The sequence below is a fragment of the Arthrobacter sp. GW822-FHT05G07 genome (assembly GCF_058799755.1).
This window is the reverse complement of record NZ_JBXALT010000005.1, coordinates 1-112,854: the sequence shown is the minus strand read 5'-3', so window position 1 is coordinate 112,854 and position 112,854 is coordinate 1. Positions and strand designations below refer to the sequence as shown.

103 protein-coding genes, 7 tRNA genes, 1 other RNA gene, 2 pseudogenes and 1 riboswitch (1 of these 114 only partly in view) are annotated in these 112,854 nt (G+C 61.1%); of the genes and pseudogenes, 37 read left to right on the top strand and 76 right to left on the bottom strand.

Annotated elements, in window-relative coordinates:
• Positions 1 to 177 carry the 5' portion of a hypothetical protein gene (locus AC1RJY_RS09775; protein WP_498602296.1) on the bottom strand. The gene continues 291 nt to the left of window position 1, outside the view, so 177 of the gene's 468 nt are visible here — the first part of the coding sequence; the start codon lies at positions 175 to 177; its stop codon lies beyond the left edge, outside the window.
• 152 nt (positions 178 to 329) lie between these two features.
• On the opposite strand from AC1RJY_RS09775, the gene AC1RJY_RS09770 reads away from it, so the two are divergent.
• From AC1RJY_RS09770 to AC1RJY_RS09760, 3 genes are all read left to right on the top strand, one after another.
• Positions 330 to 530: a helix-turn-helix domain-containing protein gene (locus tag AC1RJY_RS09770; RefSeq protein ID WP_498602214.1), complete on the top strand. Its 201-nt coding sequence runs from the start codon at positions 330 to 332 to the stop codon at positions 528 to 530.
• A gap of 20 nt (positions 531 to 550) precedes the next feature.
• Positions 551 to 1,222: a DUF3800 domain-containing protein gene (locus AC1RJY_RS09765; RefSeq protein WP_498602293.1), complete on the top strand. Its 672-nt coding sequence runs from the start codon at positions 551 to 553 to the stop codon at positions 1,220 to 1,222.
• Between the two features lie 219 nt (positions 1,223 to 1,441).
• Complete coding sequence (locus AC1RJY_RS09760; RefSeq protein WP_498602213.1) at positions 1,442 to 2,071, top strand: hypothetical protein; 630 nt, start codon at positions 1,442 to 1,444, stop codon at positions 2,069 to 2,071.
• An 85-nt stretch (positions 2,072 to 2,156) separates the two neighbouring features.
• Here AC1RJY_RS09760 and AC1RJY_RS09755 read toward each other — a convergent pair whose 3' ends face one another.
• Both AC1RJY_RS09755 and AC1RJY_RS09750 read right to left on the bottom strand, forming a co-directional pair.
• A complete protein-coding gene (locus AC1RJY_RS09755) occupies positions 2,157 to 2,660 on the bottom strand; it encodes a hypothetical protein (protein WP_498602212.1) in 504 nt (167 codons plus the stop codon).
• Between the two features lie 12 nt (positions 2,661 to 2,672).
• Positions 2,673 to 3,809, bottom strand: coding sequence for a hypothetical protein (locus AC1RJY_RS09750; RefSeq protein ID WP_498602211.1), 1,137 nt, complete (start codon positions 3,807 to 3,809; stop codon positions 2,673 to 2,675).
• Between the two features lie 1,071 nt (positions 3,810 to 4,880).
• Between AC1RJY_RS09750 and AC1RJY_RS09745 the strand changes: the two genes are divergently transcribed.
• The 3 genes from AC1RJY_RS09745 to AC1RJY_RS09735 all read left to right on the top strand — a co-directional run bounded on the left by AC1RJY_RS09745 (position 4,881) and on the right by AC1RJY_RS09735 (position 10,076).
• A complete protein-coding gene (locus tag AC1RJY_RS09745) occupies positions 4,881 to 5,774 on the top strand; it encodes a hypothetical protein (RefSeq protein ID WP_498602210.1) in 894 nt (297 codons plus the stop codon).
• A 444-nt stretch (positions 5,775 to 6,218) separates the two neighbouring features.
• Positions 6,219 to 7,712: a hypothetical protein gene (locus tag AC1RJY_RS09740; protein ID WP_498602209.1), complete on the top strand. Its 1,494-nt coding sequence runs from the start codon at positions 6,219 to 6,221 to the stop codon at positions 7,710 to 7,712.
• A 219-nt stretch (positions 7,713 to 7,931) separates the two neighbouring features.
• Positions 7,932 to 10,076: a KAP family P-loop NTPase fold protein gene (locus AC1RJY_RS09735; RefSeq protein ID WP_498602208.1), complete on the top strand. Its 2,145-nt coding sequence runs from the start codon at positions 7,932 to 7,934 to the stop codon at positions 10,074 to 10,076.
• Between the two features lie 513 nt (positions 10,077 to 10,589).
• On the opposite strand, the pseudogene AC1RJY_RS09730 reads toward AC1RJY_RS09735, so the two are convergent.
• A pseudogene (locus tag AC1RJY_RS09730) lies at positions 10,590 to 10,829 on the bottom strand (zinc-ribbon domain-containing protein); the annotation flags it as partial.
• A gap of 285 nt (positions 10,830 to 11,114) precedes the next feature.
• Here AC1RJY_RS09730 and AC1RJY_RS09725 point away from each other — a divergent pair.
• Positions 11,115 to 11,384: a hypothetical protein gene (locus AC1RJY_RS09725; protein ID WP_498602207.1), complete on the top strand. Its 270-nt coding sequence runs from the start codon at positions 11,115 to 11,117 to the stop codon at positions 11,382 to 11,384.
• 105 nt (positions 11,385 to 11,489) lie between these two features.
• On the opposite strand, the gene AC1RJY_RS09720 is transcribed toward AC1RJY_RS09725, so the two are convergent.
• The 8 genes from AC1RJY_RS09720 to nrdH form a co-directional block, all read right to left on the bottom strand.
• Positions 11,490 to 12,083 (bottom strand): hypothetical protein, encoded by a 594-nt coding sequence (locus AC1RJY_RS09720; protein WP_498602206.1) that lies wholly within the window; start codon positions 12,081 to 12,083, stop codon positions 11,490 to 11,492.
• The gene (locus AC1RJY_RS09715) at positions 12,080 to 13,663 is read right to left on the bottom strand and encodes a hypothetical protein (protein ID WP_498602205.1); all 1,584 of its coding nucleotides are present in this window, start codon (positions 13,661 to 13,663) and stop codon (positions 12,080 to 12,082) included. The genes AC1RJY_RS09720 and AC1RJY_RS09715 overlap by 4 nt, the downstream gene beginning before the upstream one ends.
• Positions 13,579 to 15,048, bottom strand: a complete 1,470-nt coding sequence (locus AC1RJY_RS09710; protein WP_498602204.1) for a hypothetical protein — start codon at positions 15,046 to 15,048, stop codon at positions 13,579 to 13,581. Before AC1RJY_RS09710 ends, AC1RJY_RS09715 begins: the two co-directional genes overlap by 85 nt.
• Before the next feature lie 317 nt (positions 15,049 to 15,365).
• The gene (locus AC1RJY_RS09705) at positions 15,366 to 18,137 is read right to left on the bottom strand and encodes a DEAD/DEAH box helicase (protein ID WP_498602203.1); all 2,772 of its coding nucleotides are present in this window, start codon (positions 18,135 to 18,137) and stop codon (positions 15,366 to 15,368) included.
• 574 nt (positions 18,138 to 18,711) lie between these two features.
• Positions 18,712 to 19,686, bottom strand: coding sequence for a class 1b ribonucleoside-diphosphate reductase subunit beta (gene nrdF, locus AC1RJY_RS09700; RefSeq protein WP_011775019.1), 975 nt, complete (start codon positions 19,684 to 19,686; stop codon positions 18,712 to 18,714).
• 122 nt (positions 19,687 to 19,808) lie between these two features.
• The gene (gene nrdE, locus AC1RJY_RS09695; RefSeq protein ID WP_014922016.1) at positions 19,809 to 21,950 is read right to left on the bottom strand and encodes a class 1b ribonucleoside-diphosphate reductase subunit alpha; all 2,142 of its coding nucleotides are present in this window, start codon (positions 21,948 to 21,950) and stop codon (positions 19,809 to 19,811) included.
• Between the two features lie 11 nt (positions 21,951 to 21,961).
• Positions 21,962 to 22,432: a class Ib ribonucleoside-diphosphate reductase assembly flavoprotein NrdI gene (gene nrdI / locus AC1RJY_RS09690; protein ID WP_014922017.1), complete on the bottom strand. Its 471-nt coding sequence runs from the start codon at positions 22,430 to 22,432 to the stop codon at positions 21,962 to 21,964.
• Between the two features lie 63 nt (positions 22,433 to 22,495).
• Positions 22,496 to 22,738, bottom strand: coding sequence for a glutaredoxin-like protein NrdH (gene nrdH / locus AC1RJY_RS09685; RefSeq protein WP_011775022.1), 243 nt, complete (start codon positions 22,736 to 22,738; stop codon positions 22,496 to 22,498).
• 394 nt (positions 22,739 to 23,132) lie between these two features.
• Between nrdH and AC1RJY_RS09680 the strand changes: the two genes are divergently transcribed.
• Both AC1RJY_RS09680 and AC1RJY_RS09675 read left to right on the top strand, forming a co-directional pair.
• A complete protein-coding gene (locus tag AC1RJY_RS09680; RefSeq protein ID WP_011775023.1) occupies positions 23,133 to 24,098 on the top strand; it encodes a LysR family transcriptional regulator in 966 nt (321 codons plus the stop codon).
• Positions 24,099 to 24,148: 50 nt separating this feature from the next.
• Positions 24,149 to 24,655, top strand: coding sequence for a DUF2004 domain-containing protein (locus AC1RJY_RS09675; RefSeq protein WP_011775024.1), 507 nt, complete (start codon positions 24,149 to 24,151; stop codon positions 24,653 to 24,655).
• A gap of 130 nt (positions 24,656 to 24,785) precedes the next feature.
• Here AC1RJY_RS09675 and AC1RJY_RS09670 read toward each other — a convergent pair whose 3' ends face one another.
• The 6 genes from AC1RJY_RS09670 to AC1RJY_RS09645 are packed head-to-tail and all read right to left on the bottom strand — an operon-like array spanning position 24,786 to position 29,873.
• The gene (locus AC1RJY_RS09670) at positions 24,786 to 25,490 is read right to left on the bottom strand and encodes a hypothetical protein (RefSeq protein ID WP_498602202.1); all 705 of its coding nucleotides are present in this window, start codon (positions 25,488 to 25,490) and stop codon (positions 24,786 to 24,788) included.
• The gene (locus AC1RJY_RS09665) at positions 25,487 to 26,503 is read right to left on the bottom strand and encodes a VWA domain-containing protein (protein WP_498602201.1); all 1,017 of its coding nucleotides are present in this window, start codon (positions 26,501 to 26,503) and stop codon (positions 25,487 to 25,489) included. The genes AC1RJY_RS09670 and AC1RJY_RS09665 overlap by 4 nt, the downstream gene beginning before the upstream one ends.
• Positions 26,485 to 27,465 (bottom strand): vWA domain-containing protein, encoded by a 981-nt coding sequence (locus tag AC1RJY_RS09660; protein WP_498602200.1) that lies wholly within the window; start codon positions 27,463 to 27,465, stop codon positions 26,485 to 26,487. Before AC1RJY_RS09660 ends, AC1RJY_RS09665 begins: the two co-directional genes overlap by 19 nt.
• The gene (locus tag AC1RJY_RS09655; protein WP_498602199.1) at positions 27,456 to 27,935 is read right to left on the bottom strand and encodes a hypothetical protein; all 480 of its coding nucleotides are present in this window, start codon (positions 27,933 to 27,935) and stop codon (positions 27,456 to 27,458) included. The genes AC1RJY_RS09660 and AC1RJY_RS09655 overlap by 10 nt, the downstream gene beginning before the upstream one ends.
• Positions 27,925 to 28,854, bottom strand: coding sequence for a DUF58 domain-containing protein (locus AC1RJY_RS09650; protein WP_011775028.1), 930 nt, complete (start codon positions 28,852 to 28,854; stop codon positions 27,925 to 27,927). Before AC1RJY_RS09650 ends, AC1RJY_RS09655 begins: the two co-directional genes overlap by 11 nt.
• A gap of 11 nt (positions 28,855 to 28,865) precedes the next feature.
• Positions 28,866 to 29,873 carry an AAA family ATPase gene (locus AC1RJY_RS09645; protein WP_498602198.1) on the bottom strand — a complete coding sequence of 336 codons (1,008 nt, stop codon included), beginning with the start codon at positions 29,871 to 29,873 and terminating at the stop codon, positions 28,866 to 28,868.
• 85 nt (positions 29,874 to 29,958) lie between these two features.
• Here AC1RJY_RS09645 and AC1RJY_RS09640 point away from each other — a divergent pair, with 85 nt between their 5' ends.
• Positions 29,959 to 30,192: a hypothetical protein gene (locus tag AC1RJY_RS09640; RefSeq protein WP_210063734.1), complete on the top strand. Its 234-nt coding sequence runs from the start codon at positions 29,959 to 29,961 to the stop codon at positions 30,190 to 30,192.
• A gap of 51 nt (positions 30,193 to 30,243) precedes the next feature.
• Here the strand turns inward: AC1RJY_RS09640 and AC1RJY_RS09635 are convergent, their stop codons facing one another.
• The 5 genes from AC1RJY_RS09635 to AC1RJY_RS09615 all read right to left on the bottom strand — a co-directional run bounded on the left by AC1RJY_RS09635 (position 30,244) and on the right by AC1RJY_RS09615 (position 36,019).
• On the bottom strand, positions 30,244 to 31,122 hold the full coding sequence (locus AC1RJY_RS09635) for a carbohydrate ABC transporter permease (RefSeq protein ID WP_498602197.1): 879 nt from the start codon (positions 31,120 to 31,122) through the stop codon (positions 30,244 to 30,246).
• Positions 31,119 to 31,988 carry a carbohydrate ABC transporter permease gene (locus AC1RJY_RS09630; RefSeq protein ID WP_498602196.1) on the bottom strand — a complete coding sequence of 290 codons (870 nt, stop codon included), beginning with the start codon at positions 31,986 to 31,988 and terminating at the stop codon, positions 31,119 to 31,121. Before AC1RJY_RS09630 ends, AC1RJY_RS09635 begins: the two co-directional genes overlap by 4 nt.
• On the bottom strand, positions 31,985 to 33,373 hold the full coding sequence (locus AC1RJY_RS09625) for an extracellular solute-binding protein (protein ID WP_498602195.1): 1,389 nt from the start codon (positions 33,371 to 33,373) through the stop codon (positions 31,985 to 31,987). The genes AC1RJY_RS09630 and AC1RJY_RS09625 overlap by 4 nt, the downstream gene beginning before the upstream one ends.
• Positions 33,374 to 33,475: 102 nt before the next feature.
• The gene (locus tag AC1RJY_RS09620) at positions 33,476 to 34,675 is read right to left on the bottom strand and encodes an ROK family transcriptional regulator (protein WP_043806132.1); all 1,200 of its coding nucleotides are present in this window, start codon (positions 34,673 to 34,675) and stop codon (positions 33,476 to 33,478) included.
• 222 nt (positions 34,676 to 34,897) lie between these two features.
• Entirely contained in the window at positions 34,898 to 36,019 is a 1,122-nt protein-coding gene (locus tag AC1RJY_RS09615) for a class I SAM-dependent methyltransferase (RefSeq protein WP_498602292.1), read from the bottom strand.
• Positions 36,020 to 36,227: 208 nt separating this feature from the next.
• Here AC1RJY_RS09615 and AC1RJY_RS09610 point away from each other — a divergent pair, with 208 nt between their 5' ends.
• A complete protein-coding gene (locus tag AC1RJY_RS09610; protein WP_011775036.1) occupies positions 36,228 to 36,611 on the top strand; it encodes a cupin domain-containing protein in 384 nt (127 codons plus the stop codon).
• A gap of 60 nt (positions 36,612 to 36,671) precedes the next feature.
• On the opposite strand, the gene AC1RJY_RS09605 is transcribed toward AC1RJY_RS09610, so the two are convergent.
• Positions 36,672 to 36,744 (bottom strand) — tRNA-Ala (locus AC1RJY_RS09605).
• A gap of 363 nt (positions 36,745 to 37,107) precedes the next feature.
• Between AC1RJY_RS09605 and AC1RJY_RS09600 the strand changes: the two genes are divergently transcribed.
• Positions 37,108 to 37,698, top strand: a complete 591-nt coding sequence (locus AC1RJY_RS09600) for a ScbR family autoregulator-binding transcription factor (protein ID WP_014922027.1) — start codon at positions 37,108 to 37,110, stop codon at positions 37,696 to 37,698.
• A gap of 89 nt (positions 37,699 to 37,787) precedes the next feature.
• Here AC1RJY_RS09600 and AC1RJY_RS09595 read toward each other — a convergent pair.
• The 12 genes from AC1RJY_RS09595 to AC1RJY_RS09540 all read right to left on the bottom strand — a co-directional run bounded on the left by AC1RJY_RS09595 (position 37,788) and on the right by AC1RJY_RS09540 (position 50,964).
• Positions 37,788 to 37,863, bottom strand: a tRNA-Ala gene (locus tag AC1RJY_RS09595).
• Between the two features lie 116 nt (positions 37,864 to 37,979).
• On the bottom strand, positions 37,980 to 38,384 hold the full coding sequence (gene rsfS / locus AC1RJY_RS09590) for a ribosome silencing factor (protein WP_498602194.1): 405 nt from the start codon (positions 38,382 to 38,384) through the stop codon (positions 37,980 to 37,982).
• 76 nt (positions 38,385 to 38,460) lie between these two features.
• Positions 38,461 to 39,663 (bottom strand): hypothetical protein, encoded by a 1,203-nt coding sequence (locus AC1RJY_RS09585; protein WP_498602193.1) that lies wholly within the window; start codon positions 39,661 to 39,663, stop codon positions 38,461 to 38,463.
• A 7-nt stretch (positions 39,664 to 39,670) separates the two neighbouring features.
• On the bottom strand, positions 39,671 to 40,291 hold the full coding sequence (gene nadD, locus AC1RJY_RS09580) for a nicotinate-nucleotide adenylyltransferase (RefSeq protein WP_011775039.1): 621 nt from the start codon (positions 40,289 to 40,291) through the stop codon (positions 39,671 to 39,673).
• A gap of 55 nt (positions 40,292 to 40,346) precedes the next feature.
• The gene (locus AC1RJY_RS09575) at positions 40,347 to 40,586 is read right to left on the bottom strand and encodes a hypothetical protein (protein WP_011775040.1); all 240 of its coding nucleotides are present in this window, start codon (positions 40,584 to 40,586) and stop codon (positions 40,347 to 40,349) included.
• A gap of 83 nt (positions 40,587 to 40,669) precedes the next feature.
• A complete protein-coding gene (locus AC1RJY_RS09570) occupies positions 40,670 to 42,034 on the bottom strand; it encodes a glutamate-5-semialdehyde dehydrogenase (protein ID WP_011775041.1) in 1,365 nt (454 codons plus the stop codon).
• Positions 42,031 to 43,212 carry a glutamate 5-kinase gene (gene proB, locus AC1RJY_RS09565; protein ID WP_014922030.1) on the bottom strand — a complete coding sequence of 394 codons (1,182 nt, stop codon included), beginning with the start codon at positions 43,210 to 43,212 and terminating at the stop codon, positions 42,031 to 42,033. Before proB ends, AC1RJY_RS09570 begins: the two co-directional genes overlap by 4 nt.
• Positions 43,202 to 44,788 (bottom strand): GTPase ObgE, encoded by a 1,587-nt coding sequence (obgE, locus tag AC1RJY_RS09560; RefSeq protein WP_011775043.1) that lies wholly within the window; start codon positions 44,786 to 44,788, stop codon positions 43,202 to 43,204. The genes proB and obgE overlap by 11 nt, the downstream gene beginning before the upstream one ends.
• A gap of 155 nt (positions 44,789 to 44,943) precedes the next feature.
• A complete protein-coding gene (gene rpmA, locus AC1RJY_RS09555) occupies positions 44,944 to 45,207 on the bottom strand; it encodes a 50S ribosomal protein L27 (protein ID WP_003803426.1) in 264 nt (87 codons plus the stop codon).
• A gap of 62 nt (positions 45,208 to 45,269) precedes the next feature.
• Positions 45,270 to 45,578: a 50S ribosomal protein L21 gene (gene rplU / locus AC1RJY_RS09550; protein WP_024816904.1), complete on the bottom strand. Its 309-nt coding sequence runs from the start codon at positions 45,576 to 45,578 to the stop codon at positions 45,270 to 45,272.
• A gap of 377 nt (positions 45,579 to 45,955) precedes the next feature.
• Entirely contained in the window at positions 45,956 to 47,503 is a 1,548-nt protein-coding gene (gene thiD / locus AC1RJY_RS09545) for a bifunctional hydroxymethylpyrimidine kinase/phosphomethylpyrimidine kinase (RefSeq protein WP_498602192.1), read from the bottom strand.
• A riboswitch (TPP riboswitch) is annotated at positions 47,494 to 47,592 on the bottom strand. Its footprint overlaps the gene before it by 10 nt.
• A 162-nt stretch (positions 47,593 to 47,754) precedes the next feature.
• Complete coding sequence (locus AC1RJY_RS09540; protein ID WP_043806140.1) at positions 47,755 to 50,964, bottom strand: Rne/Rng family ribonuclease; 3,210 nt, start codon at positions 50,962 to 50,964, stop codon at positions 47,755 to 47,757.
• A 470-nt stretch (positions 50,965 to 51,434) separates the two neighbouring features.
• Between AC1RJY_RS09540 and AC1RJY_RS09535 the strand changes: the two genes are divergently transcribed.
• Positions 51,435 to 52,103, top strand: coding sequence for a vitamin K epoxide reductase family protein (locus AC1RJY_RS09535; RefSeq protein WP_043806142.1), 669 nt, complete (start codon positions 51,435 to 51,437; stop codon positions 52,101 to 52,103).
• Between the two features lie 80 nt (positions 52,104 to 52,183).
• On the opposite strand, the gene ndk is transcribed toward AC1RJY_RS09535, so the two are convergent.
• The 4 genes from ndk to ileS are packed head-to-tail and all read right to left on the bottom strand — an operon-like array spanning position 52,184 to position 57,774.
• Entirely contained in the window at positions 52,184 to 52,603 is a 420-nt protein-coding gene (ndk, locus tag AC1RJY_RS09530) for a nucleoside-diphosphate kinase (protein ID WP_014922034.1), read from the bottom strand.
• A gap of 41 nt (positions 52,604 to 52,644) precedes the next feature.
• Positions 52,645 to 53,097 (bottom strand): DUF4233 domain-containing protein, encoded by a 453-nt coding sequence (locus AC1RJY_RS09525; protein WP_014922035.1) that lies wholly within the window; start codon positions 53,095 to 53,097, stop codon positions 52,645 to 52,647.
• Between the two features lies 1 nt (position 53,098).
• Entirely contained in the window at positions 53,099 to 54,460 is a 1,362-nt protein-coding gene (locus AC1RJY_RS09520; protein WP_043471329.1) for a bifunctional folylpolyglutamate synthase/dihydrofolate synthase, read from the bottom strand.
• A 2-nt stretch (positions 54,461 to 54,462) separates the two neighbouring features.
• Positions 54,463 to 57,774 (bottom strand): isoleucine--tRNA ligase, encoded by a 3,312-nt coding sequence (ileS, locus tag AC1RJY_RS09515; RefSeq protein ID WP_498602191.1) that lies wholly within the window; start codon positions 57,772 to 57,774, stop codon positions 54,463 to 54,465.
• Positions 57,775 to 58,127: 353 nt separating this feature from the next.
• Between ileS and AC1RJY_RS09510 the strand changes: the two genes are divergently transcribed.
• On the top strand, positions 58,128 to 59,162 hold the full coding sequence (locus AC1RJY_RS09510) for an endonuclease/exonuclease/phosphatase family protein (protein WP_498602190.1): 1,035 nt from the start codon (positions 58,128 to 58,130) through the stop codon (positions 59,160 to 59,162).
• 6 nt (positions 59,163 to 59,168) lie between these two features.
• Here the strand turns inward: AC1RJY_RS09510 and AC1RJY_RS09505 are convergent, their stop codons facing one another.
• The gene (locus AC1RJY_RS09505) at positions 59,169 to 59,960 is read right to left on the bottom strand and encodes an SDR family oxidoreductase (protein WP_011775053.1); all 792 of its coding nucleotides are present in this window, start codon (positions 59,958 to 59,960) and stop codon (positions 59,169 to 59,171) included.
• Between the two features lie 72 nt (positions 59,961 to 60,032).
• On the opposite strand from AC1RJY_RS09505, the gene valS reads away from it, so the two are divergent.
• Complete coding sequence (valS, locus tag AC1RJY_RS09500; protein ID WP_014922038.1) at positions 60,033 to 62,654, top strand: valine--tRNA ligase; 2,622 nt, start codon at positions 60,033 to 60,035, stop codon at positions 62,652 to 62,654.
• A 342-nt stretch (positions 62,655 to 62,996) separates the two neighbouring features.
• The gene (locus tag AC1RJY_RS09495; RefSeq protein ID WP_043470365.1) at positions 62,997 to 63,872 is read left to right on the top strand and encodes an Fpg/Nei family DNA glycosylase; all 876 of its coding nucleotides are present in this window, start codon (positions 62,997 to 62,999) and stop codon (positions 63,870 to 63,872) included.
• A 10-nt stretch (positions 63,873 to 63,882) separates the two neighbouring features.
• Here the strand turns inward: AC1RJY_RS09495 and AC1RJY_RS09490 are convergent, their stop codons facing one another.
• The 6 genes from AC1RJY_RS09490 to AC1RJY_RS09465 all read right to left on the bottom strand — a co-directional run bounded on the left by AC1RJY_RS09490 (position 63,883) and on the right by AC1RJY_RS09465 (position 69,148).
• Entirely contained in the window at positions 63,883 to 64,527 is a 645-nt protein-coding gene (locus AC1RJY_RS09490) for a mycothiol-dependent nitroreductase Rv2466c family protein (RefSeq protein WP_210063721.1), read from the bottom strand.
• A gap of 92 nt (positions 64,528 to 64,619) precedes the next feature.
• Positions 64,620 to 65,909: an ATP-dependent Clp protease ATP-binding subunit ClpX gene (gene clpX, locus AC1RJY_RS09485; RefSeq protein ID WP_026005788.1), complete on the bottom strand. Its 1,290-nt coding sequence runs from the start codon at positions 65,907 to 65,909 to the stop codon at positions 64,620 to 64,622.
• 182 nt (positions 65,910 to 66,091) lie between these two features.
• Positions 66,092 to 66,751 (bottom strand): ATP-dependent Clp protease proteolytic subunit, encoded by a 660-nt coding sequence (locus tag AC1RJY_RS09480; protein ID WP_011775058.1) that lies wholly within the window; start codon positions 66,749 to 66,751, stop codon positions 66,092 to 66,094.
• Between the two features lie 39 nt (positions 66,752 to 66,790).
• Positions 66,791 to 67,402, bottom strand: coding sequence for an ATP-dependent Clp protease proteolytic subunit (locus AC1RJY_RS09475; RefSeq protein ID WP_014922040.1), 612 nt, complete (start codon positions 67,400 to 67,402; stop codon positions 66,791 to 66,793).
• A gap of 219 nt (positions 67,403 to 67,621) precedes the next feature.
• A complete protein-coding gene (gene tig / locus AC1RJY_RS09470) occupies positions 67,622 to 69,004 on the bottom strand; it encodes a trigger factor (protein WP_011775060.1) in 1,383 nt (460 codons plus the stop codon).
• Between the two features lie 69 nt (positions 69,005 to 69,073).
• Positions 69,074 to 69,148, bottom strand: a tRNA-Pro gene (locus tag AC1RJY_RS09465).
• Positions 69,149 to 69,276: 128 nt separating this feature from the next.
• On the opposite strand from AC1RJY_RS09465, the gene AC1RJY_RS09460 reads away from it, so the two are divergent.
• Positions 69,277 to 69,350: transfer RNA gene (locus AC1RJY_RS09460), tRNA-Gly, on the top strand.
• A 64-nt stretch (positions 69,351 to 69,414) separates the two neighbouring features.
• Here AC1RJY_RS09460 and AC1RJY_RS09455 read toward each other — a convergent pair.
• From AC1RJY_RS09455 to AC1RJY_RS09445, 3 genes are all read right to left on the bottom strand, one after another.
• On the bottom strand, positions 69,415 to 70,302 hold the full coding sequence (locus tag AC1RJY_RS09455; protein ID WP_498602189.1) for an Fpg/Nei family DNA glycosylase: 888 nt from the start codon (positions 70,300 to 70,302) through the stop codon (positions 69,415 to 69,417).
• Positions 70,302 to 70,784: a ribose-5-phosphate isomerase gene (locus AC1RJY_RS09450; protein WP_011775062.1), complete on the bottom strand. Its 483-nt coding sequence runs from the start codon at positions 70,782 to 70,784 to the stop codon at positions 70,302 to 70,304. Before AC1RJY_RS09450 ends, AC1RJY_RS09455 begins: the two co-directional genes overlap by 1 nt.
• Before the next feature lie 81 nt (positions 70,785 to 70,865).
• A complete protein-coding gene (locus tag AC1RJY_RS09445) occupies positions 70,866 to 71,870 on the bottom strand; it encodes a hypothetical protein (protein ID WP_210063719.1) in 1,005 nt (334 codons plus the stop codon).
• Positions 71,871 to 71,963: 93 nt separating this feature from the next.
• On the opposite strand from AC1RJY_RS09445, the gene pepN reads away from it, so the two are divergent.
• On the top strand, positions 71,964 to 74,564 hold the full coding sequence (pepN, locus tag AC1RJY_RS09440; RefSeq protein ID WP_498602291.1) for an aminopeptidase N: 2,601 nt from the start codon (positions 71,964 to 71,966) through the stop codon (positions 74,562 to 74,564).
• Between the two features lie 59 nt (positions 74,565 to 74,623).
• Positions 74,624 to 75,103 carry an OsmC family protein gene (locus tag AC1RJY_RS09435; protein WP_011775064.1) on the top strand — a complete coding sequence of 160 codons (480 nt, stop codon included), beginning with the start codon at positions 74,624 to 74,626 and terminating at the stop codon, positions 75,101 to 75,103.
• On the opposite strand, the gene AC1RJY_RS09430 is transcribed toward AC1RJY_RS09435, so the two are convergent.
• Positions 75,100 to 76,113 (bottom strand): NAD-dependent epimerase/dehydratase family protein, encoded by a 1,014-nt coding sequence (locus tag AC1RJY_RS09430; RefSeq protein ID WP_210063718.1) that lies wholly within the window; start codon positions 76,111 to 76,113, stop codon positions 75,100 to 75,102. The two genes, AC1RJY_RS09435 and AC1RJY_RS09430, sit on opposite strands and share 4 nt — an antisense overlap.
• 87 nt (positions 76,114 to 76,200) lie before the next feature.
• Between AC1RJY_RS09430 and AC1RJY_RS09425 the strand changes: the two genes are divergently transcribed.
• Both AC1RJY_RS09425 and AC1RJY_RS09420 read left to right on the top strand, forming a co-directional pair.
• Positions 76,201 to 76,902 (top strand): mechanosensitive ion channel family protein, encoded by a 702-nt coding sequence (locus AC1RJY_RS09425; protein WP_498602188.1) that lies wholly within the window; start codon positions 76,201 to 76,203, stop codon positions 76,900 to 76,902.
• Positions 76,895 to 77,383: a globin gene (locus AC1RJY_RS09420; protein WP_286176172.1), complete on the top strand. Its 489-nt coding sequence runs from the start codon at positions 76,895 to 76,897 to the stop codon at positions 77,381 to 77,383. Before AC1RJY_RS09425 ends, AC1RJY_RS09420 begins: the two co-directional genes overlap by 8 nt.
• Here the strand turns inward: AC1RJY_RS09420 and AC1RJY_RS09415 are convergent.
• A complete protein-coding gene (locus AC1RJY_RS09415) occupies positions 77,380 to 78,051 on the bottom strand; it encodes a DUF8185 domain-containing protein (RefSeq protein ID WP_011775068.1) in 672 nt (223 codons plus the stop codon). The two genes, AC1RJY_RS09420 and AC1RJY_RS09415, sit on opposite strands and share 4 nt — an antisense overlap.
• A 63-nt stretch (positions 78,052 to 78,114) precedes the next feature.
• Between AC1RJY_RS09415 and AC1RJY_RS09410 the strand changes: the two genes are divergently transcribed.
• Positions 78,115 to 79,020, top strand: coding sequence for an acyl-CoA thioesterase (locus AC1RJY_RS09410; RefSeq protein ID WP_011775069.1), 906 nt, complete (start codon positions 78,115 to 78,117; stop codon positions 79,018 to 79,020).
• Positions 79,021 to 79,125: 105 nt separating this feature from the next.
• On the opposite strand, the gene ettA is transcribed toward AC1RJY_RS09410, so the two are convergent.
• Both ettA and AC1RJY_RS09400 read right to left on the bottom strand, forming a co-directional pair.
• Positions 79,126 to 80,808 (bottom strand): energy-dependent translational throttle protein EttA, encoded by a 1,683-nt coding sequence (gene ettA / locus AC1RJY_RS09405; RefSeq protein ID WP_011775070.1) that lies wholly within the window; start codon positions 80,806 to 80,808, stop codon positions 79,126 to 79,128.
• Positions 80,809 to 80,863: 55 nt separating this feature from the next.
• Positions 80,864 to 81,415, bottom strand: a complete 552-nt coding sequence (locus AC1RJY_RS09400) for a DUF6993 domain-containing protein (RefSeq protein ID WP_286139701.1) — start codon at positions 81,413 to 81,415, stop codon at positions 80,864 to 80,866.
• 133 nt (positions 81,416 to 81,548) lie between these two features.
• Here AC1RJY_RS09400 and AC1RJY_RS09395 point away from each other — a divergent pair, with 133 nt between their 5' ends.
• Complete coding sequence (locus tag AC1RJY_RS09395) at positions 81,549 to 81,986, top strand: SRPBCC family protein (RefSeq protein ID WP_014922049.1); 438 nt, start codon at positions 81,549 to 81,551, stop codon at positions 81,984 to 81,986.
• Positions 81,987 to 82,027: 41 nt separating this feature from the next.
• Here AC1RJY_RS09395 and AC1RJY_RS09390 read toward each other — a convergent pair.
• Positions 82,028 to 82,100 (bottom strand) — tRNA-Arg (locus tag AC1RJY_RS09390).
• A gap of 220 nt (positions 82,101 to 82,320) precedes the next feature.
• Between AC1RJY_RS09390 and AC1RJY_RS09385 the strand changes: the two genes are divergently transcribed.
• Both AC1RJY_RS09385 and AC1RJY_RS09380 read left to right on the top strand, forming a co-directional pair.
• Positions 82,321 to 82,872: a single-stranded DNA-binding protein gene (locus AC1RJY_RS09385; RefSeq protein WP_011775073.1), complete on the top strand. Its 552-nt coding sequence runs from the start codon at positions 82,321 to 82,323 to the stop codon at positions 82,870 to 82,872.
• A 63-nt stretch (positions 82,873 to 82,935) separates the two neighbouring features.
• Positions 82,936 to 83,559, top strand: a complete 624-nt coding sequence (locus AC1RJY_RS09380; protein ID WP_011775074.1) for a GNAT family N-acetyltransferase — start codon at positions 82,936 to 82,938, stop codon at positions 83,557 to 83,559.
• A gap of 15 nt (positions 83,560 to 83,574) precedes the next feature.
• Here the strand turns inward: AC1RJY_RS09380 and map are convergent, their stop codons facing one another.
• Positions 83,575 to 84,342 carry a type I methionyl aminopeptidase gene (gene map / locus AC1RJY_RS09375; protein WP_498602187.1) on the bottom strand — a complete coding sequence of 256 codons (768 nt, stop codon included), beginning with the start codon at positions 84,340 to 84,342 and terminating at the stop codon, positions 83,575 to 83,577.
• A 164-nt stretch (positions 84,343 to 84,506) separates the two neighbouring features.
• Between map and AC1RJY_RS09370 the strand changes: the two genes are divergently transcribed.
• Complete coding sequence (locus tag AC1RJY_RS09370) at positions 84,507 to 85,193, top strand: DNA alkylation repair protein (RefSeq protein ID WP_498602186.1); 687 nt, start codon at positions 84,507 to 84,509, stop codon at positions 85,191 to 85,193.
• Positions 85,194 to 85,260: 67 nt separating this feature from the next.
• Here AC1RJY_RS09370 and mptB read toward each other — a convergent pair whose 3' ends face one another.
• Positions 85,261 to 86,817 (bottom strand): polyprenol phosphomannose-dependent alpha 1,6 mannosyltransferase MptB, encoded by a 1,557-nt coding sequence (gene mptB / locus AC1RJY_RS09365; protein ID WP_193352619.1) that lies wholly within the window; start codon positions 86,815 to 86,817, stop codon positions 85,261 to 85,263.
• Between the two features lie 146 nt (positions 86,818 to 86,963).
• Here mptB and orn point away from each other — a divergent pair, with 146 nt between their 5' ends.
• The 4 genes from orn to AC1RJY_RS09345 all read left to right on the top strand — a co-directional run bounded on the left by orn (position 86,964) and on the right by AC1RJY_RS09345 (position 89,323).
• Entirely contained in the window at positions 86,964 to 87,599 is a 636-nt protein-coding gene (orn, locus tag AC1RJY_RS09360) for an oligoribonuclease (protein ID WP_011775078.1), read from the top strand.
• A gap of 132 nt (positions 87,600 to 87,731) precedes the next feature.
• A tRNA-His gene (locus AC1RJY_RS09355) sits at positions 87,732 to 87,807 on the top strand.
• Between the two features lie 127 nt (positions 87,808 to 87,934).
• The gene (gene def, locus AC1RJY_RS09350; RefSeq protein ID WP_014922054.1) at positions 87,935 to 88,507 is read left to right on the top strand and encodes a peptide deformylase; all 573 of its coding nucleotides are present in this window, start codon (positions 87,935 to 87,937) and stop codon (positions 88,505 to 88,507) included.
• A 3-nt stretch (positions 88,508 to 88,510) separates the two neighbouring features.
• Positions 88,511 to 89,323 (top strand): acyltransferase domain-containing protein, encoded by an 813-nt coding sequence (locus AC1RJY_RS09345; RefSeq protein ID WP_014922055.1) that lies wholly within the window; start codon positions 88,511 to 88,513, stop codon positions 89,321 to 89,323.
• Here AC1RJY_RS09345 and AC1RJY_RS09340 read toward each other — a convergent pair.
• The 4 genes from AC1RJY_RS09340 to rnpB form a co-directional block, all read right to left on the bottom strand.
• Entirely contained in the window at positions 89,308 to 90,108 is an 801-nt protein-coding gene (locus AC1RJY_RS09340) for an HNH endonuclease family protein (RefSeq protein WP_014922056.1), read from the bottom strand. The two genes, AC1RJY_RS09345 and AC1RJY_RS09340, sit on opposite strands and share 16 nt — an antisense overlap.
• Positions 90,109 to 90,230: 122 nt before the next feature.
• Complete coding sequence (locus AC1RJY_RS09335; protein ID WP_014922057.1) at positions 90,231 to 90,440, bottom strand: hypothetical protein; 210 nt, start codon at positions 90,438 to 90,440, stop codon at positions 90,231 to 90,233.
• 73 nt (positions 90,441 to 90,513) lie between these two features.
• Positions 90,514 to 92,001: a glyceraldehyde-3-phosphate dehydrogenase gene (locus AC1RJY_RS09330; RefSeq protein ID WP_081589142.1), complete on the bottom strand. Its 1,488-nt coding sequence runs from the start codon at positions 91,999 to 92,001 to the stop codon at positions 90,514 to 90,516.
• A 263-nt stretch (positions 92,002 to 92,264) separates the two neighbouring features.
• Positions 92,265 to 92,656, bottom strand: an RNA gene (gene rnpB / locus AC1RJY_RS09325) — RNase P RNA component class A.
• A gap of 57 nt (positions 92,657 to 92,713) precedes the next feature.
• On the opposite strand from rnpB, the gene AC1RJY_RS09320 reads away from it, so the two are divergent.
• Positions 92,714 to 93,478 (top strand): YaaA family protein, encoded by a 765-nt coding sequence (locus tag AC1RJY_RS09320; RefSeq protein WP_014922059.1) that lies wholly within the window; start codon positions 92,714 to 92,716, stop codon positions 93,476 to 93,478.
• A gap of 24 nt (positions 93,479 to 93,502) precedes the next feature.
• Here AC1RJY_RS09320 and AC1RJY_RS09315 read toward each other — a convergent pair whose 3' ends face one another.
• Both AC1RJY_RS09315 and AC1RJY_RS09310 read right to left on the bottom strand, forming a co-directional pair.
• Positions 93,503 to 94,240 carry a zinc ribbon domain-containing protein gene (locus AC1RJY_RS09315; RefSeq protein ID WP_011775085.1) on the bottom strand — a complete coding sequence of 246 codons (738 nt, stop codon included), beginning with the start codon at positions 94,238 to 94,240 and terminating at the stop codon, positions 93,503 to 93,505.
• 89 nt (positions 94,241 to 94,329) lie between these two features.
• On the bottom strand, positions 94,330 to 95,241 hold the full coding sequence (locus AC1RJY_RS09310; protein ID WP_210063713.1) for a Nif3-like dinuclear metal center hexameric protein: 912 nt from the start codon (positions 95,239 to 95,241) through the stop codon (positions 94,330 to 94,332).
• Positions 95,242 to 95,386: 145 nt separating this feature from the next.
• On the opposite strand from AC1RJY_RS09310, the gene msrA reads away from it, so the two are divergent.
• The 3 genes from msrA to epsC all read left to right on the top strand — a co-directional run bounded on the left by msrA (position 95,387) and on the right by epsC (position 97,539).
• Positions 95,387 to 95,911, top strand: coding sequence for a peptide-methionine (S)-S-oxide reductase MsrA (msrA, locus tag AC1RJY_RS09305; RefSeq protein ID WP_011775087.1), 525 nt, complete (start codon positions 95,387 to 95,389; stop codon positions 95,909 to 95,911).
• Between the two features lie 66 nt (positions 95,912 to 95,977).
• On the top strand, positions 95,978 to 96,913 hold the full coding sequence (cysK, locus tag AC1RJY_RS09300) for a cysteine synthase A (RefSeq protein WP_011775088.1): 936 nt from the start codon (positions 95,978 to 95,980) through the stop codon (positions 96,911 to 96,913).
• A 41-nt stretch (positions 96,914 to 96,954) separates the two neighbouring features.
• Positions 96,955 to 97,539, top strand: a complete 585-nt coding sequence (epsC, locus tag AC1RJY_RS09295) for a serine O-acetyltransferase EpsC (protein WP_011775089.1) — start codon at positions 96,955 to 96,957, stop codon at positions 97,537 to 97,539.
• Here the strand turns inward: epsC and AC1RJY_RS09290 are convergent.
• Both AC1RJY_RS09290 and gnd read right to left on the bottom strand, forming a co-directional pair.
• A complete protein-coding gene (locus AC1RJY_RS09290; protein WP_498602185.1) occupies positions 97,536 to 98,375 on the bottom strand; it encodes an oxidoreductase in 840 nt (279 codons plus the stop codon). The genes epsC and AC1RJY_RS09290 overlap by 4 nt on opposite strands.
• A gap of 106 nt (positions 98,376 to 98,481) precedes the next feature.
• A complete protein-coding gene (gene gnd / locus AC1RJY_RS09285) occupies positions 98,482 to 99,918 on the bottom strand; it encodes an NADP-dependent phosphogluconate dehydrogenase (protein ID WP_014922062.1) in 1,437 nt (478 codons plus the stop codon).
• A gap of 221 nt (positions 99,919 to 100,139) precedes the next feature.
• Between gnd and AC1RJY_RS09280 the strand changes: the two genes are divergently transcribed.
• A complete protein-coding gene (locus AC1RJY_RS09280; RefSeq protein WP_043471334.1) occupies positions 100,140 to 100,868 on the top strand; it encodes a FadR/GntR family transcriptional regulator in 729 nt (242 codons plus the stop codon).
• On the opposite strand, the gene AC1RJY_RS09275 is transcribed toward AC1RJY_RS09280, so the two are convergent.
• The 3 genes from AC1RJY_RS09275 to AC1RJY_RS09265 are packed head-to-tail and all read right to left on the bottom strand — an operon-like array spanning position 100,869 to position 103,636.
• Positions 100,869 to 101,918: an L-idonate 5-dehydrogenase gene (locus AC1RJY_RS09275; protein WP_498602184.1), complete on the bottom strand. Its 1,050-nt coding sequence runs from the start codon at positions 101,916 to 101,918 to the stop codon at positions 100,869 to 100,871.
• Positions 101,918 to 102,688, bottom strand: coding sequence for an SDR family oxidoreductase (locus AC1RJY_RS09270; protein WP_210066053.1), 771 nt, complete (start codon positions 102,686 to 102,688; stop codon positions 101,918 to 101,920). The genes AC1RJY_RS09275 and AC1RJY_RS09270 overlap by 1 nt, the downstream gene beginning before the upstream one ends.
• A gap of 36 nt (positions 102,689 to 102,724) precedes the next feature.
• Positions 102,725 to 103,636, bottom strand: a complete 912-nt coding sequence (locus AC1RJY_RS09265; RefSeq protein WP_014922065.1) for an NAD(P)-dependent oxidoreductase — start codon at positions 103,634 to 103,636, stop codon at positions 102,725 to 102,727.
• A gap of 70 nt (positions 103,637 to 103,706) precedes the next feature.
• Here AC1RJY_RS09265 and AC1RJY_RS09260 point away from each other — a divergent pair, with 70 nt between their 5' ends.
• Positions 103,707 to 104,774, top strand: a complete 1,068-nt coding sequence (locus tag AC1RJY_RS09260) for a D-2-hydroxyacid dehydrogenase (RefSeq protein ID WP_014922066.1) — start codon at positions 103,707 to 103,709, stop codon at positions 104,772 to 104,774.
• A gap of 8 nt (positions 104,775 to 104,782) precedes the next feature.
• On the opposite strand, the gene AC1RJY_RS09255 is transcribed toward AC1RJY_RS09260, so the two are convergent.
• From AC1RJY_RS09255 to AC1RJY_RS09220, 8 genes are all read right to left on the bottom strand, one after another.
• Positions 104,783 to 106,840 (bottom strand): acyltransferase family protein, encoded by a 2,058-nt coding sequence (locus AC1RJY_RS09255; RefSeq protein ID WP_043806150.1) that lies wholly within the window; start codon positions 106,838 to 106,840, stop codon positions 104,783 to 104,785.
• 192 nt (positions 106,841 to 107,032) lie between these two features.
• On the bottom strand, positions 107,033 to 108,391 hold the full coding sequence (locus tag AC1RJY_RS09250; protein ID WP_011775098.1) for an MFS transporter: 1,359 nt from the start codon (positions 108,389 to 108,391) through the stop codon (positions 107,033 to 107,035).
• Between the two features lie 142 nt (positions 108,392 to 108,533).
• Positions 108,534 to 109,328 carry an IclR family transcriptional regulator gene (locus tag AC1RJY_RS09245; RefSeq protein ID WP_014922069.1) on the bottom strand — a complete coding sequence of 265 codons (795 nt, stop codon included), beginning with the start codon at positions 109,326 to 109,328 and terminating at the stop codon, positions 108,534 to 108,536.
• A 225-nt stretch (positions 109,329 to 109,553) separates the two neighbouring features.
• The gene (locus tag AC1RJY_RS09240) at positions 109,554 to 109,844 is read right to left on the bottom strand and encodes a hypothetical protein (RefSeq protein WP_014922070.1); all 291 of its coding nucleotides are present in this window, start codon (positions 109,842 to 109,844) and stop codon (positions 109,554 to 109,556) included.
• Positions 109,845 to 109,956: 112 nt separating this feature from the next.
• Positions 109,957 to 110,032, bottom strand: a tRNA-Val gene (locus AC1RJY_RS09235).
• A 66-nt stretch (positions 110,033 to 110,098) separates the two neighbouring features.
• The gene (locus AC1RJY_RS09230; protein ID WP_498602183.1) at positions 110,099 to 111,055 is read right to left on the bottom strand and encodes an NAD-dependent protein deacetylase; all 957 of its coding nucleotides are present in this window, start codon (positions 111,053 to 111,055) and stop codon (positions 110,099 to 110,101) included.
• 2 nt (positions 111,056 to 111,057) lie between these two features.
• Positions 111,058 to 111,555, bottom strand: a complete 498-nt coding sequence (locus tag AC1RJY_RS09225; RefSeq protein ID WP_011775102.1) for a peroxiredoxin — start codon at positions 111,553 to 111,555, stop codon at positions 111,058 to 111,060.
• Positions 111,552 to 111,971 (bottom strand): DUF3052 domain-containing protein, encoded by a 420-nt coding sequence (locus tag AC1RJY_RS09220; protein WP_026005795.1) that lies wholly within the window; start codon positions 111,969 to 111,971, stop codon positions 111,552 to 111,554. Before AC1RJY_RS09220 ends, AC1RJY_RS09225 begins: the two co-directional genes overlap by 4 nt.
• Positions 111,972 to 112,351: 380 nt before the next feature.
• On the opposite strand from AC1RJY_RS09220, the pseudogene AC1RJY_RS09215 reads away from it, so the two are divergent.
• Positions 112,352 to 112,854, top strand: a pseudogene (locus AC1RJY_RS09215) (pyruvate dehydrogenase (acetyl-transferring), homodimeric type); the annotation flags it as partial.

Below are 112,854 nucleotides of genomic sequence, written 5' to 3'. Positions count from 1 at the left end.
AAAGCGCGTTTCCTCGTCCACGGTCCCTACGGCCCACAATATTCGACTGTCGCCTATTACTTTGCTGACTCGCATCTCGGCGTTAGTCGCCATCCTGCTGGTGGGGTTATTCCAACTTGGATCCGGCCAATCTAGAGTTTGACGGCTTATGTGGCGAGCGAGTTCATCGGTATCCATGCGCCCCTCATTCAGGTTGTATAGATCAGTAGGTACCCGTCAGCCTTCCACGAGATTCAATTAATAACAACCATCCCAAGAAATTACTGCGCGATTCTGCGTCTACTATTGTTTGGTTGCTCTTTCCTTATTTGCCTGCGCATAGTTTGGTGATGAGCCAACAACTAGAAATCACGTTGCCAAATCAGCCCCTACTCATAGAGGAAGCAGCAGCAGCCCTCCGCATGTCGGTGACAACCCTCCGGGAACTCCGAAACAGAGGCAAAGGCCCCAAAGCTCGGCTCATCGCCGGGAAGCTCCTCTTCCGGGTCAACGACCTGGACCAATGGCTGGAACATCAACCTGAAAGCTAACTGCTCCTAACAACGCGCTCATCCCCCAATATTGTCGGTGGGTTAAGGCAAGATGGGGAGGTGCATATTTCATCGATGACTCGGGCGACGGCGGCTTCAAGTTCGAGTCAGGCTCCAGCAGCCACCTCATCATGGCCGCCTGTGTCTTCAGGGACCCCTCAGAGATTCTGAAGCTCAAGGCCTGCATGGAAGCCTGTGCGCAAAAGAACGGGCTCAAGACCGAGTTCAAGTACTCCAAAACCAAGGAACGCGTAAAGGACTGCTTCTTCGAGTGCACGGAAGGCATCAAGTACAACATCAGGGCCATCGTGATGGACAAATCCCGGATCTACAGCGGGCATCTGCGCAACAATCCTGCTGCACTTAAGAGCTTCGCCATCCGACAACTGCTCAGCCACGGGTTCGGAACGATACATGGAGCCAAAGTTGTCATCGACGGCCAAGACACTAAGGCATTCGGTATTACGGACCAGGCCTACCTTATGGCCATGGCCAACCGGGCACGGCCGGGAACAATCGCGAAAGTCGAGTGGGCTGACTCAAAGCAGAATGTTGGCATTCAGTTGGCGGACATGGTCGCGGGAGCTATACAACGGGGCGAGCGGACTCATAAGCCCGCGAATCCGAAGCATTTGAAGCTGATTCGTCCTCGCTCGTACCAGCCGAGCGGATCGTACTGGGATTTTGGCTGAGGGAAAAGGGCGACCCACCGACCTATCTTCAGGAAGAAGCACGCGCACCATACGGAGACTATTCAGTCGGCGGGTCTCTGTGCACTAATCATTGCACGCGCTTTACCCACATTTCAACCGGGTTTATCCACAGGTTGTCACCAGCTTATCCACAAGCAGGCCAGTGTTCGGGGGTGGCTGCTCCATTACTGAAGCGTAGGCGGAGGCAAGATAGTACTCATGAGTGAGCACCCCGAAAAGCAAATCTTCCGCGTCCCGGAACACCATGAGGGAAGTCTCAGCATCGAAAGAGCCGAGGAAATCGCGGAAGCAGAGGCAGCCGGGATCCCTATCGAGGTGACCCCTGAAGAGCGTGCTGAGCTGGACAAGGCCAACAAGATGCTCAGCGAAACGATGCAGGGATTCAATAAGGCCTTCACAGGCAACCTCATGGGGAGCTTCAAGAGCATGTACGACCGGTTGAACTCCATTTCCCCGGACAGTAACCAGGTCAGCTTCAGGGACCGCGTCGATTCTCACCGGCAGGACTTAATACCGCAGGTTTACACACCGACGTTCGACCCGGCACCATACACGGTGCCGCAAGAGACTTGGGATGAAATTGCTGAAATCAAACAGCAAGAGCGAGACCGCGAAGAGCGGAACAGTGTGAATATCCAAGCCACGGCCGACGTCATGAAGGACATGTTGGCTGAGATGGGCGCCCAAGCAGAGGAGGCTGCAGCCCGGGACCTTCAAGCCCAGAAGGCTGCCGGCCGGAACTTCCTGGTTGCTATCGGCTCGCTAGTCTTCGCCGTCCTCGCGGTGATAGCCCCATTCGTCATCGAAGCTATCAAGGGCTGGAAGTAAAAGTCTGCCAACGAGTGGCCTGGGATTGTGAGCTGATTCAGTATCAGTTCACAGCCTCCAAGAACCGGCCGGCCCACCTCTGCAGCTAGATCTGGCCGACGTCTTTGCCACCGTCCGCGGTGGCAAGCTCAGACCATCGGTGCAACATCAGTGTAGATCTCCGGTGGAGGTCCCTGACGAGTTCCTTCTTCGACATCCCTGCGAGTTTACTTGCGATGTACTTGTCGTAATCTGAGCCCTTCGTATGGGCGGCCACCCTTGAACGGAGCTCCTGAATTTCTCTGAGCAAGGAAAGGTCCTCATCGGCTTGGTCGTAGCCGACCTTCTCGAAGAATCGTTGGAGCTTTCCCAAGCTTCTTTCGTTCTCGGGTCCCTTGCCGACAACTCTTCCGATCCCTTTGTCGTTCAGGAAATCAACAAGAAGTTTCGCCAGGATCATCAGCTGGTCTTCGAACTCGGTCTGAGTTTCATTGAGGGGAACGTGCAACCTATCCAGGATCCCCTCGTCGATCTTGTGAGGATTCCGATGCAGCTGCCATCCATGGACCTGGAGCCACCGTGACTGAACGTCCTTGTAAGCCCGTTTCAATTGATGGTCAGGCTACTCCGCGTCGGCCCACTGCCCCAAGAACGAACGGCGAACATAGCTGCCGCTCATAGCCCCTGAGGGTGCCACGTTGAATGCTCGCCAGTACTGACGCTCGGACTCCGGAAGGTCCCCACCCAAATCCCCCAAGAAGACGGCCACGTGATCGCCGTGATCGTTGTCCAGCCTTAGGTGCCAACGGCCTGTGCAGGATATGGACCCTTCTGTCACCGCGTAGAGCTCAGGGTTGTTGTAGTACTTCTGCAGAACTTCGCTACGGAAGAAGACAGGTGTGAGGTAGTTTGGCGCGTCAGGGTTCTTCCCAAAGTAATCGCCCAGTTTGTCTATTTCACAGGTGAACTTGATGGTCCGACCGACTTCATCTTCCCCGATGATGAATTCCTCGTAGGTTTCATCCCGAGTCTCGTATTGCCATAAGTTGCAGTGTTCAATCGGGGCAGGACCGAAGTACTTTTTGGCACGGAATAAGGCCGCTGGGTAACTAAGGCTGACGCCTACATGGTTGAGCCCGGCAGAATCGGCGTTCTTCCATTTCGTGTTGAATTGCTCGAAGTCACCGTCCTGGCTCAAGGCGGGGAAGTGACTGATCGTTTCGGTGTAGAGCCACAAGTCGAGCTGTTTGAGGGCTCGGAAGCGAGCGAGGTACGGAGTCCTAATACGGACATTTCGTCCCGACACCTCGACAACAACATTCTCAGTGCCATCCTTTTCAACACTGACGAAGTTTCCTGAAGCCCTGTCTTCGAACAAGTCAAAGACCAGCCGGAACTCCTGGTTCAGGATTACCTCGGCCTCACGGGTGCCTGCTCTGTCGGTTACGATGACAAGCGGTTCCCAGCCGTCGTCGTTGCCGAATTGTACGTATGACGTTTGACGCGTCTCGCCGAAGGATGTGATGGTTCCGGGTCGACCCCAGCCAATAAGGACATCCCAGCCCTCTTCGTCCAGGAACTCGGCCCTTAACGCCGGAGGAGCAAGTACAGAGTAGGCGACTGTCGAGACCGGCCTGGTGGACACTCCCTCGCCGGCGTAGACCACGGTCCATGGCTCTGTGCCGGCCCGCATGAAGTCGTCCATAAGCTTTTCGCCACGCAGCGCCTGCAGCTCCGTATTGCTGAAAACGTCAGCCAAAGTCCTCATCCTTCTTTCACGAGTCCGTCATCTTGTCTAAAGCACTGACATTCAGAGCACCAGTTGACACACCCGTGCGAGTGTCGAAGGTGGTTAGGACGGGGGCTCCTGATCCAGACAACCTTCATGGCGGACGTCGCGAGAATCAACCTGTTTCCGGCGCTGAACTCGGGGGGCACGGACCGGTTTAGTCCCTAAGTACTGCCCTGCAGACCTCTGTGTACGGGGCGGCCTGCGGCAGCTTCCGTCGTCCGTCGAGGCTGCAACACGTCGTGGCCCGCCTAGTTTCTCTTTTACACGCGTTTAGTCCTACGGCTAAATTTAGTCGGAGGGCTAAATCTGGGTCAATTCTGTCGATGAAGAGTACCGAGACCACGCGGTCGAGCTCACCTTCGAAGCTTCTTCCCTTCTCCGACTTTGGCGACGAGAAAACGCCGCCCCTGACTCGTCCGCCAATATTTGGTTGAGCTCCCGAGGGCGGCTATTTGCCACTTTCGACGGGTATGGCTGCAATGGTCCGCGGTGGGTGCGCTCCGAAGGAGCCGCGGGAAAGAGCGGCTCCAAACATCGGAGCATCGGTGTGGCCCACGTCGCCGGCAGCCGCTGAATGGCAAGGGCTTGCCCCTGGCCTACGGGAATTGGCTAACACCTTGCCGAGACAATTACGGCCACCCTACGGTAGTTCCAGTGCGGGGACGGCGAGGCAGTATGGGGGGTATCACTGCAGGGTTCCGCGGATTTCACAATCGTGGCGCCATAGAAGCCTTGTGAAATCCCGCGACAGGGAGGCCGCCACACCGCATCCGACCCAAACGAAGCCGTGTGGGATCCAGGACAGGGTGAAGCGTGTTCGCTTCCCGTCGTAATTATGATCCCCAAGCTCTACGACATAAGCCTCGTGCCCGAGGTTCTGCGTGCGCAGTTGTACGTGGAACTGATTGTTGAGCCAACGGACGAAGCCCTGAGGCCGCTGGTGCCTTTATCCAGCCAACTTCAGGGAGCGACCTGCTCGATCCCGTGTCGTTTGCCTGCCGGGCCGTTTCGCGTGTGAAGGCCGTTACGATGGTGGGCGTGGCAGACAAAGACACAAAGTTCATTTCGGTCCCCGTCGCTAAATGGGCGATTAGCGACCTCAAAGCGGCAAAGATTCACTCGTTCTTTTTGCCGTACCTCGTTCTTCGACGCCACGCTGTCCTATATGGGTCGACCACTAATCTGCAACCTTCTTGGGCAGAAGAAGTTGGCAAGTTCCTCGAGGTACCCGGAGGCCCAGGCACCAAACCGTACTATAGGCCGTTCGTGGACCAAGACGTACGTGATGAATCCCGCTATTGGATGAACCGTAACCTTTCCGGATCTTACGGGACAGCTTCTATACGGAAGCTTGTCGGCGAGGTCGTCAGCGGTTCCGGCGGTGACTATCATCTGTCGGAGAAACATCTGCAAAAAGCATTCACAAACCTGCTGGGTGGATCTCCGGTTAACGCGCAGGCGCTTGCCGCTTTCCTCTTCCGGGATTACGCATTCATGTCGGCGGGGCAGGATGATGAACAACTGCTCGTAGACGCGCTAAGGCACGTGTTCAAGTTCGACAAGTCGCCTCAGGGAGAGAAGGACTTCCGCGCACTTTTCTCCACGGATGACGCATCGCTGCTCGGGTCAAATCTCTTGTCTGCATGGTCTGAGGACCCTACGTATCAGGTTTTGGATTTGATGATTCCCACGTCCGCCGCTGACGACGACTTCGTGGCGTGGCAATCTGTCAGCACTCTGGGAGACATGAGCCAAGGGCCAATCCGCAAACTTTCTGCCACTGACCTTGGTATCGGATACAAGGTGTCGACCAGCACGGCGCACGCATCTAATGATCCCAGTACCACCACCCGTAATCAACTTCACCAACGCCGCCGCGCGGACCTCTCAGTGGAATGTATTCGGCCGGGCACGGGCATCGGCCGAATTTGAAACGAACAGAGCGTCCGGCGCCACATGAGGCACGTTGAACAATCCAGCTCCGTCACGCGGCTTTGCTCCCGGCTATCACTGGATGCTATATCCAAGGGATAGACCCAACGCGGGTCAGGGAGTCCTGGTTTGGATACCTGATCGCCTTCGCACGTATCAGCCCTTTCCAGGATGGACAAAAGCAGATTGATCACGCCCGATAGCGCCACTACCGCACGCGATGAAGTGACTACCGACGAAGCGGCCGCCGACGATAGGCCATCCCTCCAATACTCTGGACACTTTCGCGAGCATGCCCTGGAGAAGATCTCCTCGAAGTGCAATGGCTGGCGGTGGTACTCGCCGCCGCTGTGGCTGCTTCGAAAAGTGCGCAGCTCCAGTATCGCGAAGCGAGCACCACGATGGGCAAGAAGGGCCCTGATACGGTCGCAAAACTACATCGAAGTGTTCGAACAGCACGAGCTCAACAAGGCGTGGCCGAAGTCCGATCCGATAAAGAACCTCGAAGTGCCCACGGATGAGCGGGTAGAAATACCCGGCGTTTGGGCCGTTGAGTTGTTCCCTCCCAGCCATTCGCTAGCGCTCCGCTCCCGCTTTAAGAAGAACCGGTGGGACAAACCCCGGTTGGCGGGTGGGCTGAGCCAGGGAAACGTCCAAATGTTGGACATTTCCCGTTCAGGCCGCGGATGGGACTGGTGGATTCTCGGTCGGGTCCCCGCTCACAGCTCCAACGATGCTCAGCTGTTCCGACGACAACTTCCCAAACAATTCGAGAAAGTAGAGGTGGCGGCCGTCAGCATCGGCGGTGGCTTGACAGCCGTAGTTGCCCACTTCCAAATCTCCGCTAAAGCCAACGACGAACTGGATGGCCGGTGGCATCACAGCTTCAAACCGAGAATTCGTTGGTTGAGAGGGGTCCCACGCGCACTTGACCGGAAACATGTTGCGATCGACAAAGCGAAGAGTGCGCGAAGCAATATTGACGCGGCCGCCCGTCGCTGGCTTAAGAAGGCCTGCCCCGGCTACTTCGCCGCCAACAAAGAGCCGCACCTCGTACTGGACCTGATGCTTCTCAACCGGCACGACCCAATAGCCTGGGGAGCCAATCACGACGTCTTTGGGGCCTTGGGACTCACGAATCAGGATTCAGTCGTCCGGACATCTCCGACGCTCCCGGGGTTACTGCTGACACCCTCCACGTCGAACATCTTCGGGGACGGCCAGGACCGGACGTGGACGCTTTGGGGCCAACGCTCCCACGCCTACGGCAGCAACGCACTGTCAACCAGCGCCCATAAGCTCCTGCGGAAGACCATGGTCACGTTCGCCCTTTCGGCGCTCCTCGACAGCATGGAAGACGAATATTCCCGACTGCGCGACAGGGCACATCAGCAACGGACAAAAGTCCGACGCAAGGACTTGGAGAAGCTGAGATCTGACTTCCTGACAACGAGCCTCGACGTCTCAAGTGCGGTTCGTGACATCACCGGTTTCCACGCCCGCGCTCAAGCCCAATCCCCCGAGACTAATGAAGAGCATCGCTTCGAGACCAGACACGCCCCAACCCCGGCGCCCGGTGGCGAGAACAAGTTGCAGCCCGGCGGCCTGGTTGACGAGAATCTTGCAGCCCGGCTGCAAAAGAACCAGTTGGATCAGTGCGAGCGGCTAACTAACCAGGACGTGGAGTACCGCGGGATCCTTTCCACCGTGGCATCCTTGGGAGCCTCCATTGACGCGTTCAAGCTCGGCCGTCATGCTATCCGCGTCGCTGTGGTGTCGCTTGTTGTCGCAACTATCACTTTCTTGGCTGCCGATATAGATAAAGACTCAGTCCTGGTAACCACGACCAACGCGCTAGTGGACATGCCCGTGGTCAAGAAACTGTGCGAACTAGTGTCGGACGCTTGGGGATGGCTCCTGCAGACAGTCGGTATATAGCAAAACTTCCATGGGGGTCCTGACGTTACCGTATGGCGGAGGGCCCGGTACAATCGCCGCCACGACTAGTCGGCATCATCCGGGCCCTCCTCATAAGGTTGGAACTGCCCTGGGCATTAGTCAAGGTCGTTTATCCGCAGCGATTGCGAGTCTCATGCCCCGAACGACTTCCCGTCCGATGGTCCGGGTCCGATGATCTGAACGCATAGACTCGCTGATGTGGTTGAACCTTGGGCGGACGCCCCACTGACAGATCCGAACAAAGACAAGCTCGATCGTGGTCCCTTTGTTAAGATGGTAGCCAATCTGATCGAGGGGCTTTCCGACAGCAATGACAGCACAGTCCTTGGTTTGGTCGGAGCATGGGGATCGGGCAAATCTACGGTCCTTCACTACATAACCAGGCGACTGGACAGCACCGTCAAGGTCGTCCGGTTTAACCCCTGGTCCTTTGAGGACGACGAGGGCCTGCAGGCAGGCCTCTATTCCGCGATCCTGGAAGCCGTTCCCGTTGGTTCGCACGAAAGCGTCCAAAAGAAGGCCATCGAGGTACTCCGGCGAGGCGCCCCGGCTTTGAAGGCGATTCCCGTCGTCGGCACCGCCGCCGCGGAAACACTCCGGGAGTTCCTGCCCAGCAAATCATGGGACTCCGCCTTTACCGACCTTGCCAACGCCATCCGGGAGGCAAGCGTCAAAATCCTCGTGGTCGTGGACGACGTCGACCGTTTGCAGCCGAAAGAACTTCTCCTCTTGATGAAAACTGTCCGGCTCCTCGGTCGCTTTCCACGGGTCAACTACCTGCTCGCCTATGACAGAAAATCAACCATCCGGACTCTCCGCAATGCTCTGGGTAGCGATTCGGCTGGCGCGGAAGACTATCTGGAGAAGATTGTCCAGTACCCGCTGGATCTGCCGGCACCGCAGCAGCGGTTTCTGCAGGAAATAGTGTTCAACAGTCTTGGCCCCAGTTTGGACAACGCCTCCGCCAACGGAGGCGGGTCTACGCCAAAGATCCGGTTCGAGTCTTTCTACCGCGACCACATGTGGGCCTCATTGACCACGCCGCGGGCATGTCAGAGATTTGCCCTCCAAGCAAGAACGTTTCTACCACTGGCTGGCGGGGATGTTGATCCGGCCGATTTCTATGCTCTGACGTTCCTGCGGCTCTTCTTCGCGGATTTGTACAACATGCTGCCGATGTGGGCGAACGACCTAACGATCAACCAGGGGTCATCGCAGATTACGACAGTACTGAAGGACGAGAAATGGGTGGAGAGGATAGTTGCATGCGGCTTTGAAAAGGACGTAGCCCATGAGTTGGTTGAGGCCCTCTCATCCATCTTCCCTCAAGCATTCGCCAAGGATGCTCCGGGATCCTCAGGGGCGAACCGGGACTGCCGAGCCTACGAGCAAGAATACTTCAAGCGCTACTTCACGTTCTCACTCCCGGCAGGCGATGTATCCGATGTTCTCGTCAGAAGGGACCTGGACCGCGTTAGCAGTGGCGAAGTCCATCACGGCGGAGGTTGCCCGGGAACGTTCGATCATCCTGTCGAAGACACACAAATGCTGGCGCTTAGAAAAGCAACACGCCAGACAGATTACGAGGCGGATTTGCGTCCATTGATCCACTATCTCAGTCAAGGGTTGGCGCAGCGGCCTGTCACCTTCGATAGGTACATCGGAAGCTTCGACCTCAAGGTGACCTGGCTGGCCAAGCTCATCCACCGCCAGGGGGCCTGGGATCCTGCCGACGTTCACGACGTGGTGTCACGTTTCCACCGCCCCGCCGCCTTAGGGTCGACCCTGACACAAGTTCGGTCCTTGACCCGGGAACAGGATCACCTAGCTGCAGCCCACAAACCTCACGAGGAGGATCAAGACATATTTGTCACCGCGTCATTTGCAGACGCTCTCGTTCAGTCCTGGCTGGAGCAAGCCACCACCTGGCTCGTGGACCAGTGGTGCAGCGAGACCGCGGACATACCGGATGCCGAGCGTCTCGACGTATGGAGTTCTGTCTTCTCACTGGAGGGAATGGTTCGTCTCCAAAAGCTGACATCTGAGGCGTTAGTGTCAGGACGTCTGTCGCTGGCGGGATTGGCCGCCAAATTCGTCATGCCGCTTCCACTCCTCGATAAACATCGAGCTCCTGACCCTGAGCTCGCCTTGGACATACACAAACTGGAGGACACCGTTCCGGAGGATCTCTTGCTGACACTGATTTTGGACGACACCGCCCGACCGGGCGAATCCGATGACCAATCACCAGAAGCCTCAGCACGGCGCACCAGGCTCGGAATTGAGGGCTTGGTCACCTGGAGGGCTGAACGTGCAGAGCAACCGACAGTTGCTCACACATGACCGGGGTCCTTCGAACGATGGCACCGGCAGTCACAGCGGCGGCGGGCCTCAAGGCTAAGGCGCCGCACCGTGACTTCTTCCCAGCCCTGCCCGAGTATGGGTTCCCCTGACTCCCTGGCCAGGTCGACTACCGACGTCGGGGTCGCTCGGTTGAGTCTTGCATCCAGGGTGACCCGTAGCTTCGCAGCGGCACGGTCGACACGGCGCCACCCATTCGCTTCGCTGGCAAGCTCGGCACGCGACATTGCGTGTGGGTCCTTGTGCCCGCAAGAACAAAGATCATGTTCACCCCGGGTGAGAAGGTCGCCGGTAACGACGGATCCTCTCGTATGCCTGCCAGCCATCACCCGCAGCCTTTCTCCAGGACTGATTCGTCTTCATCTGTCCTCTTTATAAGAGTCCTGCGGCACTACAGGGGAGTCAAGGCGGGATGGGCCAGTCCGGTCTCAGCTGATCGCCTCCGATCCGGCGGACAGGCTGTGCATCCCCCGGCGCGAAGCCGGTTGCGGAACATCATGTGCTGATCATGGCCGTGAGGGCAGGTCCACCACCAAAGTCTGCTGCCCGGCAGGACCTCCTGCGCCGAACGCCCCCGTTCTGTCCACTGTTCCAGTCTTTGGCAATGGCCGGATACTGGGTTGCAAGGTCGTTGAAGCCTACGAGAAGCTTCCTTTTGGAGCAGTACGGGCACCCGGCTTTCTTGTACCCGGTCCTGTTCACGGGAAAGGCCTCGTACGAGTGGCCTCGGGGGCACCTCCAGAGTGATGTACGGGTGAGGACCCGTCAACGTTCCCGGGCCAATTCCTTGACCTTGGAACCTGCTCCGCCTACTCTGGCCGGGTTGGAGATGACACAAAGTACACGGTCCGCTCCGGCGACCTGTTATGGACAGTTGCGGTGGCTGCAACCACGCAACGACACCCGAAGGGCCACGATCAACTCGTGGCTCTTTGTTTGCACCCGCCAACGGCGGACAATCGACGGATGACCTAGGAACTGAGCAACGATGACGTCGGCCGCTTTTTGGTGAGCACTGCCATGGGTAGCCAATATGTCATCGACCTGACCGCCAGAACCATGGAACGTCACCCGTTGGCTACAGAAGCCGCTCAGGATTTTCAGGACCTCGAGCCGTCCCAGTTGCGCCGCGATGCTGAAGTGTTGGACCTGCTCATGCTTGAATCCTGTTCTGTGGGCGAGCCCGCCCGTTGCTGGATACAAATCCGCGACGACCACGTTGCGACTCTCCGAACAACCTCACCGGTTGTCAGCATTGAGGCGCTGCCGCCCCTGTTGAGTGCGCACTGACACGCTCCCGTCCGGCCATGAACCACCGTCCGCCCCTCGGGAAAGCACCAACGTCACACCGGTGATGCTTCACTTCCACGGGTCTGGACCGATGCTCCAGCCACGTCATTCCAGGGTGATCCGGATCCACGCAGTATCGCGGCGGGGTCGGATGTCGTCCCCGCCTGCGTTGTCGAGTTCCCCTGCCTCGATGAGCCGCTCCGTGAAGGCCAAATAATCACCGTAGTTGAGCCGGTCCCTTACTGCGGGATCGAGTCGGTTGTAGAGCACCTCGGGATGCAGAGCGAACCCTTCAAGCCCGGCGGCTGCGGTTTTAAGAGGAATGAACAGTTGCCGGTCCTGTCGGTTCAAGCGCACTTGTTTAAGGTCCACCAGAAGGGGTAGGACCGCAGGAAGAAGCTCCAGCGGTATCTGATCGGCCCCAGCGACGAAAAGGCCGGCACCCACGACAGCTGATGTAACGAACGTACGAACGATGGACGTGCCAAGATTTATCCGCCAGCCTCCGGGTCGCATATGGAGTTCCCCGGCAATGTTGTCGGCAGCGCTGACCAGGATGTCTTCGCAAATGTCCGCCATGTAGTTATCGGCTTTGATGCCGAGCGGGGCGAGCACATCTGAGCTAAGCCATTCGCGGTCGAACTCTTCAGGAATGTCCCGTTCCGAGAAATAGTCATACAGGTTAACGGTGGTCGTCATCGGGTGTCTCCTGCGGTGAAGGAAAATAGTCGTTCTTCAAGAAGAATATGGGCAGCAGAGAATCGGACCAGCGGCAGGTCCCCTAGCGTGTCGTCATGCCGGGCCCTCCCCGCCGTGCTCTGGGATTCGTTGAGCCACAGCGACAGTCCGGAACTGTACAGCCGGCTCACCGGAGAGATGTAAATGCGCGATGAGCTGGCGCCGTCTTCAATCTGGAACACCAGCAGACGAACCATCCCGACCCTGGTCTCGATCCCAACCATCGCATATCTCACCGTCAAGGCAGTCTCCCGCAGCCACCCCTGCAGGTTCACGGACGGGCGTAGATCGCATAGAACGGAGGCCTGTTCTCGTCCGAGGAGCGGCTTCCAGTACTGCTGGACGGGCTCCTGGGCCAGGGAAGACATGGCAATGCTGACAACCACGGCCCCGGCGCCGGAAATCGCGGTTGGGCTCTGGTCCGTCACGTCGAGGACTTCGACGGTGCCATCTTCACGTACGCGGCGCAGAACAGCCACGTGGGGTGCATCGCTGAGGGAACCACCGCCCAGCTGATACTGCTCGAGCAGGCGCTGTCGGGGGCGGATGGCGAGAAAAAGGTGCTTGCGGTCACCGTCCCCGGCGAGAAGTTCAGCGGGCGGTGTGCCCGCGGGCAGAACAACTGCAGGCAGTGGGTCCTCAAGGACCAGCGTCTCCGATTCGACGGACATCAACGCAATCAACGAAGACGGCACGTCGGCAGCGTTCTCAGGAAGCCCTATAGCCTTGCGAAGCGAATCCACGTGTGGGAGGTGCCCGTCGTAAGGCAGCGTCGGGCAACCCGAAGACTCAAGGAGCGCGCGGCACCATTCATAGGCTGCCCGGTTGAGCTCACCCCACCCCGGGTCGCTCTCATCTGCGAAACGCTCCGGGCTCATGTCGACAGCATCGCCGGCCCAGCCCTCCAATGGTCCCCAGCCATGCTGGGAAAGCGCACGCTCCAGGCGTTGCAGTCTGACATCTGGCCGCATGGTGTGATCAAGCATGCCCGCCGTGAGCGTCGAAGGGTCCTCAGCAGCAAGAAGTCCAGTAAGGGCGGCCGGTTGCATACAAGCGCGGGCGACCGCTTGAGTAGCGTGCATGGCCAGATATGGGCCATGCAGGGCTTGCACGCGCCTTTGAGAACGGACCAGGTGCCGTGCATAGATGGGAAACGCTTGCCTCAGAGTTTCAACTCCCCATCCGGCAGGAATCGTGGACATCCAGGTGGCGTATTCCTCATGAACTCGGGCGGAACCGCGCTGCAGCGCCATGGCCTGTGCGAGAGCCTGCTCCTTTTGATCTCGTGTTGCCCGTTCCTGGAGCAGCGCCACCGTGCAGCCGTAAATAGTCGTCATTTGAAGCCTGTCGTGCATCGCTTCGTGCATTGAAGCAACGAGTACGTCCGCTGCCTCTGCGTCGTCACCGACCTCGATGCGCCAGCCGCGGTGATGGTACAGACCGGAAACCTCTCGCATCAGGTAGACGCCGTGCCGTTGAAGCGCAGCGATGACTCCGTACCGAGCACTGAAGCGGATACAGCGGACAGTACCGACATCCACTCGGACCAGTCGTCGTCGTCCATGATGAGGCGCCCACCGAGAAGGTCCGTGAGCTGTCCGGCAAGAAGCTGGATGGTGAGGTCGTCGGCGATGGCCAGGATGACGTGGGGATGGCCGTCCACGTGGAGAATGAGGGCTTTCACGGTGGGGTCGGCAAGCCCCATGTATGCCCCATAGACCCTCTCGTCAGCACCGAGCAAACGGCCGGCGCCGATAGTTCCCAGGAATCCTGTGTCCATCAACACCACCGTTGGACGGGAGTTCAGTACGGGCAACCACACTTTCTGCCACCCGCCCTGGGCGAAGCAGCTGGCTGTGATGCAGTTCGCGAGGAGGTATTCTTCCGGCCAAGCCTCTGCCAGTTCTCGGTAGGCATTCGGGCTTGGAATCGTCGCATTCAGTATGAGGTCCTGCCCATCGTGATCTACGAGCAAGCGCACCGCAAAGATCGGCGTCCGTTGGTCCTCGTGGTCGACAGGGTCGGCAGCCAAGAACGTGAACGCTTCGGATAGCTGCACCGGCATTCGCCCATGAATCAGCAAAAACGGTACCGGCCCTGCTGCGCTCAGACCCATCACATCAGCACTGTCCACGTCAGTCCCGATCTCGGCAAGAGCCGATGACCACGGCTCCTCGCGAAGTCGCAGCTCCGTCGCACTGAGGATACGCTGCACAGATTCGGCATCACTGAGCGCCCGCTCACCTGAGTCCTGGGTGAGAGACATGGGGATGCCGCGACTGGTAGCCGCGTGAACAAGTTGCCCAACCCCGGCTAGGTGGTCGTTGGCTGGGACGTGGGCCAAATCGCGCAGCCGGGGGTTTGAGGATACTACGCTGTTGATAAACGTTTCCTCCCAGGTTTTCCACGCAGCCTCGAGCAGGTCATCGGTCGCCTCGAGAGTCAGCGCATCGATTGATTGTCCATAGGTGCGGAGAAAACCTGCGTCTGCCGCTTTCACCGCGTCAATGATGGTTGCCGGGCGAACACCGCCGAAGCGGCGAAAGCGCTGGTCGGGGTGCCACGCGGATGGGATGTCAGCCAGCCTCACTGCGCGCGGGTATAGATCAAATACGAGCGCCAGCACCGGTGGGCTCATGCAGAATCGGGCGACGGCAGTGGCGGCTATCTCTTTCCGGTGCCCTTGGGGTACATGCGTGAGGAGTCGCTCCATGCGCACCATCAAGGGACGGTAGATGGGATACGCTTCCAAAACCTCTTCGACGTTCTCGTGGCGTAGCCCGGCATATGAGGCTGACATGAAGCTGGCGAATGCTTCATGGATGACGCTGCAGCTTCCCACGAGCTGCGCGAGAAGGGCAGTGTCCCAACCGGGGTGTTCGGCGGCGAAATGGATGAGTGATCCCCACGCCGTGTCATCGTTCAATACTTTGTGGTGGATCTCATGAAGGGCCGTAAGGTGATGCTGTGCGGTGACGCTTCCTTTGAGACTCAGCGTATAACCGCCCGGGAGATACCGCCCGGACGACTCCCCGTTCGTGCCCTGAAACAGCAGACAACAATTCGCATCATCAGCGCTGATGGGCCCGGAATCGGCCGCCCCAAATTCGTCCTCAGGCAATGGAGCTAATTCGCTGACAACCGGTTGGTCTGGAGGCTGGGTGTGATCCACGGCATCATTTTCGCACGCGAGCAGCCTAGAACGGGCTCTCAATCACCGTGGTGGATTCCTGGAGAGTCGACTTATTTGTCCGCCGGAGAATCTTGCGGGCTGATTGCTGGCGCCTTAGGATCTGCGCTGGGACTTTCGCAGGCCTTTTTCTTGTGGATGCCCTTTTCATTTCCGGACTCGGCCTTATCCTCGGCGGGAGTCGACTCTTGGACGTTGTCCGGAGTCACTTCCGCCTTTGTCCCACCTGAGACCGGCTCCATCGAAAAATACTTGAGGGGATGCCTCATGTAGTGCGCAATCCACTGACTCGGTAGGCACCCTTCTTGCTTTAGAGCTTGCAACACTGTCAGGACTTCTACTCCGTCACCCATCGCCCGGGCAGTGGCCCACGCCTTTTCCAACCGGGCCAGCAGAGTTGAAGGCTCATGGAGCGGCAACATGAATACGTCCTCGCCCGCGACGGCCATGGCGCCCGCATCGGCACTCGTTTGAGGGGTGACGTAGCAGATGAAGGACGACTCGGGGGCCTCTTCCGTACGTTTGGTGGCGGTAAAGGTCAGATGAGAACTAGCCTCCCGGGAGTAGCGGGCGGGAACCTTTCCTCCCGGCTTTGCTTCGCTCTTCGCCTCCCAGGCTACCCACAGCAGGTCACCGAAGATCCATACAGCATCGGGGGCTGCTTGCTCTCCGTTGTTGCCGAACGACTCGCTTGCACCGGCCAGCATTCCCAAGGTGACTAGACCGCCCTCGAAAGGCTTGTAGCTGTTTTGGTTGAGCCCCCGCACGGCCTGGTCCAGCTGATCCCGGGTTTCTCGCCCCCACGTCTTCGCCTTGATCCTGTCTACAATCTGGGCGGCGGCGAAGCAGTCCAGTTCGTCGTAGGACTCGACGGACACCCCGTCCTGGTCTTCCGGGTCGAGGTGCCTGAACCAAGTTGTCCCGCGGGCGTGCTCCCGCACGTTGGCGAAATGCTTAACCGCGGCCCGATGCAGTGAGCGTTCAGAGTCTCCTCGCTGATCGGCCAGCATCAGAGTCCAACTGCAGGCCAGCAGGAACCATAGCGCAGCGTAGCGTCCGGTTTTCGGGTTACGGGCCAGTTCATCCAGCACCGCGCGTGCCTGCCGCAGCGCGCTCTCAAGATCCCCTGACCACAAGGCGTCCATTGCCTGCACTTCGAAGGAGGCGGCACTGGCCAATTCAGCAGTTCCGTGGGGACTGACACGTTTCTTCATCAGGCGGTCAGTGGCGATTTGAGCGTCGACGGCGGACCAGGCTTCGCTCTGTGCCAGGAAGGCAGCCATGTTCTCGTTGACGTCTGCGATGTCACGGCCAAGGCTCTCCTCGCGGCCAAACTCTATTTCAGCCTGGATTTCTTCCCGGAACGCCTGCAAGACCTCAGGGCGGTACATGAAGTTCGTCAACTCAGTGCCGAGAACGACTACGGTAGAAAAATCGTGTTGATTCCTCGTGGCCCGGCCCATGCCCTGCACCAGCCGGGTCCTGATCCGTTCCTGAAGGACGTTCTGGGCGCCGAGTGAGTTGTATTGGAACTTCTCCTGCAAATCGCTTTGAGTGGGGAGGCCGGACAAAATGACCAGCCGGCATGCTTCGTTGGGGAGATCGACCCCGTCGTAACGGTTTGCGAGATCAAGGATCGACTTCTCATCGTTCGTGAAGATTGCCATGTCATTCTCGACGGTGTGCCCGTTCAGACGAGTAAACCCTTCAGGAATTGATTTTTCGAGCACGTTTGAAGATTCAGTTGCGCTGGGAGTAAGAAGTGCCGTACGGCCATGGACTTCGATAGTCTGCTTCACCCACGGAGCGAGAAGGTCTGGGTCATCATTCAACTCATTGGTGACAGCCGGGAACACAAAGAACCTTCGGCCCGTGCCTTCTTTGTCCCAACCCCGCGGGATGGGCATCCTGGCGATGTCAGGGACTCCGAAAGAACGCTCAAGCTCGCCCCCCTCCCCCAATGTTGCGCTCATGAAGATCCGGCGCTGGGGCGAACTGAAAGCATCGTGTGTTGCTGTGGGGCAGATAAGAGGTCGAATCTCCAACTTTGAGTGGGATACGTAGACCATGCAAAGTCCAAGGTTGCCCCCGATCATGGACGTTCTGTATCCGCGGTCCTTGTTCCCATCCGCCGCGATGGCAGCCTGCAGCTGGGGCTGAGCCGCGAGGACAGCTCGGGGTGAGACTAGGTAGACGCTGCCGTCGTTCCGGAGGCTGGATCCGTCGTCGCGGAGGCTTTCGACCGTCGCGGAGTCCAGACCGGCAGAGAGCGCAGTCAGTGAGGTGAAGTAAAGGGACTCTGACCGCGAAACTGAGACGGTCCAGGCGGACGAGACATAGCTGGAGCCGGCGTGGGCGTCATCGAAAATCAACGTGCCGGTGTCCCGGATTTTCGGGTATGCGTTGAAGACGTGGCTATAGGTGGCGACCGCAACAGACTGGGCACTGGTGAACTTTGCCCGGTCCGCCGGCGGCCAGCCCGACGATTTTCCGGTCAGGTCTACGGCTGAGATACCGTAGGACACCAGTTTCTCGTGGGCTTGCTTGGCCAATTGCCGGGTTGGGCAAAGATATGCCACCGGCTTATGCTCTTCCCGCCTGATCCACTCCGCGATCAAGCCGCCCACCAAGGTCTTCCCAGCACCGGTGGGAAGCTCCAGAGCAACATTTTCGTGGCCCCGGAAGTGTTCGTGCCAGCCGAGGAGAAGTTCCTGCTGATGTCCCCAAAGATAGGCCGGACCTGCATTGGTCTTGGCGATCTGCCTGTAGAGAGCCTCCGGGTCGGCTGCCGCTACTGACTGAATTTTCGTAGTCCTAAAAGCCACGGTCCTGTCCCCCTGCTAAGAGCCGCCGACTGACCTAGCAGGAGAGCATCTTCCTCGACCCCGGAAGCCTAGACTCTAGGCGCGAGCATCTGTCAGCGCGACGGACAAAATTTGATGATAAAGGGACACCAACGCATCTGTTGTCCCCGGTGCTTCTACACGCGATGCCGGCTTGCCTGCTGAACGCAGACCAACCCCGGCAGGCCGCGGTGTTCACGCCGACCTATACGGATGAACGTGGAACCAACAGCTATAGCACCCTGGAACGTGTCATATGGCCGAGCAACCCCTAGGAGCCAACTCTGAACGCCGCACACACAGCGCACCGCACGGGGCCATGCTCCATCGTTGCCTCAGCCCTCATGTTCCAACACCAGTCGGGGTGCCCCCGTCAGAGAGTGACAGGGGCACCAAAACACACGGACCGATCGACGGGAGCTTAGGAGAAATGGCCAACTAACTTGTCCATAGGACTCGAAAGCGGCCAAATAGCCTGTCCGTTGGCCAACTTGTCTGGCCAGTGGCCACCTAAGTTGTCAGAATGGCCAACTAGCCTGTCATCTCACAGGAGGACTTAGAACTCCCAGTCCTCATCTTCCGTGTTGACAGCCTTGCCAATCACGTAAGAGGAGCCCGAGCCGGAGAAGAAGTCGTGGTTCTCGTCAGCATTCGGGGACAGGGCCGACAGGATGGCCGGGTTCACATCGGTGACGGAAGCCGGGAACATGGCCTCGTAGCCGAGGTTCATGAGGGCCTTGTTGGCGTTGTAGTGCAGGAACTTCTTGACGTCTTCGGCCAGGCCGACGCCGTCGTAGAGGTCGTGCGTGTACTGGACTTCGTTTTCGTACAGCTCGAAGAGAAGCTCGAACGTGTAGTCCTTGATTTCCTGCTTGCGGGCCTCGGAAACCTTCTCCAAGCCCTTCTGGAACTTGTAGCCGATGTAATAACCGTGCACGGCCTCATCACGGATGATGAGGCGGATGAGGTCGGCCGTGTTGGTCAGCTTGGCGCGCGAGGACCAGTACATGGGCAGGTAGAAGCCGGAGTAGAACAGGAAGCTCTCCAGCAGTGTGGAAGCCACCTTGCGCTTCAGGGGATCGTCCCCCTGGTAGTAGTCCATGACGATCTGGGCCTTCTTTTGCAGGTTCTCGTTTTCGAGGGACCAGCGGAAAGCGTCGTCAATCTCCTTGGTGGAGCACAGGGTGGAGAAGATGGACGAATAGGACTTCGCGTGCACCGACTCCATGAAGGCGATGTTGGTGTACACAGCTTCTTCGTGCGGGGTGATGGCGTCCGGAATCAGCGAAACAGCGCCCACCGTGCCCTGGATCGTGTCCAAGAGAGTGAGCCCGGTGAACACGCGCATGGTGAGTTGCTGCTCATCCGGCGTCAGCGTGTGCCACGACTGGACGTCGTTGGACAACGGCACCTTTTCCGGGAGCCAGAAATTGTTGACCAGGCGGTTCCAGACTTCCACGTCCTTGTCGTCCTGGATCTTGTTCCAGTTGATGGCCTCGACGTGTGTCAGCAGCTTGACCTTTTCGGTCATTTCATCCCCTTTAAGCGATGGTTTTCTTGAGATAAGCCTACGACGGCGGGTGGAAACCCGCCGTCGTACGCTTTAGTTATGAGGGTAGCCAAGGCCACCATAAATCAACCTATAGGGGTTGATCACAACATGCAGCTAACGCAGCCCTCCACCTCAGTGCCCTCCAGCGCGAGCTGACGGAGACGGATGTAGTAGAGGGTCTTGATGCCCTTGCGCCATGCGTAGATCTGCGCCTTGTTGATGTCACGCGTGGTGGCGGTGTCCTTGAAGAACAGCGTCAGGGACAGGCCCTGGTCCACGTGCTGCGTGGCAGCGGCGTAGGTGTCGATGATCTTCTCGTAGCCGATTTCGTAGGCATCCTGGTAGTACTCCAGGTTGTCGTTGGTCAGGTACGGAGCCGGGTAGTAGACGCGGCCGATCTTGCCTTCCTTGCGGATTTCGATCTTGGCGGCCACCGGGTGGATCGAGGACGTGGAGTTGTTGATGTAGCTGATGGAACCGGTGGGCGGCACGGCCTGGAGGTTCTGGTTGTAGATACCGTGCTCCATGACGGAAGCCTTCAACTCGCGCCAGTCATCCTGGGTGGGGATGTGGTGGCCAGCGAAGAGCTCGCGGACGCGCTCCGTTTCCGGAACCCATTCCTGCTCGGTGTACTTATCGAAGAACTCACCGCTTGCGTAGGTGGACTTCTCGAAGCCGCCGAACTTCTGGCCGGTCTCGATAGCGAGTCGGTTGGAAGCGCGCAGAGCGTGGAACAGCACCGTGTAGAAGTAAATGTTGGTGAAATCCAGGCCCTCTTCGGAACCGTAGTGGACGTGCTCGCGGGCCAGGTAACCGTGCAGGTTCATCTGTCCGAGGCCGATCGCGTGGCTCTGGGCGTTGCCTTGAGCGATGGACGGAACCGAGTTGATGTAGGACATATCCGAAACAGCGCTGAGGGCACGGATGGACGTCTCGATCGAGAGACCGAAGTCCGGCGAGTCCATGGTCTTGGCGATGTTCATGGAACCGAGGTTGCAGGAGATGTCCTTGCCCACGGTCTCGTAGCTCAGGTCCTCGGCGTAGATGGACGGCGAGGAAACCTGCAGGATCTCCGAGCACAGGTTGCTCATGGTGATCTTGCCGTCGATCGGGTTGGCCCGGTTCACGGTGTCCTCGAACATGATGTACGGGTAGCCGGACTCGAACTGGATCTCCGCGAGGGTCTGGAAGAACTCACGGGCGCTGATCTTGGTCTTCTTGATCCGGGAATCGTCAACCATCTCGTAGTACTTCTCGGTCACCGAAATATCGGAGAACGGAACACCGTAGACCTTCTCGACGTCATACGGGGAGAAGAGGTACATGTCCTCGTTCTTCTTGGCGAGTTCGAACGTGATGTCCGGAACCACAACGCCCAAGGAGAGCGTCTTGATGCGGATCTTCTCGTCTGCGTTCTCACGCTTGGTGTCCAGGAAGCGGTGGATGTCCGGGTGGTGGGCGTGCAGGTACACGGCACCTGCACCCTGGCGGGCACCGAGCTGGTTGGCGTAGGAGAAGCTGTCTTCGAGGAGCTTCATCACGGGGATGACTCCGGAGGACTGGTTTTCGATCTGCTTGATCGGGGCGCCGTGCTCACGGATGTTGGTGAGCGAAAGCGCTACGCCGCCGCCACGCTTGGAGAGCTGGAGCGCGGAGTTGATGGCGCGGGCGATCGACTCCATGTTGTCTTCGATGCGGAGCAGGAAGCAGGAGACGAGCTCGCCACGCTGCGCCTTGCCCGCATTGAGGAACGTGGGGGTTGCCGGCTGGAAGCGGCCGTCGATGATTTCATCGACGAGGCGGTTGGCCAGGTCTTCGTCGCCGCGTGCCAGGTGCAGGGCAACCATGCAGACGCGGTCTTCGTAGCGCTCCAGGAAACGCTTGCCGTCAAAAGTCTTCAGCGTGTAGGACGTGTAGAACTTGAAGGCGCCGAGGAAGGTTTCGAAGCGGAACTTCTTCTTGTACGCGCGGTTGAAGAGATCACGGATGAAGTTCATCGTGTACTGGTCGAGGGTTTCGCGCTCGTAGTACTGGTTCTTCACCAAGTAGTCGAGCTTCTCTTCCAGGTCATGGAAGAACACCGTGTTGTTGTTCACGTGCTGCAGGAAGTACTGGTGCGCAGCTTCACGGTCCGCTTCGAACTGGATCTCGCCGTTGGGGCCATACAGGTTCAGCATGGCGTTGAGCTCGTGATAACCCAAGCCCTTGAAAGCCTCAGGCAGCGGCTTCTTGACCGTGTCCACAGCGCCCCCGGTTACTTCTGTTTCTGCGACAGTTGTGTCCAAAACTTTTCCAGCCCTTCGTTGACCCGCTGAACGTCTTCCGGCGTCCCCATGAGTTCAAATTTGTAAAGATGCGGCACTTTGCACTTCACGGAGATGATGTCTCCCGCTGCGCAATAGTTGTCCGCGAAATTGGTGTTCCCAGCTCCGATAACACCGCGGATCAGTTCCCTGTTCCGCGGATCGTTCAGAAATCTGATGACCTGCTTCGGCACGGAACCCTCGCCGTTCGTTCCGCCGTACGTGGGCAGTACAAGGACGAAGGGTTCAAGGGCCTGAAGCGGAGCATCCTGGGCATATAGCGGGATACGTGCCGCATCCCTGCCCAGTTTCCGGACGAATCGTTTGGTGTTCTCGGACGTCGAGGAAAAGTAGATGAGGTGACTCCTCGTGGTCACAGCTTCCGCAGCATCGCGTACGGTTGCCGCTGCCAGCGGTGCCATGGGAGTCACCTCGACTACATAGGAATTCTTAGTGTGCTGTGGTGGCGAAGTTTGAATGGAAACTTAGGCCACGGAGGAAACAGCCTGGGCCAGTTCCTCGATCTTGTCCGGGCGGAAACCAGACCAGTGGTCCTGCTCGGTCACGACAACCGGAGCCTGCATGTAGCCCAAGGCCTTCAGGCGCTCGAGGGCCTCGGCATCCTGGGAGATGTCGACACTCTGGTAGGCAATGCCCTTCTTGTCGAGTGCCCGGTAGGTTGCGTTGCACTGAACACAGGCCGGCTTCGTGTAAACCGTAACGGTCATGATCCCTGTCCCCTTAGTTGAAGTCTGTCGCTCTTCGTATCTGGCGGGCTCAACCGGAACTAGTTTCTGAATCCGATACCGGCCCGCGGGCTGCTGTGGCAGCCAACACGCTTATTTAGTCTTGTGCTGGTTTCCCGCTCAATCCGTAAATCGATACTACATGTAGTGTAAGCGCCTCGCCGGAACCCCAAGATGATGTATTACAAGTATGTCATTCAATCCACCGCTCGTCCACAGGCAAGGGCTCTCAAAATGTCCGTGATTCCGCCGAATTGAGAGATGTCATCCACACCCTGTGGACTACTTAGCCACATTTAATCTCCAGCGTGTCGCCCGGATACGGCGTGTCGTGACACTTTGAAAATGTGGCGTGGCGAACAGCTAAAATCGGCTGATGGTCAACCTTCTCCATCTCCGCACCTTGATGGAGGTCACCCGGCTGGGTTCCTTCGCCGCCGCTGCCGCCCAACTCGGTTACACAGCTTCGGCAGTATCCCAACAGATGGCAGCGCTGGAACGCGATACCGGCGTCGAACTCTTTCAACGGTCAGCCCGCAGCGTCATCCCGACGGAGGCCGCGGTTACCATGACCCGGCACGCATCGAAGGTGCTGACGGACGTTGAGGCCCTCATGGCGGCGGCTTCGAGGACCAACGACTCCCCCGCACAGGAACTGAGACTGGGCATTTTCCCCAGCCTGGCCACCTATGTGCTGCCGGACATCCTGCGGAATGAGCGATGGAGCGGGCTGGGCATTGAGCTGCGCGTCTCCGTGGCTGAGCCGGCGCAAACCATCCAAGGCCTGCGCAGCGGCGGCGAACTGGATGTGGCGCTGGTCTACCAGGTGGGGCAATCCGGCTTGGCCTGGCCGCACTCACTGGAACGCCAGTGGATTGGCGACGACGACTTCCGGGTGGTGCTGCCGGCATCATGGAAAATCCGTGAGGATGCCGAGATCGAGGCGGCACACCTCTCCGACATGCCATGGATCGTCCACCACCCGGGCACCAGCGATGCCCTGGTGATCGAACGACTGTTCGCCAGCTGCAACCTGCACCCCCGCGTGGTGGCCTACAGCGATGACTTCCACGCGAGCCTGGAGATGACCGCGGCCGGGCTTGGCGCCTCGCTGGTACCGGAACTGGCGCTCCGGAACCGGCCACCCGGCGTCGTGGTCCTTGACGTACCGGACATCCGGCTGGCGCGGAACATCTTCGCGCTGCTCATCAATGAAAAGCGCACAGCCCAAGTGCAGTTGTTCACACAATTGCTTGCCGACACCCTCAGGGACACCTCGGGAAAGAGTGGTCTTCACCCCCTGAAACCCACTCCTGTCAAGGGTCGCAAGCTCCAGAGGTGAATTGGCGCCAAGTGCTGGAACCCGCCGGTTGATGGGGTTAGATTGATCACATGGGCAAGGTAGCGAGCAAACATTTTGGGGAGATCGAGCTCAACCACGGGCGTGAACATTGCTTCGTCGCGAGACACGAACTTGGCGGTAATCAGCTGGAGCTGGACCTCAACGTCACGGCGCACGACCACTTCGATGAGGCGGCCATGCGAAAGGTGGATTACAGGTTGCGCTTCCTACCGGAACTCGTGGACCAGGTCAGGGAGATGATCGCCGACGAGCTCGATCAGGACGGCACCAACCCTCAACAGTTCCTGCACTTCCACAGTTCACAGCTCAAGGAAGAGCAACTCGAATCGGTGTTCGGTGTCAGTGACAAGGGCCAGCTCACCAACGATGTTTTCCTGAAAGCCCTGAAACTAGGCCATGTGGCCATCTACCCTGGCCAGCCGGAGCGCTACTTCGTGCTGGACTTCACGCTCGGCTCACACTTCACGGACGAGCTGCTGGTGGTGGCCGCTGATGAAGACGGCGTGGTGGACGACGAAATCCTGTGGGAGTCCTAAAGGGTTTTAAGGCGTACGACGGCGGCCGGTCACCTTCAGGTAGTCGTCGTGGCTCCATCAGGACGCAGCCGCGGCTGTTACGCCTGGAATGATGTGTCAGTTGATTTGCGAATATTCTTCGCCTGAAGCTTCACCATGGCCTGTCCACACCCGGGGATGTGTCCGGCCCCCGTAGGTACTCGCCACGTTCTTGACCCTCCGAACGCTCACGGTGGGCCTGTTGCGCGTTCTCTTCGAGCTGCTGGAGTTGTTCCTGCTTCGGGGCCGGCGATGTTTCCTGGTGGGGAGTGGATGGATCATCAGTTCGCGACTCGTCCGCGGCGATCTTGCCGGCGAGCCTGTCCGCGGCGGAGTGGAGCTTGCTGCCCTCTCCGGCGGCGTTCGCCGGACCTTCCGTGTGGCACGCCGGCGGCGCGGCCTTTGCTACAGCCAAGGCTTCCTTGAAAAGCCGGGCTGCGGCGTCCCGATCACTGGCGGTATCCCCCAGCTTCTCGATGCTCAGCACCAGGTTGACGCGCACTTTGCATTCATCGGTCCCCGCCCCGGCTTGCAAGGCCGAGGCAAAGTCCTCCCGCGCAGCAGCAAAGTGGCCCGCCACAACGTGGGCATCCCCTGAGGCGAATAGTGCTTTGTGTGGCTCCAGGACGTTCGCCAACTTCAGCCACGACGCCGCACTGGCCACGCCCTCCGGCTCACCAGAAGTGAAAGACTCCTCGGCAGAGGCGCCCAGCACACCAACGCTTAGCAACTTCGCCGCAACTGCGAGCGCCAGGAGCGCGGGTGGTGCTGACCAGAGCGCAAGCCGGTTTCGCCGCCGTCGTGCGTGGCCGTTCATGTGGTTGGTTCCTTCCGCGCGGCTGACCGAAGCGATTGCAGGGCGGTGAAGTGCCGCAACGGTTCGTGGATTGCCATGAGGAAAGCGTCCGAGGCAAGCAGCCAGTAAAGTTCTACGCGGCCCGGGGCGTCGTGCGTCATGACGGTCATGGCGCCGGGGCGGGCTTGGCCGAGCATGTGGGATGGTGGCTCGTTGCCTGTTCTGTGGGCGTAGGGGACGTGGAGTTGCTCGGCGATGGCACGCAATTGCCCTTCGTCGATTCGCGAGATTGCGTCCTGTGGGTTGTCAGTGGTTTTGTCCTTTACATATCCGGCGTCGTGGTCCGCGGATTCCTTCATGCGGCCGCCCTCGCCGGTTCCGTACCCGAGCACCGCTCCCCCGGCCACGTTGCCGGTGTCCATGGGAGCCGGTGCCTCGGCGCTGGTGTTCTCACCGTCGCCGGCGTAGAAGACCAGTGCCGGGCGCCCTGGATGTTGCTGGTTGGCGGCAGCGAGCCTTTCGTTCAGGAGTTTCGCCGCTCCGGTCACGCTGCTTCCCTTGGCATACCTGCTGTTTTGGGGTTGCAAGGTGGTCATGCCCGTTTGGAGAGCTGTTGCGTCCCGTGTGAGCGGCATACGGACGCTGGCTTTGCTGTCGAAGGTGATGAGGGAGAACTTGGCTCCGGCGAGTTCCTTGGCGATGGCCATGACGTCCTGTTTGACCCCGGCGAGCCGGGGGCCGGTTCCGTTGTAGTCTTCTGCGCCCATGCTTGTGCTGGTGTCCACGACGAAGAACACGTCCAGATCTGCGGTTGCGGTTTCGGCTTGGCCACCGGCCCAGCCGGGACGCAAAGCGGCAAGCAACAGAAGTACGACGGCGGCACACCGCAGAGCTTCCGGCCTCCAGGTTCGCCTTGGCTGGCTTCGCCCACGACTAACGAGTGTCCATGAAGTGAAGCCCAGCACGGCGACGAAGGCCAGGGCCAGCAAGGGCCAGGGGATGATGGGGGCGAAGGTCATGGTTCCAGCCGCCATCCGAGCAACAGCATGCCCGATCCGGCGAGCAAAGCAATCCCCAGTGGCCAGGCCGGGGCATCGGCCACCACTGCCTGGGGTGCTGCAAGGTAGCTTGTGGCCTCGCTTTCCTGCACTTTCCGGACGATGCCCGGCACGGCATCGGGGCTATCCAAGGTGAAGTAGCTGCCCCCTGTTCGTTCAGCCGCTGCCCTGAGCTGCACTCCGGGCTGGTCTGGTTGCTCGCCGTAGTCCATGTCGCCGGGGTTGAGGGCGTACACCTTCACGCTTTTACCGGTGGCCAAGGCGGTGGCCTCGTCCAAAGTGAAAATCGGTTCCCCGGAGAGGAAGTTGTCAGTTGCCAGCACCACTGACCGCGAGCGCTTGGCATCCCCTGTGTCGGTGTCGGGGAAGCTCTGTATGCAGGATGCCAGTCCGTCGCCGATGAGCGAGGAGCCTTCCCCGTTCCAGGTGCCGTCGAAGAAGGACCCGGCACCGCTGTCCAGGGCCTCCTCGGCGCGGGTGAGTTGTTCGGCGGCGTACTGGTAGTCGTCGGTGAGCGGGAAGAGTTGCACACTGCTGCTGTCGAAGATGACCATGCCGATTCGTTCGCCGTCGAACTCCTTGGCGAGGCCCTGGAACACTGAAGCTAGTGCAGCATCCGTGCTGGTCATGGAGCCCGAAACATCCAGGCAGAGCACGATGTCCCTGTTCCTGATTTCCGGCTGCTCCACGGTCCGTTGCGAGGGCCTTGCGGCTGCCGTCGCGGTGGCGGCGAGGAACACTGCGCCCAACACCACCGCTAGCGCCAGGCGTGTACGGTGCCGGCGTAAGGCCTGTTGGTATTGGGGGAGGTCAGTGAGCCGCTCGCCGTGCGCGATGGGTCTGGTCCTTGCCGGACCACGACGGCGGCGGTACAGCCAGGCTGTGACCGCCACCGCTGCTGCGGCCAGGGGAAGAATCCACCAGTGGCTCAGTTCCATGACGAGACCACCTGACGTGCGGCCTCTGCGGATTGCCTGACTGAATGGACTGGTGTGGCGGCGAATTCGTTGGGGTAGATGCCGGCTATCCCTGCCGCCAACTCCCTGAGGTGGTGGCGTTGGAGGTCCTCGAGGGTCATGGAGGTAACTGGCAGGCCCGTGGCCGCGCCGACGAACTCCCGCACGAGGAAGCTGAGTCTTTGGTGGGCGTCGCGCTCGGGTAGGCGGCCGGCGTCGGCGTCTACGGTGGTGGCGTTGATTGCCGTCAGGCAGGTGGTCCGGAGCGTCTCGAGGTCCTGAGCGCTCCTTACCTGACGGAGTGGAGCCTTGCTGTGGTCCGGGGTCTTCTTTCGGACAGGGCGGAGGATCCAGGCGTACCAGGCTCCGATGAGGAGTACGAGCATGAGTCCAAGCCACAGCCACTGAGGTTGGTACTGCAAGGGAGCATAGAAGCCGTTTTCATCCTGCACGAGTACCGCCCTTGGACGAGGACCGTGAAGTGAAGGACCCTGAGCGGTGCTTTTCGAGGAGCGCGAAGACAGCAGTGAGCACATCGGCGCTGCCGGTTGCGTGTTCCTCGGCAATTCCCAGCCGGTGGAAGACATTCCGCCGCAGCTGTCCGCGTTCCAGCATTGCCGCAGCATAGGCCGCACGTACCTTGGCGTCCACGGCCAGGGGCAAAGGAATTGTTTGTCCTGTGCCTACGTCAATGCTGTCTTGCAGCCGGCTCCCGGGCTCAGCAGCGAGTTCGGCGTCACGGACGGTCAGCCACAGGACCTCGTGCCGGGCACGCAGCCTGCGCATCAGGCTCTCTGTGCGGGCATCGGGCAGGAACTCGTCCGCAACGGCAACAATGAGCAAACGTCCCTTCAGGTACCTCAGAACATAGTCCAGTTGCTCCGCTATTCCACTGGCTGGACCGTCCAAAGCAGCGCTCGCATCCACTTCACGGAGCAGCCGCTCCAGATGTTCCTCACCACTGCGCGGCGGAACGTATTTGGACGCCTCGGCGTTACCGTGCAGGAGGCCGACGTCGTCACCGTGCCGGGAAGCCAAGTACCCCAGGACTCCGGCAGCATGAACAGCGATGTCCTTCTTGGACTCCCCGGACAATGCTTGGGCGGCCATGTTCCTTCCGGTATCCACCAGTAACAGGACTGTGTGGCGGCGAACGGCCACATAGCGTTTCACCAGCGGCGATCCGTGCCGTGCCGTCGCTTTCCAGTCGATGTCACGGACCTCATCGCCGGGCACATATGCGCGGAGTTCATCGAAGTCCAGGCTGCGGCCTTTGAAGACCGATCCGTATTCGCCGTCAAGAAGGGTCAGTGTCCTGCGGTGGGCGAAGATGAACATCTTCGACTTGACGCGGCGGAGGAGGCTGGGCACGTGCCGCTCCGCTATGGGGTCTGGACGGACGCCAAAACGGCATCGATCACGGTTTCCACGGAAATCTCCTCAACCACAGCATCGAATCCCAGAATGATCCGGTGACGAAGGATCCGATGAGCGAGGCTCTTGACGTCTTCAGGAATGACGTGGTCGCGCCCCTTGAGCAGCGCCATGGCGCGGGCTGCCTGGCTGAAGGCGATGCTCGCCCGCGGGCTGGCGCCAAATTCGACGACGTGGGCCAGCCGGGGCTCCAGATACTGTGAAGCGTTGCGGGTGACATAGGAAAGTCCGACGATGTAGCGCACGATAGCCGGATCGATATAGACCCGCCTCACCAGTTCCTGAACCTCCACTACGGCGTCAAGGGACGCGGCTGCCGGAGGCCTCTGCTCCGCGCTGAACACGCCGGCGTCAATCCGCCGGATGACCTCCGCTTCCTCCGCTGGACTCGGATAGTCCAGGACGTCCTTAAGCGTGAACCGGTCCATCTGCGCTTCAGGAAGACGATACGTCCCTTCTTGCTCGATGGGGTTCTGCGTTGCGAGCACCAGGAAAGGCTTAGGCAGGGGGTAGGACTCTCCGCCAATGGACGTCTGCCGCTCCTGCATCGCTTCCAGCATGGCGCTCTGGGTCTTGGCACTGGACCTGTTGATCTCATCCAGCAGCACAATGTTGGCATGGACCGGGCCCAACTGCGTGACAAAGGTACCCTTGACGGCGTCGAAGATCTGCGTGCCGGCGATGTCGCTGGGCAGCAGGTCCGGCGTGCACTGGATCCGGCGGAACTCTGCACTGACCGACTCCGCTATGGCTTGGGCCGCGGTGGTCTTAGCCAGCCCCGGCACACTTTCCAACAGGACATGGCCACCCGTCAACAGGCCGATAACCAAGGTCTCACGCAGCCTGGCCTGGCCCACCACCTTGTTTTCGAAGCTGCGGACGATGCTGCCTATAAGCTGTTGGGCACGGGCCATGTCCGGCGCATCGATTCCGGCCATGGCTGTGGTCTGTTGCACTCGTGGTCCCCTCGCTGGCGTTGATGTGAAACGGCCACTCCATCCAAGCCTTCCCGGAACGGGTTCGCAATGGGGACCCCTCCCCATGTGGACTTCCGAGGTCTATCCTTTTGCCATGCATCAGCTACCAGCCGCCTATCAGAATTACCTCGCCTCCCAGGACCAGCACGTCATCGACGCCGTACGGCCGGTTCTCCTCCAGTCCGCAGCGGACCAACGACACGGCGTACGCATTACCTTCAACAGGGGCCCGACCGGCCACCAAGCCCACCTGGACGATTCCATACCCTACGGCGAAATCATCGAAGACATCGACTGACGCAGACTACAAACCTGACATGGAGCGGGGCTGGCCTTTCATGGGCTCCAGCTAGCCTTTCATGGCTCCGGACAAGGCAAACGAATTCCCCATGCCACGGGAAACCAGCGCGTAGAGCACCAGCACGGGGACCGAATACAGGATGGAGAACGCGGCCAACTGGCCATAAGCGATAGCTCCGTGCTGGCCGAAGAAGCTGAAGATGGACACCGCGGCTGGTTGTTTGCCGGTGGACAGCAACAGGATAAAGGGGACGAAGAAGTTCCCCCACGCCTGGATGAAAACGAAGATGAACACCACGCCCAGCCCCTGCCTCATCAGTGGGAGCACGATGCGTCGCAGCGCCGCCATCGTGGAGGCTCCATCCACCCACGCCGCTTCCTCCAACTCAAGAGGAACCGAATCCATGAAGTTCTTGGTCATCCAGGTGGCCATGGGCAAAGTAGTTGTTGCCATGAAGAAAATGGTGGCAGCCATGGAATCCAAGAACTGCAGCTGAACAAACAGGCCATAGACAGGCACCATGATGGCCGTCACCGGCAACGACGTCCCAAACAGGACCGTGTACATGAAGGGCTTGTTGAACCGTGATTGATACCTGGACAACGGGTATGCGGCAAGCACGGCAGCAAGAACATTCACCACAGCCGTCCCCGCCGACAACATCAAGCTGTTTGCCAAAGGTTGAAACAACAGCTCAGGAGTCATCACGGCACGGAAATTGTCCATCGACGGCGTTGACGGCACCTTAGTCTGGTAACCGGCTTCAGGATCGACGGCGGCCAAGAGCAGCCAGAGCAAAGGTGCAACAAAGCTCATCCCAATCACAGCAAGGGCTATGTTCGCCCCCAGCCTGGCCCTGGACCTGGAGCTGCCACCCGCCGTCGTGCTTTCCGTCCCCAGCGGCGCCCGCAGTCGGCTGGTGGTCATGGGCGCTCCTCCCGCAGGAGCCGGACGTACACCGCACCGAAGACCATGCCCAGGAGGATCAGAACGGACGCCACAGCCGTGCCGTAGCCGATGTCACCAAATTTGAACGCCTCTTGGTAGGCCAGCACCGGCAACGTGGTGCTGGCGTTGGCGGGTCCGCCTGCCGTCATGACCCAGATGAGGGTAAACACCGCCAGTGTCTGGAGCGTGATCAGCATCAGGTTCGTGGCGATGCTGCTCCGGATCAGCGGCAGTGTGATGAAGGCAAGCCGCTGCCACCCTCGGGCCCCATCCACAAGTGCTGCCTCAGAAATATCGCGGGGAACGTCTGCCAGCGCTGCCCGGTACACCAGCATGGAGAAGGCTGTCCCGCGCCACGTATTGGCCAGGACAATCGCCACCAGCGGAAAGGAATACAGCCAGTCCGGGCCCTGACCACCCACGATTCCCAGCATCTGGTTCAGGGTCCCGTCCCGGTTGAAGTAGGCATAGGCGGCGAAGGCGGCCACGATTTCAGGCAGCACCCACGCCGCGACCACTGCCGTACCCACCAACGACGAAACTACCGTCCGCGACCGTGTCATCAGCAGTGCGATCAGCAGGCCCAACACGTTCTGGCCCAGCACGGCCGACGCGGCGACGAACACCACCGTGAGCCAAGCCGCTAACGGAAAGGAGCCGTCACTGAACATCCGCGCATAATTGTCAATGCCAACCCATTCCGGGTTCCTGGCAGCTTTACCGGATAACGAGGCATCGGTGAAGGACGCGTAAAAAGACCACACCACCGGGGCCAGCAGGAACAACAGCAGCAGGAGAATGGACGGGACTAACGGAAGGAGCCGCAGGTAGCGGCGGATCGTCATTTCTCCAGGACCTTGTCCTCACCGACGAGCTTACGGACGGTGGCATCATATTCGGCAGCGGCATCCTCGGGGCTCTGCTTGCCCGTGATCACGGACTCCGTGGCGACCTGGACGGCGGAAGAGATCCTGGGGTAGTCAGCGGTGGCCGGGCGGTAATGCGTCACCTTCACCAAGTCCGAAACATCCTTCACAAACGGATTCGCCGCCAGATACTGGGGCTCCGAGGCGACATCCGTACGGACGGCAATCTGAGAGTTGTTGATGTCGTAGGCCAGCGCGTTCTTTTTGTTCAGCGCCGTAGTGAGGAACTGGAAGGCAAGCTCAGGATTCTTGCTCTTCGCCCCCACGGCCAGTGTCCATCCGCCGGACATGCTCACGCCCCCGGGCGCCTGCCCCTTCTGCGTGGGGAACATGGCTACAGCCATGTCCTGCTCATAACCTGCCCACTCATACGCGCCACCTTTTTGCCAGAACGACGGCGTATAGGACCCTTCCACGGTGGCTGCCAGTTTTCCTTGGGGGAACCATTCGCCAAAGACCTTCTTCCAGACGTTCGCGTCCAAGGCTTCGGCTGGACTGACGGCCAGCTTTTCGTCATAGAGGGTCTTCAGGAACGCCAGTGAGTCGGTGAAACCCAGCGAGCCGACCACCCACTTCTTCTCCTTCTCGTCATACAAGGTGCTGTCCGTACCGTAGAGCAGCTCGTAGAAACTCTGCATCACCGTGCCCTCGCCGGTCCCCTTGCCTGCGTACATGTTGAAGGGGATGACGCTGGGGTCGGACGCTTTGATGGCCCGGGCGGTGGTGAGGATATCGTCCCAGGTCTTCGGCTGCCACGGCACGGGCACCCCGGCCTTCTGGAATACGGCCTTGTTGTACCAAATGGCCCGGGTGTCGGTGCCCAGCGGGACCGCATAGATGCCGCCGTCATCCGCTCGGCCCGCCGCCTTGGCCGCTTCGTTGAACGCAGACCAGTCCTCCCACTTCTCAAGGTAACTGTCCAACCTGAGGAGGTAACCGGCGTCGACGTCTGAACGCACCTTGAAAGTGTCCTCATAGAAGACGTCCGGCGCCGTGTCAGCGGAACGCTGGGCCAGCGAGAGCTTGGTCCCGTAATCGTCGTCGTTGGCCTGGATGGGCTGGAGGTCCACCGTCACCCCGGAGTTCGCGGCTTCAAATTCCTTCTTGGCGTCCTGCATGACGGCATCAAGCGCCGTGAAGGAATCGGTTTTCTGATAAACGATCTTCAGGGTGTTGCTCTCCGCAGCCTCAGGCGTGGGCGAACAGGACGTCGCTGCCACAAGGACGGCGCTAAAAAAAGCAATGGCGGCGGAAAACTTCACTGGGACATACTTCATTGGCACATTTTTCACTGGGCGGCGCATGGTGCTCCATTCAGTCGAACGTGGCTACAGCCCCCATACTTCACCGTGAACGGACATGCGACGTGGCCGAGCCTTATGGTTATTCAGTTATCCTGCGTCGAACTAGCCTTCCAACAGGAGCCTTTGTGCGCGCGGTGCCAGCATGTGCTCCAAAACCAAGCAAGCAGCACCGATGGCGCCAACGTCTTCACCCACACCGGTCCCCACAACCTCAAGGCCGTGGATCATGCGGGCGGCGTTGTTCTTGTCCAGCAAATCCGGAACGCGATCCAGGAAGTACGGGGACATGCGCCCCCAGAATGGACCGCCGAAGACGACCCGCTCCACGTCCAGGGTGTTGGTCACGATGGAAACGGCACGTGCCACCAGTGTGGCGGACTTATCCAGAATGGCAATGGCCTTGGAATCACCCGCATCGGCTTTGTCGCACAACTCGGCATAGCGTTCCTGGACCTCAGGACCGTCCGCCCCTTCCCGGTGCCCTTCAAGCACACCGGCGGCTACGGCCTCGGCCACCAGCACCTGCGGGATGCAGGAAGACTTGACGCAGCCATGCAATCCGCAATCACACTGCGGGCCGTTGGGGTCCACCACAATGTGGCCGATTTCGCCGGCATTGCCCGAAGTCCCCCGGACTACTTCGTCATTGAGCACAATGCCGCAGCCGATGCCGGTTCCCATGTACATGAACACGAAGCTGCCGGCCCCACTGGCGCCACCAGCCCACGTTTCGGCCACCGCCGCGCTCGTGACGTCTTTATCTACCAGCGTTTCCATGCCGGTGGCCTCGGCCAGGGCCTCGCGGATGCGCACGCGGTTCCATCGCGTCAGGAGCGGCGGCTCCACCACGGAGCCTTCGTCGAGGTCGATCGGGCCGGGGACAGCAACGCCGAGTCCGGCGATCTTTGAAGAATCGACGCCTGACTCTTCGATGAGGACATTGATCTGTTCGGCGATGCTGGTGATCACGCCGGCCGGGTCACCGCCCGGAGTAGCCATGCGCGAATGCCTGACGACGTCGCCCAACAGGTCAAGAACAACAAAAGTGATGACGGCCGGATCCAGATGCACGCCCACCGCGTACATGCCTGCGGGGTTCAGGCGCAGGATGGTCCTGGGCTTGCCCGGACCCGAGCCTTCCTTGCCGGCCTCCACAATCAGCTGCTGATCCAGGAGGCGGCGGGAAATATTGGAAATCGTCTGCGGGGAAAGACCCACAATCTGAGCCAACTCAACTCGGCTGAGTCCGCCCGACGACCGCCGGATCGCCTCCAGAATGACGGTCAGATTGAAGTCCCCCATGCGGGGAAGGTTAGTTCCGCGCCTTGGTGTCGGCTGCCGGATCTCAGTCACTGATGCCCCTCGTCATTGGGATTAACGTAGTTAAAGTCGGTCTTTGTCTGAATCGTACGATACCTCCGCCGCTACGGATACGAGCACACGCTGACACCGGCATCAGGGCTTGGTAACGATGACACTGAATTGTATGCGACCACCATTCGGGCAGCCGCTTGATGACGCTGCCTAGGCCTTCCGGCTGCGCGTTACCGTAAATTTCGGGTTCCGGCCTTCCTCCACCGTCGGCCCGATAAGCCGTTCAAGCGCGGGCCGATACTGCAGGTGGCTGTTGTAGACGGTCCACAGCTCTCCTCCAGGGGCAAGGACACGGGCGGCGGCCTGGAACATCTTCAGCGCAGCGCCGGCGTGCACACTGGCACCCAGATGGAACGGCGGGTTAAGAAGGATGAGGTCGGCGCTGTCCGGCTCCAGCGTGGACATGGCATCATCGTGGATCACTTCCACCCGCTCCCCCAGCCCGTTTGCGGCCCCCGTGGCCCTGGCTGAAGCAACGGCCGCCGCGGACTGGTCGGTGGCGATCACCCGGGCATCCGTGTGGCGAAGTGCATACATCGTGGCGAGAATCCCTGTTCCGCAGCCGAGGTCCACGGCGTACCGGGATGCTGGCATGCGGTCCAAAAACGTCAGCAAGTAGCGTGTGCCTATGTCCAGGCGGGCCCCGGAGAAAGCAGCCCCATGCGCGCACACAGTGATTCCCAGTTCAGGCACGGACTCCACCACCGGGAACGGGCGCTCGTCAGGCGTTGTCTTGGGGTCCCGTGCCATCAGGACCCGGGACTTTTGCCGGGCAAGTTGCGGCTGCACTGATGAGAAGAACCGTCCCAGGACCTCGTTCATGCCAAGAGACATGTGCTTAACGCGACCTCCGGCGAGCAGGACCGCATGCGGCGGCGCAAACCTGGCTACGGCGTCGGCGATTTCCTCCAACTCAGCCAGAGATTTAGGCAACTGCAAAAGCACCACACCGGCGCCATCCAGCAAATCCCGGTCCAGTTCATGCTCGGTGAAACGTCCGTCCAAGCCGGCAGATACGGCATTGCGTTTCAGCGCGAGCCTTCCGGTGAAAAGGTCCTGGCTAACCCTGACATGCCCGACGCCGAGCCCAGCCAAGGCGCCCAGGGTCAGGGCACCGTAGCGGTCACCAATGACCACCACCTTGGCGTCGGGGCCAACCAGATCCGCCGCTGTCTCCAGAAGCAGCCTGTCTGTGGCATCGAAGGCCTGCAGATTGTCCGCTTCGACGTCAGGACGCCTGCTCAACGTACCCAAGAGCGCTTCAACATCCATTGCCGTCACGATGCGGTTCTCGCTTTCATGCTCAACTGTCTCGACTTTAAGGTGGCTTGGGAGGAACCTAGTGCTTGCACGACGCAAACACCTGTCAATCCTTCGGTTGGCGACGAACACCGAGGCGGCAGGCACAGGTCACGGCGACCCCTGGAGCCAGGCACCGGGATCCACTCATCATCGGGCTCCCCTTCCTCTGTGAGAAACCATGAGTGTCAATGTTGTCACGAACCTTGAAGTAAAGTCCCACAACTCCCCCGACGAAACGAGGCGCCCCGACAAAACCGTCCTGGACCTCGTCACCGTGGGAGACTACACGATCGGCCGTATGACCTTTGAACCGGGCTGGACCTGGGCCGACTGCATCAAACCAGTGGTTGGCACCGACTCCTGCGAATTGAGCCATGTAGGATTCTGCGTCTCCGGAAGCCTGGAGGTAGAAACCAATGACGGCGGCAAGATCAGCATTTCAGCCGGCGATTCCTACACCATTCCCCCGGGCCACAACGCCCACGTGGTAGGCGATCAACCGTTCCAAGGAGTCGAGTTCGTCAGCGGCGCTGAATTCGCACGTCCTCCTGAGAAGGCCTGACTGACCAACAACGGACAAACAGAAAGACCCCGCTCAATGAGCGGGGTCTTTCTTCCGGAGTGGAGCTGAGGGGACTCGAACCCCTGACCCCCTGCATGCCATGCAGGTGCGCTACCAGCTGCGCCACAGCCCCGAATTTGTTGACTACAAGCGGTTTGATTTCTCTTCCCGTCGAAGCAACTCGTCAATACTAACCACAATCCCACGAGATGCGAAATCGTCGGAACATGAGCTCCATCACAACGCCCTGCGACGATCCGCAGCCGAGGTGCGTTGGATTACTCCACCGCACCTCCCCCCAAAACCGGCTGCGCTGAAGCCACCCAACAAAGAGGCGCGACTCCCCCTGAAGTCTAGAATTTGTTTCGGGCAAAACCAAACCGTTCAGTCGGTTTCAGCCCGGCTAGGTCTTCAGGCTGCCGATGATAGCGTGGTGGAGTCTCGACGGCGGCACGATCCTCCGTCCCTGCCTGACCCGAGAGGCCCCCCACCACCCATGCAGCAACGTGCGAAAGACACCCGGCTTTCCGTCATAGAAGGTGCTGCCCGGGTCTTCGCGGAAATAGGCTACGGAAACGCCAGCCTGACTGACATCACCAAACGAGCAGGCGTGACAAAAGGTGCGCTCTACTTCCATTTCACGTCAAAACGGGACCTGGCCCTGGCCGTCATCGAGGAGCAGCACGCAATCGTCCTGGCGGCGGGATCGGACATAGCTGCCTCAGGCGCCCCCGCTCTGGACAAGCTCATAGGACTCTGCAGGATGTTCGGGCAGCAGTTGCTGGATGAACCCGTGGTCCAAGGAGGCATTCGGCTCACCTTTGAAGCCTCCGCTTTCGACGCAGACGTCTCAGGTCCCTACCACGACTGGATCACCACGGCCGAGCAACTGCTGCGGCAAGCCGCAACCGACGGCACCGTTCGTTCCGACCTGGACGCGGCGGCCTTCGCCAGGTATCTGGTTGCGTCCTTCACGGGCGTTCAAATGGTCTCGGACGTTCTGACATCACGTGAAGACGTGCTGCTGAGGATCGAACAGATGTGGGAGTTCATGCTGCCGGCGTTACGCCCGGACTCAATCAACTAGCCAGAGCTTGCGGGGTGCGCCGGGGTTTGTTCCTGCACGAAAAAGGTCCTGCCGGCTCCATGGAATTCATGAAGCAGACAGGACCTTGATGGTGGAGCTGAGGGGACTCGAACCCCTGACCCCCTGCATGCCATGCAGGTGCGCTACCAGCTGCGCCACAGCCCCGTATTCTTGCTGCTTCGCGTTCAGCTTTTCGATCATCCGCGCCGAAGCAACTCAAATATCTTAGAACAGCATTTCCGAAAATTCCAAATCGGACATATTTCGGTTTCCGGCAGTTCCTAGCGCTCGGAATCCTCTGCGGAAACAGTCTTGGCGGAAGCGTCGTCCCCCAGTTCAAGGTCCACCACGGGGCAGTCCTTCCACAGGCGCTCCAAGGCATAAAAGACCCGGTCTTCAGAGTGCTGGACGTGGATAACGATGTCAGCGTAGTCCAAGAGAACCCAACGGCCTTCCGAGCGGCCCTCGCGGCGTACAGGACGAAGGTCCTGCTTCATCAGCTCTTCCTCGATACCGTCAACGATGGCGTTTACCTGACGCTCGGTGGGAGCGGAGGCAATCAGGAAGACGTCAGTGAGCGCCAAACGCTCGCTGACGTCCAGGGCGACAATGTCTTCAGCAAGCTTGTCTGCCGCGGCACGCGCAGCGTGACGGGCGAGGGTGATGGATTGTTCATGTGCAGACACGGGTACTCCTTGTTGTGGCCAGTGGCCTATGTTTGGCGTTTGCCATTGTTCAGCGAAAACTAACTGTTCAGCGGAATTAGCCGCTGGTGATCATGATGATGCCGACAATAAGTACAACGATGCCCAACGCCAGGACACCGAACTGCAGCAACCTGTTGCGTTGCGCTCGGGCCAGGCCGGCGGTGTTGGCATCCAGAGGATCAAGGCCGTACGCCGCACTGGCGGAAACCGGAGGCCGCTGCGATTCTTCGCTTGCCTCCGCCGCCGCAACAGGACGCTTCCCGGCGGACTTCGCAACCGCTTCAGCACGGGCAAGAACCCCGGCGCGGCCACGCGACCCCGGTTTCTTGACCTGAACTTGTTCGGAGTCGAGCTTGGGCCCCGCCGAAGTGATCAACGGTACAAACGTGGTACTGGGGCGCTTCATGACGGGGCGTTCAACCCCCGGCATCTTGACGAACTCCAGTGGAGTCACCATCGCGAGGTTGTTGGCGGTGGACGGGCCTGCCGTAGCGGCCGGTGACTTGCCGTCCACCTTTGAATCCAAGGTTCCTTTGGCAGATTCCGCCTGCGTCTTCTCCGCGAGCTTCTGCTTGGCGGCGGCACGCTTGCTCAACACGGCAGCACGTTCCGCAAGGGCGATCTGCTGCGCAAGAACCTCAGGGTCTACAGCGGACGGGTCCTGCTCGGCAATGTGTTCCAGCTTGGCCGACTGGTTCTCCGCCTGCGCGGCAATCAACTGCCGGACTGCAAGTGCCTGCTCCACGGACATTTCGGATTCCGCAGGAGAATGGCCGATTCCCGCATTTTCCTTCGTGGGCACGGAAGCGACAGGGGCATTCTCACGGGAGCCCTTCTTGGCGGGCGCCGGCTTGGAACCCGCAGCCTCCTCACGAGCTGTGTCCTTGGTGGCCGCAGGAACAATGGGATTCATGGAAGTGGCGACTTCAGCCTGAAGTTGCTGGAGGCGCAGCTGGCGACGTGTGGGCGGTCCCCCGCCGGCGAGCTGCTCCTCCTTGTCGGCCAGTTCCTTGATAGTGCGCAGTGCCGCACGATCGCGGGCGCGGATTTGGGAGGACCGTTCCTGGGCTGCCGGCCCTACGGCGTCCACCGGAACATCGGCGGCGCGACGATTGCGGCCGTTAGGGCGGTCTGCGTCAGGAAGGTTTTCTACGTCGTCAGGCGCGGACGTATCCGCCTGCTGGGCCTCGGGGTGCTCTTCCCGGGCACGACGAAGCTCACGCCTGCTGCGGATGGGTCGCTGGTCCTGGCTGCTCATTCAAAACTCATTCAGTACGTGCTTGGTCGTCTGATCCGGACAGTGCGGGTGTCAGATCCGCTGCGTTGGCAGGCGCGGCGTACAGTCCATACTTGGCGATGTACTGCACCACTCCGTCAGGTACGAGGTACCAGACGGGATTTCCGGCACCCACCCGGGTCCTGCAATCCGTGGAGGAGATGGCCATGGCAGGGACTTCCAACAGGCTGACATCGTCCCTGCCCATATCGTGCAGTTCATGTCCGGGACGCGTGACGCCGACGAAGTGGGCCAAAGACCACAACTCGTCTACGTCCTTCCATGAAAGGATCTGCGCCAAGGCATCTGCGCCCGTGATGAAGAAAAGATCGGCGTCAGGCCGCTCTGCACGGAGATCGCGGAGGGTGTCAATGGTGAACGTCGGCCCCGGACGATCAACGTCCACCCGGCTCACCGTGAACCTGGGGTTGGATGCCGTGGCGATGACCGTCATCAGGTAGCGGTGCTCAGGCCTGCTGACCAGCTTGTGCGACTTCTGCCAAGGCTGGCCGGTTGGAACGAAAACCACTTCGTCAAGGCCGAACTTGGCTGCGACTTCACTGGCAGCCACAAGGTGGCCGTGATGAATAGGATCAAATGTTCCACCCATCACGCCCAGCCGGAGCCTGCGCCCCGTCTCCCCACGCGGTGTTGCGGCGATAATGTTAGTGGCCTTGGCCGTGCGTGTGCTTGTTCGGGTGCTGGCGGTGCGGATCGGAGTGCTCTTCAACGGCCTCGTGACGGTTGCCAAGGTTGGTGTAGGAGAGGGTGACGAACAAGAGAACCAGCATGAGGGCGAACATCACGACGCCGAAGACCCACGGCTCGGCCCACAACGGAGCGAGTTCCTCGTGGCCGCCTTCCGTTTGGGCGGCAATGGACGTGGCGATCTGCTGAAACAGCATCTTCTCCCCTAGTTGGTTCTCAAAGGATTTTCGACGGCGGGACTCCCCGCCGTTCCGGACTTCTGTTCTATGTTACCGCGTTGCTAGCCGCGGATCTGGCCCTCACCCTGGACGATCCACTTGGTGGTGGTCAACTCCGTGAGGCCCATGGGACCCCGGGCGTGCAACTTCTGGGTGGAAATGCCCACTTCGGCTCCGAGGCCTAGCTCGCCTCCGTCAGTGAACCTGGTGGAGGCATTGACGATGACGGCAGCAGAATCGATGTCGGCGATGAACTTCTCGGCGTTGGCCAGGTTGTTGGTGAGGATCGCTTCCGTGTGGCCCGTGGTCCATGTACGGATGTGGTCCACTGCCTCATCCAGGCTGTCCACCATGGCGACGGCGAGATCGAGATCCATGTACTCGGTGGCCCAATCGTCATCGTCAGCGGGAACGGTTTCCACGTCCTTGCCCAAAGCAGCAGCGATCCGATCATCAACGTGGAGGGTGACTCCGGCCGAACGCAGTGCTTTGGCAACGGCAGGCAGCACCGTAGCACCGGAATGCACCAGCAGTGTCTCTACGGTGTTGCAGACACTGGGCCTCTGAGTTTTGGCGTTGAGAAGGATCTCCACGGCCATCTCTTCACCCGCGGACTCATCGATGAAGATATGGACATTTCCTTCGCCGGTTTCAATGACAGGCACGGAAGAGTTGGTCACAACTGTCTGGATGAGATCGCGTCCACCGCGGGGAATGAGGACATCCACACGGCCACGGGCGCGCATCAGGACGTTTGCTCCTTCGCGGCCGTACTGATCCACTGTCTGCACGGCGTCCGCAGGCAAACCAACGGAATCCAGGGCCTCGCGGAGAATCCGCACCAGTGCCTCATTGGTGTGGGCCGCAGCGGATCCGCCACGCAGGATCACAGCGTTGCCGCTCTTGAGCGCCAGGCCGGCGATGTCCACCGTGACGTTCGGGCGTGCCTCATAAATCGCGGCCACAACGCCCATGGGAACGTTCACCTGGCGCAAGCGGAGTCCATTGGGCAGCGTCTGTCCACGGACCACGTTGCCCACGGGATCGGGCAAGCCGGCCAGGTTCTCCAAAGCTGCAACCAAACCGTCGATGCGGGCGGCAGTCAGCGTCAAACGGTCCAGGAGCGCCGCTGAGGTGCCGTTGGCCCGGCCCACCGCAACATCCTTGGCATTGGCTTCCAATACGTGTTTGCGGTTCTCCACCAAGGCAGCTCCGATGGCACGCAGCGCGCGGTCTTTCCATGCGCGGTTTGCCTGTCCCATGCGGCGGGCAGCCTTACGGGAGCGGTCCGCTATGGCGTGAACGGCAGCCTGGACATCTTCCGGTGACACCGGGGCGCCGCCTGCCGCAGGGTTCTCCGGCGTCTGGCCGGAGGTACCGGAAACGTCGGAGATCACAGGGGCGTCAGGGGTCAGCGCTTCAGTCATGCTCCAAGTTTAGATGAGCGCGACGCCCTCAGGAGCACCAGATCGTCAACATGAACAACTTCGCGGTCGTAACCGCGGCCCATGGCCTGGCCCAGCTCCTGGGTGGTGCGTCCCAGCATTCGCGGGAGTTCCTCGGAAGAGTAGTTCACCAAACCGCGCGCCACCACCGTTCCGTCGTGGGCAACCATCTCAATGGGGTCGCCGGCTTCGAAATCACCACTGATGTCCGAAATGCCCGCGGGAAGGAGTGACCTGTGCCGGTCGCGCACTGCTTTCACTGCGCCGTCGTCGAGCATTAAACGGCCATGGACGGTCGCCAGGTGCGCCAGCCAGAGGAGACGAACCGGCTTGCGATTGCCGTTCACGGCGAACCACGTTCCCACGTCCTGGCCCGCCAAGGCCGCCGCGGCATTGGCCGTTGACGTGACCAAAGCGTGGATACCCGAGCCGGCAGCAATGGACGCCGCTTCCACTTTGGTCATCATGCCGCCCGTTCCGACGCCGGCCTTGCCTGCCTTGCCAATGGTCACGTCTTCCAGGTCCTGCGGACCGCGGACCAAAGGAATTCGTTGGGCGCCTTGGGACGGCGGGCCATCGTAGAGGGCATCGACGTCGGACAGCAGCACGAGCGCGTCGGCACGAACCAAGTGTGCCACCAAGGCAGCGAGGCGATCATTGTCGCCAAAGCGGATCTCGTGCGTGGCCACGGTGTCGTTCTCGTTGACTACGGGCACCACGCCGAGATTAAGCAGCCTGTCCAACGCCCGGAAGGCGTTGGTGTGTTGCGTCCGGCGCATGAGGTCATCGGCGGTCAGCAGCACTTGGCTGACTGTCACGCCGTGTGCATTGAAAGCCTGCGTGTAGCGGGCCATCAGCAATCCCTGCCCAACGCTCGCCGCTGCCTGCTGGGTGGCCAGGTCCTTGGGTCGCTTGGCGAGACCCAAGGGGGCAAGCCCGGCAGCGATGGCGCCCGAGGACACCAGGATGATCTCCGTACCAGCATTGCGCTTTTCAGCGAGGGCATTGACCAGCCCGGTGAGGGACTTCTCGGAGATGCCACCCTTGATGCTGGTCAGCGAGGATGACCCCACTTTGACCACAATCCGCTTGGCGGTGGCCAGAGCTTGACGCTCGAGTCCTTCAGCGGTGTCCAGGGCGTCGACGGTCTTAGTCGTCATCACCGGAATCCAGGTGGCTTTCCTTCACTGCCTGGGCTCGGCGACCACTGACAGACTCAGTCCAGATGCCTGCCTTGCGTTCAGCTTCAAGCTCGGCACGCGCGGCGGCCTTGGCTTCGCGTCGTTCGATCTGCTCGTCGCGCTTCTGTGAACGCGTGGGGCGGTCGCCAATGTCCGCAACGCGGATGTCGGTCCCGCGAGGCGTCGCGAGGAGTTCGGCGCCGGCCATCATGGTGGGCTCCCAGTCGAACACCACGCCATCGTCTTCACCGATGACCACGGTGTCGCCGGGCTTGGCGCCAACCTTGAACAGTTCAGTTTCCACACCAAGCTTGGCAAGGCGGTCGGCAAGGTAGCCGATGGCTTCCTCGTTGGTGAAGTCAGTCTGCTTGACCCAGCGCACGGGCTTTTCGCCCAAGACGCGGAACAGCGGCTCGAGGTTCTTCTCCTCGCGGCGGATCTTGAAGCCGGACTCGTTGACGGCGCGCGGACGCAGGACGGGAGGTGCCACCTTGGGAGGCGCGGCCTGAACGGCGTTACGTGCTGCCTGGACGATCTCAGCCATGGCAAAGCCGAGCTGACGCAAACCTTCGTGGCTTGTTGCCGATACTTCAAATACACGGTATCCGCGGGCTTCGAGGTCCGGACGGACGAACTCGGCCATATCCTTGCCGTCGGGAAGATCCACCTTGTTGAGGACTACCAACTTGGGGCGTTCATTCAACGGCACTACTTCACCGTCAACACCGGCGTAGCTCATGTCCACGGCGTACTTCTCCAGTTCCGCCTCAATGATGGCGAGGTCGGAGAGAGGATCGCGGTCTGATTCAAGGGTTCCGCAATCAAGGACGTGAACCAGCGCAGCGCAGCGCTCTACGTGCCGCAGGAAGTTGTGGCCCAGGCCCTTTCCTTCGCTGGCGCCTTCGATCAGGCCGGGGACATCGGCAATGGTGAAGCGGACGTCGCCGGCCTGCACCACGCCAAGGTTGGGAATGAGCGTGGTGAAGGGGTAGTCGGCAATCTTGGGCCGGGCAGCAGACATGGCTGCGATGAGGCTGGACTTACCGGCGGACGGGAAACCAACCAATGCGATATCTGCGATGGACTTCAGTTCCAGGACGATGTCACTGGATTCACCTTCGATGCCCAGCAGGGCAAAGCCCGGAGCCCGACGCTTCTGCGATGAAAGGGATGCGTTGCCGAGGCCGCCCTGGCCGCCTGCGGCTGCAATGTACTCAGTACCCTCGCCAACGAGGTCAGCCAGGACTTCGCCGTCCTTGGTCTTGACCACGGTGCCATCAGGCACGGGAAGAATCAGGGTCTCGCCGTTCTTGCCGCCGCGCCAGTCGCCCATGCCGGGGCCGCCGTTGGTGGCGTGGCGGTGGGGAGCGTGATGGTAATCAAGCAGCGTGGTGGTCTGGGCGGACACGCGAAGGATGACATCGCCGCCGTTGCCGCCGTTGCCGCCGTCGGGGCCGCCGAGCGGCTTGAACTTTTCCCGCTTTACGGAGACACAGCCGTGGCCGCCGGTTCCGCCGGATACGTGCAGGACTACCCGGTCTACAAAGCTCGCCACGTGGATCTCCTCAGTTGCTGTCTTACAGCGTTTGTTGCTGTTGCCAGCGCTGTTGCAAAAACCAGTGCGCCTGAGGCGCCCTAGTCGATTGTAATGCGGTTAAAAGAACGGTGGAGCGGGCCACTTGGCCCGCTCCACCGGTTCAGAACTTGTTGTTACTCTGCAGCTGCAGCAGCAACGATGTTCACTACGCGACGGCCGCGGCGAGTACCAAACTCAACCGCACCGGCCTGAAGAGCGAACAGGGTGTCGTCGCCACCGCGACCTACGCCTGCACCGGGGTGGAAGTGGGTTCCACGCTGGCGAACGATGATTTCGCCGGCGGAAACTACCTGACCACCGAAGCGCTTGACGCCCAGGTACTGTGCGTTGGAGTCACGACCGTTGCGAGTGGAACTCGCGCCTTTTTTGTGTGCCATGTGAAATGCCTGCCTCTAAATTTCTGGGGAAACTGAAAAACCTGAACAGCGGGTAACGGAAGTTACGCGATGCTGGTGATCTTGATCTTGGTCAGTTCCTGACGGTGACCCTGACGCTTCCGGTAGCCGGTCTTGTTCTTGAACTTCTGGATGACGATCTTCGGACCACGGAGGTCCTCGAGGATCTCAGCCGTGACCTTGACGTTGGCCAGTTCCGCAGCTGCGGAGGTGACCTTCTCGCCGTCAACCAGGAGCAATGCGGGCAGCTCAAGCGTGCTACCGGCTCCACCGGGGACGCGGTTCAGCGTTACGTAGTCTCCAACGGAAACTTTTTCTTGGCGGCCGCCTGCGCGGACAATCGCGTACACCACTTGGGTACTCACTTCTCTCGACGTTTATTACAAAATTTGCGTGCGGAACCTTCAACCGGAATCAGGCCTGGTTCGCGCTGTGCCTCAACGCCGTGGACTTCTGATCGAAGTCCGCGAGTCATCCCATGAACAATTCCAAGGGGCATAACCCAAGTGTTGGCGTAAGCACCGAAGATCAAGATTACGCTAGTTTGACCTTCAGCTGCAAATGAGGCCGGGTCCGGAGGCTACCTCGTGACTTGCGTCACGAGTTGTAACGGACTCTCCCGGCACCGTGCCCATACAGCCTACAGGTTTTCGGCGAGATTAACGCGATTCAGGCAACGACGCGCTGACGTGTCTCCGCAGTTGCCCGCAAATGCATCCGTGGTAGCGGGCTAGCCGCGGCCGATGGAAGGCTGCGCAAACAACCGCGGAGCATCAAAAAACGCCGTCTCATAACGGCAGGACTGGATGAAAGCGTCCATCATGGCGGCCCGCTCCATCTCCGAACCCGCAATGGCCGCAGCATCCGTGAAATTGATCGCTTTCCGGGTTGCGGCAGCGAAGTCCTCGTCGGCGTAGGTCTTCAGCCACTCGGCATAGGCGTGATCTGCGGGGGCTCCGGCGTCTACATACGATGCATGAAGCTGCCGACCCACCTCCGCGTACAACCAGTAACAGGGCAGGATCGCCGCGAGCACCACCGCGTAGCTGCCGGAAGCCGACTTTGCCAGTAGATGATCCACATAGGACTTGGTGACCGGGCCGGTGGCCGTGGAGGCCTCCCTGGTGCTCAGCCAGTTCCTGTGCAGCTCCGATTCAACTTCCAGGCACTGCTGTGATGCCTTGGCCCAGAACAACTGCTCTTCCTCCGTGGGGGCCAGGGCCCCCGCACGCGCCAACACCCTGGAGTACCCATTGAGGTAGATCGCATCTTGGGCGAGGTAGTAGTTGAAGTCACGTTCCGGGAGTTCGCCCGATTGAAGTCCTTGAATGAACGGAAGCCCGTAAATGGATTCGAGCTCTGGACCGGCTTCCTTCCACAAGGTCGCAGCGAAGGCGCCCGGCTTGGATGCCTGCTGGAGGTGGTGGAAGTGATGCACGGGCCCGTTCCCCTGCCCCACCTCGAGGGCCTCAGAGGTTGTCAAAGCCCCCAGTAACCAAGACTTCGCTTCCTGCAGTGAAACTTCCCAGTCACCCGTGCGTGCCTGGACTGTAGCCAAGGCGGACGACAAGGAGCACCCGGTTCCGTGGCTGTTCCGCGTTTCGACCCGGGGACCTGTTATCTCGATCACGTCCCGTGACAGCATCCCACTGGTGTTCACCAGTGCATCAGGACATACCGGACCAGGCAGGTGGCCACCCTTGACCAGGACCGTGTTTCCGTACTCCGCTGCCAGCCGTTTGCCTTGGTCCAGCGCCGATTCCCATTCTGTTGCCTCCGGCTCCCCCAGCAACATGGCAAGTTCCGGAAGGTTCGGGGTGATCAGGTCGGCCAGAGGCAGCAGCGAACGCAAAGCCTTCTCCGCTGACTCGCGCAGGAGCCGGTCGCCACTGGTGGCCACCATCACCGGGTCCAGGACCACGACGGCGGGACGCACCTCTTCAATCCAGCCGCGGACCTCGTCTATGACGGTCGCATCGCCGAGCATTCCGATCTTGACGGCATCAATGGTGATGTCGCTGCTGATGGCGTCCAGTTGCTGTCGGAGGAACTGCGCGGGAGGGACATGGACGGCGATGACCCCCATGGTGTTTTGTGCGGTGAGAGCCGTGATGGCAGCCATTCCGTAACCGCCGAGTGCTGCGATGCTCTTCAGGTCCGCCTGAATTCCCGCGCCGCCGGAAGGGTCCGAGCCGGCAATACTCAGTACGCGTGGGGTTGCCCGGCCCGAGTTCGGAGCGTCGAGTGGGTACACAGCTGAATATGGTGATGCAGTCATGAGGACATCCCTTCGCCGGTGCTAACCGGACAGGTTCAACGGGTCTGGATCTCAGCCTGGCCCAACGCCCGGCACCCCGTGTCAGTCCCCAAGCCTAGCCGGGAAGCGACGTGGCGCGGGAACCGGACCACGTCGCGACCGGGATGTGACCACGGATGCATGGAATGCGTGGCCTGCGCGGACAAGAAAGGCCCTGCACAGTCCGCCGTTGGCAGATTGTGCAGGGCCCTCTCAGCTGTTGCTGTCCGGATTTAGAGCTCGGAGGCAGGAACTCCAACTCCGAGGATGATGGGCTCGTCGGTTGATGCCTTCTTGGCTTGTTCCGCGGGCACCTTGGCCTCATGGGCCGAGCCTCGGGGGGCCGAGGCCGTCACCTCATGGTGCTCGACGCTGGTTTCATTGGCCGCGCCTTGGGCCCGGCTGGCACTCCGGTTGCGGCGGCCACGACGACTACTCGTAGCCTGAACAGCCTCGGGAGCTTTTTCGGCACGGGCCGGCACATCAGCCTTCGGGGCATCAGCAGGCTCCGGCACGACCACCGGCGCGGCTTCTTCCGCAGGTGCCGGAGCAGCGCCGAGGTGCGAGAACGCCTCGGCCAGGAGGTCCAGGCTCATGGCAGGCTTGGCGGCCTGCGGTTCCTCGTGGTGCTCAACGAACGGCAGTGCTACTTCTTCGCCGCCGAAACGCAGGACGGGAGTAGACCTTGCTTCCTGGACTGCTGCTTCCCTTTTTTCTGCTTCGCGGGCAGTTGCTCCGGCTTCGCCGCTGGCGGCGGTACCGGATGCGGGGCTAACGGCCGGCTCGTGGCCCGCCGCCCTTGCCTGCTCCTCTGCGCGGTGAACTTCGTCGTCGTGCAGGTGGGCGGCGTGCGCTGCAGCGGCAATCGTCGCCAGGGCAGCCCGGGTTGCCTCAGCCTTGGCTTGCCGGGCGGGATCCTGTGCTTCGACCGGAGCCGAAGGTGCAGCCGGGGCGGACGTCGTCGTATGGACCTGCGCGGGGGCTTCGGCGATGGCCTGTCCCCCACCCTTGCCGCGGCGGCGCTTGCGTTCCGTCCGCGCTGCAGGCTGCTGTGCCTCGGCGTGCGGGCGGTGGTGCTCGGCGGCAACCACGTTGGCGCGGCGGTGTTCAACGGGCTCGTCGTGGGTGACAACGCCCCTGCCGGCGCAATGCTCGCACTGCTCACCGAAGACCTCAAGGAGGCCGGTACCCATACGCTTGCGTGTCATCTGGACCAAGCCCAGCGACGTCACTTCGGCCACCTGGTGCTTGGTACGGTCGCGGCCAAGGCACTCGACCATGCGTCGCAGGACGAGATCGCGGTTGGATTCCAGGACCATGTCGATGAAGTCGATGACGATAATGCCGCCGATGTCGCGCAGACGGAGCTGGCGAACCACTTCCTCAGCCGCTTCAAGGTTGTTCTTGGTCACCGTTTCTTCGAGGTTTCCGCCGCTGCCGGTGAACTTACCGGTGTTGACGTCCACCACGGTCATGGCCTCGGTGCGGTCGATGACCAACGAACCACCGGACGGCAGGAAGACCTTACGCTCCAGCGCCTTGTGGATCTGCTCGTCGATGCGCCAGGCAGCGAAAATGTCCTGGTCCTTGGTCCACTTTTCAAGGCGGCCCACCAGATCAGGGGCAACGTACGTGACGTAGGCCTCGATGGTGTCCCAGGCGTCGTCACCGGAGACGATCAGCTTGGAGAAGTCCTCATTGAAGACGTCACGGACCACCTTGATGGTGAGGTCGGGTTCGCCGTAAAGCAGTTCAGGGGCCAGGACCTTGGTGGACGAGGCCTGTCCTTCGATGCCTTCCCACTGGGCGCGCAGACGGTTGATGTCGTGCGTCAGCTCTTCCTCCGACGCCCCCTCAGCGGCTGTGCGGACAATGACACCGGCGTTTTCCGGCAAGCGGTCCTTCAGGATGCGCTTGAGGCGGTTGCGTTCGACGTCGGGAAGCTTGCGGGAGATGCCGGTCATGGAACCACCGGGTACGTAGACCAAGTAGCGGCCCGGCAAGGAGATCTGGCTGGTGAGCCGGGCCCCCTTGTGCCCCACGGGGTCTTTGGTCACCTGGACCAGGACGGAGTCGCCGGACTTCAGGGCGTTCTCGATCCGGCGTGGCTGGCCTTCAAGATTGACTGCGTCCCAGTTGACTTCACCGGCGTACAGGACCGCGTTGCGGCCACGTCCGATGTCCACGAAGGCAGCTTCCATGGAAGGCAGAACATTCTGGACCTTGCCCAGGTAAACGTTGCCGATCAGGGAGTCCTGCTGGGTCTTGGAGACGAAGTGCTCAGCCAGAACACCGTCTTCCAGGACGCCGATCTGAATTCTGTCGTCGCGCTGGCGGACGATCATCTGGCGGTCCACCGACTCGCGGCGGGCAAGGAACTCGGCCTCGGTGATGACCTGGCGGCGGCGTCCGGTTTCGCGGGATTCGCGGCGACGCTGCTTTTTGGCCTCAAGCCTGGTGGAACCTTTGACGCCGGTAACGCGGTTGGACGGGGCTGTTTCCGTGATGGGGCGCGGTGCGCGGACACGGGTGACGGTGTTGGGCGGATCATCGTCCGAGCCGCCGGTCAGTTCAAGATCCTGGTCTCCGCGGCGGCGGCGGCGCCGGCGACGCGACGTGACGCCTTCTTCAAGGGCTTCGGCTGCCGGAGCTTCTTCGTCTTCGGACTCGGTGCCGTCCTCGGCCTCGTTCTCATCGCGTTCGGTTCCGCGGCGTCCACGACGGCCACGGCTCCTGCGACGACGACGGCTACCGGCGTCCTCCAGCTCGCCCTCAGCGGCGGCTTCGCTTTCTTCTTCTTCGGGCTCCTCGGCCTTCTCCTCCACCGGTGCAACGCGGGGAACAGTGGTGAGGTCCGGGGCCTGGAAGATCATGGAAGTGATGGAAACCGGCTCCATGAACAGCGAGGTGGACGCAGCAGGAGCGGCGTCTTGGGCAGCTGCCTCTTCGGACGCTGCCTCTTCGGACGCTGCCTCTTCGGATGCGGACTCCTCGGATGCTACATCGGCGGCAGGTGCCTCCGGCTGGGAGCCCTTTTCCGGCGTCGTGCTTTCCTCGACGGCTTCCGCAGCTGCGGGCGCCTCGACTGCCTCAGCCTTGGGCTTGGTAGTACGACGACGGCGGACCGGCTTTTCGGGGGCAGGCTCAGCAATCGCTTCGGGCGCGGCTTCTGCGGCGGCTTCGGGCGCGGCAGTGGTGTCGTCCCCCAAACCGGGCAAAGGCTCTGCAGGCTCTGCCTTCTTGCGGGAACGGGTGCGGCGCACCGGCGCCTTGGTGGCCTCAGGGGCCGCTTCCGGCGCGGGCGTGTCAGCCGCAGGCGCCTCTACGTCAGCAGCGACCTTCGGCGCTGCCTTGCGCCGGGTCCTGGTGGCTTTCTTGGGCGCTTCCGCAGTTTCCGCGGGAGCTGCCTCGTCATTAACGGCTACAACCTGGTCATTATCCATATGTGGCAACACTCCTGCCCCAGCGACGCCGCCACATCCGGCGCCCAGTGGGGCAAATATTGTCAAAACCCGCAGGCGTTGACAGAAGTCGGCAGTATGCCTTCCGGTTCGCACCATCATTGGGGTGCGGCAGCCCTGGAAGGCCGGCGGCTCTATTCTGAAACCCGTTGTTCTGCTGCCACAACCAGGTGCCGTCCATTGTCATGGCGGGCCTACCGAGGATCACGTGATCCGGGCATGCCCAGCTCATACTGGCGGTCTTGGGAACAAAGTCACCGGACCGAAATTCGAATGTGGATCGACTTCCGGCCATGTTCATTCTCTCACACCCCCGCACATTCGCAGGGAAGGCCGCTGTGTCGTGGAGCTCGCGCGCAAGCTGGGGCCGGCGCCCAGCCTTCGGAGTTACAATCCTCCCAAGAGCCCTTCCCGGCTTGCCGGGCCAATCGTTGAAAAGGACCACATCCGCGATGCCAAGCACCGCCAGGGAAAACCTGGCCAAACAAGCCGCAAACCCTATGGAGGACGTGTCCACGCAGCCGGACTCCCTCCCCAGTACGGTGCGTGACAAGCCTTTCGCGTGGTTGCTGCTGATCACTGGAGTGGTTGGCTGGTTGGCGTCCGGCGCCCTCGTTCTGGAGAAACTTGAGGTGCTCAAGGACCCCAATCACGTGACAGTGTGCGATGTAAATCCGTTTATCTCGTGCGGCGAAGTGATGCAGACACCGCAAAGTTCCGTGTTCGGGTTCCCCAACATGTTCATCGGCATCGTTGCCTTCGCGGTCATCATCACTACAGCCATGGGTATCCTCGCGGGAGCCAAGTATTCACGGGGTTACTGGCTGGGCCTCCAAACCGGTGTGACCCTCGGCTTTGCCTTCGTTGTATGGCTGTGGTCGCAGGCCCTCTACGTCATCCACGTGCTGTGCCCGTTCTGCATGGTGGTGTGGGCGGCCATGATCCCGTTGTTTGTCTGGGTGACCATCCGCAACATCACCAGCGGGGTCATCAAATCGCCACCCGCACTGGTCAAGCTTCTGTCCGGGTCGGGCTGGATCATCGTGGCGCTGCTGTACGTGGCCGTGATCACCACGATCTTCTTCTCCTTCATGCACCTCTTCGTGCCGTCGACAGCGTAGAACCACCACTCGCGAGATAACAGTTAAGGCCAATGTTCACGAAGAACATTGGCCTTAACTGTTATCTCGGTGGGGTTTGCTTAGCCCTCGAACCAGATCTTGATTTCACGTTCGGCAGAGTCGACGGAATCCGAGCCGTGCACGAGGTTCTGCTGCACTGCCAAGCCCCAGTCGCGGCCGAAGTCGCCGCGGATGGTGCCCGGTGCCGCCGTCGTCGGATCCGTGGTTCCGGCCAGCGAGCGGAAGCCTTCGATCACGCGGTGGCCTTCGAAGACGGCCGCAATGACCGGCCCGCTGAGCATGAACTCAACCAGAGGCTCGTAGAACGGCTTGCCCACGTGTTCCTCGTAGTGCTGCTCCAGCAGCTCGCGGGTGGCGTTGACCTTCTTCAGCTCAGCCAGGGTGTAGCCCTTGGCTTCGATCCGGGCGAGGATGCTCCCACCCAGGTTGCGGGCTACGCCGTCGGGCTTGACCAGGACAAGGGTCCGTTCAATGCTCACAGATGCTCCAATGCGGTTGTTCGGTGGTTTTCCCAGCCAGTTTACGGGGTTTGCGGGCCGGCTTGGTCCCCGTGAGCCGCGTTCCATTCCGCCTGCTCGCGGTCGCGTTGGGCTACCTCGCGGTCAATCCGTATTCCTGCCCTGATCCCGTACCACCAGCAGATGGCAAACAGAATGCCCACAATGAACATGGTGGGCTCGGCGAAGCCCGTCAGGATCAGAACCAGCTGCAGCCCCCAGCCAACTGCGATGCCCCACGGCTTGGAGAGTACGGCGCACGCCAGAACAAGCACAACGCTCAGGGCAATGCCCACTCCCAGGATGATGCCGGGGTCAACTTCCCCGCGCCTCAGGCCGAAGACTGCCAGCGTGCCGAAAAACGCGACGAACGCTTCCAGCAGGAGCACGGTGGAAGCGAACATCACTTTGGTGGACCGGCGCTTTTTAGGCATGCCCGGGCGCCATTCGCGCTGCGCTTTAGTCATTTTCGCCATGCTAGGCACTTGCCTTTCCGAGCAGGATCCGGGCCTCGGCCACCACCGTGATGGAACCCGTCACCAGGACACCGCCAGCGAGGTCGTCGTTGGATTCGGCACGTTCGATAGCCCATTCCAGGGCATCGTCCAGCTTCTCGGCGATGTGAACATTGTCCTCGCCGAAACCGAGGTCGACAGCGAGCTCGGCCAATTCCGCTGCAGGAACGGCGCGGGCGGAGTTGGATTGCGTAAAGCAAAATTCCTCGGCGAGGCCCCCCAGAGATTCCTTGAGCGTCTTCAGGATTTCCTCGGCATCCTTTTCCCGCAGAACGCCAACCACAACCACCAGCTTGCTGAAACTGAAGGCCTCCTGGATCGCTTCTGACGAGACGCGAATGCCGTCGGGGTTATGCGCAGCGTCCACCACGACGGTGGGGGCAGTCCGCACAACTTCGAGTCGGCCAGGTGACGTCACGGTGCCAAAGGCTTCCTTGAGTACCTCGGCGTCGAGTTCTTTCTCTCCTCCGCCGAAGAATGCTTCCAAGGCCGCAACGGCTACAGCCGCGTTTTCAGCCTGATGGGCGCCATGCAGCGGCAGCAGGAGGTCTTCGTAGCGGCCAGCGAGTCCCTGAATGGTCAGGACCTGACCACCCACAGCAACGCTGCGGGACTCGACACCAAATTCAACGCCCTCGAAGCGGAACGGCACGTCCACTTCGCGGGCTTTCTCCAACAGGACCTGCGCAGCGTCCACTGGCTGAGCGGCACTCACCAGGAAGCCACCTGGCTTGATGATGCCGGACTTCTCGTAAGCGATGTCCTCGGTGGTGTCGCCCAGAAGATCCGTGTGATCCAAGGAAATCGGAGTGATGACTGAGACTTGGCCGTCGCCGACGTTCGTGGCATCGGTGATGCCCCCAAGGCCAACTTCCATGACGGCGACATCAACAGGCTGATCGGCGAACACCGCGAAGCCCAGGATGGTCAGGCATTCGAAGTAGGTCAGCCGCGGCTGGTTATCGGCAACAAGCTCACTGTCCACGATTTCCAGGTAAGGGCGGATCTCGTCCCAGATGCGCACGAACGTAGCGTCCGGCACCGGCTCGCCGTCAATGCTGATGCGCTCAGTTACCTTGGACAGGTGCGGGCTGGTGTAGCGGCCTGTACTCAGCCCGTGGGCACGAAGTCCGGCTTCGATCATGCGGGCCGTGGACGTTTTGCCGTTGGTGCCGGTGATGTGGATGATCGGATAAGCCTTGTTCGGCTCCCCCAGCACGTCCATGGCGCGGAACAACGGAGCAAGACGCGGTTCCATCTTGTTCTCCGGAGCGCGGCCCAAAAGTTCGGCGTAGACGCTTTCAACTGAGAATTCGTCAGTCATGATCATGCACCTGCCTTTGCGACCGTGACCTGCGGTTCGACGACACTGGCCAACAGGACCTCCAGTTCCAGCGTCAACGTTTCGGTCTTGACGAGCTCCGAGTTGGCTTCCAAGGCATCCACCACATCCTGTGCGGCTTCCACGGAGGTCCGGATACGGTCGCTCACGTTGAGTCCGGCGTCCTTGCGGGCTTGCTGGATGGCGCGGACCATGTCACGGGCCAGCCCCTCGGCCGCAAGTTCGGCAGTAACCTCGGTATTCAGGACGACGAAACCGCCACCTGGGAGAACAGCGACTGCGGAACTGCCGCCGTCGGCCGTTTCTGCCACGACAGTCTCGAGCGTGTATTCCTGGGGCTCGAGCTCCAAGCCGCCTGTCACCACAACTCCGGCGTCGTTGACTGACCAGTCGCCGGACTTGGATCCCTTGATTGCTTGCTGCACGTTTTTGCCGAGGCGCGGGCCAGCGGCACGGGCGTTCACCACAAGCTTCTGCTCGATGCCGAACTCCTCTGGCGAAGCCGTGGCGGCGTCCAGCAAGCGGACCGAACGCAGGTTCAGTTCATCAGCGACGACGGCGGCAAAGCCTTCCAGCGCGTCTGCACCCGGTGCCACCACCGTCAGTTCCTGCAACGGCAGGCGGACCCGCAGGTTCGCGGCCTTGCGCAAGCTGGAGCCGGTGGAGCAGATCTGCTGGACGCGGTCCATGGCTTCGACCAGTCCGGGGTTGGACGGGAACAGCGAAGCGTCAGGCCAGTCAGCCAGGTGAACGGAACGGCCACCCGTCAGTCCGCGCCAGATCTCTTCCGTCACCAGTGGCAGCAACGAAGCTGATACACGGCACACCGCTTCGAGGGCTGTGTAGAGCGCGTCAAAAGCGTCCACATTCTCGTCGAAGAAACGCTGGCGGCTGCGGCGGACGTACCAGTTGGTGAGCATATCCAGGTAGCTGCGCAGTTCATCGCAGGCACCGGAGATGTCGTAGCTGTCCAGGCTGGTGGTCACGTTTCGGACCAGGTCCCCCGTGTTCGCCAGAAGGTACTGGTCCAAGGTGTCGGCGTAACCGTCGTAGCGCAGCTTCGCCTCGTAGCCGGAAGCTGTCCCGTCCACTGCGTTAGCGGCGTTGGTGTACAGCGTGAAGAAGCTGTACACGTTCCACAACGGCAGGATGACCTGGCGCACGCCGTCGCGGATGCCCTGTTCGGTAACCACAAGGTTGCCGCCGCGCAGGATGGGGCTGGACATGAGGAACCAGCGCATGGCGTCGGAACCGTCGCGGTCCAGGACCTCTGACACATCCGGGTAGTTGCGCAGGCTCTTGGACATTTTCTGCCCATCGGAGCCCAGCACGATGCCGTGGCTGATGACGTTGCGGAACGCCGGACGGTCGAACAGCGCCGTGGACAGGATGTGGAGCATGTAGAACCATCCACGGGTCTGGCCGATGTACTCCACGATGAAGTCCGCGGGGTTGTGGGTGTCGAACCATTCCTCGTTCTGGAACGGGTAGTGCACCTGTCCATACGGCATCGATCCGGAGTCGAACCAGACGTCCAGGACGTCCTCGACTCGGCGCATGGTGGACTTACCTGTGGGGTCGTCCGGGTTGGGACGGGTCAGTTCGTCGATGAACGGGCGGTGCAGGTCCACCTGGCCTTCGTTGTTGACCGGCAGGCGACCGAAGTCGGCTTCCATCTCGGCGAGCGATCCGTACACGTCAGTGCGCGGGTACTCGGGGTCGTCGGACTGCCACACCGGGATCGGCGAACCCCAGTAGCGGTTACGGCTGATGGACCAGTCGCGGGCGTTGTCCAGCCACTTGCCGAACTGGCCGTCCTTGACGTTGCCCGGGATCCAGTTGATCTCCTGGTTCAGCTCGGACATACGGTCCTTGAACTTGGTGACCTCCACGTACCAGGAGGACACGGCACGGTAGATCAGCGGGTTCCGGCAACGCCAGCAGTGCGGGTAGCTGTGCTCGTAGCTGGCCTGGCGGACAAGGCGGCCATCGGCGCGCAGCACCTGGGTGATGGGCTTGTTCGCTTCGAAGACCTGCAAGCCGACGATCGAGGCGAGCTCACCGTGTGCGAACAGCGGCAGGAACTTGGCGCCTTCATCGACGGACAGGACCACGGGGATGCCGGCGTCTTCACAGACCTTCTGGTCATCCTCGCCATAGGCTGGAGCCTGGTGGACGATGCCCGTACCGTCAGTGGTGGTGACGTAGTCGGCTACCAGGAAGCGCCAGGCATTCTGCGTGCCGTACTTCTCAGTGTCGCCAAAGTCGTTCCACAGCGGTTCGTATTCAAGGCCTGCCAAGTCGGCGCCTGTGTGCGTGGACACAACAGCGGCCGTTGCGGCAGCGGCGTCGTCGTACCCCAGATCCTTGGCGTATGACCCCACAAGGTCAGTGGCCAGCAGGAAGCTGCCGGTGACGGGCGCTTCAGCGGACGCAGCCTTGACGCCGTTGGGTCCTTCGGGCAGGACGGCATAGGAGATGTCAGGCCCGACGGCGAGCGCCAGGTTGGTGGGCAACGTCCAGGGCGTGGTGGTCCAGGCGAGCGCCTGCACACCTTCCAAAGCCTTGGAGAGTTCGGACTCCCCTGCCTTGACGGGGAACGTTACCGTGACCGTCTGGTCCTGGCGGTTCTTGTAGACGTCATCGTCCATGCGAAGTTCGTGGTTGGACAGGGGTGTCTCGTCCTTCCAGCAGTACGGAAGGACGCGGTAACCGTTGTAGGTCAGGCCCTTCTCATGCAGTTGCTTGAAGGCCCAGAGGACCGATTCCATGTATTCGACGTTGAGGGTCTTGTAGTCGTTCTCGAAGTCCACCCAGCGGGCCTGGCGCGTGACGTAGGCCTTCCACTCGTTGGCGTACTTCATCACGGAGGCGCGGCAGGCGTCGTTGAATTTGTCGATGCCCATGGCTTCGATCTGGGTCTTGTCCGTCATGCCCAGCTGCTTCATGGCTTCGAGCTCAGCAGGAAGGCCGTGCGTGTCCCAGCCGAAGCGGCGCTCTACACGCTTGCCGCGCTGGGTTTGGTAGCGGCCCACGAGGTCCTTGGCGTAGCCAGTGAGCAGGTGGCCGTAGTGAGGGAGGCCGTTGGCGAAGGGAGGGCCGTCATAGAAGACGAACTCGTTGCTGCCGGCTGCCCCGCCGGGAAGGTCGCTGTCGCGCTGGTCGATGCTGGCTTGGAAGGTGCCGTCTTCATCCCAGTATTTGAGGATGCGCTCTTCGATTTCCGGGAACTTCACGGAAGCGGACACGCCAGGTGTGCCGGACGAAGACGCTGAGGCCTTGGGGTAGTGGGTCATCTCATATCCTGTGATAGCTGGTTGACTGTCAGGATGCGAGGACGGCTTCGGCGGTGATCTGCATCACCACCGGTACCGCGGTACCACCTCACTTACCGGAACCTTGGCCTCCCCGGGTAAGGAAGGACTGCCGGTGCCGGCCTCTCATTACTGCTGTGACGGGCTTACCCGTCCGGTTCTACTGGGCGCTTGCCACTTTGCAGGTGGTCAGTGCCGTTCTTCCGGAAGCTCACCGGTGATGGCCGGGTCAAAGCTGGTCCTCCAAGTCTAGCGGCAGCTGAGGGCCCGGCTCTACTTGCGGTTCATCCTTTGGGTGGAGTCCGTCGCACGTGGCGGTGCATAGACTCGAGCCCATGACACACCCCGCACCTTCCATGATGGAAACCCGCCGTGCGCCGCGCAGTGCTTCAGTTGTGTGTTCGGTATTGGCGTTGCTTGCGGTGCTGCCCGTGGCCGGGGTGTCCATGTTCCGGGCGATCCCTGCGGAATGGCCCTTGGTGGTGGTGCAGTTGTTGTCCTTCACCCCGTGGATGGTGCTTCCTGCTGCGTTTGCCTTGATGCTGGCTGTGGTGGGGCGGCGGCGTTGGGTCATCATCGCGACGTCGGCCCTGTTGGCTGTCCAGTTGTTCTGGCTGTTTCCGATTGACGCCGGAAAGCCGGAGGCACTGCCTGCCGGTACACCAACCGTGGCGCTGAAGGTGATGAGCCTCAACTCTGAGTACGGGGAGGCCGACGCCGCGGCAATCGTGAAGTTGGTCCGGGACAACGGCGTCCAGCTCCTGGCCATTCAGGAACATACGCAGGGACTGGAGGATTGCCTGGAATACGAGGGCTTGGATCGGATGCTGCCGAACCGGGTCAGCGAACCACATGACGATGCCTCCGGTGGCGCCGTATATTCGGTGTTCCCGCTCGAGCCCAACGGGCTCCTGCCTGATACGCCCTTCCGGAATGATGTCACCCGCGTACTCGTCTCGAACCCGGGTTCCGGGTCCAAGGCCACGCTGAACCTCACCAACGTTCACGCCCTCCCGCCGGTGGATGAGCGGATTGACCAGTGGCGGAGCGACCTCGTCAAGATCGCCCGCCAGGCGTCAAGCCCGGGGAATCACCTGCTGATGGGTGACTACAACTCCACCTATGATCACTCCGAGTTACGGGCGTTGCTCGCTGATGGCCCGCAAGGCACCAAGCTCGTGGACGTCGGGACGGCCTCCGGTGCACGGTTCTCTCCCACGTGGCCCATGGAGGGACCCCCGCTTCCGGGCATCGTGATCGACCATATGGTCACCTCACCCCGCATCAGCAGCAGCGGCTATGCCGTCCACCGGGTACCCGGTTCGGACCATGCGGCGATCATGGCCACGCTCGCAGTCCCGGCCGGCTGACGGGCCTTAGCCCTCTTTGCGAATCAGCTTGTGGTTGGCTGCCTGGGCCACAGGGCGGACAACAATCTGGTCAAGGTTGATGTGATGAGGCAGCGAAACGGAGTACGCCACCACGCCGGCCACGTCCTCTGCGGTCAGCGGCTTCTCCACCCCGGCGTAGACCTTGGCCGCGGCGTCTTTGTCGCCGAGCCGGTTGAGCGCGAACTCCTCTGTCTGCACCAGCCCAGGGGCAACCTCAATGACCCGGACATTGTTGCCCACCTCTTCGAGGCGAAGCGCGTTGGTCATGGCGTGCTGGGCGAACTTGGCAGCGTTGTAGCCTGCGCCGCCCTCGTAGGCGGACAGTCCGGCTGTAGAGGTGAGATTAAGAACAGTTCCTTCGCCGTTTTCCCGCAGCATCGGCAGGAAGGCCCGGGTGATCTTCATGGTGCCCAGGACGTTGACCTGGTACATCCAATCCCAATCTTCCGTGTCAGCGTTGGCGATGGTGTCCGCACCCCGTGCACCGCCGGCGATGTTGATGAGGGTGTCAGCACCTCCGGCCTTGGTGACGGCCGCGAGCAAGGCCGAGACGTCGTCGTCGAGCGTGATGTCAGCCGGGAACGGCACCGCACCGGTTTCGGCGCCCAAGGCGCCGAGCCTGTCCGCCCGGCGAGCAACGGCGAAGACCTTCCATCCGGCGGAAACCAGCGCCTTCACTGTGGCCTCGCCGATCCCAGTGCTTGCACCGGTGACGACTGCCGTCTTGTTGTTTCCTGCATTCTGTCCGGAAGGCGTGTTGTGCGCTGCCAAAGTCATGGCACTACCTTATCCGGGGCGCAGCTCCTCCAACGGGCGGGCTGTAACGCCAGGCCATGAAACAATTGATCCATGGCTGAATCAACGCAGGGTACAGACACGCCCGCCACCGCCCCCATCAACGTTCCCGACAAGCCGGCCCTGGAGGGCCTTGAGGCTGCCCTGACGCAGCGCTGGCTGAGTGAAGGAACCTACAAGTTCAACCCGGACACCACCCGGGAGCAGGTCTACTCGATCGACACTCCCCCGCCCACGGCATCCGGCTCGCTCCACGTGGGCCACATGTTCTCCTTCACCCAGACTGACGTCCAGGCCCGCTACATGCGCATGACCGGCAAGAACGTCTTCTACCCCATGGGCTGGGACGACAATGGACTGCCCACCGAGCGCCGCGTCCAGAACTACTACGGTGTGCGTTGCGATCCCGCCATCCCCTACAAGGCCGACTACACGCCACCGGCACAACCGGCCAAGAACCAGCGCGATTTCGACGTCGTTTCGCGCCAGAACTTCATCGAACTGTGTGAAGAACTCGCCGTTGAGGACGAAAAGGTCTTCGAGAACCTGTTCCAGACCCTTGGTCTGTCGGTGGACTGGGACCTCACTTACCGCACCATTGACGACACTTCGCGTGCGGTGTCCCAGCGCGCCTTCCTCGCGAACCTCTCGGCCGGTGACGCCTACATGGCCGAAGCACCCACACTCTGGGATGTAACGTTCCGCACCGCCGTTGCCCAGGCCGAGCTAGAGGACCGGGAAGTTGCCGGCGCCTACTACCGCTACCCCTTCTTCACCGAAGACGGCGACAAGATCTTCATCGAGACCACCCGCCCCGAACTTCTGGCTGCCTGCGCGGCCCTGGTGGCAAACCCCGACGACGAGCGGTACCAGCCGCTCTTCGGCAAAACCGTGAAGTCGCCCCTGTTCGACGTCGAGCTCGAGGTCAAAGCGCACCCCCTCGCCAAAGCGGACAAGGGCTCCGGCATCGCCATGGTCTGTACCTTCGGTGACCTGACCGACGTCACCTGGTGGCGCGAGCTGCAGCTGCCCACGCGCGCCATCATGGGCCGCGATGGCCGCATCATTGCAGACACCCCTGAATGGATCACCACCGACGCCGGCAAGGAAGCCTACGCTGCGATCGCCGGCAAGACCGCTTTCTCCGCCAAGGAAGCAGTGGTTGAACTGCTCAAAGCAGCGGACCTGCTGGACGGCGAACCCAAGAAGATCACCCACCCGGTGAACTTCTTCGAGAAGGGTGACAAGCCCCTTGAGGTTGTTACCTCCCGTCAGTGGTACATCCGTAATGGTGGCCGCGATGAGGAACGCCGCGAACGCCTGATCGGCCGTGGGCAGGAAATTACCTTCCACCCGGCCTTCATGCGTTCACGTTACGAGAACTGGATCGCCGGCCTGAACGGTGACTGGCTCGTATCCCGCCAGCGCTTCTTCGGCGTGCCCATCCCCGTCTGGTACCCGCTGGACGCCCAGGGCAACCCGGACTACGACAACCCCATCCTGCCTTCGGACGAGATGCTTCCCGTGGATCCTGCCGCGGACGCTGCGCCCGGTTTCGAGGAATCCCAGCGTGACCAGGCCAATGGCTTCACAGGTGACGCCGATGTACTTGACACCTGGGCTACGTCCTCCCTGACCCCGCAGATTGTGGGCGGCTGGAGCCGTGACGAGGACCTGTTCTCCAAGGTCTACCCCTTCGACCTCCGTCCGCAGGGACACGACATCATCCGCACCTGGCTCTTCTCCTCCGCCGTCCGCGCGGATGCCCTGCAGAAGAACGCTCCGTGGAAGCACGCGGCCATCTCCGGCTGGATCCTTGACCCGGACCGGAAGAAAATGTCCAAATCCAAGGGCAACGTTGTTGTGCCCACGGATGTTTTGAACGAGTACGGTTCGGACGCCGTGCGCTACTGGGCAGCGTCAGCAAAGCTCGGTGCAGACACGGCCTACGAGATCGCCCAGATGAAGATCGGCCGCCGCCTCGCCATTAAATTGCTGAACGCTTCGAAGTTCGTGCTGAACCTCGGCGCCACCGAGAACTCAGTGGTGACCTCCGACCTTTCGGTGCTCACCAATCCTTTGGACCGTGCACTGTTGGCGCAGCTTTCCGACGTCGTGGCCCAATCCACCAAGGCCTTCGAGAACTACGACTACGCCCGCGCACTCCAGATCACTGAGTCGTTCTTCTGGCAGTTCACGGACGACTACGTGGAGCTCATCAAGGACCGTGCCTACGGTGCCGCCGGCGAAGCCGAGCAGGCATCCGTACTTGCCGCGCTGGCGACAACGCTGGACTCCCTCCTGCGCCTGTTCGCACCGTTCCTGCCCTTCGCCACCGAAGAGGTCTGGGGCTGGTGGCGCACCGGATCAGTTCACCGTGCTGAGTGGCCGGCAGCCTTGGAGATCACCGATGGTGACACCACCATGCTCGGCACCGTGGGCGTAGCACTCAGCGGCATCCGCAAGGCAAAGTCCGAGGCCAAGGTGAAGCAGCGTACCGAGGTGCTCTCGGCATCCATTACTGCTTCGGAAGTGCTGGTAGCCCAGTTGAAGGCCGGTCTGGGTGACTTGAAGGCAGCCGCGAACGCGCAGGAGATCACTCTTCAGTCCGGCGAAGGCGAACTGACGGTCAGCGATGTTGTCCTGGCACCTGCCGAGGAGCAGCCCGCGTCGTAGCCAGAGTCCTCCCAGTCAGGGATTTTGGGCAAAGGGGAAGCCCCATCAGCGTTTTGCCGTTGGTGGGGCTTCGACTTTTCGGCTGTCTGGTGATGTCTTGACAGTCTGGCGGAATCCTTGGAATTTCAGGTCTTCCTACCTCATCACTGGTAAGTTGCTTCCAACTTTGCCAAAGGCTGCGTTGGTTGCAATCACTGAATCTTTGGTTTCCGTGTCCCTCTTCTTTCGAAGTGGGTAAGAACTATTGTTGTCCCGCCGAGGACGATGCACAAGGGCTTTGAAAGAACTACAAACCTGTAGTTCTCCTGCGGTGGAAGAGCATCCTGTGGCAGAGTATTGACCATGCCGGAACTCCCCGAAGTGCACGGCCTGTGCATGTACTTGGACACCCAACTCCACGGAGCTGTGCTGACCGAGGTCCGAATCAACTCCTTCTCTGCACTCAAGACGGCGGATCCCCCCTACACAGCCCTTGAAGGCCGGACCATTCTTGGTGCCAAGCGCATCGGAAAATTCGTGTGCATCGACGCTGACGGCCTGTTCTTCGTGTTCCATCTGGCCAAGGCCGGGTGGGTCAGGTATACCGAACACCCGTCCTCAGCCGGTTTGCGCATGGGCAAGAGCAACATCTCAGCACGGCTCCTGCTCCACCGGCCTGCCGACGACGCCCATATCGGCGTGGATCTGACGGAAGCGGGAACCAAGAAAAGCCTCGCCATCTACGTAGTGAAGGATCCTCAGGACGTTCCGGGAATAGCCACGCTGGGACCGGAGCCCCTCAGCCCCGATTTTGACCTGGACGCGCTGGCAGGAATCCTCGGATCGAGCTCACAGCAGATCAAGGGCCTGCTGCGCAGCCAGAGCGTGATCGCTGGCATCGGCAACGCTTACAGCGACGAGATTCTCCACGCCGCCAGGATTTCCCCCTTTGCCACCGCCAAGTCTTTGGACCAGGCGACGGTGGCCAGGCTATATGCGGCCATGCAGGAGGTTCTGGTGGGTGCCGTCAACGCGGCAGCCGGCAAGCCGTCCAGCGAGCTTAAGGACACCAAGCGCAGCAATTTCCGGGTGCATGCCAGGACCGGCCAGCCTTGTCCGGTGTGTGGAGATACCGTCCGTGAGGTGTCCTTTGCGGACACCTCACTTCAGTATTGCCCTACATGCCAGACCAACGGGAAGATCCTCGCCGACCGAAGAACCTCAAGGTTCCTGAAGTAGAAGCTAACCGCTAGTTGAATTCAGGGCTTTCAGTTCGGCTGCGCTTAAGCTCGAAGAAGTGGGGGTAAGCAGCCAAAGTCACCGTGGCGTCCCAGAGCTTTCCTGCTTCTTCACCCCGGGGAATCCGGGTAAGGACAGGACCGAAGAACGCCGTGCCGTTAACGGCTACCACGGGAGTTCCAACATCCTGGCCCACCAGTGAAATACCGGCGTCGTGGCTGGCGCGCAGCTGGGCATCGTATTCATCTGAGCCTGCAAAGCGTGCCAGGTCAGCGGGCAGCCCGGTCTCGGCGAGGGCCTTCTGGATCACCGAAGCGCGGTCCTTGTTACCCTCGTGGTGGATCTGCTCCCCCATGGCGTCATACAAGGGCTTGACGTAGCTGCTGCCGTGGAGCTCCTGGGCGGCAATGATGACCCGAACGGGACCCCAGCTGTCGTCCATCATGGCCCGGTAATTTTCGGGGAGGTCGCGGCCCTCATTGAGTACTGAAAGGCTCATGACGTGCCATTCGGTCTCGATGCCGCGCACCTGCTCCACCTCACCGATCCAGCGGGACGTGATCCACGCGAAGGGGCATACGGGGTCGAACCAGAAGTCAGCCTTGTTGACGTTCTCTTCGGACGCAAGCTGTTCTGGCGCAGTCTGTTCGGGCACAGGGAACTCCTCTGAGGGGTGTGTAATGGCACGACGTCGGCCCCTTGAGAACTACATCCTGGGAACCACGTCTCGTTTAGGCCAACAGGAGGTTAAGCCGACTTATTCCGGCGCTTCGCGACGACGTCGTGGGCGATCATGGTGGGCTGGGCCTTCTTGGCGACCACGTCTGCCGTGATCACCACGGTTGCGATGTCGTCCCTGCTGGGAAGATCGAACATGACAGGCAGCAGCACGTCTTCCATGATGGCCCGGAGGCCACGAGCACCTGTGCCACGCTCAAGCGCCTGGTCCGCTATGGCATCCAAGGCGTCGTCATCGAATTGCAGCTCCACGCCGTCCAACTGGAACATCTTCTGGTATTGCTTCACCAGGGCGTTCTTTGGCGTGGAGAGAATTTGGATCAGTGCCGGCCGGTCCAGGCTGGACACGGTGGTGATTACAGGCAGACGCCCAATGAATTCCGGAATGAGGCCGAACTTGAGCAGATCTTCCGGCATAACTTCGCCATAGGTATCCACGTTGTCCCGGGCCTCGTTGAGCGGTGCACCGAATCCGATGCCCTTGCGCCCGGATCGCGAACCAATGATGTCTTCCAGCCCGGCAAAGGCACCGGCCACAATGAAGAGGACGTTGGTGGTGTCGATCTGGATGAACTCCTGATGCGGATGCTTCCTGCCGCCCTGAGGGGGAACGGAAGCCACAGTGCCCTCAAGAATCTTCAGGAGAGCCTGCTGTACACCTTCGCCGGATACGTCTCGGGTGATCGACGGGTTCTCGCTCTTCCGGGAGATCTTGTCGATTTCGTCGATGTAGATGATGCCTTGCTCGGCCTTCTTGACGTCGTAGTCAGCAGCCTGGATGAGCTTGAGCAGGATGTTCTCTACGTCCTCGCCAACGTAGCCGGCTTCCGTCAACGCAGTGGCATCAGCAACGGCGAACGGCACGTTGAGGCGACGGGCCAGTGTCTGGGCCAGGTAGGTCTTACCGCAGCCTGTTGGGCCGATCAGGAGGATGTTTGATTTAGCGATCTCCACGTCCTCGTGGTGGGAGCCTTCGCCGAGGCTTCCGGCCTTTGGGGCATGGCCGGCCTGAATGCGCTTGTAGTGGTTATAGACCGCTACTGCCAGCGAGCGTTTGGCGGGCTCCTGGCCGATGACGTATTCCTGCAGGAAGTCGAAGATCTCACGCGGCTTGGGCAGTTCGAAGCTACCGAGATCGGAAACTTCAGCAAGTTCCTCTTCGATGATCTCGTTGCAAAGCTCGATGCACTCATCGCAGATGTAGACACCGGGCCCGGCAATCAGCTTGCGTACCTGCTTCTGGCTCTTTCCGCAGAAAGAACACTTCAGCAGATCCGTGCTCTCGCCAATCCGAGCCATGTGGGAATCCCTTCGTTGCATGCGGGTAATGCGGCTCCGCGCCGTACTCAAGTGTGCGGCCACGCCGCGGTTGGCACCACCGTGACAACATCCACTCTAGGTCACAATGGGCTGCTTGGGTGGAAACAGAACGCCGGTGCGGTCCATATTTCGTGAACCGCACCGGCGTCGTAATCCGTGCGCTACCGGGCGATTGCCTGGGGCTTGATCTTACGGGAGTCCAGAACCTGGTCGATAAGACCGTAGCTCAGGGCGTCCGCAGCGGTCAGGATCTTGTCTCGCTCGATGTCGTTGTTGACCTGCTCGGACGTACGGCCCGAGTGGTGCGCCAACGTGTCCTCAAGCCAGGTGCGCATGCGCATGACTTCCGCGGCCTGGATCTCGAGGTCCGAAGCCTGGCCGCCCTGGCCACCCGAGAGAGCCGGCTGGTGGATCAGCACGCGGGCGTTCGGCAGGGCCAGACGCTTGCCGGGCGTACCAGCGGCGAGCAGCACGGCAGCCGCGCTGGCCGCCTGCCCCAGGCACACCGTCTGGATCTCCGGACGGATGTACTGCATGGTGTCGTAGATGGCCGTCATTGCAGTGAACGAGCCACCCGGAGAGTTGATGTACAGGGTGATGTCCCGGTCCGGGTCAGTCGATTCCAAGACCAGCAGCTGGGCCATGATGTCGTCGGCGGACGCGTCGTCAACCTGGACGCCAAGGAAGATGATGCGGTCCTCGAACAGCTTGGTGTACGGGTCCTGGCGCTTGAAGCCGTAGGGCGTGCGCTCCTCGAACTGGGGCAGGACGTAACGGCTGGACGGGAGATTACCGGCAGACCATCCGAAGTTGTAGTTCATGTTCTTTACTCCTGGGGTTTCAGTGGTTCTTTGTGCCGGTTAGTTTTCGGAGTTCGACTGGTTGGCCGTTCCGCCGCCGCCTGCAACAGAACCGGCGTGCGCCGAGATCTTGTCGAAGAAGCCGTATTCCAGGGCTTCAGTGGCCGTGAACCACTTGTCGCGGTCGTTGTCCTTGAGGATGGTTTCCACGGACTGCCCGGTCTGCTCCGCAGTGAGCTCAGCCATGACCTTCTTCATGTGCAGGATGAGTTCCGCCTGGATCTTGATGTCCGAGGCCGTGCCGCCGATGCCGCCCGAGGGCTGGTGCATCAGGATGCGGGCGTTGGGTGTGGCGTAACGCTTTCCCTTGGTTCCGGAGGAAAGGAGGAACTGACCCATGGACGCTGCAAGACCGGTTGCCACGGTAACCACATCGTTCGGGATGAACTGCATGGTGTCGTAGATAGCCATGCCGGCCGTCACGGAACCACCCGGGGAGTTGATGTACAGGTAGATGTCCTTCTCCGGGTCCTCGGCCGAGAGGAGGAGGAGCTGCGAGCAGATGGCGTTGGCGTTCTCGTCACGGACTTCAGAGCCGAGCCAGATGATGCGCTCTTTCAGCAGGCGGTTGTAGATGTAGTTGTCCTGGGCTGCGGGATCGACAGTTGCCATCCGGGGAGCCTCTGATTGCTGTGACATAAGTACTTACCTCTCGCTGGTGCCAGTGACCTCACTGAACTTCACTACTTGGACACTAACCGTTTTCACGGGCGATTTGTTCGCCGAAATCGCACTGTTCGCTGACGGCGCACGTCTGCGTTCAACGTCGAAGTTCAGCCTTAAAGCAAACCGGCCCCGGATCAGAGATCCGGGGCCGGTTGAAGTCGTGAACTAGAACTTCACTGCTGCGGGGTCGTCGCTTGCGACAACGTCAGCTTCTTCGTTCGCTTCACCAGCTGCAGCCTCTTCGGCTGCTGCTTCGCCTGCGGGGCGGACGAAGTCGGTGAGGTCAACCTTGTTGCCCTCGGAGTCGACTACCTCTGCCTGACCCAGCACAACGGCCAGGGCCTTGCGGCGGCGAACCTCGGAAACCATCATGGGAACCTGGCCGCTCTGATCAATGATCTGTGCGAACTGGTTGGGGTCCATGCCGTACTGGCTTGCGGTGGTGACGATGTAGTCGATCAGCTCGTTCTGGCTGACGTCTACTTCTTCCTTGTCCGCAATGGCGTCGAGGATGATCTCGTTCTGGAAGGCGCGCTCGGTGTTGGCCTTGACCTCGGCGCGGTGCTCCTCGGTGTCGTGGTCACCTTCGCCGTGTGCGTTCTCCGGGTTGAAGTGAGCTTCGATCTGCTCTTCAACCACGGAGTCCGGAACCGGAACCTCAACCAGCTCAACGAGCTTGTCAAGAACCTTGTCGCGAGCTTCAACGCCCTGCTCGACGACCTTGGAGTCGGCAGCCTGCTTGGCGAGATCCTCACGGAGTTCAGCAAGGGTGTCGAACTCGGAGGCGAGCTGAGCAAAGTCGTCGTTCGCTTCGGGGAGCTCGCGCTCCTTGACAGCCTTGACAACAACCTTCACCTGCGCGGATTCGCCGGCATGGTCGCCGCCAACCAGTGTGGTCTCGAAGATTGCTTCTTCGTCGGCAGAGAGGCCGGTCACGGCTTCGTCGAGGCCTTCGAGCATGGTGCCGGCGCCGACCTGGTAAGAAAGGCCGGCAGCGGAATCGATATCTTCGCCATCGATGGTGGCGGTGATGTCGATGGTCAGGAAGTCATCGTTCTTGGCAGGACGTTCAACGGACTTCAGCGTGCCGAAGCGGCCGCGCAGTTCGTCCAGGGACTTGTCCACGTCAGCTTCGGAGGACTCAGCAGCGGCAACCTCAACCTTGATGCCGGCGTAGTCGGGCAGCTCGATCTCAGGGCGGACATCGATCTCAACCTGGAACTTGAGCTCGCCATCGGTTGCGGACGGGTCCGGAACCTCGGTGATTTCAACCTCGGGACGGCTCAGGGGGCGTACGCCGGTTTCCTGAACTGCAGCCTGGTACCAGCCGTTGAGGCCATCGTTGATGGCGGTCTCCAGAACGTAGCCACGGCCAACGCGCTGGTCGATCAGCTTGGAGGGAACTTTGCCCTTGCGGAATCCGGGAACCTGGATCTGCGAAGCAACGGTCTTGTACGCGGCATCGATGCTCGGCTTCAGTTCCTCAAAGGGAACCTCAACGTTGAGCTTGACCCGCGTTGCGGTGAGGTTCTCGACAGCGCTCTTCACAGTCTAAGTACTCCTGAATTTGTGGGTATGGGGTTCTGTCGTGTCCCTGAAGCGGACACAAACACAGAGTCGGGGTGACAGGATTTGAACCTGCGACTTCCTGCTCCCAAAGCAGGCGCTCTAGCCAAGCTGAGCTACACCCCGAATGCACAGGACAGTCTACGGGGAAGTAAGCCAAGAATGCACATTTGACACTGCCGCCGGAATTAGGTTTAGTTGTACCCGGCTTCAACAGCCACCGGGAAGATGTCCTAAACAAGGATATCCGTCCTGGGGACGTAGCTTAATGGTAAAGCCTCAGTCTTCCAAACTGATTACGCGGGTTCGATTCCCGTCGTCCCCTCCACGAAGAAGGGCCCCGATCCATGGATCGGGGCCCTTCTTGCTTCATCGCAACGTTCGGAAAAAGCCTATATTTGGCAGCCGGGACACCAGTACAGCTTGCGTGCACCGATTTCCGTCATCCCCACCAGCGTTCCGCAGGCCCGGCAGGGCATGCCGTCACGCTTATACACAAAGTGGGCATCGGCGTCGGGCGCTGCAGCACCGCCGCCGGTCCACAGAGTGGATGGCGTCGTAACAATCCGTCCGTCACGGACGCCGTCGGACATGGTGTCCACAGTGTCGTCCCAGAGGCGGCCAGCGGTTTCCACATCGATGCTGCTCCCCGGCGTCCACGGATCGACCGCTTGCCGGAACAGCACCTCGGCCCGATAGATGTTGCCGACACCGGCCAGTACCGACTGGTCCATCATCAGCAGTGCTACGGCCGTTTTGCGTCGACGCAGGCGTCGAATGAACTCATCCCGGTCCCCCGGGCGGTTGTGTAGCGGATCGGGCCCCAAACGGTCCAGCACGGCCGCGGCCTCGGCAGAGGTGATTGCCGCGCACGTCGTGGCACCACGGAGATCAGCCCAGCCATGGTCTGAGACCAAGCGGACACGGACGGCGCCTACCGGCGCGGGCGGCCCTGAGTACTCGCCGTCGTCGGCAGCTGAGCCGCTTTCCCGTTCGCCGATACGACGCGGAGCCCCGATGCTGGAAGCTCCCGTAAAGGAGCTGTCACCGCCAAAGCTCCATGCACCGTAGAGGCCCAGATGGACGTGAAGGAATAGCTGGTGGTCGAACCTGAGAAAGAGCTGCTTTCCATGGGCAGCAGCATCCACCATGATGTGCCCGGTGAGTAGCCCCGCGCCGGCAGCGAACCTGCCTTGCGGGCTGGAAACGTCCAACGGCCGGCCGCCAAAAACATCCTGGAATTGGCGGGCCAGCCTATGGACCGAATGCCCCTCGGGCACTACTCGACGATCTCGCCGGTGGTTTCGTACACCGCGATTTTTCCGATTCGGCGAACGTGGCGTTCGTCGTTGCTGAACGGTTCCTGCAGGAAGGCTTCAATGAGCTCAGTGGCTTCTTCAACGGTGTGCTGGCGTCCGCCAACAGCTACGACGTTGGCGTCATTGTGCTCGCGGGCCAACTTAGCTGTGGAGAGGTTCCAAGCCAGCGCAGCGCGGACGCCGTTGACCTTGTTGGCAGCAATTTGTTCCCCGTTGCCTGAGCCGCCCAGCACGATGCCGAGAGCGTGCACACCGGCTTTCTGGTCCGCCACCACCGCAAGGCCGGCATTGATGCAGAACGAGGGGTAGTCGTCCAGGGCGTCGTACTCCTTGGGCCCGTGATCCACCACTTCGTAGCCTTTGGCCGTGAGGTGGCTGACCAGGTGGGCACTGAGTTCCATGCCGGCGTGGTCGGTAGCAATGTGGACGCGGGGTGTTGTCACAGGAAGTCCATTCTTTCTGGCGCGCCGGGTACGGCATATGGCCGGGGCGCGGCGATAAGGGATGCGCTACCTAGGGTACCGCTACCCGGGTTGTTGGGCCGGTCCGTCGCCGTGGGCCCGGTGCGCGGCCCTGTTGAGAACCCCGGCGAGTTTGTCCGCGGACGCGTGGGTCCCTGCACTGAGTGCCACCCGGCCTCCGTTAAGTTTCCTTACGACGACGGCCGGGCCGCTGCTGACCAGCATTGCGGTTGCGTCGTCGTGATGCCGCCACCCCCACCCGCCATAATCTGCGGCCTTTACGTCAGCGGGGGCTGCCGCAGCGATGTCGACGGCGGGTACCGTCAGGACGCGCACGATCCCGCCGGCGAACACCTGCAGCCCTCCCCTGTCCGCCCGCACGCGCGCGAACAGGAACCCTGCACCAATCAGCGCTGCCACTGCCACCAAGGCACCGAGCCATGGGACCGCCACCGCTATCAGCGCAGCGGGGAACAGCGCCGACACGATGATCATGACGAACACAGAGCTCCGGGCATGCACCCACAAGCGGAGGGTGTCGCGGGCAAGATCGGGGTCTTCCAGAAGGCGCAGCTCTTCTTGGAGGGCGACATCATCTTCCCGTGTCCATCGCGGGTCCGGTTTGAAAGCGAACATCATGACGACACCCAAGGCCACGGCGGCACCACTGCCCATGGCCAGCACGATCGGGTCAACGTGGGACTCTCGGGCATCCGCCAGCCCGGATTGGCCCACCAGGCCGGCCGCCAACACCGTGGTGATGAACAGGCTCACCATGAGGCCCACGCCCATCATGACGCGCCGCATCACCACCGGCCGGGAAATCGAAACCGCTTGAAGGAAGACCGCCCAACCGCAGAAAATGATGAGGGCGGCGCCGCCGGTTACATAGGCACCGAAAGGCGCGAAGGACGTCCCGCCGTCGGCGTTCCACATCACGGCTACCGGGTTGGGGAGATCGTTGCGCAGCATCTGGGCGCACACCACGAACCCGATGGCAAGCAGCAGCGGAAAGGCAACCGCAAACCTCAGTGCGCGGAAATCGAGAGTGTCCCGGAACGATGCCATAATCCAACGCTACTCCGTGGGGCGACACTGTGGTGCTCACTCCTTGCCTTCCCGGCCTGGAGTGAAAGAATGGCTTCACACCAGCGACCGGCCATGACGGACCGGCCATCCCAAAATCTCCGGAGGCACCACTTGCCAGGCCTGAATCTCACGCGCGAAGAAGCCGCTAACCGCGCCGAACTGCTCAACGTCGAGTCGTACAACGTCACCTTGGACCTGACCCAGGGAGCAGAGACCTTCGGCTCCACCACCGTCGTAAAGTTCTCCGCGGCACCGGGATCGTCAACGTTCATCGACGCCATCACGGCAGCGGTCCACAGCGTTACGTTGAACGGCAACGACCTGGACCCCGCCGAAGTCTCTGACGGCGTCCGAATCCAGCTCCCGGACCTGGCCGCGGACAACGAACTCGTGGTGGTGGCAGATGCTCCCTATATGAACACCGGCGAGGGCCTCCACCGCTTCGTTGACCCTGTTGACGGTGAGGTTTACCTCTACACGCAGTTCGAGGTTCCGGACTCCCGGCGCATGTTCGCCGTCTTTGAGCAGCCCGACCTGAAAGCAAGCTTCACGTTCACGGTCACTGCGCCGTCGCACTGGGACGTTATCTCCAACTCGCCCACTCCGCTTCCGTCCGAGACCGCGCCCGGTGAGGACGGCGGCGCCCGCTCCGTGTGGGAATTCACGCCCACCCCGCGCCTGTCCTCCTACGTCACGGCTTTGATCGCCGGACCTTACCAATCAGTTCGCGCCGAGGTCACCAGCTCCGACGGCCGGGTGATCCCGTTGGGAGTATTTGCCCGTAAGTCCCTCATGCAGTACCTCGATGCGGACAACATCTTCGAGCTGACCCGCCAAGGCTTCGAGTTCTTCGAGGCACAGTTCGGCTTCCCGTACCCCTTCGAGAAATACGACCAGCTCTTCGTGCCGGAGTTCAACGCCGGAGCCATGGAAAATGCCGGTGCAGTGACCATCCTGGAAGGCTATGTCTTCCGCGGAAAGGTCACAGGCGCTCAGATTGAGCGCCGTGCCATCACCGTCCTGCACGAACTGGCGCACATGTGGTTCGGGGACCTGGTGACCATGCGCTGGTGGAACGACCTCTGGCTCAACGAGTCCTTTGCTGAATACATGTCTCACTTGGCCGCTGTTGAGAACACGGAATTCGACCGGGCCTGGACAACGTTCGCCTCCGTGGAAAAGTCCTGGGCCTACAAGCAGGACCAGCTGCCCACCACGCACCCGATCTTCGCCGAGATCAACAACCTTGAAGACGTCGAGGTTAACTTCGACGGCATCACCTATGCCAAAGGCGCTTCCGTACTGCGGCAATTGGTGGCGTGGGTGGGCCCGGAACAGTTCATGGCCGGTGTCCGCACATACTTCGCCAAGCACGCGTGGAAGAACACCGAGCTCGCGGATCTCATGGTTGAGCTCGAAGCCGCCAGTGGCCGCGACCTGGACGCCTGGGGCAAGCTGTGGCTTGAAACCGCCGGAGTGAACACCCTCGCCCCGGAGCTGACCGTCGACGCCGATGGCACCATCACCGATTTCGCGATCCTGCAAACCGCAATCGACGAACAGCCCACTCTCCGCCCGCACCGCCTCGCTGTCGGCTTCTACACGCTCTCCGGGGAAGGCAAGCTGGAGCGCACCCACCGCGAGGAACTCGACGTCGACGGGCCCCGCACCGAAGTCCCCGCCCTTGCCGGACTCTCCCGGCCGGACCTGATCCTGTTGAACGATGACGACCTCGCCTACGCTAAGGTCCGCCTCGACGAGCACTCCCTCGCCACAGCCAAGGCCCACCTGAAGGACTTCGCCGCCAGCCTGCCCCGCACCTTGGTCTGGGGTTCGGCCTGGGACGCTGCCCGCGACGGCGAAACCCCCGCCCGCGGCTACGTGGAACTGATCCTGGCGAACATCGCCTCGGAAACGGACTCCTCGGTGATCCTGGTCCAGCTGCGCCAACTCGCCACCACGTTGACGTATTACGTGGCAGCCGAGCACAAGCTTGCCTCGACGATCGCGGCCGCAGACACACTGTGGGAGCTCGCTTCGTCCGCTGCGGCGGGATCGGATGCCCAGCTGCAGTTCGCCAAGTCATTCGCTCAGCTGGCACGCAGCGCCGGACAGTTTGACCGTATCCAGGCCCTCTTGGAGGGTACGGAGACCCTCCAAGGCCTCACTATTGACCAGGACATGCGCTGGGAACTCCTCACGGCCCTCGTGGCCGGCGGACGGCAGGATCAGGCGCGGATCGACGAAGAACTCGCCCGCGACAACACCTCCAACGGCCAGAACGCCGCAGCCCTAGCCACAGCGGCCATCCCCACCCCGGAGGCCAAGGCAGCAGCTTGGGATTCCATCGTGGTCAAGGGAGACCTCTCCAACGCCTTGCAAGCCTCAGCTGTGGCCGGCTTCATGCGTGTGGCGGACACTGCCTTGTTGGAGCCTTTCGCGGAGAAGTATTTCGAAGCAGTGCCCGGAATCGTCGAGGAACGAACACACGCCTTGGCCCAGCAGATCGTGGTGGGTCTTTACCCTGCACAGCTCACTATGCAGGCCACGGTAGACCGTACCGACGAGTTCCTGGCAGGACTCCCGGAGGAGAGTGCAGCTCTGCGCCGCATGATGCTGGAAAACCGCGACGGCGTGGCCCGTGCCCTGCGTGCACGGGCATCGGACGTCTAAGCCCTGCGGTTCCATCGGGCCCATGCGGACAGTTTTCGCTCCATGGCTAAACTGTCCGCATGGGCCTCAACGAACACCACTACGCTCTTACCGTGCGCTGGACTGGAAACCTCGGCGAAGGTACGGCCAGCTATCGGGGATACTCACGGGACCACGACGTTGAGATCAGCGGGTTGCCCACGTTAAAGGGATCAGCCGACCCCACGTTCCACGGCGACCGGGCACGCTACAACCCGGAGCAACTACTACTTGCCGCGCTCTCGCAATGCCACATGTTGTCCTTCCTGCACGTGGCGGTCAAACACGGCGTGGTTGTCACCGGCTATGAGGACAACGCCGAAGGCCTCATGATGCTCAACCGGGACGGCAGCGGCCAATTCGATAGTGTCACCCTGAAGCCGCACGTCACCATTGCCGATCCCGCCCACGCAAGCCTTGTACCGCAGCTACATCATGAAGCCAACCAGGTCTGCTTCATCGCCCGCAGCGTCAACTTCCCGGTACTCCACGAGCCAACCACGACGGCGGCAGCAGCCTAACGCTCCTCAAGCCGCCACAGTGCCACGAGCCTTTGTTCGGTGTCACGGCTCAGACCTGCTTTGCGTACCCTTTCCAGACCCCGCTGTTTCTCGTCCTCGAGCGTTGCCATGAGCGTTTCCTGCCACGGCCGCAAGACCATGCCCCGCTCACGTGCCGCTTGGTTTGTCCGCGCCTGGAAGCCATCGTGGTCCGCCGGCAACCACAGTGGCAGAGAATCCGGGCCCGCCCAGTAGTCGACGCCGTGGCGCACGAGCCAATCTTCGTCAGGCCGGATAACATCCTGAGCCGCTCCATCACCCACTGCGGTTTCAGCAGCACGCCTCGACTCGGCGATGTAGTCCTCGAACCGCACCACGTCTCCCAGGGCGTTGTAGGTCCCCGTCAATCCTTCCTCAGCGGATTGCAGGATCCACGCCGCCAAGTCCCGGACATCAATGATCTGCGTAGCGTCATCCGGGATGTCCGGTACCAGCACCGTGTCAGTGTTCGCAGCGAATCGGGCCGGCCAGTAACCGTATCTGTCAGTACCGTCCCCCGGTCCGCCAATGAGACCCGATCGAACGATATGCGCCTTCGCTCCCACCGTGGCCAGCGTCATCTGCTCGATCGCTGATTTGGACTCGCCGTACGTGTCCGGGGTGCCTGCCTGACCTTCCGGCAAGGGCTCCAGAAGTGCCGCGGTCTCATCTGCGCCAGGAACCGAGGCATCCGCGTACACGGAGCAACTTGAGACGAACGTCCAATGAGCGGCGGCCGGACCCAGCACGTCCAGTGCCACACGGGCCTGCACGGGATCCCGTGAGACGTCCACCACTTCATCCCAGCCGCCCCCAACCCCCGCGAAGGCCGCGGCACCAGCGGCGCGGTCGCCCCTGACCCAGGTGACGCCGTCGGGCGGGTTTGCTGAACTTCCGCGCGCTAAACAGGTGACGTCATGCCCGGCAGCTACAGCCTGCCGGGCGATTTCTGCTGAAAGGAAGGCGGTACCGCCCAACACCAGGATGCGCATACCGTCACGCTACGGCGCTAGGGTTGTAGGTGGACAGAGTGTTCCGCGCCCGGCGAACACGGGCCGACGACAAGGAGCTATTCCACCTTGACCTCCATCCCCCTGGCGGAAACCATCAACATCGAACCCGAAAAAATCGATCTCATGTCGATCCTCATCACAGTGGGTGTAGGCCTGGCTGTGTGGATCGTTGCACGGTTCATCATCCTGCGGATCACGAGACGGGTGTCCGCGGGCAGTTCGTTTTTCAAAAAGCCGCACTTCAAATGGGTGCAACCCGCCATCCGTGCGCTGGACCATGAACGACGATCACAGCGGGCCGAGACCATCGGTTCACTGCTGACAAGCTTGGTCAGCGTTGTGGTGGTGGTGATCGTGATCATCTACGTCCTCAAATACATGAACGTAGACGTCGCTCCCCTGCTGACCAGCGTCGGCATCCTGGGTGTTGCCATCGGCTTCGGCGCCCAGCAGTTGATCCGCGACTTCCTCGCGGGGATCTTCATCACCATTGAGGACCAGTACGGGATCGGCGATGTGATCGTCACCAGCGAAGTGATTGGTACCGTTGAATCGGTGGGCCTGCGCATTACGCGGGTCCGCGCTGAGGACGGAGCCATCTGGTACCTGCGCAACGGCGAAATCCTCCGCGTGGGCAACCGCTCACAGGGCGACTACGTACCGTTGGAAACACCGGACACCACCGATGAGCCCGGCGCTGCGGCAGCTGCGCCCGTGACAGCAGGCGCATCGCGCGTCACCAAAGCCGAGGAGAAGTCCAATGAGTAACACCGAAGCCGGGCAAACACCAGCGCCGGGGGCTGGGCCCCGACGCCAGCTGATGCAGAACGACCCCTTTAGCCAGCCCGCCTACACGGACAGCTTCTACGCAGCAGTTGGCGGCCATGAAACGTTCGTCAAGCTCATCGATGTCTTTTACGACGGCGTTGCCACGGATTCGTTGCTCCGGCCCATGTACCCGGAAGAGGACCTGGAGCCGGCAAAGCGCCGCTTCCTCATGTTCCTGGAACAGTACTGGGGTGGTCCCACCACCTACGGCGAAGAACGGGGCCATCCCCGGCTCCGCATGCGCCACATGCCCTTCAGGGTGACTCCGGAAGCCAAGGACCGCTGGTTGTTCCACATGCGGACGGCTGTGGACTCCCTGGAGCTCTCACCGTTGCATGAGGGCACTTTGTGGGACTACATGGAACGGGCAGCGCTGACCATGATCAACAGCCCATCGGCCGGCCCCGAGGCTAGGGCCTAGAAACCGAGTCCCAAACCTGCTCCGGTCCGGACCAGCACATGGCCGCGGGGACCGCTCAGGCGGAACCAGCGGCCATTGCGGAAGACCTTCTGCTCGCCCTCGCCCAGGAAACCCAACGCGAAAGCGGCGAAGGCCGCACCTGCCGGCAGTTCATCCAGGCCGGGCAGCTCCCGGCCCCACACTGCCGCCCTCGCGGTGTTGACCACCGCTGCTCCTGCCAAAGCGGGAACGACACCAGCCACCTCCGCAATGCCGGCTTCCGCGGCTGCCTTGAGGTCGGCGTCGAGAACTGTCCCTTGGGCTTCCCAGCCGTTCCGTGGCGCACCAACGCCCGCCCACGACTCAGAAACGGTGGACGGCGGGATGGGCAGTTCCACATCTTCTGCCCCGGACCGGGCCAACCGGTCCATGACCGACGCGAGAGTCACGGTGACGTCGGCTTGGGCAGGCTCAGCGAGGGCCATGGTTCGCAGGCCAAGGATTGTAGGCGTCGATTCGCCCAGAATGCGGGGCCTCAGGACACACACGTAGGAGGCCAGGACATTGCCCGCGGCCTGAAGCCGGATAGCGCCGTCGTCAATGCTCTTAGCCCGGGTGACGAAAGTACGCAGGTCAGCGAGGTCACGAGGATCGGCGAAGCGGAAGGACTGGGTCAAGACGTCTGTCACATCATCGACTCTACCGGCATGTCTCCGGTTGAGAGGGGTTGGGGTGCCGTCTAAAGTCGAACCATGACTGAGACGAACGCTGGCTTCGACGTGGATGCACCCGCAGAAGACCCCATGGAAGTGCTGATTGGCCTGCTGGATCTTGGTGACTTCGACGGCGCCCGAACCAACGAGGACATTTTTCTGGGGCCGTCCCAAAAGCAGCCACGGCATCGCGTTTTTGGGGGCCAAGTGTTGGCGCAATCCATGATGGCCGGAATGCGGACCGTTGAGCCGGACCGGGTGGCGCACTCCATGCACGGCTACTTCCTGCGTCCCGGTGACGCCAACAAACCGATCACCTTCGGGGTGGAGAGGCTGCGTGACGGCCGATCCTTCTCGGCCCGCCGCGTACATGCCTACCAGGACGGTGTGCCGATTCTCTCGATGATCGCTTCGTTCCAGGTGGAAGACAGCGGCCTGGACCATCAGGCGCAGATGCCCGAAGGCATCCCGGACCCCGAATCCTTGCCCAGCACCGCCGAGCTGCTGTCCCACTACGACCACCCCATGGCACGGCATATGTCCTCGGAGCGGCCTTTCGACGTGCGCCACATCGACCCCGCGCTCTATGTGTCCCCACCAACAGATCATGTAGCTACCAACGCTGTGTGGATGAAGACCATGGGTCCCCTGCCTGATGACCCCAACCTCCACCGGGCAGCCCTGGCCTACGCGAGTGACTACACGCTGCTGGAGCCCATTCTCCGAAAGCATGGCCTTGCCTGGATGACACCGGGGATGAGCGTCGCCAGCCTCGATCACGCCATGTGGTGGCACCGGCCCGTGCGTGTTGACGAGTGGATGCTCTACGTTCAGGAGTCCCCCAGCGCCCAAGGAGCCAGGGGACTCGCCACAGGCCGTATCTTCAACCGTGACGGACAGCATGTGGCTACCGTTGCCCAGGAAGGCATGGTCCGGATTCCGTAGGTGCTGACGAGCCGCCTGCCGGCGACGCGATAAGACGCGTTAAGTAGTAAGGCCGGTCCCTGACGGGACCGGCCTTACTACGTTCGTGGCTGAGGCGATCAGACTCTAGTCGCGGGTCAGGCGACGGTGGGTCACGCGGTGCGGCTTTGCGGCATCGGGACCGAGACGCTCAACCTTGTTCTCCTCATAGGAGTCGAAGTTGCCCTCGAACCAGTACCACTTGGACGGGTTCTCGTCGTCACCTTCGTAAGCCAGGATGTGGGTCGCAACCCGGTCCAGGAACCAACGGTCGTGCGAAACCACTACAGCGCAGCCCGGGAACTCGAGAAGGGCGTTCTCAAGGCTGCTCAGGGTTTCGACGTCGAGGTCGTTGGTAGGTTCGTCAAGGAGGAGGAGGTTGCCACCCTGCTTGAGCGTCAGTGCCAGGTTAAGGCGGTTACGCTCACCACCGGAGAGAACACCCGCCTTCTTCTGCTGGTCCGGGCCCTTGAAACCAAACGCCGAAACATAGGCCCGCGAAGGCATTTCAACCTGACCGACCTGGATGAAGTCGTGGCCCTCGGAGACAACTTCCCAAAGGGACTTGTTGGGATCGATGCCCCCACGGGACTGGTCCACGTAGGAGATCTTCACGGACTCGCCGATCTTGAGCTCACCATCGTCCAAAGGCTCCATGCCGACGATCGTCTTGAACAGTGTGGACTTACCCACACCGTTGGGCCCAATGACGCCGACGATGCCGTTGCGGGGCAGCGAGAAGGAGAGGTCTTCGATCAGTACCCGATCGTCGAAACCCTTCTTCAGGTTCTTGGCTTCAATGACCAAGGAACCCAGGCGCGGTCCCGGCGGAATCTGGATCTCTTCGAAGTCCAGCTTGCGGGTACGCTCGGCCTCTGCAGCCATTTCTTCATAGCGTGCCAGGCGGGCCTTTGACTTGGTCTGGCGGCCCTTGGCGTTGGAGCGCACCCACTCAAGTTCCTCGGTAAGGCGCTTGGAAAGCTTTGCGTCTTTCTTGCCCTGGACCTCGAGGCGGGCTTTCTTCTTCTCCAGGTAGGTGGAGTAGTTGCCTTCGTACGGGTAGAGGTGGCCGCGATCGACTTCTGCAATCCACTCAGCTACGTGGTCCAGGAAGTAACGATCGTGAGTCACGGCAAGTACAGCGCCGGGGTACTGAGCCAGGTGCTGCTCCAGCCAAAGTACGCTCTCGGCGTCCAAGTGGTTGGTGGGCTCGTCAAGAAGCAGGAGGTCAGGCTTCTGCAGGAGAAGCTTGCACAGCGCTACGCGGCGGCGCTCACCGCCGGAGAGGACCGTGACATCGGAATCAGCCGGCGGGCAGCGCAGCGCGTCCATGGCCTGCTCCAGCTGGGAATCGATATCCCAGGCGTCCGCAGCGTCAATGGCTTCCTGCAGCTTGCCCATCTCGTCCAGGAGCGTCTCGTAGTCCGCATCCGGGTTGGCCATTTCTTCGGAGATCTCATTGAAACGCTGGATCTTGCCGTAAATCTCGCCAACGCCCTCCTGGACGTTGCCAAGGACCGTCTTCTCCTCGTTCAGCGGCGGTTCCTGCAGGAGGATGCCCACGGTGTAGCCGGGGCTCAGGCGGGCTTCGCCGTTTGACGGGGTGTCCAGTCCGGCCATGATCTTCAGGATGGTGGACTTACCAGCACCGTTCGGGCCCACGACGCCAATCTTCGCGCCAGGGAAGAACGACATGCTGACATCGTCCAGAATAAGTTTGTCGCCAACGGCCTTGCGAGCCTTGGTCATCGTGTAAATGAATTCCGCCATGCCCTTAAATCTAATGGGTAGGCGTACTTAACTCACATTCGGGCGCTGCGGTGAACTAGCGGGAGTCTCCCACGAAGCATTTTCCGGTGGCCAGTACGGGCAACACCGTAACCACCACTCCGCCGTCGCGGATCTGCCCCATAACGCAGCTCTCCCCCGCCAGTGCTGCAGCTTCCATGGCGTCAACCTCAAGACCAGTGGGCGTACGGCTTACTGAAACCTCCACATTGGCTTCGGGGATGCCTGCTGACACCAGGGCAGCACGCAACGTTTCACGGTCGGGCTTGGGGTTGCCCGCGGCCAAGGTTTTCAGCGTTGACTCCACCGCTGACGTGGTCGCCACGACAGCGGGATCAGCGGGGGCGGTCGCTTGCGGAATGGTGGAAGCGTCCGGGCTGGTTGTGGCCTCCGGACTGGTGGAGTCTTCCGGGCTGGTGGAGTCTTCCGGGCTGGTGGACGGTGACGCGGGCTGACCGGAGGATGACGTGGCCGGTGGTGTGCAGGCCGTCATCGTCAACGCGGCCGCGATGATCAGCGAGAGTCCGGCGACGCGGACTTTCCATGCGTCTGCTGCCCTGCTGTTTGCCTGTGCGGTTCGCCTGCTCATCACGTAGCCATTCTGCCATCCACAGTGGAGTGCCATTCACGTGGCGTGCTGACCGGCGTAGCGTTTCCCAGACGAGGTTCAGCGTGTTCCCAAAGGAAGATCAGCAGGCAGCACAAAAAGGTGGAGCGGCACTATGAGTGGACAAATCCGGGATGCGGTCGCACAGATCACCGTCTCTTCGTCGCGTGAAAAGGTTTGGGAAGCGCTCACTGACCCTGCCCTCATCCGGCAGTACTTCCTGGGAACCAAGATCACCACCACCTGGCGGGTGGGCGATGCGATTACGTACTCCGGCGAATACAATGGCAAGCCGTACCAGGACAAGGGCTCAATCCTTGCTTTCGATCCCCCGGAGTTGCTGAAGACCACGCATTACAGTCCGGCTTCAGGGCTTCCTGACGTTCCCGAAAACCACCACACCGTGGAGTACAGGCTGGCTGAGGAAGCCGACGGAACAACGGTGACCATCAGGCAAGGCAACAATTCGAGCGAGAAAGAAGTGGAGCAATCCACCGCTACTTGGCGGTTGGTTCTCCAAAATCTCAAAGAATTTCTGGATTCAGGGCCATAAGGGACATCCCCCTTGGACATTGCTCCAAGGGGGATGTTCTGTGCCCCAGGAGGGAATCGAACCCCCGACCGGCGGATTAGAAGGCCGCTGCTCTATCCCCTGAGCTACTGGGGCGCACTGGCGCCGTCACCACCATGGGTCGCTGGCGCCACAAAGAGTTTACAGTGCGATCGGCAAGCTGCTTGCCACCTTCACGGGACCCGGCTCTTCTCCTCCACAGCCGTCGCAGAGCCGGGGTTATTCACATAGGCGTAAATGACACTCCCCTCCCGGACTTCTCTGGATAAAGCTGAAAGAGCCGGACAGGCGCTTCCCTATATCCAGAAGGACCACAATGAATGACATGATCACCGTCCGGGGCTTCGTAGCCTCGGAGGTCAAGAGTTCCACTACTACGCGCGGCACGTCCACCGCATCGTTCCGGCTGGGAACAACGGAGCGGCGCTACGACCGCGCCACCAACACCTGGGTGGACGGAAACACTAACTGGTACACGGTTCAGTCCTTCCGATATCTTGCCGGACACGTTGGATGCAGCGTAAAAAAGGGTCAGCGGGTCCTCGTCGTGGGGAAGCTTCGGTTGCGGCAATGGGAACATGAAGGCCGCGTCTATCACGTTGCCGAAATCGACGCCGAATCAGTGGGGCATGACCTCATGTGGGGTTCTGCAAACTTCACCCGAATGAGCGGCACCGCAGCCCCCGCCGATGCACCGTCAGTGGAGACACCCGGTACCCCCGACCGCAGCAACGAGTGGGACTCCGATGACCACGAGCACGTTCCTCCGGAAGACGAGGCCATCGAAACCGACGTCGACAATCCTGATGGCAGCGGTCCTCTGCTGGTCAACAGCACAACAGGGGAACTGGTGGGTGCCGGCGTTTGACCGTCACACCAGGTATCACGAGTCTGCGGGACCAGCCCCGCGGCTCAGACCTATTCTGGGACCATGGCACACAACCCTGCTGCTTCGAGAATCGAGACAACTCCTGCTACGTGGGCGGCTGTTGAAGAATTGTTCGGAACCAAGGGCGAACCCTCCCGGTGCTGGTGCCGGTGGTTCGCCCTGACCGGAAAAGAGTGGGCCAGCACGTCGCCGGGTGATCGGCGGGAATTGTTGAAATCAGCGTTCCAGTCCGGTCCGGCGCCGGGCGTCATGGCGTTCCGGGATGACCGTCCGGTCGGCTGGTGCGCAGTGGAATCGCGAGCGAATTATCCGCGTCTGAAGCGATCCCAGGTACTCAGGGCAGCGGCAGATCCGGTCATAACGGACCGGCTCGATCTGTGGGCGGTCAGTTGCTTCGTCGTCGCACCGAACCACAGGCGCACGGGCGTGTCCTCCGTGCTGCTCGCTGCGGCGGTGGAACATGCGTTCAACAACGGTGCAGACATCATTGAGGCTTATCCGGTGGACACGGCTCAAAGGACCAAAGCGGCGGCTTCGGACCTGTTTCACGGCTCACTTTCCCTTTTCACGGCTGCGGGCTTCAGCCCAGTGTCCGAGTCAGTTCCGGGCCGACCCGTAGTGCGGCTGGAAAAGGTCGTGCCTAACAAAGGCGGAGCGGCCCGATAAGCGGGGAAACCCCGGCTACGGCAGTGTCAGGATCATCGGCCCCTCAGCCGTGATGGCAACAGTGTGTTCGCTATGGGCGGCGTGTCTCCCGTTTGCCGAACGAAGAGTCCATTCGTCCTCATCGTGGTAGTAATCGTCCTTGCCGCCCAGGATCAACATGGGCTCAATGGCAATAACCAGGCCTTCTTCGAGCTTCATGCCCCGGCCGGGCCGTCCGAGGTTGGGGACGGGAGGTTCGGCATGCATTGTCCGGCCTATGCCATGCCCGCCATGATCAGCCAACAGCCCGTATCCGGCACGTTTCGCTTCTCCACCGATCGCATAGGCAAGGTCGCCCATTTTGCTGCCTACCCGGGCTGCGTCGATACCGCGCGCCAGTGCGGCCTCTGTCGCTTCCACCAGCTCGTGATCCTCCGGCTTTCCCGTCCCTACGACGAAGCTGACCGCCGCATCGCCGCACCAGCCTTCCAGGAAGGCGCCGCAGTCAACACTGAGCAGATCGCCGTCCTCGAGTACGTATCCGTTCGGGATCCCGTGGACCACGGCGTCGTTAACGCTGGTACAGATCACACCGGGGAACGGCACCGCCGCCCAACGTGGGTGGTAGTCAAGGAAGGCTGGCTTTGCGCCGGCATCGGAGATTACGGCGGCGGCGACGTCGTCGAGCGCTTTCAATGAGACACCCACTTCAGCTTGCTCCCGCACGGCGGACAGGGCATTGGCCACCACGCGACCGGCCTCGCGCATCATCGCGATTTGGTCCGGTGATTTCAGCATTGACATCGAGATTCCTCCGTTGTTGCCGACATGAGTGCAGGGATTAATTGACCGTGCAGGGACCTCTGTTTGAATACGCCCACTCTACGGCGGCCGTACAGCAGGAGCGAGGGCCACAATGCAGTACTCGTCCAAAGGATTCCGCCCCTCCTCCGTCCTAGAGTTGTGACATGACCATCAACGACCTCGTGCAGTCGATCCGATCAACGCTCCGCTCGGCCGGTGATGCCGAACGCGGGCTCGGAGCCCAGGCTTATTTGAAATCCGATATGCCTTCTTGGGGTGTCCGGGTCCCGGAGGTACGCAGAATAGTAAAGGAAGCCGCGAAGCAGTTTCCGGTGAAGACGCCGGCTGAGCTGCAGGAGGCCGTCCTCCAGCTGTGGCGCAATGCGGAGGCCCGTGAAGAGCGGTACGCAGCCATCGACCTGACGGGCCTGCGCATGGTCAAGGAAGACCTGCAGATGCTGCCCATATACGAGGAAATCATCCGCACGGGTGCATGGTGGGACCTCGTGGACGGGGTCTCACATCGGATTTGCGCGCTCCTGCTTTCCCACAGAGTCACCATGACCCCGATACTGCTGCAATGGTCCCGGGACGACGACATGTGGATCCGGCGGGCGGCCATCACTGCTCAACTGGGGGCGAAGTCGAAAACTGATCCCGCCCTGTTGGCAACGATCATCTCCTGGAACCTCAGGGACAACGAGTTCTTCATCCGTAAGGCCATCGGATGGGCGCTCCGTGAATACAGCAAAATAGATCCTGAATGGGTCAGGACATTTGCTTCCAACAACGCGACCACCATGAGTCCGTTGTCCACCCGCGAGGCATTGCGGCTGCTGCCGTCAGGCTGAGCTGGAATGCAGCCGGCCTCCGCCTCCGGCGAGCCTCCGCCTCCGGCGAACCTCAGATAGGCGAGCCTCAGATAATGGGGCGAAGACCGGCTTCGTCCCGCACACGGAACAAGCTCTTGGTCTTCGGATCCACAAAGATCAGGTAGATGGCGAACAGGAGCCCAATGAGGGCTGCAGCGCAACGCGCCAGGATGATGGCAAGTCCCAGGTCCTCGCTTTGAAGGTAAGGGAACACGTCCAGCTGGTCTGAGATGGCGTAGACCATGAAGAACGAGACGATGAAGTAGAGGGCCTTCACCTGCCAGTCGTTGCGGATGCCGGTCACGGCGAAAAGCGGTATCAGCCACACCACGTACCAGGACTGAATCATGGGGGCCAGTAGGACGATCGCCGCAAAGGCCAGGGTAAGGCGGCGCATCAGGCGATCGTAGTCGCCCCGAAAAATCAGCCAAGCCACCGCTGCAACCATCAGTACTTTACCGGCGTCGTAAACCAACTTTGCCAAGGCCCAGCCGTCCAAGCCAAAAGCATTGAAGATCACGGCAACAACCATTCCGATGAGACCGACAGGCGCGTACCAGATCCAAACGCTTCCCGGAGCTGAGAGACCGTTGATCCACCCAAATCCGAATCCGTTGACGAGGCTCAAGGCGTAGAGGAGCCCGAAGCTCAGGGCCGCAGTCAGGAACCAGTAGAGGAATTTGCGCGGCCACGAGGCATCCTTGCCGGCCCACAGAAGTCCGATGAAGGGGAGGAATACCACCGTGATCGGCTTGACCGAAATGGAGAGCGTGACCAATACCAGCCCCCGAATGACACGGCGGGTGGCGCAGTAGTACAGGCCCGCCAACGCCAGCCCAATCATCAGGGCGTCGTTATGGACGCTGGCAATGAAGTTCGTGAGGAAAAGCGGGTTGGCCGCCGTCAGCCATAAGGCCCTGTGAGGATTCACGCCGTGCAGTTCCGCCAGCTTCGGCACATAAATTATGCAGAGGATGACACCCGCGGCGGCAACAAGACGGAAAAGCATGATGCTGGCTTCGGGCTGTACGTTGGTCACCCACACTACAAGCTGCTCGATCCACAGGAACAGCTGACCGTAGGGAACCGGCGCTTCAGTCCACATTTTGTCGGCGCCCAGCTGGAAGTAGTTGGGCAGGGCCGAGATCCCGTTTTCGTAAGGATTGATGCCTTCCACCATCAACCGGCCTTGGCCGATATACGCGTAAACGTCCCTGCTGAAAAGGGGAACGGTAAACATCATGGGCAGGCCCCAGGCCGCTACAGCCTGCAGCGTGGCTTTTCGGGCTTCCAATCCCCACACCCGGACCCGCTGCCCCAGCCTTAGCCAGGCACGGACGAGCAACATGCCACCGATGGCGAGCAAAACTATGGACAGTGCGACGCCAACACCTTCAGTGCGCATCCAGATGAAAAGCGGGAGGCGACGAAGTTCGGAGACCGGAGCAAGCCAACCAACGCCCAATGAGCCGAACACCAGGAACATCGAACCAACGAAACCGGCGATCAATGGCGAACGTGCGTTATCCACCTCGCTGGCAACAGCGCCGGCTGACGGCTTTGCTGTCCCTGCCAACTGGGCGGCGGGTACTGGCACCGTCATGTGGTCGTCATCCAATCGTTCACCCGCTGGTTCGGGTCAAAATTCTGCGTCATGGGGGCGTTCGGCAACAGGATGAAACGACACTGCCGCGCTCAAAAATCGTACCATCGGAGCACTTGGAAGCCACTGAGGGATAGGCTGGGCGCGTGCCTATTACTAATGAACGCATCGTCTGGATCGACTGCGAAATGACCGGCTTGGATCTCACGAACGACGCCTTGATAGAGGTCGCCGCGTTGGTGACGGATTCCGAGCTCAACATTCTGGGCGACGGCGTGGACGTCGTCATCAAGCCGGACGACGCCGCGCTGGAACAAATGAACGACTTCGTGCGGGACATGCACACCCGCTCCAAACTTCTGGACGAGCTTCCCCATGGCAAGACCATGGCCGAGGCAGAAGCGCAGGTCCTTGAATACATCGAGAAGTGGGTCCCGGATCCCCGCAAGGCTCCGCTGGGCGGAAACTCCGTGGGAACAGACCGCATGTTCCTGGCCAGGGACATGCCCAACATCGTGGAGCACCTTCACTACCGTGTGATCGACGTCAGCACCATCAAAGAGCTCTCACGCCGCTGGTTCCCGCGTGCGTACTTCCAGTCCCCCGCCAAGCATGGCGGTCACCGCGCCCTGGGCGACATCAAGGATTCCATCGACGAACTCCGGTACTACCGCCAGGCTGTCTTCGTTCCGGCGCCGGGACCCGACACCGCCACGGCGCAGCGCATTTCCAAGGACATCATCGCCACTGCGGAGGTCTTGGGATCCAGCGAAAAGGTGTGATCTGCGCCATTTTTCAAGGTTTTTTCGCCAAAACCGGCAAAAGTGGACTTTGCACCCCAAAACAGCAGGTAAGCTATTTGTCGTTGCCTTGAAGGAAAGCCGGTCAAACGGTTCAGACCAAAAAGGCACATGGTGGGCTTAGCTCAGTTGGCAGAGCGCCTGGTTGTGGTCCAGGAGGTCGCGGGTTCAACCCCCGTAGCTCACCCCACCGAGATTGGCTCCAGAGCCGGTTTCCACAAAGGCCGCACCGGTTATCCGGTGCGGCCTTTGCTTTTAACCTCAAAGCGGACCAAGGCCGCTCCCGGACTACAGCGCTAGACGAAGGAAAAACTGACATGACCGTCCTGCCAGTCACTATTTGGGGCGAACCTGTTTTGCATCGCCGGGCAAGCGAAGTGGAGGTTTTCGACGACGAGCTCCGCGCCTTGATCGCAGACATGTTCGAGACCAATGACGCTGCCAACGGGGTTGGGCTCGCCGCCCCTCAGATCGGCGTGGGAAAGCGCCTCTTTGTCTACAAGTACGCCAACGACGACGACGTCCCGGAGCAGGGCGTGGTGGTCAACCCCGTGCTGACGCTTTCCAAGGTCTCGGGCGCTCTTCCGGATCCCGACGAGCATGTTGAAGGCTGCTTGTCCTTCCCCGGCGAGTATTACCCTTTGCAACGGGCTGAATGGACACGGGTTCAGGGTTTTGACGGCAACGGCAACGCCTTGGATTTCGAAGCGACAGGCTGGTTCGCCAGAATCCTGCAACACGAGTTCGATCATCTGGACGGCAAACTGTACGTGAACCGCCTTGTGGACCGGTACTCCAAGAAGGCGTTGAAGCAGGCCAAGAAGAACGGCTGGGGTGTTCCTGGACTGACCTGGATGCCTGGCGTCGATCCCGATCCGTTTGGGCACTAAGCCATGGCCACCAGCCCTCACGCGGAGCTTTTCGAGCTCCTGGACATCACCGGCGAAGATGCCGCTGAATGCGCGCACCTTTTGGAGACGCCTCCGGATGAGCCTGTTCTTCAGGCAATGGAGGCGATGCAGGAGAGGCTTGGGGCCTTTCCGGTGGACAGCATCCGGGCAGACGGTGCCGCGGAGACGGTCTGGATCGAAGCCCTGCTCCGCTTCGCACCGTCAGTTCACGCATACCACCTGGATCTCGGAATTAGTCCGGCTGTGTCGGCTGCGTCCTTGGCAGACCTGGGTTTACAGCTCCGTATCAACCGACGAGTCCACGGCCATTTTGGGCTGGACACGTGGAGCTGGCTCACGCTGCACATGGCCGGCAATTTGTTCCGGCTTGGCCGGCTGCAGTTCCATTTGGTTCCAACCGACGGCCAGGGTTCAGACTGGGTTCTTGGCGTCCATATCCCCGAAGATGGAGGCCTCTCCCCCACGTTGGTGGATGCCAGCTTTGCCGAGGCGAGCTCTTTCTTCCCCCGGTATTTCCCCGACAAACCTGCCCGTAAGGCGACGTGCGATTCCTGGATGCTGGACCCGTATCTGATTGAGCGCCTGCCGGACAGCAACATTGCCTCGTTTGCCCGCCGCTTCACGCTGGACCGTTGCACTGATGCCCCTACGGATGCCGTCTATTTCACCTTCAGGCAACGGGGACTGGACAACCTGGATAGGCTTCCGCGGGAAACCTCACTCCAGCGCGTGGTCCTGGAACGGATCGACGACGGCGGCACCTGGCAACTGGGGCACGGTCACCTGGCACTGTAGATGGTTTGCTGGTCCGGGCAAGAGGACAGGACCCGCTTCATGGCATCCTTTTCGGCCTGCGTAATCCACAGCTGATACGCCGCTTTCACCGAGACTTGCCGGGCGACGTAATGGCAGCGGAAATTCTTGTTGGCCGGCAGCCACGTGGCGGCGTCTCCTGCACCCTTCTTGACGTTGGCGGGACCGTCCGCGGCGATCAGGTTCAGCGGATCGTTTGCGAACATTTGCCGCTGCTGAACAGTGAGCTGCTGGGCCCCTTTCTGCCACGCGTCGGCGAGGGCCACCACGTGATCGATTTGAACGGCGGCACTGGTGTCCTGGCCTCTTTGGAAGGTCACTTGTGCCCCTGTGTAGGGTTCGTGAAAGCTACCACCGGCGACCTTGCACGATGAACCCTCCGTGAATTCGACGCCCGAGAGGTCCCTCCGCAGGATGTCGTTTCGTGTATCGCATCCGTTACGGTCAGCGTCCGCCCAGGCTTGACCGAAAGCGGCCCTGTCGTAGTCCGTTTTTGCCGCCCGCCCTTTGACCGGGAGCCGCTCCAGGGCGTCGCTTGCCCTCTCCGGGGTAACGGGCGCCGCACCGCGAAGGGGTTTCATCCAACCGGGTTTGTAGACAGGGGCTTCGCTTGGGCCGACTGCCCACGGTTCAGCGGTACTGAATTGTCCGGTGGTGAAAAACCAGGACAGCCCTGCCACGATGGTGGCGGCCGCCAGTCCAAGAATGGCCCACGCTTGACGTGACCTTCTCCGGGCGCGCTTGTAGGCAGACCATGTGGTACTCAAGAGACTCCATCCAGTGGGGCAGGCAATGTCCTATGAGCGTAGGACAGGGCCCCGACAGTCAGAGCCGATATCCACAGTGTGTAGGAGAAGTCACACTGCGGGCATGGGGCTTTCTCAGCGGCCTATTGCTCACGCATTACACGCTGAAGGTCCTCCGTTGCCACCGCAAGGAGGCCACGCAACTGTTCAACGCGCTGATCCGTGACGTCACCGGCCGCGTTGGCTGCGATGGCTTGATCCAGAAGTTTCTGGGCTTGTTTGTGGTTGGCCTTCGCTACGTCCAGGGCGTGCTCCAGCGTGGTCTCATGTTCCAACGTTGATTCGTTTTCCATGAACCCATTTTGATCAGGTTTCCCGGCTGATACCAGTGACTCAGCCGGGAAACCCGCCAATAGTTCGGAGCGCCTAGGCTCCTGCCCCTTCAAGCACCGCGATGGGAGCAATCACGTCACGCGCGGGGAAGGACGGCGGGTTCACACCTGCCATTTCTTCCATGACACGCACAACCTGGCAGGAGTAGCCGAACTCGTTGTCGTACCAGACGTAAAGAACCAGGTTCTTGTCGTTGGAAATCGTTGCGAGGCCATCAACAATGCCGGCGCGACGCGAGCCAACGAAGTCAGTGGACACCACATCGGGAGAGTCGATGTAGTCGATTTGCTTGCGAAGGTCCGAGTGCAAGGACATTTCGCGGAGGAAGTCGTTGACTTCGTCGCGAGTAGTGCCGTTCTCAAGGTTGAGGTTCAGGATGGCCATGGAGACATCCGGGGTGGGTACGCGGATGGCGTTGCCCGTGAGCTTGCCCTGCAACTCGGGCAGCGCCTTGGCTACAGCCTTGGCGGCACCGGTCTCCGTGATGACCATGTTCAGTGCTGCCGAACGGCCGCGGCGGTCACCCTTGTGGAAGTTATCGATCAGGTTCTGGTCGTTGGTGAACGAGTGAACCGTTTCCACGTGGCCGTGAATGATGCCGAACTTGTCGTTGATAGCCTTCAGCACCGGCGTGATGGCGTTGGTGGTGCAGGATGCCGCGGTGACGATCTTGTCGTCATCGGAGATGTCCTTGTGGTTGATGCCGTGGACGATGTTCTTGAGGTCGCCCTTGCCTGGTGCCGTCAACAGGACGCGGGCAACGCCCTTGCTCTGCAGGTGCTGGGAGAGGCCATCGGCGTCGCGCCAGCGGCCGGTGTTGTCCACCACCAAGGCATCCTTGATGCCATATGCGGTGTAGTCCACAGTGGCAGGGTTGTCCGAGTAAATGACCTGGACCTGCACGCCGTTGGCGGTGATGGTGTTGGCTTCCTCGTCCACGCGGATGGTGCCCTCGAAGGAACCGTGCACGGAGTCGCGGCGCAGCAGGCTGGCGCGCTTCACCAGATCGTTCTCAGCGCCCTTGCGAACAACGATGGCGCGGAGCCGCAGACCGTGTCCGCCACCGGCCTTTTCAATGAGGATGCGGGCCAGGAGGCGGCCGATGCGGCCGAAGCCGTAGAGAACGACGTCGGTGCTGGTGCGGTTGTCGGCGCCACGCTTTCCCACGATCTCGGCGAGCTCGGCACGCAGGTACTCATCCAGCGAGGCGCCGTTGCCTTCGGCCCGGAACTTCTCGGTCAAACGTGCAATGTCAATGGCGGCTGCGCCGAGTTCCAGCTCGGACAGGGCATTCAGCAGCGGTGCGGTCTCTTCGAGCAGAAGCTCGTGGTTGCTCATCCGGCGCGCAAAGCGGTGGGCCTTCAGGATGTTCATGGTGGACTTGTTGATCAGGCTCCGGCCGTGGATGCTGGTGACCACGTTGTTTTCCCGGTACAACCGGCCGATCACCGGAATCATGGCCTCGGCGAGAGCCTCCCGGCCCATCCACTTATCAAGACAAGAATCTGACGTCTGGCTCACAGAACTACCTTCCTTGGGTCAACCACATACGTCCTCGTATGCAGATGGCAGCGGCCGCCCGGAGTGATCCTGCGGCACATGCGCCAGCGGGCTTCGGTCCACCCACAGCGCCTTGAACGAGAGCAAAGAAAATCCGCCGGCTGCGAACGCAGTCCCGGCGGCAGAACATCTACGTTCAGTAACCATTCTAGGGCGGAAGGAAGGGCTGCAGGCCGCCCCAGGGCGTGAAATCACTCACACGGCACAAATCCGGGAGTCATAAATGGATGGGTCGACCGATACGCCGGGTTCTGTCATCCCCTGCCGTTACCAGCAAGGGAGTAGCGGCCATCCATCTACGAACGCCGTTGCCGACGCCCTCCAGCAGCCTACCCGGACACTCGGGCGAGCAGCCCTCAAACGTGTCCTGTCTGGCCTTGCTCCGGGTGGGGTTTACCTAGCCTCCCCGGTCACCCGGGGAGCTGGTGGTCTCTTACACCACCGTTTCACCCTTACCTGCTGCCCCGCGATGCAAACATCACGACGCGCAGGCGGTCTGTTCTCTGTGGCACTGGCCTGCGGGTTACCCCGAGTGGGCGTTACCCACCACCCTGCTCTTCGGAGCCCGGACGTTCCTCGAGCCACTTCCGTGACGCGCGACCGCCTGGTCGACCCATCCGCCGTCCAGTCTACCGGCGTTGGGGCCAGGCAAAGTCCCCGGTAATATCGACTGGTGCTGATTCTGCTGCCGCCTTCCGAAGGCAAGACCCCCGCTGCCAACGGTCCCGCCATAAACTGGGAATCGCTCAGCTTCCCCGAACTGAACCCTTACCGGGCAAAAGTACTCGAAGCACTGGGTATGGTGAGCGCGCACGAGGATGCACTGACGCTGCTGGGGGTCGGTGCCTCGTTGCGGGACGACGTCGAACGTAATACCCGGCTGCATGCCGAACCAGCCGCTCCCGCGCATCAGGTCTATTCAGGGGTCCTCTACGACGCCTTGGGCTACAACAGCATGACGCCAACGCAACGCCGCAAGGCGAGCGAATCCATCCTGGTGGTTTCCGCCCTGTGGGGCGCCATAGGCTTCGGCGACCACGTGCCCGCCTACCGGCTGTCGATGGGAACGGCATTGCCCGACGTCGGGCGCCTCGCCTCCTACTGGAAGCCGCAGCTTAACGCAGCCCTCGCCTCACGCGCCGAGGGCGAACTCTTGGTGGATTGCCGTTCCAGCACCTATGCCGCTGCCTGGGCTCCCCCGGCGACGCAGACGGTTAACGTCAACGTCTTCAACGAAGCGAACGGCAAGCGCACGGTTGTCAGTCACTTCGCCAAACACACCCGCGGCGAACTGGGCCGCCACCTGCTGACCCGGCGCGGCAAAGCGCCGGCAACCCCGGATCAGCTCCTGAAGGCTGCCCGGGAGATTTGGACTGCGGAACTTGTCGAGGGCACGGCCCGCAAGCCGCACGCGCTCAACATCATCCTCACCACCTGAGTGTCCAACCGGCGTTGGGTTGCGTCAGTTCCACTCCGCCGAACGGACCAGGATGACACCTGAGTCCGGGCAAAACACGATCTCGTCCTCTGCTGCAGCTTTGACTTCGGCAAGGTCGCCGGGGCTGAGCATCATGCCGGAGCCTTCGGACTTGCCGTGGAACAGACGGGCTGCGCCGACACCGCGCTTGGCAATGGTCTTCTCGTAGATGGCAAGTACTCCCGCGTCCAGCGATTCCGCGAAGGCGGCGCGCTGTCCACGAACCACCGTTTCCTCGGCAGCAATCTCGGCAATGGCTTCGTCCAGCTCCGCCCGGATGCTGCCGAACGAGCCTTGGATATCGTCCACGATCGACTGCTGAGCGGCCTGACGCTCGCGCAATGTATCCAGGCGTTCCAGGATTTCGAGCTCAACGTCTTCAAGGTCCGAGCGGCGCTTGTTGAGTGAGGCAATGTCACTCTGCAGCGCCACCAGATCCTTGGACAGGCCGGTGCCGCTGTTAAGCCGGGTCTCGTCCCGTTCAATGCGGGTTGCTACCTGCTCCACATCGGCTTCTGCCCTGCGAAGTTCGGTCTCGGCGTCATGGACGGCAATTTTGGCAGCGCCGAGTTCGCCGTTGGCTACATTCAACGCATCCGTGAGGTCAGTGATGCGTGGATCGGTTTCCAGGACCTTCCGGCGGCCGGCAAGCGACCTGAGCTTGGCATCCAGTCCCTGCAGTTCAAGCAATTTCAATTGTTCTGCCGGTGCTGCTTTCGCCACGCTTACCTCCGCTAATCGCCACCGGGCCTGGGGATCAGGTCCGGCCGGACCGCCACTATCTGTCAGGGCTGTCCGTATCTTTCTAGACTCTAGTCCCCGCCGGGAGTGAGTATGAAGTCCCAGGGATCGCTGTTGGTGCTGCTGACGCGGATCTCGACGTCGTAGCCTTGGTCCGCGAGCACGTTGCCCAGCGCTTCAGCGGCAGCAGGGAGCCACAGCCATTCACTGGCAAAGTGCGAAACGTCGATCAGGTAGGGCCGGCCGTTGGTGGCACCTTCGCGCGCCTCGGATGCCGGGTGGTGCCGCATGTCTGCTGTGACGTACACATCCGCGTGGCTGGCCCGAACGGCATCGAACAAGCTGTCCCCCGCACCACCGCAGACGGCAACGCGCCGGATCAGGCCGTCTTTGTCTCCAGCCACCCGGACTCCGCCTGCGACGGCGGGCAGCATTTCAAAGACGCGGGCAGCGAAATCACCGAGCGTCTCGAGATCAGGCAGGTCGCCTACCCTGCCAATACCTTCCTCCGGCAATCCGTTGCTTGCAGCCGTCAAGGGCGTAACGTTCTCCAACCCAAAGGCGTCAGCCAGGACATCGGAAACCCCGCCAACGGCTGAATCACCATTCGTGTGCACGGTCAGCAGACCAGTCCCGGCCTCTATCAATCGGTGTACCGCAAGGCCCTTCGCGGATGTGGCCGCCACGGAGTTGACCCCTTTGAGAAGCAAGGGGTGGTGGGTGATGAGCAGTTCGGCCCCCCACTCCACGGCCTCATCGATCACGGCCAGCGTGGGGTCAACGGCAAAGAGGACTTTGGTGACAGGGACGTTTGGCCGTCCGACAACCAGGCCCACCTCGTCCCAGTCTTCAGCCAAGGACTCCGGCCAGAGTTCCTCGACAGCCAGCAACACCTGACCGAGCGTAGGATCACCGCTGGCGTCAACTGTTTCGTCTTCTTCGACGGAATCCGCATCCGAAATGTCGGTGTTTACTGCTTCCATGCTCTTATTCTTCCCTACTGAGGCCGATTTCTTCCCTACTGAGCCTGATCAGGCAGTCGCCGCTCCCACGGCACCTCCCCGGTGCCGTAATTCTCCCGTAAGGTGAAGCGGGAATCATCAGGCCCTCCGATCCATTGAAGAGAACATGAAAACTTTCGTACTTGGCGGCGGCTGCTTCTGGTGCCTTGATGCTGTTTACCAGAAGACCCGCGGCGTCAGCTCGGTGGTGTCCGGTTACACGGGCGGCCACGTTCGCAATCCCGACTACTACGAGGTCTGCTCCGGCACCACTGGTCATGCAGAAGTAGTCGCGGTGACATTTGATGAAACCGTAGTTCCGGAGGAAGTCATCCTGGACATGTTCTTCGCCCTCCACGACCCCACCACATTGAACCGTCAGGGCTATGACGTGGGGACGCAGTACCGTTCGTCGATGTTCTACACAACCACGGAAGAAAAAGTGTTGTTCGAGGAAGCCATTGAGCGCGCCCAAGCCCTCTGGTCCGATCCGATTGTGACCGAGGTCAGCCGCCTTCCCGAATTCCATGAGGCCGAGGAAGTCCACCAGAATTACTACGCAAAGTTCCCCTATCAGGGGTATTGCCAGGTGATCATTAACCCGAAGCTGGCAAAGGCCCGGAAATATTACTCTGCATGGCTTACTGCTTAGCAGGGTTTCGACCCTGCTGGTTAGGCTGACCTCAGCATTCCCTCTTCAGAGATAGGCGTAATTTTCATGGCAAGGATCTACGACGACGTCACGCAGCTGGTCGGTCGCACCCCGCTGGTCCGTCTGAACCGGCTCACAGAAGGCCTCGACGCCACGGTTGCAGTCAAGCTTGAGTTCTACAACCCGGCCAACAGCGTCAAGGACCGCATTGGCGTGGCCATCATTGATGCTGCCGAAAAGTCCGGCGCCCTGAAGCCCGGCGGAACCATCGTCGAAGGTACTTCCGGCAACACCGGCATCGCCCTGGCACTGGTGGGTGCAGCCCGCGGATACAAGGTCATCCTGACCATGCCTGAGACCATGTCCACCGAGCGCCGCGTCATGCTGCGCGCTTACGGTGCAGAAATCGTCCTGACGCCCGGATCCGAAGGCATGCGTGGCGCCGTCGAGAAAGCACAGGAAATCGTCGCCAACACGGAGAACTCCATCTGGGCGCAGCAGTTCGCCAACGAGGCCAACCCGGCGATCCACCGCACCACTACCGCCGAGGAAGTCTGGGAAGACACCGACGGCGAAGTGGACATCTTTGTTGCCGGCGTGGGTACCGGCGGTACCATCACCGGTGTTGGCCAGGTCCTCAAGGAGCGCAAGCCGGGCGTGCAGATCGTGGCTGTTGAGCCCAAGGACTCCGCGATCCTCAACGGTGGAGCCCCCGGCCCGCACAAGATCCAGGGAATCGGCGCCAACTTTGTTCCGGAAATCCTGGACACCAACGTTTACGACGAAGTCCTGGACGCCACGCTGGAAGATTCAGTCCGCGTAGCCCGTGAACTCGGAGCCCGTGAAGGCATCCTTGGCGGTATTTCCTCCGGCGCCATCGTGTGGGGTGCACTGGAACTGGCCAAGCGTCCCGAGAACGCCGGCAAGCTGATCGTCGCCGTCGTCTGTGACTTTGGAGAGCGTTACATTTCCACGGTCCTGTTCGACGACATCCGTGGCTAACACTTAGCCCGCACACCTTCATTTCCTGTAGAAAGGTCTTTGTGAGCTTCTTCGCAAGGCTTAAGGAAGACCTCGATGCCGCCCGGTCACACGACCCGGCGGCTCGAGGCTCTTTTGAGAACTTTTTCGCTTATTCCGGTTTGCACGCCATTTGGGCGCACCGGGTGACTCACCGGCTCTGGCAGAATCCGGCACTCCGTTTTCCTGCCCGCCTGATTTCCCAGTTGGCCAGGTTCCTTACCGGCATTGAGATCCATCCCGGTGCAACCATTGGCCGGCGATTCTTCATTGACCACGGCATGGGGGTGGTGATCGGTGAGACCGCTGAGATCGGCGAGGACGTGATGATCTATCACGGCGTCACGCTCGGCGGCCGTTCACTGGCCAAGGTCAAGCGTCACCCGACCATCGGCGACCGCGTCACCATTGGCGCCGGCGCAAAGGTTCTGGGTCCCATCACGATCGGTGCGGGAAGCGCCATCGGCGCCAACGCCGTGGTGGTGAAGGACGCACCACCGGAGTCCATCATCACAGGCATCCCAGCCACGTGGCGGCACCGCGACGCCAGGTCCGAAACGAAGCCGGCTGTGGACCCGGCTGAGTACTACATCGAGTATCGGATCTAGCCGGCTAGCCTTCTGTATAAATTCCAGAAGACAGCGTCGAAGGCGCGGTCCGGAAGAACCCTTCGCAATGCCAGGACGCTCCAGGCCCCCCTGCCCACCGGGTAACGGGTTCTGGGGCGTTTTGCCGTTGCGGCGCGAACTATGGTTCTTGCTACAACACGCGCCGGCGTCGACAACACGTGGCCTGATCCGGAGGTGGAGGCCAGTGCTGCAGCCACGATGTGCGCTTGTTCTTTGTAAGGTCCACCACCCGATATAGTCAACAGGCCCTCGCCCGCGATGGTGCCCCATTCACTATCCGTTCCCGACGGCTCGATAACGACGACGTCGATGCCGTGTGGCTTAAGCTCCAGCCGCAGGGAATCGCTCAACCCCTCCACCGCAAACTTTGTCCCGTGATACCAAGCCCCCAATGGTTCATATATTTTGCCGCCAATGGAGGTTACGTTGATGATCCGGCCCGAGCCGGCGAGGCGCATCCCGGGAATGACAAGTTGGCTCATCCTTGCCAGGCCTATGACGTTGACTTCGAACTGGCGCCTACCCTCAGCCATCGGAACTTCCTCGAGTGCGCCGTAGGAACCATATCCGGCATTGTTGACCAGCAAATCGATCCGCCCGTGGGCCGCTTCAACCAGCCCCACCGCAGACGCCATCGATTCTTCCGAGGTGACGTCCAAGGACATGACAGTGATGCCGTGCTGCTTCAGCGGTTCCATCTTGTCCACACGGCGTGCGCCTGCATAGACAGTGAAACCGGCTGCCCTGAGTGCTATGGCCGTGTCGAAGCCGATCCCGGTGGAGGCCCCGGTGACAAACGCGATACGGGATGCCATGGGTGGTCTCCTTCAGTTCATAAGGGGAACGGCAAACAATTCACTACGGCAAAGGCCGGTCCATCCCAGAGTATCTGGGAGGAACCGGCCTTACGGAAAGGTGCTGCTAGTGGGTGTCGACTGCCGAGATCTCGGACTTGTCTTCGCCCCAGAGGGTGTGGAACGTACCCTCGGTGTCCACGCGACCGTAGGTGTGTGCACCGAAGAGGTCGCGCTGGCCCTGGATCAGGGCAGCGGCAACGCGCTTGCGGCGCAGGCCGTCGTAGTATGCCAGCGAGGAGGAGAACACCGGTACCGGGATGCCCAGCTGGACGGCGGTGGCCACAACCCGGCGCCACGCCGGAAGTGCCTCGGCGATGGCCTTGGTGAAAGCCGGCGCGAACAGCAGGTTGGCGGGCTTCTCCTCGGCTGCGTAGGCCTTGGTGATGTCCTTGAGCAGCTCTGCACGGATGATGCAGCCTGCACGCCACAGCGAAGCGATCTCGTCCAGCTTGAGGTCCCAGCCGTACTCCTTGGCAGCGGAGGTCAGCATGTCCAGGCCCTGAGCGTAGGAGACCAGCTTGGAGGCGTAGAGCGCCTGGCGGACATCCTCGACGAAGGTCTCGGGGATTTCCACAGAGGCTTCTTCGCCGGCCAGCAGTTCCTGGCCAAGTTTGCGCTGCTCCGTCTGGGAGGACAGTGCGCGGGCAAACACGGACTCGGCAATGCCGGAGACCGGGGACCCGAGTTCCAGGGCGGAGATGACCGTCCAGCGGCCCGTGCCCTTCTGGCCTGCTGCATCCACCACGACGTCGACGAACGGCTTGCCCGTCTTTGCGTCAACGTGTCCCAGGACCTCGGCGGAGATTTCGATCAGGAAGGAGGAAAGGTCGCCCTTGTTCCATTCAGCGAAGATCTTGGACTGCTCGGCGGGCTCAATACCAGCGCCGGAGCGGAGGAGATCGAATGCTTCACCGATGACCTGCATGTCGGCGTATTCAATACCGTTGTGGACCATCTTGACGAAGTGGCCGGCGCCGTCGGTGCCGATCCATGCACAGCAGGGTTCGCCGTCGACCTTTGCGGAGATCTTTTCCAGCAGCGGGCCGAGCGCGTCGTAGGACTCGCGCGAGCCACCGGGCATGATGGACGGGCCGTTCAGCGCGCCTTCTTCGCCACCGGAAACGCCGACGCCTACGAAGTGCAGGTCCTTCTTTGCCAGCGCGGCTTCGCGGCGGCGGGTGTCCTCGTAGTGCGAGTTACCGGCATCGATGATGATGTCGCCGGCTTCAAGCAGCGGTTCCAGCTGCTCGATCACGTTGTCAACGGGAGCGCCTGCCTTGACCATGATCAGGACACGGCGGGGCTTTTCGAGGGAATCGACGAGTTCCTGCAGCGTTTCCGTGCGGATGAAGTCGCCGTCCGTGCCGTGCTTTTCCAGCAGGGCGTCAGTCTTTTCCACGGAGCGGTTGTGGAGAGCCACGGTGAAGCCGTTGCGGGCGAGGTTGCGGGCCAGGTTGGCGCCCATCACCGCAAGGCCGGTGACACCGATGTGTGCTGACATCAAAACTCCAATTCGTTCGTGTACAAACAGTCCTCTGTTTCCCGATAGGGCACGCAGGAAGCGATTTCAAAACCAGGGGCTGCAATAAACCATACGTATTTAAACCTTGGGCGGGAAAGCGGCGCCCACGTTTTGGAACGGTGCCGCGTCATAAACAGTCTATGATGCCGCCCCGGTTCCAGCTGCGCGCAGGACGCCTCCGCGCCATTATGCTTACCTCTATGTCAACCAGCCTCCACCACCGCGCCGTAGAGCACCTGGGCACCAGGATCGTCGGTGGTGCCCTTCCCACCGGCCACGTCATGTTGGCGGAGCATCTGGAAGACGAACTGAAAGTCTCCCGCTCCGTGGTCCGTGAAGCTGTCCGTGTGCTGCAATCGCTGGGACTTGTGGAGACCATCAAGCGTGTGGGCATCCGGGTTCTGCCGGCCCATCGATGGAATCCTTTCGATCCTTTGGTGATTCGTTGGCGTCTTGCCGGCGAGGGGCGTGGCGCCCAGTTGAGGTCGCTCGCCGAGCTGCGTTCCGCCGTCGAGCCTGTCGCAGCAGAACTGGCCGCCGGGAACGCGCCCGAAAGTCTTCGGCAGGAGTTGGTGGGCATCTCGTTGGCCATGAAGGAAGCCGGCGATGCCGGTGACATGGCCCGGTTTCTGGACCTCGACATCCGGTTCCATGCATTGGTCCTCTCGGGCTCGGGCAACGAGATGTTCGCCAACTTGATCGGCCAGGTCACGGAGACCCTCACGGGCCGAACCGTCCACGGGCTCATGCCTGAACACCCCCAAAAGCAGGCGCTTCAGTGGCATATGGACGTGGCCCATGCGATTGACGCCGGAGACGGTTCCCTGGCGCGCGACGCCGCCGCAAAGATTATGCGTCAGACCATCGCGGAGCTGGCACCCAGCTGGAATGACCAGCCCCGCGTCTTCGTCCCCGTAGCCAAAAACTAGCTACGGCTGGAAGTTCAGCAGCACTTTTCCGGATTCAGCGGAGTTCTTCGCCACCTCAAAAGCCTCCAGGCCTTGGGCCAGGCCGAATTCGTGCGTCACCACAGGGTCGACGAACAGCGAACCATCGGCCAGGGCAGCAATGACCTCATCGATTTCGTCGTTGAAGCGGAACGAGCCAAGGAGTTCCAGCTCGCGGGTGATGGCGAGGGAGATGAACACCGGCTGTGGTCCGGATGGCAGTAGTCCCACCATCACCACCTTGCCGCCACGGGTAGCACCCTTGATGGCCGAGGCCAGTCCAAAATGGCTGCCTGATGATTCAATGACCACGTCTGCGTCCACCGCCGCGATAGCCTCCGCATCGTCGCCTTTGAGGACGTCATCCGCCCCCACGGCGCGCGCAATCTCCAGGGGCTTGTCATGCATGTCGACGGCGACAATCCGGGCCGCGCCGGCACGCTTCAGGACAGCGACCGCCAGGGCACCGATCGGACCACTGCCGATCACGAGCGCCGTTTTTCCTTCGACGTTTCCCACGCGGCCTACAGCATGCCAAGCGACACTGGCGGGCTCAACCAGGGCGGCAGTGCGGAGATTCAGGTTCTCCGGAAGAGGGCGCAGCATCCTTGAGGGAAGGTTTGCGTAGCGGCTGAACGCGCCGTCCGTGTGGGGGTACCGGGCAGCACTGCCAAGGTAGGTGCAGCCCGGGGAGAGGTTAGGTCGGTCCTCGGGGTATCTAACATCACCGGGCACCGGGGTTGCCGGGTGGACGGCCACTGGGGTCCCCTCAGCGGGGCCGGTACCGTCCGCTGCCTGCTGGACCACCACGCCAACGATTTCGTGGCCCAGGACCATGGGCTCTTTAAGGATGGACTCCCCCGCTGCGCCATGCAGCCAGTAGTGAAGGTCTGATCCGCAGATCCCGCCGTAGGCGATCTCCACGATCGACTCGTCCTCTGCCGGAGTGGCCAGCGGGACGTCCTCAATCCGGAGGTCACCTTTGCCGTGGGCAACTACAGCGGGGCCGGAAGCTGGAAGGTTGATGCCCATCAGACCACCACCGTCATTCCGCCGTCGACGAAGATCGTCTGGCCGTTCACGAAGTTCGAGGCCTGGGAGGCGAGCCATACGGTGGGGCCGGCAAGGTCTGCCGTGGTGCCCCATCGGTTGGCCGGGGTCCGGCCAAGGATCCAGGAGTTGAAGTCAGCATCATCCACCAGATTTTGGGTCATTTCCGTGTGGATGTACCCCGGCGCGATTCCGTTGATCTGCAAACCGGAGGCGGCCCACTCCGCGGTCATGGCGCGGGTGAGGTTGCGGAGACCGCCCTTGGCAGCCACATAGGGGGCGATGGTGGGGCGTGCCAGGTCCGTTTGGACCGAGCAGATGTTGATGATCTTGCCGTGACCTCGGGGGATCATATGCCTTGCCGCTTCCCGGCCTACCAGGAAGGCGCTGGTGAGGTCGGTGGTGATGACGCGATCCCAGTCTTTGACGTCGAGCTCCAGCATGGGGACACGGTGCTGAATTCCGGCGTTGTTCACCAGGATGTCCAAAGGCCCGACGTTCTGTTCGATCCAGGCCACCCCCTCAGCGGCGGATCCAGCGTCCGTGACGTCGAAGGCCCGGCTGTGGACCCTGCCCACCGGATAGTCAGCGGCCATGGCCTGGTGGGCTTTCTCCAGGCGTTCAGTGCTGATGCCATTGAGCACCACCGTCGCTCCGGCATCGGCGAGGCCCCTGGCCAGGGCGTTGCCGATTCCCCGGCTTGAACCAGTGACCAAGGCAACCCGCCCGGTCAGATCGAAAAGTCCACTCATAGTTTTGTTCTTCATTCCTTCTGGTGTTGCGCCGGTTCAGTTGCTGTTCGACGTCGCGGCTGGCGAAAGGCTTAGGTTTGCGATGGTCTGACGGACAACGGCGAGGTCGTGATCTCCGAGTCCTTGGCGTTTGAGTTCGGCATAAAGGTCGATTGCCGCCGATGCCATGGGGACGGCGGAGCCAACGGCTTGTGCGCTGGTGAGCACGAAGCCGAGGTCCTTGTGCATAAACTTTGCCGGCCCGGTAGGCGCATAGTCCTTGGCGGCCAAGCGTGGGCCAACGTTTTCCAGCACCCGGCTTCCGGCCAGCCCTCCGGAAAGGACCTCAAAGAGTGCCTCCACGTCCATGCCGGCGCGTTCCGCGAGTTCGGCCGCTTCGGCGAGGGCCGCCGTCGTTGTTCCGACGATGAGTTGGTTGCACGCTTTGGCGAGCGACCCCGAACCCAGCGGCCCCATGCGCCGGACGGTAGTCCCCATGGTTTCCAGGAGTGGTTGGAGAGCTTCGAACTGGCCTTCGGTGGCCCCCACCATGATGGCGAGGCTTCCGCGTTGCGCCCCGGCGGTACCGCCGCTGACCGGCGCATCCACCACCGCGGCGTTGCCGCCGGATGCCTGGTGAACAGTTTCGCCAAACAGTTGGACCGCAGTTGGCGAGACGCTGCTCATGATGACGACGGCGGTGCCCGGCCGGGGTGCCTTGTTCCGCCATGATTCGAGCAGGTCCGCTGCGGCTTCCTCGATGAAGGGCAGATCGGGGAGCATGAAGATGATGGTGTCTTCGTCCCGCAGCTCCGCCACGGCTGCTGCGCGCCGGACGCCGGAAAGGCCTTCAAAAACGGTCTCGGATCGGTTCCAGGCGGTGACGTTCCAGCCGGCTGCCGCCAGGTTTGAGGCCATGGGCGCTCCCATGAGTCCCAAGCCAACGAAGCCCACGCGTTTGCTGGTCATGGTAGGTAACACCTCACTTCTTTGTGGTCATCTACGAGATTACTGTTCAATATCCTAGCCTCCATTCAGTATGATGAACACCATGACGACTGATGAACTTACCATCGCCATCGCTGTACCGCTCGAAGCAGAGCACGTAGAGCTGATCCGCGCTGTAGATCCTTCCGTAACAGTTCTCTACCATCCCGAGCTTCTTCCGCCTGAACGCTTTCCCGCAGATCACGCGGGCGATCCGGAGTTCAAGCGCACTCCGGAGCAGGAGGAACGCTACTGGGACATGCTGAACCGGGCGCAGGTCCTGTACGGCTTCCCCAACGAAAGTCCAGCCGGCTTGGCACGCATCGCCGCGAGCAACCCGCACTTGCAGTGGATTCATGCCATGGCAGCGGGAGCAGGTGGCGCGGTCAAGGCTTCCGGGCTCGACACGGAAACCCTGCAGAAGTTCCGCGTGACAACGTCCGCGGGCGTCCATGCCCTGCCCTTGGCGGAATTTTCAGCCTTCGGCATCCTCAACGGGTTCAAGCGCAGCGCCGAGATGGCACAAGATCAAGCCGCCAAGGTTTGGCCCGAGCTGAGAACACCCACCAAACTTGTCAACGGCTCAAAGGTGGTCATCGCAGGCCTCGGCGAAATTGGCTTGGAGACTGCCCGAATTGCCCGGGCCTTGGGGATGAATGTCAGTGGAACCAAGCGCACTGTGGAAACCATTGAGGGAATCGAGGAGGTCACCAACAATGATGGTCTCCCCGGCCTGGTGGCTGATGCCGACGCAGTGATCAATACACTTCCCGGCACGCCGTACACGGAGAAGCTGTTCAACAAGGACATTTTCTCGGCCATGAAACCCGGAGCCGTGTTCGTCAACGTGGGCCGGGGAACAGTGGTGGATGAGGACGCTTTGCTCGAGGCCTTGAACAATGGCCAGGTGTCGTATGCCTGCCTTGACGTCTTCGCGGTGGAACCCCTTCCACAGGACAGCCCCTTGTGGAACCATCCCAAGGTCCTGGTGTCCCCGCACACTTCTGCGTTGAGTGCTGCCGAGAACCGGCTCATCGCCGAACGTTTCTGCAGCAACCTGCGCACCTTCCTGGACGGTGGCGAACTCCCCCATCTGGTTGATCCGGTCCACTTCTACTAAGCCGGCAACTACCAACCTGTGGCGTCAAACCACCTCTCGGACAACGTGTCGGTCATGGTCCTGACATAAGTGCTCGAGAGGTGGTTGTCGTCGAGGTAAACATAAACGTTGCCCACGATGCCTGGACAGGCCGTGCCGTCGCAGATCAAGTCCGTCATGTCCAGGATCGACAACCCCGTGAAAGTTCCCTCCAACTGGTCCAAGGGATTGCTTTCGGCGAGAACCGAGGACTGGGCGGGACGGCAGCGTGAGTCATCCACGCCGGAAGCCATTGCGCACTCACTGGGGCTGAATGAGAAGCGCGGGTTGTCCCTCATGGCGATGACTTCCACACCTTGATCAGTGATCTCACCCACCAGCTCGTCGAGCCCCCATGTGAGGTCCTCGTCCGGCGAGTCGGGGACCGCCGCCGTTCCCACAAGGAAAACGGCATCCGGCTGATGGATACGGATGTGTTCCCGGACGTTCCGATTGAAGGTGTTGCACTCGTCCCCCACCTCGTCCGTTTCGGTCATGAAGGGACAGGCTCCAAACGTGATGGCTTGAACCCGCCAATGGTGTTCCTTGGCCAAGGGGCCGATGGCCCCGAGCCACTGCAGGGAATGCGATTGGCCCACTACAAAGACGGTCCTCTCGGCGTCAGCGCCGACGTCGTTCTGCTGGCATTCCGCAAACAACACCGGGTCCGTTGGCCGGAGATCCCCTATACATGCGCCATCGAGCCTTCCCCAGTCTTCCGGAAGCTGCTCAGGGGTTGGCAGTGTCCGCGCGCCCTCGCCAACACGGTCAACATAGCCAGGCAACAACGCCCTGGCCCCCGGGTTGTCGTCAGCATCCTGCGTGGCGATGATGTTCTTCTCCGCTTGCTGCTGGAAGCCAAACTGCACCATCGGTGCTGCAGCGACGGCCAAGCAAACAAGCACCGCCAGCGCCAGGCGCCAACGTTTGGCTTCCGGCCATCGCCATGCACGCAGTGGCTGCTCAACAAACCGGGTAGTGAGGAACGCCAACAGCAGCGACGCACCCACGATCAAGGTGCCGGTGATCGCGTCTGCATGGTCTTGGCCGATCCACACCAAAGTGATCACCAACAGCGGCCAATGCCACAGGTAAAGGGCATATGAAGTAGAGCCCAGCCCCACCAGAAGCTTGGACGAGAGGATCCTGTCAACTCCGAAGCGGCTGCCCGATTGCCCCGCGACGATGACAGCCACCGCTGCGAGGGTCGGCCACAGCGCCACGAAGCCCGGAAACGCGGTCTGGACCTGAAGAACAGCGCCACAGCTCAGCATTGCGGCTATGCCCACCCACCCCAGCACGCTACTCAGCCCGAGACCGGGCCGAAGATAGGGAAGCAACAGTGCCACCAGGGTGCCCAACGCAAACTCCCACAACCGGGCAAAGGTGTCGAAATAGGCCAGTTCCTGATTGGCCGCCGTGAAGTAGATCGAATACGCCAGCGATACTGCGAAGATCAGCCCGAAGATTCCAAGAAGCACGGCCCGATACCGCAGGTTTAAGCGGCGGCACACCCAGGCCGTGGCAACAAAAATGGCCGGCCAAAGAATAAAAACCTGCCCCTGGATGGACAGCGACCAAAAATGCTGGAAAGGACTCGCCAAGCTGTGGTCCGCCGCATAGTAGTTGACCACCTGCCGCTGGAGCAGCCAATTTTGGACGTAGAACAGCGAAGCCCATCCTTGGCTGACTATTTCGATCCAGCGTGTGCGGGGAATGAACACATACGTAGCCGCCAAAGTGCTCAGCAGGACCACGACGACGGCGGGCAACAGCCGCCAGAACAGGTGCAGCCAGTGCCGCACCAGTGATACCGGCCGTGCGTCCTCATAGCGGCTGACGAATTGCAGCGTCATGAGGAACGCTGAAATCAGCAGGAACACGTCCACGCCGCCGGAAACGCGACCGAACCAGATGTGATACGAGACAACCATGAGAACGGCCAAAGATCTTAGGCCCTGGATCTCGGGCCGAAACTTGGTACCCCCGCTGGCGGCCCGGACCTGCCCGGGACTTTCCGGTGATGCAAGGCCCTTGGTTGCCGTCATCGACACCCTCCTCATTCGCTGCACCAATTCTGCACTGCCACAGGTGAATTTCCACCAGCTTCGGAGGACATTTTGTGTTCAAGCGCAAAGCAGCGCGGCACCTTCGCATGAAGGGATACCGCGCTGCCAGGCGTGTGGTCTGTATGGTGCCTCGGGTTAGGGCGTTGCCTCAGGTTTGGGTGTTGCCTCGGCCTACTTTGCGTCTTCCGTGCTGACGAGGTCCCTGCCTGCCGTCTCCGGGGTGAAGAAGGTTGTGACGAAGGAGATGAGCGCAAGGACCAGGGAGTAGATGGCCAGGACCAGCCAGGAGTGGTTGGTGGCGGCCAACATGAGCGCCCCGAGCAAGGGCGCAAGACCGCCTGCCAGGACCGCTGAAATCTCGCGGCTCATAGCGACACCCGTAAAGCGATACTGGGATCCGAACAGTTCAGGCAACAGCGGGCACTGCGGGCCCAGCATGGACTGAACACCGATTGCGATGCCTACGGCCATGACCACCCATACCAAGGTGACGTTGCCCAAGGTCACCAGATAGAACGCCGGAACCGCGATGATTGCTTGGAACAGTGCCCCGTACCGGTACACCGGGACACGACCGAACCTGTCGGACAAGGCACCGAACGTGACCACCATAACGGCGGCGAACCCGGCCGCGATCAACAAACCCACAGGACCGATGGAGTTGTTCCCGGCGAAGACACCCGCCGGCATGCTCATGAAGGACACCAGCAGCGCGGAGTAGATCGAAGAGTTGCCGTTCTCGCCCATGCGCAGACCGATTCCCAGCAACACGTTCTTCTTGGAGTGCTTCCAGAGAGCACCAATGGGGTTCTTGACCACGTTCTTGTGCTTTTCCAACTCTTGGAACGCGGGCGTTTCCTTGAGCTTCAGGCGAATGAAGATGGCCACGGCGATCAGAATGAAACTGGCCAGGAACGGCACGCGCCACAACCAGCCCTGAAGGACGGACTTGTCCGCCATCGTGATGAGCGCGAAAGTTCCGGCACCGAGGAGCGTGCCCAGCTGGATGCCGACGAACGGCAGAGATGCGAAGAACCCACGACGGCGACGCGGAGCCACTTCAGATATCAGCGTCGTGGCGCCGGCCTGCTCCGCACCGGCCCCCAGGCCCTGAATGATTCGCAGCGTCACCAGCAGGACAGCGCCGAGCATGCCGGCTTGCTCGAACGTGGGGAGCAGGCCAATGGCAAAGCTGGCTGTTCCCATCAGCGCGATGGTCAGGATGAGGACCATCTTCCTGCCGAATCTGTCCCCGATGTAGCCGAAGATCAAACCGCCGAACGGACGTGCAGCAAAGCCAACGCCGTATGTGGCGAACGAAGCAATCAGAGCACCGTCCGGGCCGAGCGGGGAAAAGAACAACGGGCCGAAGATCAGGGCCGAAGCCAAGCCATAAATGTAGAAGTCGTAGTACTCCAGCGCGGAGCCGACAGAGCTGGCCAGCGTAGCCCGCCGGAGCTGTTCCGGCTCAACTACAGCGTCGTCAGCCTCGGCCGCGAGCGTTTCATTTGCACGAGTTATCACAAGCACTCCCTCAAAATCACCCCGGGCCCCCGTTGGCCCAGCGAGATAGTGATGGCATCACCGCCAAGATCACTATGATGAACAGCGTACAGCTTGTTGAACGTACTGCCAAGGTTGTAATCAGATTTATTTAGACGTGCTCCGGTTCCTAGCCCATCGGGTTCCCCAAGGAACGCGCCAGCTCTTTGAGTTCCTTGACCATCAGGGCGCCCTGCTCCTCCGAGTACGTGGCCTTCAGCGCGGTCACCGACAAACCCAGACTTGGGCCGTGAGCTCCGTGGGTCGGCACCGGCACGGCCAGACACACCACACCAACCGTGGACTCTTCATCCTCGAAGGCGAAGCCCTGCTTGCGGATGGCGGAAATCTGGGCCTTGAGTTCCTCGGCGGTCTTCAGCGAATTGGCCGTCATAGTGGGCAGCTGCATGCCATCCGGGAACATCGAGTCAATATCGTGATCATGCAACTGGGCGATCAGCGCCTTCCCGACGCTGCAGAGCGAGACCGGCATCTTGTCACCGATGTTCGAGGTCAACCTGACCGCAGGATGGCCCTCATACCGCGCCAGGTAGATGACGTGGTCGCCGTCGAGCATCGCAATCCTCACGGTCTCTCCGGACAGCGTAGGCGCCTGCTCACAGTACTTATAGAACTCCTGCACCTCGTCGAGTCGGCTCAGGTATGCGGCACCCAGTTCCACAAGCTTCCTTCCCAAGGCAAAGTCCGCACCCTGCCTGGTAATGAGGCGCGCTTCTTCCAGCGCCAGCAACAGGTTCGACGTAGAAGACTTGGGGATCCCGAGTTCACGCGAGAGATCACTCAGCGTCAGCCGGCCCGTTGGGGACTCAGCGAGCACCTCCAATACAGCCGCAGCGCGGGTGACGGCAGGCGCCGGCGACGAAGCGCCCAGCCCTTCGGAACGGGAGGTGCGGGAATCGGCCATGATTCTCCTTAGGCATCGCAATTCGATTGTTCATTCTGCTGAACAATTCTCATCATAGTGGAATGAGTATGCGGGAGTAAGGCGTGTGTAATGCCCCCATCTCCGCCCTCAGCGGGGCCTCACTTTCCAAACCCGAAAGTTCTCTGTATATTCATCTTCGAGCTCTCCACCGCGGCATCCCCCAATAGTCGTGGTGGAGAGCTCATCCATTTCCCGGGCAGGAGACTACGCCGCGGCGACTTCCTCGCCCCTAAGGCACCAGCCCCCACCGGAGCCATCCCGGACCAGTTCCCAAGTCGCCGTACCTGAGCGGGGGTTATTCCCCAAGCGAACCTGGACCTGCCAGACTTCAACGTCAACCCGCCCCTGTCCTCGCGGCATACGGCGGGACTCCTCCCACCACGCGACCCGCTCAAACCAGCGGACAGGTTCCACCACAATGCGCCACTCGCGGCCGCCCCTCACAACGACTGCAGGGGCGCCTTGCGCAGCCGTGCGGATGTATACGTGCTCCATGGATGAAACCGTAGGGTGGGGGTCTGACATTCAAGACCCACCGGAGGAAAGGGGCAGGCAAACAAAAACCCCGCCACCCAAGTCTTTTGACTTGAAATGACGGGGTTTTTCTTGGTGGGTCCTACCGGGATCGAACCGATGACATCCACGGTGTAAACGTGGCGCTCTACCAGCTGAGCTAAAGACCCAAATCGCGGCTTCCGTGCTTCGTAACTTCCTCAGCGCTTCAACCAACGAACAATGACTCTACATGATCAACCGCCGGAAACACCAATCGGCCCTGGTGCCTCCGGAATATCCGGTAAAGCGCGCGCAAGGTAGTCCAATGCGCCGCTTACGCCCAGTTCCAATTTCAGCTCGGCAAAGTCGTCGCCACGGGTGGTTCCGCGGTTGATGATGACCACTGGTTTCCCCGTTTTTGCAGCGTGGCGCACGAACCGCAGACCGCTCTGAACCGTCAGCGATGATCCCGCCACCAACAGGGCCTCCGCGTTGTCCACCATCTCGTAGGCGCGGGCCACCCGATCCTTGGGGACGTTCTCTCCAAAGTAGACAAAGTCCGGCTTCAACGTTCCTCCGCAGATCGGACACACAGCCATGACGAACGATGTGATGAGATCAGGGTCCTCAACTATTGCGTCGGCATCGGGGGCCATTTCTACCACTCCGGACTTCAGCGCCTCCTCCAGGAAACCAGGATTGATTTCTTCCAGGATGGCGGCAATCAAACGCCGACTGAAGGTATGCCCGTTGCTGAGGCAAATCACTTGGTCAAAACGGCCATGCAGGTCCACCACGTTGACACTTCCGGCGTCCTCATGGAGCCTGTCAACATTTTGGGTAATGAGTCCGGTCATCAGGCCGCGGCGCTCCAGGAGCGCGACGGCGACATGGCCGGCATTCGGATCAGCATGCCGAAGGTGGGACCAGCCGATATGGTTTCGCGCCCAATAGCGCCGCCGATTGGCCTCCCCGCCAATAAACTCCTGGTAGGTCATAGGGTTTCTGGGCGTAGAACCTGGGCCACGGTAATCAGGAATTCCGGAATCGGTACTCAAGCCGGCACCGGTGAGTACCGCCAAACGCTTGCCACCCAGGAGATCCACGGCAAGCCCAAGTGCTTCCAGCTCCCTGGGGTCCAGTTGCGCCACCGCCGCGGGTGCCATGCTGGTAAATCCAGTCATGCCAACTCCGGGCCTGGGATGGTTCATGACTACTGATCCGCCAACGACGACAATGCCCGGCGATATTCGGAAAAGTCCCTTGCCTGACCCCGCGGATTAACAACCACATAGCGGATGATGCCCGCGTCGTCGATGATGAACGTCCCCCTCAAGGCCATTCCACTCGCTTCATCAAAGATGCCGTACTTCTGCGCCACCGCTCCATGCGGCCAGAAGTCCGCCAGGAGCTCGAAGCCAAATTGCTCGTGCTCAGCGTAGGCACGCTGCACGAACTTACTGTCGACCGAAATCGCCAAGACCGCGGCATTCGAATCCTTGAAGGCGGCTATGTTGTCGCGAATCTCACAAAGCTCCCCCGTGCAAATCCCGGAGAAGGCGAAAGGAAAGAACACCACAACAACGGTGCGGCCCCGGAAGTCAGCCAAACGGACTGGCTCGCCGTACTGGTTCAGCAGTTCAAAATCCGGTGCGAGTTGTCCTGCCTGGGGAACGAGCCCTGAGGCAGGCGCCTGCTGGACTTCCGTCACTTGTTCTTCTTGGGCACCAAACGCGTGGCGCTCCAGTCCTTTGAAACACCTGCCGATGTGGTCAGATGCAGACCGGAGGTCGGGGCGGCATCCTGGATGTCCGCCGGAGACACGTAGTTGTCACGGCCTGACTTTGGAGTCAGCACCCAAACAACCCCGCCTTCCTTCAGGTTGGTAAGCGAATCCATCAGGGCATCAACAAGGTCACCGTCGCCATCCCGCCACCAGAAAACAACAGCATCTACGACGTCATGATCATCTTCATCCAACAACTCGGAGCCTGTGACATCTTCGATGTCGTCACGCAAGTCGAAATCGACGTCGTCGTCGTAGCCGCGTTCCTGAATCAGATCCCCATCTTTGAAACCCATTCTTTCCGCCACATTTACCGATGTGGCGGCGTCGGCCTCGCTCACGTTTCCTCCTTTTGCAGTGACTTCCATTACTAACAGCCAACACCCTTTGGGCGTGTGCTTCAAGCTATTGTCCCAGCCAGCGGCCATATTCCGCATTCCACACGGTGTTTCGCCACCATGAGGATTGCGTGCTTTGCGTCACGGAGGCCGCCGGGGTGTGACATACAACGCCCCTCGGGCCCCGCGGCTACGCATCGCGACGCCGCGAAAGCTAGAGTGGCCATGAGCGCTACGGCTGCAGGGCGATCGCCCCGGGAATTTCCACAAGCAGCCAAGCGCTCACAAGACCTGCCCGGCGCATCCGACCGGGCTGTTGAAACAGAGATGTCGCACACGACGCGTTCACGACGGGCAGTTACCCTGCCGGACTTGAGGCGGCGATGCATGCGCCTAAAGGAAGGTTGGACGTGGCTGCAGGAGAAGAGACCTCACACATCCTCAGCGGGTTGACTGCCCAGCTGCCTGATCGTGATCCGGAAGAGACCGCGGAGTGGATTGAGTCCCTTGATGCGTTGATCGCGGAGCAGGGTACCGAGCGTGCCCAGTACATTATGCGTTCGTTGTTGCAGCGTGCCGGTGCCAGGTCGGTGGGTGTGCCGATGGTGACGACCACTGATTATGTGAACACGATCCCGGTGGACCAGGAAGCTCAGTTCCCGGGCAACGAGGAGTTCGAGCGCCGGTACCGGGCGTACATGCGGTGGAACGCCGCGGTGATGGTCCACCGTGCGCAGCGTTCCGATATCGGTGTCGGCGGGCACATTTCCACCTATGCCGGTGCCGCGACGTTGTATGAGGTGGGCTTTAATCACTTCTTCCGCGGCAAGGACCACCCCTCGGGCGGGGACCAGGTGTTCTTCCAGGGCCACGCGTCCCCGGGCAT

What these genes read in the sequence shown, in the direction of transcription:
- AC1RJY_RS09615 (WP_498602292.1), bottom strand. Translation starts at nt 36,019, where the DNA reads ATGGATGTTGAAGCGCTCTTGGGTACGTTGAGCAGGCGTCCTGACGTC.
- AC1RJY_RS09480 (WP_011775058.1), bottom strand. Translation starts at nt 66,751, where the DNA reads ATGAACTACAACTTCGGATGGTCTGCCGGTAATCTCCCGTCCAGCCGT.
- def (WP_014922054.1), top strand. Translation starts at nt 87,935, where the DNA reads ATGACCGTCCTGCCAGTCACTATTTGGGGCGAACCTGTTTTGCATCGC.
- nrdH (WP_011775022.1), bottom strand. Translation starts at nt 22,738, where the DNA reads ATGACCGTTACGGTTTACACGAAGCCGGCCTGTGTTCAGTGCAACGCA.
- AC1RJY_RS09660 (WP_498602200.1), bottom strand. Translation starts at nt 27,465, where the DNA reads ATGGAACTGAGCCACTGGTGGATTCTTCCCCTGGCCGCAGCAGCGGTG.
- clpX (WP_026005788.1), bottom strand. Translation starts at nt 65,909, where the DNA reads ATGGCTCGGATTGGCGAGAGCACGGATCTGCTGAAGTGTTCTTTCTGC.
- AC1RJY_RS09600 (WP_014922027.1), top strand. Translation starts at nt 37,108, where the DNA reads ATGCAGCAACGTGCGAAAGACACCCGGCTTTCCGTCATAGAAGGTGCT.
- AC1RJY_RS09245 (WP_014922069.1), bottom strand. Translation starts at nt 109,328, where the DNA reads ATGGCCGATTCCCGCACCTCCCGTTCCGAAGGGCTGGGCGCTTCGTCG.
- proB (WP_014922030.1), bottom strand. Translation starts at nt 43,212, where the DNA reads ATGACGACTAAGACCGTCGACGCCCTGGACACCGCTGAAGGACTCGAG.
- AC1RJY_RS09640 (WP_210063734.1), top strand. Translation starts at nt 29,959, where the DNA reads ATGTGGACTTCCGAGGTCTATCCTTTTGCCATGCATCAGCTACCAGCC.
- AC1RJY_RS09510 (WP_498602190.1), top strand. Translation starts at nt 58,128, where the DNA reads ATGACACACCCCGCACCTTCCATGATGGAAACCCGCCGTGCGCCGCGC.
- AC1RJY_RS09255 (WP_043806150.1), bottom strand. Translation starts at nt 106,840, where the DNA reads ATGACGGCAACCAAGGGCCTTGCATCACCGGAAAGTCCCGGGCAGGTC.
- rpmA (WP_003803426.1), bottom strand. Translation starts at nt 45,207, where the DNA reads ATGGCACACAAAAAAGGCGCGAGTTCCACTCGCAACGGTCGTGACTCC.
- AC1RJY_RS09570 (WP_011775041.1), bottom strand. Translation starts at nt 42,034, where the DNA reads ATGACTGAAGCGCTGACCCCTGACGCCCCTGTGATCTCCGACGTTTCC.
- AC1RJY_RS09535 (WP_043806142.1), top strand. Translation starts at nt 51,435, where the DNA reads ATGCCAAGCACCGCCAGGGAAAACCTGGCCAAACAAGCCGCAAACCCT.
- valS (WP_014922038.1), top strand. Translation starts at nt 60,033, where the DNA reads ATGGCTGAATCAACGCAGGGTACAGACACGCCCGCCACCGCCCCCATC.
- map (WP_498602187.1), bottom strand. Translation starts at nt 84,342, where the DNA reads ATGTCAATGCTGAAATCACCGGACCAAATCGCGATGATGCGCGAGGCC.
- AC1RJY_RS09635 (WP_498602197.1), bottom strand. Translation starts at nt 31,122, where the DNA reads ATGACCACCAGCCGACTGCGGGCGCCGCTGGGGACGGAAAGCACGACG.
- AC1RJY_RS09575 (WP_011775040.1), bottom strand. Translation starts at nt 40,586, where the DNA reads ATGCTGTTTCAGCAGATCGCCACGTCCATTGCCGCCCAAACGGAAGGC.
- mptB (WP_193352619.1), bottom strand. Translation starts at nt 86,817, where the DNA reads ATGACGGTGCCAGTACCCGCCGCCCAGTTGGCAGGGACAGCAAAGCCG.
- AC1RJY_RS09380 (WP_011775074.1), top strand. Translation starts at nt 82,936, where the DNA reads ATGGCACACAACCCTGCTGCTTCGAGAATCGAGACAACTCCTGCTACG.
- msrA (WP_011775087.1), top strand. Translation starts at nt 95,387, where the DNA reads ATGAAAACTTTCGTACTTGGCGGCGGCTGCTTCTGGTGCCTTGATGCT.
- AC1RJY_RS09520 (WP_043471329.1), bottom strand. Translation starts at nt 54,460, where the DNA reads ATGACTGACGAATTCTCAGTTGAAAGCGTCTACGCCGAACTTTTGGGC.
- gnd (WP_014922062.1), bottom strand. Translation starts at nt 99,918, where the DNA reads ATGTCAGCACACATCGGTGTCACCGGCCTTGCGGTGATGGGCGCCAAC.
- AC1RJY_RS09665 (WP_498602201.1), bottom strand. Translation starts at nt 26,503, where the DNA reads ATGGCGGCTGGAACCATGACCTTCGCCCCCATCATCCCCTGGCCCTTG.
- AC1RJY_RS09680 (WP_011775023.1), top strand. Translation starts at nt 23,133, where the DNA reads ATGGTCAACCTTCTCCATCTCCGCACCTTGATGGAGGTCACCCGGCTG.
- AC1RJY_RS09335 (WP_014922057.1), bottom strand. Translation starts at nt 90,440, where the DNA reads ATGGAAAACGAATCAACGTTGGAACATGAGACCACGCTGGAGCACGCC.
- AC1RJY_RS09585 (WP_498602193.1), bottom strand. Translation starts at nt 39,663, where the DNA reads ATGAGCAGCCAGGACCAGCGACCCATCCGCAGCAGGCGTGAGCTTCGT.
- thiD (WP_498602192.1), bottom strand. Translation starts at nt 47,503, where the DNA reads ATGACTGCATCACCATATTCAGCTGTGTACCCACTCGACGCTCCGAAC.
- nrdF (WP_011775019.1), bottom strand. Translation starts at nt 19,686, where the DNA reads ATGACCGAAAAGGTCAAGCTGCTGACACACGTCGAGGCCATCAACTGG.
- AC1RJY_RS09505 (WP_011775053.1), bottom strand. Translation starts at nt 59,960, where the DNA reads ATGACTTTGGCAGCGCACAACACGCCTTCCGGACAGAATGCAGGAAAC.
- AC1RJY_RS09770 (WP_498602214.1), top strand. Translation starts at nt 330, where the DNA reads ATGAGCCAACAACTAGAAATCACGTTGCCAAATCAGCCCCTACTCATA.
- AC1RJY_RS09345 (WP_014922055.1), top strand. Translation starts at nt 88,511, where the DNA reads ATGGCCACCAGCCCTCACGCGGAGCTTTTCGAGCTCCTGGACATCACC.
- AC1RJY_RS09670 (WP_498602202.1), bottom strand. Translation starts at nt 25,490, where the DNA reads ATGAACGGCCACGCACGACGGCGGCGAAACCGGCTTGCGCTCTGGTCA.
- AC1RJY_RS09540 (WP_043806140.1), bottom strand. Translation starts at nt 50,964, where the DNA reads ATGGATAATGACCAGGTTGTAGCCGTTAATGACGAGGCAGCTCCCGCG.
- AC1RJY_RS09525 (WP_014922035.1), bottom strand. Translation starts at nt 53,097, where the DNA reads ATGGCGAAAATGACTAAAGCGCAGCGCGAATGGCGCCCGGGCATGCCT.
- AC1RJY_RS09400 (WP_286139701.1), bottom strand. Translation starts at nt 81,415, where the DNA reads ATGAGCAGGCGAACCGCACAGGCAAACAGCAGGGCAGCAGACGCATGG.
- AC1RJY_RS09475 (WP_014922040.1), bottom strand. Translation starts at nt 67,402, where the DNA reads ATGGCAACTGTCGATCCCGCAGCCCAGGACAACTACATCTACAACCGC.
- AC1RJY_RS09385 (WP_011775073.1), top strand. Translation starts at nt 82,321, where the DNA reads ATGAATGACATGATCACCGTCCGGGGCTTCGTAGCCTCGGAGGTCAAG.
- AC1RJY_RS09760 (WP_498602213.1), top strand. Translation starts at nt 1,442, where the DNA reads ATGAGTGAGCACCCCGAAAAGCAAATCTTCCGCGTCCCGGAACACCAT.
- ileS (WP_498602191.1), bottom strand. Translation starts at nt 57,774, where the DNA reads ATGACCCACTACCCCAAGGCCTCAGCGTCTTCGTCCGGCACACCTGGC.
- AC1RJY_RS09290 (WP_498602185.1), bottom strand. Translation starts at nt 98,375, where the DNA reads ATGGCATCCCGTATCGCGTTTGTCACCGGGGCCTCCACCGGGATCGGC.
- AC1RJY_RS09720 (WP_498602206.1), bottom strand. Translation starts at nt 12,083, where the DNA reads ATGACGACCACCGTTAACCTGTATGACTATTTCTCGGAACGGGACATT.
- AC1RJY_RS09625 (WP_498602195.1), bottom strand. Translation starts at nt 33,373, where the DNA reads ATGCGCCGCCCAGTGAAAAATGTGCCAATGAAGTATGTCCCAGTGAAG.
- AC1RJY_RS09445 (WP_210063719.1), bottom strand. Translation starts at nt 71,870, where the DNA reads ATGGCATCGTTCCGGGACACTCTCGATTTCCGCGCACTGAGGTTTGCG.
- AC1RJY_RS09420 (WP_286176172.1), top strand. Translation starts at nt 76,895, where the DNA reads ATGAGTAACACCGAAGCCGGGCAAACACCAGCGCCGGGGGCTGGGCCC.
- AC1RJY_RS09675 (WP_011775024.1), top strand. Translation starts at nt 24,149, where the DNA reads ATGGGCAAGGTAGCGAGCAAACATTTTGGGGAGATCGAGCTCAACCAC.
- AC1RJY_RS09430 (WP_210063718.1), bottom strand. Translation starts at nt 76,113, where the DNA reads ATGCGCATCCTGGTGTTGGGCGGTACCGCCTTCCTTTCAGCAGAAATC.
- AC1RJY_RS09630 (WP_498602196.1), bottom strand. Translation starts at nt 31,988, where the DNA reads ATGACGATCCGCCGCTACCTGCGGCTCCTTCCGTTAGTCCCGTCCATT.
- AC1RJY_RS09275 (WP_498602184.1), bottom strand. Translation starts at nt 101,918, where the DNA reads ATGGGCATCAACCTTCCAGCTTCCGGCCCCGCTGTAGTTGCCCACGGC.
- AC1RJY_RS09370 (WP_498602186.1), top strand. Translation starts at nt 84,507, where the DNA reads ATGACCATCAACGACCTCGTGCAGTCGATCCGATCAACGCTCCGCTCG.
- AC1RJY_RS09310 (WP_210063713.1), bottom strand. Translation starts at nt 95,241, where the DNA reads ATGGAAGCAGTAAACACCGACATTTCGGATGCGGATTCCGTCGAAGAA.
- AC1RJY_RS09230 (WP_498602183.1), bottom strand. Translation starts at nt 111,055, where the DNA reads ATGAACCATCCCAGGCCCGGAGTTGGCATGACTGGATTTACCAGCATG.
- AC1RJY_RS09725 (WP_498602207.1), top strand. Translation starts at nt 11,115, where the DNA reads ATGGGTAGCCAATATGTCATCGACCTGACCGCCAGAACCATGGAACGT.
- AC1RJY_RS09265 (WP_014922065.1), bottom strand. Translation starts at nt 103,636, where the DNA reads ATGACCAGCAAACGCGTGGGCTTCGTTGGCTTGGGACTCATGGGAGCG.
- nrdI (WP_014922017.1), bottom strand. Translation starts at nt 22,432, where the DNA reads ATGGCACCGCTGGCAGCGGCAACCGTACGCGATGCTGCGGAAGCTGTG.
- AC1RJY_RS09495 (WP_043470365.1), top strand. Translation starts at nt 62,997, where the DNA reads ATGCCGGAACTCCCCGAAGTGCACGGCCTGTGCATGTACTTGGACACC.
- ettA (WP_011775070.1), bottom strand. Translation starts at nt 80,808, where the DNA reads ATGGCGGAATTCATTTACACGATGACCAAGGCTCGCAAGGCCGTTGGC.
- nadD (WP_011775039.1), bottom strand. Translation starts at nt 40,291, where the DNA reads ATGGGTGGAACATTTGATCCTATTCATCACGGCCACCTTGTGGCTGCC.
- pepN (WP_498602291.1), top strand. Translation starts at nt 71,964, where the DNA reads ATGACGGACCGGCCATCCCAAAATCTCCGGAGGCACCACTTGCCAGGC.
- AC1RJY_RS09435 (WP_011775064.1), top strand. Translation starts at nt 74,624, where the DNA reads ATGGGCCTCAACGAACACCACTACGCTCTTACCGTGCGCTGGACTGGA.
- AC1RJY_RS09610 (WP_011775036.1), top strand. Translation starts at nt 36,228, where the DNA reads ATGAGTGTCAATGTTGTCACGAACCTTGAAGTAAAGTCCCACAACTCC.
- AC1RJY_RS09410 (WP_011775069.1), top strand. Translation starts at nt 78,115, where the DNA reads ATGACTGAGACGAACGCTGGCTTCGACGTGGATGCACCCGCAGAAGAC.
- AC1RJY_RS09260 (WP_014922066.1), top strand. Translation starts at nt 103,707, where the DNA reads ATGATGAACACCATGACGACTGATGAACTTACCATCGCCATCGCTGTA.
- AC1RJY_RS09620 (WP_043806132.1), bottom strand. Translation starts at nt 34,675, where the DNA reads ATGGGGGACTTCAATCTGACCGTCATTCTGGAGGCGATCCGGCGGTCG.
- AC1RJY_RS09280 (WP_043471334.1), top strand. Translation starts at nt 100,140, where the DNA reads ATGTCAACCAGCCTCCACCACCGCGCCGTAGAGCACCTGGGCACCAGG.
- cysK (WP_011775088.1), top strand. Translation starts at nt 95,978, where the DNA reads ATGGCAAGGATCTACGACGACGTCACGCAGCTGGTCGGTCGCACCCCG.
- AC1RJY_RS09270 (WP_210066053.1), bottom strand. Translation starts at nt 102,688, where the DNA reads ATGAGTGGACTTTTCGATCTGACCGGGCGGGTTGCCTTGGTCACTGGT.
- AC1RJY_RS09240 (WP_014922070.1), bottom strand. Translation starts at nt 109,844, where the DNA reads ATGGAGCACGTATACATCCGCACGGCTGCGCAAGGCGCCCCTGCAGTC.
- AC1RJY_RS09395 (WP_014922049.1), top strand. Translation starts at nt 81,549, where the DNA reads ATGAGTGGACAAATCCGGGATGCGGTCGCACAGATCACCGTCTCTTCG.